The sequence below is a fragment of the Nostoc sp. UIC 10890 genome (genome assembly GCF_054786515.1).
In genome coordinates this window covers 2,780,415-2,895,757 of sequence record NZ_JBSGKF010000001.1, presented here as the reverse complement: position 1 = coordinate 2,895,757, position 115,343 = coordinate 2,780,415, and the positions used below count along the sequence as shown (strand labels likewise).

101 protein-coding genes, 1 tRNA gene and 3 pseudogenes (2 of these 105 cut by a window edge) are annotated in these 115,343 nt (G+C 42.0%); 51 read left to right on the top strand and 54 right to left on the bottom strand.

From position 1 onward, the window contains the following. The 4 genes from ACWATR_RS11525 to ACWATR_RS11510 form a co-directional block, all read left to right on the top strand. On the top strand, positions 1-1,050 hold the 3' portion of the coding sequence (locus ACWATR_RS11525; RefSeq protein WP_460332340.1) for a histidine kinase. It extends 231 nt beyond the left edge of the window; the window shows 1,050 of its 1,281 coding nt (coding positions 232-1,281); its start codon lies off the left edge, out of view; the stop codon is at positions 1,048-1,050. Positions 1,051-1,249: 199 nt separating this feature from the next. After that, positions 1,250-1,708, top strand: a complete 459-nt coding sequence (locus ACWATR_RS11520; protein WP_460332338.1) for a BON domain-containing protein — start codon at positions 1,250-1,252, stop codon at positions 1,706-1,708. A gap of 186 nt (positions 1,709-1,894) precedes the next feature. Beyond that, positions 1,895-2,329, top strand: coding sequence for a CAAD domain-containing protein (locus ACWATR_RS11515; protein ID WP_460332336.1), 435 nt, complete (start codon positions 1,895-1,897; stop codon positions 2,327-2,329). Positions 2,330-2,640: 311 nt separating this feature from the next. Continuing rightward, a complete protein-coding gene (locus ACWATR_RS11510; protein WP_460332334.1) occupies positions 2,641-3,048 on the top strand; it encodes a hypothetical protein in 408 nt (135 codons plus the stop codon). A 322-nt stretch (positions 3,049-3,370) separates the two neighbouring features. Here the strand turns inward: ACWATR_RS11510 and ACWATR_RS11505 are convergent, their stop codons facing one another. Both ACWATR_RS11505 and ACWATR_RS11500 read right to left on the bottom strand, forming a co-directional pair. Beyond that, complete coding sequence (locus tag ACWATR_RS11505; RefSeq protein WP_460332332.1) at positions 3,371-4,921, bottom strand: metallophosphoesterase family protein; 1,551 nt, start codon at positions 4,919-4,921, stop codon at positions 3,371-3,373. A gap of 141 nt (positions 4,922-5,062) precedes the next feature. Then, positions 5,063-6,034 carry a YegS/Rv2252/BmrU family lipid kinase gene (locus ACWATR_RS11500; protein WP_460332330.1) on the bottom strand — a complete coding sequence of 324 codons (972 nt, stop codon included), beginning with the start codon at positions 6,032-6,034 and terminating at the stop codon, positions 5,063-5,065. Positions 6,035-6,558: 524 nt separating this feature from the next. Between ACWATR_RS11500 and ACWATR_RS11495 the strand changes: the two genes are divergently transcribed. Continuing rightward, on the top strand, positions 6,559-7,305 hold the full coding sequence (locus tag ACWATR_RS11495; RefSeq protein ID WP_460332328.1) for a sterol desaturase family protein: 747 nt from the start codon (positions 6,559-6,561) through the stop codon (positions 7,303-7,305). 37 nt (positions 7,306-7,342) lie between these two features. Here the strand turns inward: ACWATR_RS11495 and crtR are convergent, their stop codons facing one another. Next, entirely contained in the window at positions 7,343-8,404 is a 1,062-nt protein-coding gene (crtR, locus tag ACWATR_RS11490) for a beta-carotene hydroxylase (RefSeq protein WP_460332326.1), read from the bottom strand. Between the two features lie 756 nt (positions 8,405-9,160). On the opposite strand from crtR, the gene ACWATR_RS11485 reads away from it, so the two are divergent. After that, positions 9,161-9,583, top strand: coding sequence for a lysozyme inhibitor LprI family protein (locus ACWATR_RS11485; protein ID WP_460332324.1), 423 nt, complete (start codon positions 9,161-9,163; stop codon positions 9,581-9,583). Between the two features lie 10 nt (positions 9,584-9,593). Here ACWATR_RS11485 and ACWATR_RS11480 read toward each other — a convergent pair whose 3' ends face one another. Further along, a complete protein-coding gene (locus ACWATR_RS11480; RefSeq protein ID WP_460332322.1) occupies positions 9,594-10,271 on the bottom strand; it encodes a response regulator transcription factor in 678 nt (225 codons plus the stop codon). Positions 10,272-11,027: 756 nt separating this feature from the next. Then, positions 11,028-11,594: a Uma2 family endonuclease gene (locus ACWATR_RS11475; RefSeq protein WP_460332320.1), complete on the bottom strand. Its 567-nt coding sequence runs from the start codon at positions 11,592-11,594 to the stop codon at positions 11,028-11,030. 112 nt (positions 11,595-11,706) lie between these two features. Between ACWATR_RS11475 and ACWATR_RS11470 the strand changes: the two genes are divergently transcribed. From ACWATR_RS11470 to glgA, 3 genes are all read left to right on the top strand, one after another. Next, the gene (locus ACWATR_RS11470) at positions 11,707-14,349 is read left to right on the top strand and encodes a PAS domain S-box protein (RefSeq protein WP_460332318.1); all 2,643 of its coding nucleotides are present in this window, start codon (positions 11,707-11,709) and stop codon (positions 14,347-14,349) included. 272 nt (positions 14,350-14,621) lie between these two features. Then, the gene (gene hemC / locus ACWATR_RS11465) at positions 14,622-15,593 is read left to right on the top strand and encodes a hydroxymethylbilane synthase (RefSeq protein WP_460332316.1); all 972 of its coding nucleotides are present in this window, start codon (positions 14,622-14,624) and stop codon (positions 15,591-15,593) included. Between the two features lie 126 nt (positions 15,594-15,719). After that, positions 15,720-17,168 (top strand): glycogen synthase GlgA, encoded by a 1,449-nt coding sequence (glgA, locus tag ACWATR_RS11460; protein ID WP_460332314.1) that lies wholly within the window; start codon positions 15,720-15,722, stop codon positions 17,166-17,168. 332 nt (positions 17,169-17,500) lie between these two features. Here glgA and ACWATR_RS11455 read toward each other — a convergent pair whose 3' ends face one another. The 3 genes from ACWATR_RS11455 to ACWATR_RS11445 form a co-directional block, all read right to left on the bottom strand. Beyond that, positions 17,501-18,769, bottom strand: a complete 1,269-nt coding sequence (locus ACWATR_RS11455; protein ID WP_460332312.1) for a HEAT repeat domain-containing protein — start codon at positions 18,767-18,769, stop codon at positions 17,501-17,503. 175 nt (positions 18,770-18,944) lie between these two features. After that, positions 18,945-19,319, bottom strand: a complete 375-nt coding sequence (locus tag ACWATR_RS11450) for a hypothetical protein (RefSeq protein WP_460332310.1) — start codon at positions 19,317-19,319, stop codon at positions 18,945-18,947. An 8-nt stretch (positions 19,320-19,327) separates the two neighbouring features. Continuing rightward, a complete protein-coding gene (locus tag ACWATR_RS11445; RefSeq protein ID WP_460332308.1) occupies positions 19,328-19,822 on the bottom strand; it encodes a hypothetical protein in 495 nt (164 codons plus the stop codon). A 160-nt stretch (positions 19,823-19,982) separates the two neighbouring features. Here ACWATR_RS11445 and ACWATR_RS11440 point away from each other — a divergent pair, with 160 nt between their 5' ends. The 5 genes and pseudogenes from ACWATR_RS11440 to ACWATR_RS11420 all read left to right on the top strand — a co-directional run bounded on the left by ACWATR_RS11440 (position 19,983) and on the right by ACWATR_RS11420 (position 23,247). Next, positions 19,983-20,783 (top strand): DUF1838 family protein, encoded by an 801-nt coding sequence (locus tag ACWATR_RS11440; RefSeq protein ID WP_460332306.1) that lies wholly within the window; start codon positions 19,983-19,985, stop codon positions 20,781-20,783. A gap of 722 nt (positions 20,784-21,505) precedes the next feature. Next, positions 21,506-21,745: a hypothetical protein gene (locus ACWATR_RS11435; protein WP_460332304.1), complete on the top strand. Its 240-nt coding sequence runs from the start codon at positions 21,506-21,508 to the stop codon at positions 21,743-21,745. Between the two features lie 32 nt (positions 21,746-21,777). After that, positions 21,778-22,686, top strand: coding sequence for a HEAT repeat domain-containing protein (locus ACWATR_RS11430; RefSeq protein ID WP_460332302.1), 909 nt, complete (start codon positions 21,778-21,780; stop codon positions 22,684-22,686). 44 nt (positions 22,687-22,730) lie between these two features. After that, positions 22,731-22,829 (top strand): annotated as a pseudogene (locus ACWATR_RS11425) (type II toxin-antitoxin system HigB family toxin); the annotation flags it as partial. A gap of 19 nt (positions 22,830-22,848) precedes the next feature. Continuing rightward, a complete protein-coding gene (locus ACWATR_RS11420) occupies positions 22,849-23,247 on the top strand; it encodes a helix-turn-helix domain-containing protein (RefSeq protein ID WP_069074018.1) in 399 nt (132 codons plus the stop codon). Positions 23,248-23,301: 54 nt separating this feature from the next. Here ACWATR_RS11420 and ACWATR_RS11415 read toward each other — a convergent pair whose 3' ends face one another. The 4 genes from ACWATR_RS11415 to ACWATR_RS11400 all read right to left on the bottom strand — a co-directional run bounded on the left by ACWATR_RS11415 (position 23,302) and on the right by ACWATR_RS11400 (position 25,767). Further along, positions 23,302-23,907, bottom strand: coding sequence for a HEAT repeat domain-containing protein (locus tag ACWATR_RS11415; protein WP_460332300.1), 606 nt, complete (start codon positions 23,905-23,907; stop codon positions 23,302-23,304). A 195-nt stretch (positions 23,908-24,102) separates the two neighbouring features. Then, positions 24,103-24,597, bottom strand: a complete 495-nt coding sequence (locus ACWATR_RS11410) for a bleomycin hydrolase (RefSeq protein WP_460332298.1) — start codon at positions 24,595-24,597, stop codon at positions 24,103-24,105. 85 nt (positions 24,598-24,682) lie between these two features. Next, positions 24,683-25,240 (bottom strand): globin family protein, encoded by a 558-nt coding sequence (locus ACWATR_RS11405; protein WP_181931967.1) that lies wholly within the window; start codon positions 25,238-25,240, stop codon positions 24,683-24,685. Positions 25,241-25,596: 356 nt separating this feature from the next. Continuing rightward, positions 25,597-25,767 carry an NblA/ycf18 family protein gene (locus ACWATR_RS11400; RefSeq protein ID WP_238846266.1) on the bottom strand — a complete coding sequence of 57 codons (171 nt, stop codon included), beginning with the start codon at positions 25,765-25,767 and terminating at the stop codon, positions 25,597-25,599. Between the two features lie 315 nt (positions 25,768-26,082). Here ACWATR_RS11400 and ACWATR_RS11395 point away from each other — a divergent pair, with 315 nt between their 5' ends. The 3 genes from ACWATR_RS11395 to ACWATR_RS11385 all read left to right on the top strand — a co-directional run bounded on the left by ACWATR_RS11395 (position 26,083) and on the right by ACWATR_RS11385 (position 28,414). Further along, the gene (locus ACWATR_RS11395; protein ID WP_069074026.1) at positions 26,083-26,700 is read left to right on the top strand and encodes a phycobiliprotein lyase; all 618 of its coding nucleotides are present in this window, start codon (positions 26,083-26,085) and stop codon (positions 26,698-26,700) included. Further along, positions 26,697-27,242 carry a hypothetical protein gene (locus ACWATR_RS11390; RefSeq protein ID WP_435019271.1) on the top strand — a complete coding sequence of 182 codons (546 nt, stop codon included), beginning with the start codon at positions 26,697-26,699 and terminating at the stop codon, positions 27,240-27,242. The genes ACWATR_RS11395 and ACWATR_RS11390 overlap by 4 nt, the downstream gene beginning before the upstream one ends. Positions 27,243-27,646: 404 nt before the next feature. Beyond that, positions 27,647-28,414, top strand: a complete 768-nt coding sequence (locus ACWATR_RS11385) for a phycobilisome rod-core linker polypeptide (RefSeq protein WP_460332295.1) — start codon at positions 27,647-27,649, stop codon at positions 28,412-28,414. A 234-nt stretch (positions 28,415-28,648) separates the two neighbouring features. Here the strand turns inward: ACWATR_RS11385 and ACWATR_RS11380 are convergent, their stop codons facing one another. From ACWATR_RS11380 to ACWATR_RS11350, 7 genes and pseudogenes are all read right to left on the bottom strand, one after another. Further along, positions 28,649-29,566, bottom strand: coding sequence for an RluA family pseudouridine synthase (locus ACWATR_RS11380; RefSeq protein ID WP_460340362.1), 918 nt, complete (start codon positions 29,564-29,566; stop codon positions 28,649-28,651). A 274-nt stretch (positions 29,567-29,840) separates the two neighbouring features. Next, positions 29,841-30,476: a Uma2 family endonuclease gene (locus ACWATR_RS11375; protein ID WP_460332293.1), complete on the bottom strand. Its 636-nt coding sequence runs from the start codon at positions 30,474-30,476 to the stop codon at positions 29,841-29,843. Positions 30,477-30,505: 29 nt separating this feature from the next. Further along, the gene (locus ACWATR_RS11370) at positions 30,506-30,655 is read right to left on the bottom strand and encodes a hypothetical protein (RefSeq protein ID WP_460332291.1); all 150 of its coding nucleotides are present in this window, start codon (positions 30,653-30,655) and stop codon (positions 30,506-30,508) included. Beyond that, complete coding sequence (locus ACWATR_RS11365; protein ID WP_460340359.1) at positions 30,652-31,005, bottom strand: DUF952 domain-containing protein; 354 nt, start codon at positions 31,003-31,005, stop codon at positions 30,652-30,654. The genes ACWATR_RS11370 and ACWATR_RS11365 overlap by 4 nt, the downstream gene beginning before the upstream one ends. 123 nt (positions 31,006-31,128) lie before the next feature. After that, positions 31,129-31,695 (bottom strand): annotated as a pseudogene (locus tag ACWATR_RS11360) (HAD family hydrolase); the annotation flags it as partial. A 90-nt stretch (positions 31,696-31,785) separates the two neighbouring features. Then, a complete protein-coding gene (locus ACWATR_RS11355) occupies positions 31,786-32,169 on the bottom strand; it encodes a KGK domain-containing protein (protein WP_460332289.1) in 384 nt (127 codons plus the stop codon). 224 nt (positions 32,170-32,393) lie between these two features. Next, a complete protein-coding gene (locus tag ACWATR_RS11350) occupies positions 32,394-33,908 on the bottom strand; it encodes a thioredoxin-like domain-containing protein (RefSeq protein ID WP_460332287.1) in 1,515 nt (504 codons plus the stop codon). Between the two features lie 94 nt (positions 33,909-34,002). Between ACWATR_RS11350 and glsA the strand changes: the two genes are divergently transcribed. Then, entirely contained in the window at positions 34,003-34,917 is a 915-nt protein-coding gene (gene glsA, locus ACWATR_RS11345) for a glutaminase A (RefSeq protein WP_460340356.1), read from the top strand. Here glsA and ACWATR_RS11340 read toward each other — a convergent pair. After that, positions 34,894-36,579, bottom strand: a complete 1,686-nt coding sequence (locus ACWATR_RS11340; RefSeq protein ID WP_460340353.1) for a hypothetical protein — start codon at positions 36,577-36,579, stop codon at positions 34,894-34,896. The two genes, glsA and ACWATR_RS11340, sit on opposite strands and share 24 nt — an antisense overlap. A gap of 539 nt (positions 36,580-37,118) precedes the next feature. On the opposite strand from ACWATR_RS11340, the gene psaA reads away from it, so the two are divergent. The 4 genes from psaA to ACWATR_RS11320 all read left to right on the top strand — a co-directional run bounded on the left by psaA (position 37,119) and on the right by ACWATR_RS11320 (position 43,560). Beyond that, a complete protein-coding gene (psaA, locus tag ACWATR_RS11335; protein WP_069070058.1) occupies positions 37,119-39,377 on the top strand; it encodes a photosystem I core protein PsaA in 2,259 nt (752 codons plus the stop codon). Positions 39,378-39,518: 141 nt separating this feature from the next. Beyond that, positions 39,519-41,744 carry a photosystem I core protein PsaB gene (gene psaB, locus ACWATR_RS11330; RefSeq protein WP_069070059.1) on the top strand — a complete coding sequence of 742 codons (2,226 nt, stop codon included), beginning with the start codon at positions 39,519-39,521 and terminating at the stop codon, positions 41,742-41,744. A 238-nt stretch (positions 41,745-41,982) separates the two neighbouring features. Continuing rightward, positions 41,983-42,423 carry a cyanase gene (gene cynS, locus ACWATR_RS11325; protein WP_460332284.1) on the top strand — a complete coding sequence of 147 codons (441 nt, stop codon included), beginning with the start codon at positions 41,983-41,985 and terminating at the stop codon, positions 42,421-42,423. A 231-nt stretch (positions 42,424-42,654) separates the two neighbouring features. Continuing rightward, positions 42,655-43,560, top strand: coding sequence for a DNA-methyltransferase (locus ACWATR_RS11320; RefSeq protein WP_460332282.1), 906 nt, complete (start codon positions 42,655-42,657; stop codon positions 43,558-43,560). Between the two features lie 73 nt (positions 43,561-43,633). Here the strand turns inward: ACWATR_RS11320 and ACWATR_RS11315 are convergent, their stop codons facing one another. Together ACWATR_RS11315 and ACWATR_RS11310 are read right to left on the bottom strand one after the other, a co-directional pair. After that, the gene (locus ACWATR_RS11315; RefSeq protein WP_073640193.1) at positions 43,634-43,828 is read right to left on the bottom strand and encodes a hypothetical protein; all 195 of its coding nucleotides are present in this window, start codon (positions 43,826-43,828) and stop codon (positions 43,634-43,636) included. A 330-nt stretch (positions 43,829-44,158) separates the two neighbouring features. Further along, positions 44,159-44,371 carry a helix-turn-helix domain-containing protein gene (locus tag ACWATR_RS11310; protein ID WP_460340350.1) on the bottom strand — a complete coding sequence of 71 codons (213 nt, stop codon included), beginning with the start codon at positions 44,369-44,371 and terminating at the stop codon, positions 44,159-44,161. A gap of 558 nt (positions 44,372-44,929) precedes the next feature. Here ACWATR_RS11310 and ACWATR_RS11305 point away from each other — a divergent pair. Both ACWATR_RS11305 and ACWATR_RS11300 read left to right on the top strand, forming a co-directional pair. Beyond that, a complete protein-coding gene (locus tag ACWATR_RS11305) occupies positions 44,930-45,982 on the top strand; it encodes an SGNH/GDSL hydrolase family protein (RefSeq protein WP_460332280.1) in 1,053 nt (350 codons plus the stop codon). A 70-nt stretch (positions 45,983-46,052) separates the two neighbouring features. Further along, positions 46,053-46,409, top strand: a complete 357-nt coding sequence (locus ACWATR_RS11300; protein WP_460340347.1) for a DUF4864 domain-containing protein — start codon at positions 46,053-46,055, stop codon at positions 46,407-46,409. Between the two features lie 10 nt (positions 46,410-46,419). Here the strand turns inward: ACWATR_RS11300 and larE are convergent, their stop codons facing one another. Both larE and hrmK read right to left on the bottom strand, forming a co-directional pair. Further along, on the bottom strand, positions 46,420-47,247 hold the full coding sequence (larE, locus tag ACWATR_RS11295) for an ATP-dependent sacrificial sulfur transferase LarE (protein ID WP_460340344.1): 828 nt from the start codon (positions 47,245-47,247) through the stop codon (positions 46,420-46,422). Positions 47,248-47,370: 123 nt separating this feature from the next. Beyond that, entirely contained in the window at positions 47,371-49,209 is a 1,839-nt protein-coding gene (hrmK, locus tag ACWATR_RS11290; protein ID WP_460332278.1) for a hybrid histidine kinase/response regulator HrmK, read from the bottom strand. Positions 49,210-49,415: 206 nt separating this feature from the next. Between hrmK and ACWATR_RS11285 the strand changes: the two genes are divergently transcribed. Further along, positions 49,416-50,282 carry a branched-chain amino acid ABC transporter permease gene (locus tag ACWATR_RS11285; RefSeq protein ID WP_069070067.1) on the top strand — a complete coding sequence of 289 codons (867 nt, stop codon included), beginning with the start codon at positions 49,416-49,418 and terminating at the stop codon, positions 50,280-50,282. Positions 50,283-50,303: 21 nt separating this feature from the next. On the opposite strand, the gene psaX is transcribed toward ACWATR_RS11285, so the two are convergent. From psaX to lipA, 3 genes are read right to left on the bottom strand one after another with little or no spacing between them, the layout of a single operon-like run. Then, on the bottom strand, positions 50,304-50,444 hold the full coding sequence (gene psaX, locus ACWATR_RS11280) for a photosystem I protein PsaX (RefSeq protein WP_069070068.1): 141 nt from the start codon (positions 50,442-50,444) through the stop codon (positions 50,304-50,306). A gap of 28 nt (positions 50,445-50,472) precedes the next feature. After that, positions 50,473-50,643 carry a hypothetical protein gene (locus ACWATR_RS11275; protein ID WP_460332275.1) on the bottom strand — a complete coding sequence of 57 codons (171 nt, stop codon included), beginning with the start codon at positions 50,641-50,643 and terminating at the stop codon, positions 50,473-50,475. After that, positions 50,615-51,529 carry a lipoyl synthase gene (gene lipA, locus ACWATR_RS11270; RefSeq protein WP_460340341.1) on the bottom strand — a complete coding sequence of 305 codons (915 nt, stop codon included), beginning with the start codon at positions 51,527-51,529 and terminating at the stop codon, positions 50,615-50,617. The genes ACWATR_RS11275 and lipA overlap by 29 nt, the downstream gene beginning before the upstream one ends. 236 nt (positions 51,530-51,765) lie before the next feature. Between lipA and ACWATR_RS11265 the strand changes: the two genes are divergently transcribed. Further along, the gene (locus ACWATR_RS11265) at positions 51,766-52,437 is read left to right on the top strand and encodes a response regulator (protein ID WP_460332273.1); all 672 of its coding nucleotides are present in this window, start codon (positions 51,766-51,768) and stop codon (positions 52,435-52,437) included. Between the two features lie 636 nt (positions 52,438-53,073). Continuing rightward, positions 53,074-58,752 (top strand): trifunctional serine/threonine-protein kinase/ATP-binding protein/sensor histidine kinase, encoded by a 5,679-nt coding sequence (locus ACWATR_RS11260; protein ID WP_460332271.1) that lies wholly within the window; start codon positions 53,074-53,076, stop codon positions 58,750-58,752. Between the two features lie 250 nt (positions 58,753-59,002). Here ACWATR_RS11260 and ACWATR_RS11255 read toward each other — a convergent pair whose 3' ends face one another. Then, the gene (locus ACWATR_RS11255) at positions 59,003-60,415 is read right to left on the bottom strand and encodes a cytochrome P450 (protein ID WP_460332269.1); all 1,413 of its coding nucleotides are present in this window, start codon (positions 60,413-60,415) and stop codon (positions 59,003-59,005) included. A 148-nt stretch (positions 60,416-60,563) separates the two neighbouring features. Beyond that, positions 60,564-61,529, bottom strand: a complete 966-nt coding sequence (locus ACWATR_RS11250) for a terpene synthase family protein (protein ID WP_460332267.1) — start codon at positions 61,527-61,529, stop codon at positions 60,564-60,566. A 675-nt stretch (positions 61,530-62,204) separates the two neighbouring features. On the opposite strand from ACWATR_RS11250, the gene ACWATR_RS11245 reads away from it, so the two are divergent. The 3 genes from ACWATR_RS11245 to ACWATR_RS11235 all read left to right on the top strand — a co-directional run bounded on the left by ACWATR_RS11245 (position 62,205) and on the right by ACWATR_RS11235 (position 65,737). Then, positions 62,205-63,527 carry a sensor histidine kinase gene (locus ACWATR_RS11245; RefSeq protein ID WP_460332265.1) on the top strand — a complete coding sequence of 441 codons (1,323 nt, stop codon included), beginning with the start codon at positions 62,205-62,207 and terminating at the stop codon, positions 63,525-63,527. 192 nt (positions 63,528-63,719) lie between these two features. After that, the gene (locus ACWATR_RS11240) at positions 63,720-64,262 is read left to right on the top strand and encodes a methanogen output domain 1-containing protein (RefSeq protein WP_181931947.1); all 543 of its coding nucleotides are present in this window, start codon (positions 63,720-63,722) and stop codon (positions 64,260-64,262) included. Positions 64,263-64,345: 83 nt separating this feature from the next. After that, positions 64,346-65,737: a PAS domain-containing sensor histidine kinase gene (locus tag ACWATR_RS11235; protein WP_460332263.1), complete on the top strand. Its 1,392-nt coding sequence runs from the start codon at positions 64,346-64,348 to the stop codon at positions 65,735-65,737. 86 nt (positions 65,738-65,823) lie between these two features. On the opposite strand, the gene ACWATR_RS11230 is transcribed toward ACWATR_RS11235, so the two are convergent. After that, positions 65,824-67,428, bottom strand: coding sequence for an NAD(P)H-quinone oxidoreductase subunit N (locus tag ACWATR_RS11230; protein WP_460332261.1), 1,605 nt, complete (start codon positions 67,426-67,428; stop codon positions 65,824-65,826). A 3-nt stretch (positions 67,429-67,431) separates the two neighbouring features. Between ACWATR_RS11230 and ACWATR_RS11225 the strand changes: the two genes are divergently transcribed. Then, positions 67,432-67,656: a hypothetical protein gene (locus ACWATR_RS11225; protein WP_460332259.1), complete on the top strand. Its 225-nt coding sequence runs from the start codon at positions 67,432-67,434 to the stop codon at positions 67,654-67,656. Positions 67,657-67,757: 101 nt separating this feature from the next. Here the strand turns inward: ACWATR_RS11225 and ACWATR_RS11220 are convergent, their stop codons facing one another. From ACWATR_RS11220 to ACWATR_RS11210, 3 genes are all read right to left on the bottom strand, one after another. Then, positions 67,758-68,030 (bottom strand): hypothetical protein, encoded by a 273-nt coding sequence (locus ACWATR_RS11220; RefSeq protein WP_460332257.1) that lies wholly within the window; start codon positions 68,028-68,030, stop codon positions 67,758-67,760. A gap of 230 nt (positions 68,031-68,260) precedes the next feature. After that, a complete protein-coding gene (locus tag ACWATR_RS11215; protein ID WP_460332255.1) occupies positions 68,261-69,322 on the bottom strand; it encodes a WD40 repeat domain-containing protein in 1,062 nt (353 codons plus the stop codon). Between the two features lie 87 nt (positions 69,323-69,409). After that, positions 69,410-70,381, bottom strand: coding sequence for a CobW family GTP-binding protein (locus tag ACWATR_RS11210; RefSeq protein ID WP_460332253.1), 972 nt, complete (start codon positions 70,379-70,381; stop codon positions 69,410-69,412). A gap of 297 nt (positions 70,382-70,678) precedes the next feature. Between ACWATR_RS11210 and ACWATR_RS11205 the strand changes: the two genes are divergently transcribed. Then, a complete protein-coding gene (locus ACWATR_RS11205) occupies positions 70,679-71,623 on the top strand; it encodes an all3515 family Zur-repressed PEP-CTERM protein (protein ID WP_460332251.1) in 945 nt (314 codons plus the stop codon). A 61-nt stretch (positions 71,624-71,684) separates the two neighbouring features. On the opposite strand, the gene ACWATR_RS11200 is transcribed toward ACWATR_RS11205, so the two are convergent. From ACWATR_RS11200 to prfC, 5 genes are all read right to left on the bottom strand, one after another. Further along, a complete protein-coding gene (locus tag ACWATR_RS11200) occupies positions 71,685-72,590 on the bottom strand; it encodes an alpha/beta fold hydrolase (protein WP_460332249.1) in 906 nt (301 codons plus the stop codon). A gap of 94 nt (positions 72,591-72,684) precedes the next feature. Beyond that, positions 72,685-73,125, bottom strand: coding sequence for a SufE family protein (locus ACWATR_RS11195; protein ID WP_460332247.1), 441 nt, complete (start codon positions 73,123-73,125; stop codon positions 72,685-72,687). 496 nt (positions 73,126-73,621) lie between these two features. Beyond that, positions 73,622-74,131, bottom strand: a complete 510-nt coding sequence (locus tag ACWATR_RS11190; protein ID WP_435019214.1) for an RNA recognition motif domain-containing protein — start codon at positions 74,129-74,131, stop codon at positions 73,622-73,624. Between the two features lie 678 nt (positions 74,132-74,809). Next, complete coding sequence (locus ACWATR_RS11185) at positions 74,810-77,080, bottom strand: M48 family metalloprotease (protein ID WP_460332245.1); 2,271 nt, start codon at positions 77,078-77,080, stop codon at positions 74,810-74,812. A gap of 205 nt (positions 77,081-77,285) precedes the next feature. Continuing rightward, positions 77,286-78,914, bottom strand: coding sequence for a peptide chain release factor 3 (gene prfC, locus ACWATR_RS11180; protein ID WP_460332243.1), 1,629 nt, complete (start codon positions 78,912-78,914; stop codon positions 77,286-77,288). Between the two features lie 122 nt (positions 78,915-79,036). Between prfC and ACWATR_RS11175 the strand changes: the two genes are divergently transcribed. The 8 genes and pseudogenes from ACWATR_RS11175 to ACWATR_RS11140 all read left to right on the top strand — a co-directional run bounded on the left by ACWATR_RS11175 (position 79,037) and on the right by ACWATR_RS11140 (position 86,015). Continuing rightward, on the top strand, positions 79,037-79,396 hold the full coding sequence (locus tag ACWATR_RS11175) for a DUF4870 domain-containing protein (RefSeq protein ID WP_460332241.1): 360 nt from the start codon (positions 79,037-79,039) through the stop codon (positions 79,394-79,396). Between the two features lie 377 nt (positions 79,397-79,773). Continuing rightward, positions 79,774-80,754 (top strand): porphobilinogen synthase, encoded by a 981-nt coding sequence (hemB, locus tag ACWATR_RS11170; protein WP_179074055.1) that lies wholly within the window; start codon positions 79,774-79,776, stop codon positions 80,752-80,754. Positions 80,755-80,883: 129 nt separating this feature from the next. Next, positions 80,884-81,117, top strand: a pseudogene (locus tag ACWATR_RS11165) (VapC toxin family PIN domain ribonuclease); the annotation flags it as partial. A gap of 365 nt (positions 81,118-81,482) precedes the next feature. Beyond that, a complete protein-coding gene (locus ACWATR_RS11160) occupies positions 81,483-82,466 on the top strand; it encodes an alpha-ketoacid dehydrogenase subunit beta (RefSeq protein WP_069070088.1) in 984 nt (327 codons plus the stop codon). A 124-nt stretch (positions 82,467-82,590) separates the two neighbouring features. Then, positions 82,591-84,000, top strand: coding sequence for a protein translocase subunit SecD (gene secD, locus ACWATR_RS11155; protein ID WP_460332238.1), 1,410 nt, complete (start codon positions 82,591-82,593; stop codon positions 83,998-84,000). Then, positions 84,000-84,986 (top strand): protein translocase subunit SecF, encoded by a 987-nt coding sequence (gene secF, locus ACWATR_RS11150; RefSeq protein WP_460332236.1) that lies wholly within the window; start codon positions 84,000-84,002, stop codon positions 84,984-84,986. The genes secD and secF overlap by 1 nt, the downstream gene beginning before the upstream one ends. A gap of 66 nt (positions 84,987-85,052) precedes the next feature. Further along, the gene (locus ACWATR_RS11145) at positions 85,053-85,424 is read left to right on the top strand and encodes a hypothetical protein (RefSeq protein WP_460332234.1); all 372 of its coding nucleotides are present in this window, start codon (positions 85,053-85,055) and stop codon (positions 85,422-85,424) included. Between the two features lie 96 nt (positions 85,425-85,520). Next, positions 85,521-86,015, top strand: coding sequence for a GNAT family N-acetyltransferase (locus ACWATR_RS11140; RefSeq protein WP_460332232.1), 495 nt, complete (start codon positions 85,521-85,523; stop codon positions 86,013-86,015). Here ACWATR_RS11140 and ACWATR_RS11135 read toward each other — a convergent pair. The 6 genes from ACWATR_RS11135 to ACWATR_RS11110 all read right to left on the bottom strand — a co-directional run bounded on the left by ACWATR_RS11135 (position 85,978) and on the right by ACWATR_RS11110 (position 90,934). After that, entirely contained in the window at positions 85,978-86,898 is a 921-nt protein-coding gene (locus ACWATR_RS11135; RefSeq protein ID WP_460332230.1) for a sensor histidine kinase, read from the bottom strand. The genes ACWATR_RS11140 and ACWATR_RS11135 overlap by 38 nt on opposite strands. Positions 86,899-86,996: 98 nt before the next feature. Further along, a complete protein-coding gene (locus ACWATR_RS11130; protein WP_460332228.1) occupies positions 86,997-87,605 on the bottom strand; it encodes an L-threonylcarbamoyladenylate synthase in 609 nt (202 codons plus the stop codon). A gap of 63 nt (positions 87,606-87,668) precedes the next feature. Continuing rightward, the gene (prmC, locus tag ACWATR_RS11125; protein ID WP_460332226.1) at positions 87,669-88,559 is read right to left on the bottom strand and encodes a peptide chain release factor N(5)-glutamine methyltransferase; all 891 of its coding nucleotides are present in this window, start codon (positions 88,557-88,559) and stop codon (positions 87,669-87,671) included. A 25-nt stretch (positions 88,560-88,584) separates the two neighbouring features. Beyond that, positions 88,585-89,400, bottom strand: coding sequence for a Tic22 family protein (locus ACWATR_RS11120; protein ID WP_420758686.1), 816 nt, complete (start codon positions 89,398-89,400; stop codon positions 88,585-88,587). Positions 89,401-90,015: 615 nt separating this feature from the next. Continuing rightward, positions 90,016-90,089 (bottom strand) — tRNA-Pro (locus ACWATR_RS11115). Between the two features lie 299 nt (positions 90,090-90,388). After that, positions 90,389-90,934 (bottom strand): GNAT family N-acetyltransferase, encoded by a 546-nt coding sequence (locus ACWATR_RS11110; protein WP_069070095.1) that lies wholly within the window; start codon positions 90,932-90,934, stop codon positions 90,389-90,391. A gap of 471 nt (positions 90,935-91,405) precedes the next feature. Between ACWATR_RS11110 and ACWATR_RS11105 the strand changes: the two genes are divergently transcribed. Both ACWATR_RS11105 and ACWATR_RS11100 read left to right on the top strand, forming a co-directional pair. Continuing rightward, positions 91,406-92,125 carry a hypothetical protein gene (locus tag ACWATR_RS11105; protein WP_012410214.1) on the top strand — a complete coding sequence of 240 codons (720 nt, stop codon included), beginning with the start codon at positions 91,406-91,408 and terminating at the stop codon, positions 92,123-92,125. 166 nt (positions 92,126-92,291) lie between these two features. Further along, positions 92,292-93,209, top strand: coding sequence for an alpha/beta fold hydrolase (locus ACWATR_RS11100; protein ID WP_460332224.1), 918 nt, complete (start codon positions 92,292-92,294; stop codon positions 93,207-93,209). A gap of 158 nt (positions 93,210-93,367) precedes the next feature. Here the strand turns inward: ACWATR_RS11100 and tsaD are convergent, their stop codons facing one another. After that, entirely contained in the window at positions 93,368-94,417 is a 1,050-nt protein-coding gene (tsaD, locus tag ACWATR_RS11095; protein WP_460332222.1) for a tRNA (adenosine(37)-N6)-threonylcarbamoyltransferase complex transferase subunit TsaD, read from the bottom strand. A 268-nt stretch (positions 94,418-94,685) separates the two neighbouring features. Between tsaD and ACWATR_RS11090 the strand changes: the two genes are divergently transcribed. From ACWATR_RS11090 to ACWATR_RS11080, 3 genes are all read left to right on the top strand, one after another. Then, positions 94,686-95,180, top strand: coding sequence for a Photosystem I reaction center subunit III (locus ACWATR_RS11090; protein ID WP_181931928.1), 495 nt, complete (start codon positions 94,686-94,688; stop codon positions 95,178-95,180). Between the two features lie 39 nt (positions 95,181-95,219). Next, positions 95,220-95,369 carry a photosystem I reaction center subunit IX gene (psaJ, locus tag ACWATR_RS11085; protein WP_179067568.1) on the top strand — a complete coding sequence of 50 codons (150 nt, stop codon included), beginning with the start codon at positions 95,220-95,222 and terminating at the stop codon, positions 95,367-95,369. A gap of 274 nt (positions 95,370-95,643) precedes the next feature. Continuing rightward, positions 95,644-96,165, top strand: coding sequence for a photosystem I reaction center protein subunit XI (locus tag ACWATR_RS11080; protein WP_181931927.1), 522 nt, complete (start codon positions 95,644-95,646; stop codon positions 96,163-96,165). Between the two features lie 66 nt (positions 96,166-96,231). On the opposite strand, the gene gmk is transcribed toward ACWATR_RS11080, so the two are convergent. Both gmk and remA read right to left on the bottom strand, forming a co-directional pair. Beyond that, positions 96,232-96,828 carry a guanylate kinase gene (gmk, locus tag ACWATR_RS11075; RefSeq protein WP_460340339.1) on the bottom strand — a complete coding sequence of 199 codons (597 nt, stop codon included), beginning with the start codon at positions 96,826-96,828 and terminating at the stop codon, positions 96,232-96,234. A gap of 297 nt (positions 96,829-97,125) precedes the next feature. Continuing rightward, a complete protein-coding gene (remA, locus tag ACWATR_RS11070; RefSeq protein ID WP_041233849.1) occupies positions 97,126-97,392 on the bottom strand; it encodes an extracellular matrix/biofilm regulator RemA in 267 nt (88 codons plus the stop codon). Positions 97,393-97,645: 253 nt separating this feature from the next. Between remA and ACWATR_RS11065 the strand changes: the two genes are divergently transcribed. Further along, positions 97,646-97,867, top strand: a complete 222-nt coding sequence (locus ACWATR_RS11065) for a hypothetical protein (RefSeq protein ID WP_460332219.1) — start codon at positions 97,646-97,648, stop codon at positions 97,865-97,867. Positions 97,868-98,131: 264 nt separating this feature from the next. Here the strand turns inward: ACWATR_RS11065 and ACWATR_RS11060 are convergent, their stop codons facing one another. Genes ACWATR_RS11060 through tyrS form a run of 3 tightly spaced genes read right to left on the bottom strand, consistent with a single transcriptional unit; the run spans position 98,132 to position 100,772 of the window. Continuing rightward, positions 98,132-98,833 (bottom strand): hypothetical protein, encoded by a 702-nt coding sequence (locus ACWATR_RS11060; protein WP_460332217.1) that lies wholly within the window; start codon positions 98,831-98,833, stop codon positions 98,132-98,134. Further along, positions 98,830-99,561, bottom strand: a complete 732-nt coding sequence (gene pyrF / locus ACWATR_RS11055; RefSeq protein WP_460332215.1) for an orotidine-5'-phosphate decarboxylase — start codon at positions 99,559-99,561, stop codon at positions 98,830-98,832. The genes ACWATR_RS11060 and pyrF overlap by 4 nt, the downstream gene beginning before the upstream one ends. A 20-nt stretch (positions 99,562-99,581) precedes the next feature. Then, positions 99,582-100,772: a tyrosine--tRNA ligase gene (gene tyrS, locus ACWATR_RS11050; RefSeq protein WP_460340336.1), complete on the bottom strand. Its 1,191-nt coding sequence runs from the start codon at positions 100,770-100,772 to the stop codon at positions 99,582-99,584. Between the two features lie 173 nt (positions 100,773-100,945). Here tyrS and ACWATR_RS11045 point away from each other — a divergent pair, with 173 nt between their 5' ends. Continuing rightward, positions 100,946-102,871, top strand: coding sequence for a transglycosylase domain-containing protein (locus tag ACWATR_RS11045; protein ID WP_460332213.1), 1,926 nt, complete (start codon positions 100,946-100,948; stop codon positions 102,869-102,871). Between the two features lie 91 nt (positions 102,872-102,962). Here the strand turns inward: ACWATR_RS11045 and ACWATR_RS11040 are convergent, their stop codons facing one another. Next, positions 102,963-103,286: a DUF1825 family protein gene (locus tag ACWATR_RS11040; RefSeq protein WP_012410226.1), complete on the bottom strand. Its 324-nt coding sequence runs from the start codon at positions 103,284-103,286 to the stop codon at positions 102,963-102,965. Positions 103,287-103,412: 126 nt separating this feature from the next. Further along, the gene (locus tag ACWATR_RS11035) at positions 103,413-104,342 is read right to left on the bottom strand and encodes a J domain-containing protein (RefSeq protein ID WP_460332210.1); all 930 of its coding nucleotides are present in this window, start codon (positions 104,340-104,342) and stop codon (positions 103,413-103,415) included. 175 nt (positions 104,343-104,517) lie between these two features. Between ACWATR_RS11035 and ACWATR_RS11030 the strand changes: the two genes are divergently transcribed. Both ACWATR_RS11030 and ACWATR_RS11025 read left to right on the top strand, forming a co-directional pair. Beyond that, entirely contained in the window at positions 104,518-104,892 is a 375-nt protein-coding gene (locus tag ACWATR_RS11030) for an NINE protein (RefSeq protein ID WP_460332208.1), read from the top strand. Positions 104,893-104,906: 14 nt separating this feature from the next. Further along, positions 104,907-105,440 (top strand): helix-hairpin-helix domain-containing protein, encoded by a 534-nt coding sequence (locus ACWATR_RS11025; RefSeq protein WP_460332206.1) that lies wholly within the window; start codon positions 104,907-104,909, stop codon positions 105,438-105,440. An 85-nt stretch (positions 105,441-105,525) separates the two neighbouring features. Here ACWATR_RS11025 and lepB read toward each other — a convergent pair whose 3' ends face one another. Beyond that, positions 105,526-106,098, bottom strand: coding sequence for a signal peptidase I (gene lepB, locus ACWATR_RS11020; protein WP_420758697.1), 573 nt, complete (start codon positions 106,096-106,098; stop codon positions 105,526-105,528). Positions 106,099-107,907: 1,809 nt separating this feature from the next. Between lepB and ACWATR_RS11015 the strand changes: the two genes are divergently transcribed. Then, on the top strand, positions 107,908-108,819 hold the full coding sequence (locus ACWATR_RS11015; protein WP_460332204.1) for a polysaccharide deacetylase family protein: 912 nt from the start codon (positions 107,908-107,910) through the stop codon (positions 108,817-108,819). Positions 108,820-108,968: 149 nt separating this feature from the next. Here the strand turns inward: ACWATR_RS11015 and gltB are convergent, their stop codons facing one another. Then, on the bottom strand, positions 108,969-113,654 hold the full coding sequence (gene gltB, locus ACWATR_RS11010) for a glutamate synthase large subunit (protein ID WP_460332202.1): 4,686 nt from the start codon (positions 113,652-113,654) through the stop codon (positions 108,969-108,971). 790 nt (positions 113,655-114,444) lie between these two features. Here gltB and ACWATR_RS11005 point away from each other — a divergent pair. Continuing rightward, on the top strand, positions 114,445-115,343 hold the start of the coding sequence (locus ACWATR_RS11005) for a phosphodiester glycosidase family protein (protein ID WP_460332200.1). Its footprint extends 1,138 nt past the window's final position; the window shows 899 of its 2,037 coding nt (coding positions 1-899); its start codon is at positions 114,445-114,447; its stop codon lies off the right edge, out of view.

The window sequence follows — 115,343 nt, the reverse complement described above, 5'->3', positions numbered from 1 at the left end:
TTAACTGGTTTATTAGTTGGTCTTGGCACTTTGGCAATTCCAGGAATTGGGCCAATTATGCTGGCTGGGGCCGCAGCAACTACTCTAGCTACAACTCTCGCGGGCGCAGGTATTGGCGCAGTAGCCGGTAGTTTGCTTGGTGCATTAATTGGTTTAGGAATTCCTGAAGAACGAGCCAGAGTTTACGACGAACGTGTAAGACGAGGACATTATTTAGTTATCCTTGATGGCACAGATGCAGAAATTCTCAGAGCAGAAGCAATTTTACATCAGCGGGGTGTAGAAGAATTTGGCATTTACGACCACCCAGATGCTAAAAATGCCACCACTGGTTATGTTGCTCCAACACCTGTTGCAGCTCATAGTGGTGTTACCAGACGTGCAATTGGAGTCTTTTCTCATCGGCGAGATGCAGAAGTAGCACTTACAGAATTGCGAGATGCGGGTTTTCCCTTAAATAAAGTTTCCATCATTGCCAAAGATACAAACGGTCATGGGATCGCTGGCGTAGATGTAGACAGAAACGTTAGTACAGGTAATAAAGCAGACGAAGGCGCAAAAGCTGGAGCAGCTACAGGCGGTGTTGTCGGTGGCTTGACTGGCTTATTAGTTGGTCTTGGAACTTTAGCAATTCCTGGAGTTGGGCCTGTGATTGCAGGTGGCGCAGTAGCAACAGCTTTGGCCACAACATTGGCTGGTGGTGCTATTGGTGCAGCCGCAGGAAGTATTGTTGGCGCACTGGTTGGCTTGGGAATTCCTGAAGACAAGGCGCGAATATATAATGAACGCTTCCAAAAAGGTGACTACCTGCTAATTATCGATGGTACGGAAGCTGAAATTCACCAAGCCGAAGCTATTCTCAAACGTCGAGGTATTGAAGAATTTGCTATCTATGATGCCACTGAAATTAGTGAACATCGCCCAGGTTTCGAGCGAGTAACCCATAACGAAACACCAGTTATTGATCCCATTCGCCCCAATTACTCAACAGAGCCTCATAGAAACGATCCTACCGTAGTTATTGTTGACCGTCGTGATGAAGTACTCTAACTCAAGGTAGGTGTAACTCACACTAATTCCACAAAATTATCGGAGCAAGAAGTTGAATAAGAATGGAAAAAACAAAAATTACAATGCTTTTTCGTTCTAGATTCTAAATTCTTTTTGATAAAGACCTTGCTCCTTACTAAAAAACTTGCTCCTCACTTGTGCCGTAAATATCAATCAATTCTGAGCCAAAATTAAACATATGCAAAAGCTAACTCCTTTCCTAATTAGTAGTCTTTTAGTTTTTGGTGTTGCTGCTTGTCAAGATTCTGCCAAAACAACTGTAACCGCACCAGCCCCAGACGAAGCCGCACAAGCTCCAACAGCAGCAACAACACAAGCTGCTAAAGAAGACGCACAAAGTGAACTTCGCAGAAGACAACTTGATGCTGATATTCGTGCCCGCGAACAGCGCAATAATGTCACTGGCGGAGATACAGACAGAGCCACAGCCGATCTAGCTAGTCAAGTTCGCTCCAAATTGGAGGCTAATATACCTGGTGGTCAACTAACAGTTAATGCAGTACAAGATGGGACTGTAACTGTAGCTGGAACTGTGAATAATCAAGAGCAATTGGCTAAAATCGAGCCTTTATCTAAGGAAATTAAAGGCGTCAAAAATGTAGTTGTTAAAGCAGTTGTTGCTCCGCCAAAAAGCTAAAGCACCTAACAATAAATCCCAGTGAGTAAGTAGGCAAAAATAAATTTAGATGCTCTTACTCAGTCTTGGTGGTCAGTTATACTTATTACTGACCACTAAGAATTGACAACTGACGACCTTAATAATTATATTTATTGATGATCAGTTAAGTTATACAAAGTTTTGTAGTTACCAAAAATAAAAACTATGGAAACCGAACAGCAGCAACGTGAATCCATCAATGCTTCCTTTTCACAAGGTACGTTAGCACTTGAAGGTGCTGATACTGCAAACTTGCCAAAGTTACCACCAGCAACTGAACCAGAATCCCAATGGCAGCAAATTAGCAGACAAATTACTCAATTTTTGGAGCAACTACCCGAATACTTAAGTATCTTTTTTCAAAACTACAAACAGCCTCTAATAACTGTTGCTTTAATTTTAGCGGCGATTGTTACAGCTAAGGTAGTACTAGCAGTACTAGATGCAATCAATGATATTCCCCTACTATCACCGCTTTTTGAGTTAGTTGGAATTGGTTATGCCAGTTGGTTTATTTTCCGTTATCTCCTAAAGTCTTCAACTCGCCAAGAATTAGGCAATGAAATTCAACTACTGAAAAACCAATTTGTGGGCGAGTAAATTTGAAAATGCGTGGTGTCGAGAACCCCGACTTCTCAAAGAAGTCGGGGTTCTAATTTTTCACGAATGATTTAGGATTGCTATAGTGCTGATTAGCGTTAATTTAGTCAGAATATTTATTCTACTCAAATTGCCTAAATGACAAATATCGAGATGGACTTAAGATTAGTCCTGTAGATACATCCGAAGATGGAGAAAATCTATATATTTTTGAACTTAAATCACTTCTAAAGATAGTAGTTTGGAGATGAGAAACAGCCTAATCTAGTTTTTGAAGTTATTTAATAGATTCTTTAACGAGGACATAAATTATGGCTAATGAAGCAGTTAAGAAAGGTACAGATTCATCTGATCGAGCAGAAGTCGATACTTATGATCGCGGCATTATCCCAGCAGAAACAGCTGCTCGTATGGAAAGAGAGGGAGGTAAGTACAAAACACTCCCCACAGAAGAAGGCGAAGCAGATGCAGCTACCGACGATCAAACTGATCCAGACAGTATACGCACCACTGACGGCTATACCGTAGATAAAGAAGGTTTGTTGAACAACTATGCAGTTGAACCGGAAATGTACTACGAAGAACCGGGTGATGCACGCAAACAAGCAGCAGCAGATACGGCAGAACGTGTTGAAGAACTCGGAGAAATTAATCAGGACGAAGAAGGCAAGTTAACAGAAAAAGGTGACAGCCGCGGTAGAGGCCCAGGAATCATTTAATTAACAACTATACTTTTGCTGGGTGCAATTACACGTAAGAAGGCTAAATAAGTGGCAATACTGATCAGTTAAGAATATTCGTAGATTGGGTTGAGGCAATGCGTTACCCAACAAACCCTGCAAAATATTGGGTTACCCTGCGGGAATCCCCTTCTCTTCTCTTTCAGAGACGCTAACGCGAATGAGAGGCTTTGCCAAGGGGTCTATGTTCCTCAAACCAACCTACACATTTTTATTTTTTTGGCTTAACCGAGCAGTATTGAAATAGGTGATTTGTAGAGACGCAATAATTGCGTCTTTATTTATATGGGCGGGTAGATTATTAAATAATTAACGGCTCAAGTTCACGATTATGCCATTGCCGCTGATACCATTCGGCAATTAAGGGACGGACAATAAACTTAGGCTGTCCATCGCCTTTAACGTCAATACGTAAACCTGAATAAGGTCGTCGCTTCTGAGAACCTTGACCGTTGCGACCAATGAAGAGATGCGATCGCGCCATTAATCTATTGTCCTCTATCAAATCTGCTCCCTCAATCCGCTGGCGTCGCAAACTAAACCCACTCCCACCACAAACAATCCAGTGGATATGAGAATCAGCGTGTCCTGTATCCATTGTCTCCAGATGTTCTAAGCAGTGCGCGTGACCGTTTAATACCAAATCGACTAAAGGACGCCCCTGAGTTAGAGAACCGATTTCTTTAGCTACCGCATCCAACACGCCACGCAAGCGATCGCGAATAATCAGAGTTTGTGCTTGTTGCCACTTCGTCGCCTCAGTTACATAAGGTGGATGATGGAAATAAATCACCCTTCCCCGAACATCAGTATTATTCCAAGATTCAATTAATCTTTGCTTGAGCCACTCCAATTGTTCAGTATCAGTCAGCGTTATTTTATTAGTGGCTAGTTGCTTATCGATATCAACAATAATTTCTTCAATTTGTGACAATTTGGCGTGGAAGTCGTCTAATTGATCGGCTTCGCTGGGGTTTTCTGGTCGAAGCTTGCCTGAGATTTCAACTATTTGCAGCTTTTCTTGCTCAAAATCTTCACGGCGTTTTTCTAAGAGTTTGCGATTGGCGTCACCTTCTTTGGTTTTAGGCAGCGGTGGTGGATCGTTAAAGGTATTAGAATCCAAGGCAAAGAAATCAATACCGCCATAGCGAAAAGTGTAGTAACGATTGGGAAGACGGGTAAATTGTCCTGGTTGATATGAAAGACAACGACCTGTATCTGTCTTGGCTGTGTAGTACTGATCTAAATGATCATTTAACTCTCCCGGAAGCTGAAATACCTTCAGATAGTCTAGAAATGCCCGTGCATAGGCCTCACCGCTTCCTGAGCCATGTAAGCCTACATCTAGGTCTAAGCGCGATCGCAATAGACGACGAAGGGGTAATGTTGTTAAGGACGCCAAGCTTAATAGAATCGGCAAGTTATAGTAATCGTGATTTCCCAGTACAGGTAAAATGGGCAGCTTAAAAACCATCTGGTCATAAGCAACCCGTTTGGGATGCTCTCCGCCCAAGATAAACTCTCGGTAGGGTTGGATGAAGTTCTGCTGGTAGTATTCACTCGACCCCACTAAATAGATCACATCTCCCATGTGCAGCATAAAGCGGGATTCGTTGTGATGAGGCAGCATGAGTTCAGCTACCTGTCGCTGGGGATTGTGTCCCCGGTGTTTACCCGAACCACTATCACCTACAACTAAAAATGAGAATTCAGGATTGTCTGTTTGACCATCATCCAACACTAGCCGAGTTTGGTCGATGTTCCGTTCCACAATCAACGGATCTTGCCACCGTACTCGCTGATTCATTTTGCGAATTTTTTTAGCGATCGCTGGATCAGATACAAGTTTCAATACAAACTACTCCTGAATTTTAATTGAAGGGGAGCAGAGGAGTAGAGGAGCAGGGAGCAGGGAGCAGGGAGTAAGGGAGAAGAGTTTTCCCCTCTGCCCCCCGCACCCCGCCCCTCTGCCTCTTTCCAATTCCCCATGCCCTCACTCCTCTACTGTGTCTTTCATCTCAATAGTCAGATTAGGGAGTCCCTCTAGTTTTTCCGTAGGCTCAACTTCTTCTACTAATGGCACAAAAATTCGCAAGCCTGCCGGGACACACTTAATTTCTACTGGTGTAGTGCCTACGATTTCACCATCTAGAACAACCTTTTGTGGTGGCTCAGTCGTAATTTTAAACTGTTTAGCTCGCAGGAAACCAATATCATTCCGTTCTGTAGCGTTACCTGTAGAAGCCGTTTGGAATAGATGAAATGTCGCCGCGATCGCTCCTGCTTTGTTAGCTGGGGCAACAATTGTTAAATCTAGTAACCCATCATCATAAATTAGACCTGCTGGGCCTTGAGCCAAAACTGAAGTGGGAGGCGCGGCATTTGCTACTGTTACTGCACAAGCACTAGTTTTAATGATCCTATCTTCAGTTTCAATTTCTACATCAAAGTTATGTAAGTTTCTTAATTGTTGGATTCCTGCCAAGACGTAGGCCATCATCCCAAAGCGATTTTTGGCGTCTCGGTCTGCCAATTCTACAGTTTCAGCTTCAAAGCCAATACCTGCTAAGAGTACCATTGGCTGATCGTTGCAATAAGCTACGTCTACAAGGCGGGTTCCTCCTTCCACAATTGTTTTACAGGCATCTGCGATCGTGTCAGGAATTCCTAAAGCTGTGGCAAAAGCGTTGGCTGTGCCTCTGGAAATGATTCCAAATGGGATGTCGGTACCAACTACGGCCGCTGCTGCTGCTGAGAGAGTACCATCTCCCCCCGAAGCAATGATTGCATCTACCCCTCGTTCTACCGCTGCATAGGCTAGTTGGTCAGCGTCGATTTCTTCAGTTGTGAGATAAATATCTAGGTCAATATCTGGCTCTAATATTGACCGAATTTCTGCTAGTTCTATATCTGGGTCGCCCTGACCCGCAACAGGATTGAAAATGAGACAGGCGGAACGATTCATAAGAGATAATAATTAAGCTTGGATAACTAATGAAGATACCAAATTATTCTTAGCATTCCTGTAAATTTTCACCTTCCGTTTTGGGACTGAGTTTTCTAGATATAGCAATCCGATAGCGAAGCGGTAGCGAGTCTTGTCTACGACACGCTACGCGAACGAGCGTCTTTGATTTCTGAATCACTCGTAGAGGTAAGGGACTGGGGACTGGGGACTGGGAAGAAGGAATAAAGGTGTACTGAGTTTTGTTCAAAAATCAAATATGAGTCCTATATATTGAGTAAGTTCAGGGTAATGTGCGATCGCACCCTACTTATTAGATATTGCTACAGACTTCTCTCGGTGTCTTTGTGTCAGTCTTAATTATCTGAACTACTTAATGTTGTAAAATAAGCAGTGGATTTTGTCGATTAACAAATTAAATTGTAATTTGGCTGTAAATTGGCCATTTTTGGTAATTGAAGACCAAAATAATTGGACATAATCAGCATTTTCATTTCACCAATTAATATTATGGATGGGTCTAATTGACGAACCACTCTTTTTGGTATTATTTCTTTTCCCTGTTTGGTATCACTCTTGCCCGATACTTTCTCATAGCTGGGGGAGCATACTTGCTCTTTTATTTAGTTTTGGGAAAGTCCCTCGCCAACAAGAGTTTGCGTTTAAAACCGTTGATGAGTGGTTCTGTTAAAAAGGATATTGAATTATCGGTACTATCCGCAGTAGTTTTTGCTATTTGTGGAGCGTTTATCATCTCAGAGTATAGTTTGGGAGCAACGCTGTTATACACTGACATACACAAGTACGGACTATGGTATTTAATAGTTAGCTTTATTGCAGTGCTAGTTCTTCAAGATACTTACTTTTATTTTATCCACCGGATATTTCACCAGCCTTTGATTTATAAGTGGATGCATTATGGGCACCACCGTTCAGGAGAGCCAACGCCCTGGAGTTCTTCAGCATTCGACTTGCCAGAAGCGATCGTCCAAGGACTTTTCTTTGTAGGTGTAAGCTTTATAGTTCCGCTGCATTTTATCACTTTAGTTGCCGCACTTGTGACTATGACAGTATGGGCAGTACTTACCCATCTCGGATTTGAGGTATTTCCCTCCTCATCTAAGAACAACTGGATTGGAAGGTGGCTTATCGGCTCTACGCATCATTCTATACATCATCGCAAATACAAAGTACACTACGGTTTGTATTTTACCTTCTGGGACAAACTGCTTGGTACTGAAGACCCTAATTATGAAAACGATAGTCATTAGTCATTTACAAAGGACAAATGAAAAATGACAAATAACATTATTTATGACTTTGTGATTCGTCTTGATTTTTAGTTTTCTGATGATTAAACCGAATTCCTACAAAGACATCGTAAATAAACTCCAAAAAGTCTTTCTTTTGTAGTAATCCTGAACTTTGATAACAGCCTTTTTCATCTAATAAAGGCTTCATCAGATAATATGTAGATTGATACTTATACCAGGGAATACTAGTCCATAAATGATGAATTAAATGGTAGTTTTGCCCTAAAATCAGGATATTAAGAATTGGGCTTGGGTATACGCGAGCATTTTTCCAGCGATTGCGTTCAACAAAGGGACGATGGGGCAAATAATCAAAAAACAAACCCAGTATTAATCCCACAATACCAGAAGGTACAACCCAAAAATTGAGAACGTACATTAAAAAATGATATTGAATTGAGATATAAACAATTGCAATAACGATTGAGCGACTAATGAACCATTCCAATAGCTCATATTTGCGCCACAGTCGCCGTCTAAAGAAAAACACCTCGTGGGACAAGAATCGAAATGCAATCAGCCACAGTGGGCCACCTGTAGAAACAAAATGATCTGGGTCATTTTTGGGATCATTGACATGAGCATGATGCTGCAAATGTACTCGCGTAAACACTGGGAAAACAAACCCTAGCATCAGGGCGCTACCATGCCCTAGCATGGAATTAATTACTCGATTGCGGTGGGCAGATTGGTGACAAGCATCATGAATTACTGTGCCAGCACAATGCAAGGCAATAGTGTTAAAGCTAAAGCACAGCCAGTCTGGCCATTGCCAAAGCCAGTAACCACAGTTAGATAACACTAGCACCGTCACCGATGCACAAAACAGTAGTAGCGTTGGATTGAAATCACCAGGAGGCGCTAACAATTCTTTAGGTGGAATTTTCAGCAGCTTATGTGCTTCTGAAGTTACCGTTTTTACTTCTGTATTTACTACGTCTTTAAAGATGACTTCCAAGTTGTTGCCATTTAGTTTTTTATAGTCATCAACGGCTGGGTCGATGATGATTAGGCTTTTGTCAGGGATGTCAAAAAAATTAGGATCTAAAGAGGTCATAATTTTCCTGGTCGTGATTCGTTGATAAAATGGGCTTGAAATCCCAAACTCAGCCAGCACAGAATAAGTTTCTTGCCTCGATTAGTAGAGATGAAAGCCTGAGAATTTAGTCGATACTGTTCTGTATTCAAATTAGGTATGGACTGTAGGAGATCAGGGATAGGGAAAATTTTTAATTTTTTGCTAGACTACACACATAAACAATATATTTGATTTTTCATTTTTGTAGTTAGTCCTGTTACTCATGATGCCAGCGACAAGGGCATATATATTTATTTTGGTTTTATATCGACTATTTATCGATTCGCCAAGACAATACTTTTCCTATGTACTGAAATTATGTGTTGTTATTGCTTTTGTGAAAAACAATTTTCAACAATATAAAGAATACAATTATTTGAATAATAAACGCAAGAGTTTTGTCGTAATTTGACGTATAATAAAAATATTTTATACACAGATATCATACTTCTAACAAAAATGTACGCTTTATTTGCTTAAATAAAAATTTCATTCCTTTTCTTGGCTGATGCAATAAGTATATATACTAGCGATCGCTTTCCCTCCTTTCGATTCCGTGTGGCTACTGTCTTCTTCTTGTAACCAAAACTCCATCGAGGGAGTCTCCTGGTAGGCAGAATATAAAAAATTTCTAATGAACTTTACTATGTACGTAGCAGTGAGTTAGGCTAAATCAATAACACACCCTACTTAAGATTTACTTTGTAAATCAACTCTAACAATAAATATTTTCCTATGCGTCAGTTATTACTAGGTTTGGCGAGTATGCTAACTCTCAGCAGTTTAGATACTCTCAATATGACATTAGCAGGCACAACGCCTGATTTACCTGAGATCCTCTTAGTTCAAAAGCTCAACTGCAATAATCCTCAAACTCAAATAGCAATTAATGAATGTACGAAGTTGTCTTATCAGAATTCAGATAAAAGACTGAATCAAGCTTATCAAAAATTGCTATCTAGATTAGAAAAGCCTAGAAAACAGAAATTAATTGCTGCACAGTTAGCGTGGATAAAGTTTCGAGATACCAATTGTGAGTTTGAGAGAAGCAGATATGAGGGCGGAAGTATTGCCCCTACTATTTATTTTGGTTGTCTAGAAAAGACTACAAAACTGCGTACTCAAGAATTACAAGAATATCTAAAGCCTGACCCTTAAGTGTGAGTAATTAATCGAGTTGTTTAAGACGGTAGCCTACACCGTGAACTGTTTCAATAAAATCTTCAAAAGCTCCGGCGGCTTTAAGCTTTTGACGCAGGCTTCTAAGATGAACTTTCACAGCATGTTCTTCTGGAGGAGACTCTAGCGACCAAATATGTTCGATAATCACGCTGCGACTAAGGACACGACGACCATTTCGCAGTAATAGCTCTAATATTCCGTACTCTTTCGGAGTCAAATGTAGCATACTTTTACCGTAGCTCACTTCATAAGTACTGGGGTTGAGATGCAGATTGCCCCATTCCAAAATCGGCGGTGATGAAACATTACCCCGACGAAGCAAGGCGCGAATTCGTGCAAATAGTTCTTGCAAATCCACCGGTTTAAGGACATAATCATCTGCACCTGCATCGAGTCCGGTGATTTTATCGCTAACGGTGTCACGTGCAGTAAGCATAAGAACTGGCATAGTGTAGCTGTGCGATCGCAACCGATGACATAAACTAATTCCATCGAGTTCTGGCAACATCACATCCAGCAACAGCAAATCATAATCCAGCATTTTGGCTTGATTCCATCCCGCCTCACCATCTGTAACCACATCAACCACATAACGCTGGTCTGTAAGGGCTTCTGCTAAAGTTTCGGCAAGGCGTACATCATCCTCAACTAAGAGAATTCGCATAATTTTTTTTAACCATACTAGTTATCTTTAAAACAATCTACGAACTCTGCTTGAAGAAATATTGCGAAAAGTAACAATTTTTCGATTTCGTTGCTTCTTTCCGATTTCTTTACCATTTCCTGAGCTATTTCCTTACTTTTGATATGTAACTTTCTATTCTATGTAGGTTTTTAATAACTTCCTGTAGATGTTCTAAAAGAACTCTATCTTTAACCAGGAGATTTTCAAAAAATGCCTTTTAGTGCATAAGTCCCATAAACCCCAATCCGCTCCGGTAAGGATTTTGACCTCAGAATTAGGTTTGAGGAAAAGGTTAGTGGGTTTGGGTTAAAGGTTTTTCCTTCCCTTTTCACCGAACCGTACTGCCATACACCCTGCATTCATATCAAATTATTTGAAGCAAAAGTAATGTTGCCGCCACAAGCGCATAAAAAGCTCCAATGTTGGATAAGAAGCCGTCATTTAATCTGTTCGGGTCACTTTTTTCTATTTGAAACTATAGACTATTCTTGCGTTGAGAGATTTACCGATTGTATAGATGCCCTAGGAGGAACATTAATTTCTGTTGAGCCGGTTGACAAAATTTGGATGGGTGATCATCGACAGGTTTTTCTTTATCGTGTCAAAGCCAGTTTGTTTACGCCTTGTCATCAGTTAAGGCAATACTGGTTTAAGTATGGTGGTTTATACACTAGATTTGATAAAAATTGTTAATTTTTTTATATTATGGACTTCGATAATTTTAGTATGGGTTTTTTACTCTAATTTCATTTTTAACCAACCAAATAACTGTTCTACTGTCAACTCTAAATCAATACCATCTAGAACAGTCAAGCTATCTTCTCTATGATAAAATTCTGGTTGTTGATGTGGTTTAAATACAAGAACTGAGCGATCATCAGGATCAATCAACCATCCTAGCTGACAACCATATTTTAAGCAGTGCAAAATATTGTTGGTCACTCGATTGGAACTCTGATCTGGAGAAAGAATTTCAATTGTCCAGTCCGGAGCAATTAACACATCATCTACAGGTTCTCCGTTATCGTCAAACTCAATTTGTTGCCAACGAATAACCGCCACATCTGGAACAATTGAACGACCACCAAAAGTACAACGCAACTCTGGAAAAGCATAAGCGATTTGCTTTTTCTCTGCAACTTCATTAATTCCATTAATCAACTTACCCTGAAGTCGGGAGTGACGGGTTTTCGGCATTGGTTTCTGGATAATCTCACCATCAATATAAATACTGGCAGGCTTTGTTTCTGGCAACTTGAGAAATTCTTCTAGGGTTAGGGATGCAGATTTTGCAACACTCATAACTTTTGCCACTCCGAAAGTCGTACATCCAGTTTATCAACATCCGGAACTAAATAGATGAGTGAAAACAGTACACTAAACCAAATGCTTCTAATCTCTGTTCTCTACGCTCATGCCCGATTTTAGCATTATGAATCTTGCCCCCATCGGTGTTGGCTTTAGCATTATTGCATTGGCGGTAATTTACTATTTTCTCAATCTAGAAGTCACTAAACGGCAACGGGCAGAAGTGATACTGCGGCAACAAACTGAGCGGGAACGCCTGGTAAACCAGATTGCTCATCATATTCGTGAATCTTTGGAGTTGGAGGAGGTTCTTACTACTACTGTTGCAGATGTGCGCGAGTTTCTCCAAGCAGATAGGGTGCTAATTTATCGCCTCTGGGAAGATGGCACAGGCAGCGCCATGACTGAAACAGTTTTACCTAAATATATAAAAATTTTAGGAGAAACTTTTCCACAAGAAGTGTTTCCTAGAGAGTATCATCAAGCTTATTCATTAGGAAAAACCCGCGCGATCGCAAACGTTGAACAAGCAGATGTCGAACCATGTTTAGCAGACTTCGTGAAACAGTTCGGTGTTAAAGCCAAGTTGGTAGTGCCAATTTTACAAGAAAATCGGGAAGCGGATAAACAACGAGATAGCAAGACACCTGCTTCTACCCCTTATCTTTGGGGCTTATTGATTGCCCATCAGTGCGATCGCACCCGCATCTGGGAATCTTGGGAAGTTGAGTTAATGAAGCAACTTGCAACCCAAGTGGCGATCGCTATCCAACAGTCAGAACTTTACAAACAGCTACAAACACTCAACGCTGAATTAGAACACCGTGTTGAACAGCGGACTCAAGAATTAGCTAAAGCCAATGTCTCTCTCCGAGCGGAAATTGCCGAACGTCAGCGCACCCAAGCCGCGCTGCAAGCTCTAATTACTGCCTCTCCTCGCGCCATCTTCACACTTGATTTAGAGGGGAATGTGAAAATCTGGAATCCTGCTGCTGAACGGATGTTTGGCTGGACGGAGGCAGAGGTAATCGACCGTCCTAACCCAATTTTTTTAGACGATCAATTAGAGGAATATAACACTCTCCAACAAAGTATCTTACAAGGAACAACCTATACCAGAGTTGAATTGCGCCGTTTTAAAAAAGATGGCACTGCGATCGATATAATTTTTTCCGCTGCTCCATTGCATGATCGCGACGATAGTATCAACGGCATGGTAGCCGTGATTGCTGATATCACACACCAAAAGAAGCAGGAAGAACAGGTAAGATTACTGCAATCTGTAGTTGTAAATACTAATGATGCTGTAGTTATCACTGAAGCGCAACCCATTGGCGAACCTGGGCCGCAGATTATTTATGTTAACGAAGCATTCACCCGAATCACAGGTTACAGGCTGAGAGAAGTTTTAGGTAAAACGCCCCGTATTCTTCAAGGAGCGAAAACAAGTCAAACTGAAATGGATAAAGTCTGGACTGCGCTTTCTCGTTGGGAATCAGTCACCGTTCAGGTAATTAACTACCGCAAAGATGGCTCTGAATTCTGGAATGAATTTAGCATTTTCCCCGTAGCCGATGAAACTGGCTGGTATACCCACTGGATATCAGTACAACGTGACATTACCGAGCGCAAACAAGCTGAACAGGCATTACGCCAGAGCGAAGAACGCTTCCGCTCATTGATTGAAAATGCTTTAGATATTGTCAAAATTCTCGATGTAGATGGTTCTATTCGTTACGAAAGCCCCTCAGTCGAAAAGGTTTTGGGTTATCCAGCCGCAGAACTAATTGGCAAAAACTTATTAGATTACATTCACCAGGATGATTTTGCTAACACTCACCATAGCTTTACTCATGCTATTCAAAGTTCAGAAGTTACTACCCCAATCGAGTTTCGTTGTCGGCACAAAGATGGCTCGTGGCGGATGCTAGAAGCTATTAGCCAGAAATTTCTAGATAATACAGCAGACACTAGAATTATAGTTAACTGTCGCGACATCACAGAACGCAAGCGGTTAGATGAAATTCGCATGGCATTAGAGCGAGAGAGAGAACTTAGCGCCCTGAAAACACGTTTTTTCTCAATGGCATCTCACGAATTTCGCACTCCTCTGAGTACTGCCTTAGCAGCGGCCCAATTGCTAGAAAACTGTCAGGATGAATGGGATAACTCTTCTAAACGATTGAGGAACTTGCAGCGGATTCAACTCTCTGTCAAAAATATGGTTCAGATATTAGATGATATTTTGACCATCAATCGAGCCGAAACCGGAAAACTAGAATTTAATCCCAAACTCCTAGATTTAGAAGGATTTTGCAGTTATTTTGTGGAAGAAATGCGCCTAAGTACAGACGAAAGGCATACACTTAGTTTTGTTTGCCAAGGAAAAACTGTTCCGGCTTGGGTGGATGAAAGGTTGTTGCGTTCTATTCTGTCTAATTTGCTGCTGAATGCGATTAAATATTCTCCTCATGGAGGGAATGTGCATCTTAGTCTGGAGTTTAAATCAGATACGGTGATTCTCCAAGTTCAAGATCAGGGTATTGGAATTCCGCTAGCAGATCAACAGCAGTTGTTTGAGCCGTTTCATCGTGGCAAGAATGTCAGAAGCATTCCTGGTACAGGATTAGGATTGGTAGTGGTGAAAAAGTGTGTAGATTTACACCAAGGTCAGATTAACATCACCACTCAAGTAGGAATTGGTACAACTTGTGCAGTCACTCTCCCATTAGAAGGTAAGTCGAATTAGTTGGGGATTGGGGATTGGGGATTGGGGATTGGGCATTAGGGATTGGGCATTAGGGATTGGGCATTGGGGATTGAAAATAGACAGGGAAGACAAGGAAGAGATTTATTCAATCATTCCCCCTTTCCCTAGTCCCCAGTTCTCAGTCCCCACTCCCTTTTTAGTAAAGAATTGTAATCCAAAATCCAAAATCCAAACTCCAAAATTAGTATGAGTCCCTGACTACGGTAGTCTAGATGAGAGTGAATTTATCGCCTAGTTTGATATATTGTTTTATGACTTCAGTTGTTTCTAGTCCCCCACGCACTATTCGGATTGGTTCACGCAAAAGCCAACTTGCTCTGGTTCAGACCTATTGGGTACAAGAGCAACTCCAGAAAAGCTTTCCTGATATCACTTTTGAAGTCCACACAATGTCTACCCAAGGCGATAAAATCTTGGATGTAGCATTAGCTAAGATTGGCGATAAAGGACTTTTTACTAAAGAACTTGAACTCGGAATGCTCAATCAGGAGATTGACTTTGCAGTTCATTCTCTCAAGGATCTGCCGACTAACTTACCAGAAGGGTTAATGCTGGCAGCAATTACTGAACGGGAAAATCCAGCAGATGCATTAGTGGTGCATGAAAAGCACAAAGATAAACAAATTGATACATTGCCAGAAGGTGCGGTAATTGGTACATCTTCTCTGAGGCGGTTAGCACAGTTACGCCACCACTTCCCCCACTTTACCTTTAAGGATGTGCGGGGAAACTTAATTACACGGTTGGCAAAACTGGATGCAGGTGAGTACGATGCCCTAATTTTGGCAGCAGCAGGGTTAGAAAGGTTGGGAATGAGCGATCGCGTTCATCAAGTGCTACCCAAAGAAATCTCACTCCACGCCGTTGGACAAGGTGCTTTAGGGATAGAATGCCGTGCTGATGATAGTGAATTGCTATCTCTACTCAAAGCCATCGAACATCCCGAAACACGCGATCGCTGTCTCGCTGAACGATCTTTTTTACGTTCATTAGAGGGCGGCTGTCAAGTACCTATCGGTGTAAATACAGAAATATCTGGTGATAACTTGACCTTAACGGGCATAGTCGCCAGCGTAGATGGTCAAAAGCTGGTAAAAGATACCGTCACAGGCAAGGCCAACAATGCCGAAGCACTAGGCACAGAACTAGCAGAAGTGTTGCGGCAACAGGGAGCGCAAGAAATTTTAGAAGAAATTTTTGCGGTGATTCAGCGCGGTTCCTAAGCAATTGGGCAAGCCGATGTGATTAGATAAGAATTGATCGCCGTTACACAAAAGACGCGAAAAATCGCGTTGGTCGGGATCAGCAAGTTAATTTGACAATATAGACTCAGGGAAGCAAAAATTACCATGCGGATTCTATTTGTTGCAGCAGAGGCAGCACCCATTGCGAAAGTAGGAGGAATGGGTGATGTTGTTGGGGCATTACCCAAATTTCTGAGAGAAATGGGGCATGATGTGCGGATATTCTTGCCTTACTATGGCTTCCTGCCAGACAAAATGGAAATTCCCAAAGAACCCATCTGGCGGGGATCTGCCATGTTCCAGGAATTTGCTGTTTATGAAAGCGTTCTGCCTGGTACTGATGTTCCCTTGTACTTATTTGGACATCCCGTATTCCTACCCCGCCGGATTTATTCTGGAGATGATGAAGACTGGCGGTTCACCTTTTTTTCCAATGGTGCAGCCGAATTTGCCTGGAATTACTGGAAACCAGAAATTATCCACTGTCATGATTGGCATACGGGGATGATTCCCGTGTGGATGCACCAAGATCCTGATATCACCACAGTCTTTACCATTCATAACCTGGCTTATCAAGGGCCGTGGCGTTGGTATTTAGAGAAAATTACTTGGTGTCCGTGGTATATGCAAGGACACAACGTCATGGCAGCGGCGGTGCAATTTGCCAATAAGGTAAATACAGTTTCGCCCACTTATGCCGAGCAAATCAAGACAGCGACTTACGGTGAAACATTAGAAGGTTTGTTGTCCTTTATTAGCGGTAAATTATCTGGAATTATCAACGGTATTGATACCGAGGTTTATAATCCAGAAAATGACAAATACATTGCTCAAACCTTTACTGCTGATACTTTAGATAAGCGCAAAGCCAACAAAATTGCTTTGCAAGAAGAAGTAGGATTAGAAGTCAACTCCAAAGCCTTTTTAATTGGGATTGTGACCCGATTAGTAGAACAAAAAGGCATTGATTTGATATTGCAAATCCTCGATCGCTTTCTATCTTATACAGATGCCCAGTTTGTACTGTTGGGGACAGGCGATCGCTACTATGAAACTCAGATGTGGCAATTAGCATCCCGTTTTCCCGGACGCATGGCAACTTACTTACTATATAACGATGCCCTGTCTCGCCGGATCTATGCTGGGACTGATGCCTTCTTAATGCCTAGTCGTTTTGAACCTTGTGGCATTAGCCAAATGATGTCCTTGCGCTACGGTTCTGTGCCCATTGTCCGCCGCACAGGTGGATTGGTTGACACCGTAAGCCATCATGACCCCGAAAATGCCGCAGGTACGGGTTATTGCTTTGACCGCTATGAACCCCTAGACCTGTTCACCTGTATGATCCGGGCTTGGGAAGGCTTCCGTTTTAAACCGCAATGGCAAGAACTACAACAACGTGGCATGGCTCAAGATTTTAGTTGGTATCAATCTGCCAAAGAATACGTGAAGTTGTACAGATCAATTTACGGTTTGCCAGAAGAAGAGGAGACTCCAGAACCAAAGTTAGTGTTAAACGAAGCAGTCACCACTAGCAAGCAAAAGGGCGGTTAGAAACTGCGTCTACACAAACAAAACCCACATCCGTGGGTTTCAAACCTCAATTTTTCCTTAGTCCGCGGAGGCGGACTTTGTTTGTGTAGCCGCGACTTCCAGTCGCCAGGGCTATTAATTAGGGTCTGCTGAATAATGATAAAACGTTGATTTCTCAATGCTTTGGGGCTATTTTTGTAGAAACAGGTGCAAGTAAATTGGGGTATCAGGCTGAAAAATCTTGCATTTCTCATGGATTAGGTCACAAAAAAACACCAAAAATCAGGATGAAACTATTGCCTGTTGCCTATTCCCTATTGCCTACCCCAGCCATCAGACTTTTTCAGCAAGCCCTAATTACTCGTCGCTTTCGCCCTAATTAACCAATCACGATCGCGATCGCAAATTTCCCGACCAGATGAGTCTCCTAAGCGGTCTAGCGCTAATAAACAAGCGTATTTCAAATCCCAAATCGGCGTATTTAGGCAAATTTTGAGTTCAGGAATTGCTCGTGAATCACCCAATTCACCAAGAGCGATCGCACACGCTGCACGAGATTTCTGGAACTGGGGTTCGCGGTTGTGCAGGTTTTCTACTAGCAAATCGAAGGCGGGAGCATATTTTAGCCAGCCGAAAAGTTTCATCACATGATAATGAGCGCCATAGTCGTTATATGCCTTATCCCCATAAGTAACTAAAAGTGCTTGGGGTGCTTCTTGTGAATATATATCCAGTAAGGTTTTTGTGGCTAAATAACAGCGTCCAAAATCGGTTTCGTAGAGTTCGTTAATCACAAAATCTAGCACAGGGGTAGCATCGTACTCGTGTACTAAATCAAGGTCGTTGGGATGGTCGTAGAGTACTTGCTCTAAGTAAGGTTGAATTTCTGTAAAAGTAATTTCACCACTGGGAACGCCTGCATCCAAAAGCATCCGCAATCCTCGCAACCGGAACACCAGAGATACAGGACAACGGGCAATTTCTGGGATGGCTTTGTAATAGCGTGAATCAATCAGGTCTTGAATACAACCGCGTCGTGCATTGACGCTGGAACTTTGCAGCAGCGTCATCACCTCAGTAATTTGGGAGTAGTCACCCGTGAAACGACAAACTGTAGCGATCGCTGCACTACGGGTAGGTTCATCCTCAACTTGAGTAAATTTACGTACACGTTCAAGTGACGGCTGATAGTCGGCGTTAGCTAGAGTATGAATAATCACTCGATAGATTTGGCCGGGTTTATCCAGTAGTTGTGCCACCTCTTCGAGGATTTCTGGCTCTTTAGTGCCGATTTCCCCGATCGCCCACACAGTATTTTCAACAGTATAAATATCATCATCTTTAAGGCACTGCCGAATTACAGGTAAAGCTGATTCAGCCTGCAATCGCCCCAGACTTTCTACAGCCTTGCGTCGAACAATCCGGTGGTCTAACTCATCAGGGTTACTGGTTTCAATCGCCCGTACCAAAGCCGCAATCGATTGCTCAGTGGGGAAGTTAATTAAATGGGAAACAGCTATATATTTATCAGAAGCGTCTTCGAGTTGTTCTAATGGTGTATCGATAATTGCGATCGCTTGTTCTTCTGTTAACCCAAACATTTTAAAAAAACGTTTATCCATTGGTCTATAAATGGCTCTTGGATAATTGCTCAGAGGTCACGTTTATTATCGTACTGGGGATTGGGGACTGGAAAATAGCGGTCGGTAAATTATGTTTGAGGATTGAAGTAAATCATACTTGCAGATATCAAGAGGTCACGTATATCTGTTAGCAACTCTTAACTCTTGACACGAATCACGGTGTGGGTGCAGGATTCGGATGTTTTCCTGCGTAGTAGACAACGACTTTAAGCTGTTCTTGATCAGGAACATAAAATACTCTGTCCCCTTTTGTTACCTCGTATTCCCATACTCCCTTGTAAGATTTGCCCTTCAAAGGGAAAACACGGCGAGGTTGTCTGGTTGTTGGTACAGTACATAAATCCTCGTAACAACGATGAGTGTTTTCTGGATGCCGTTGCATTAAAGCCTCCCAATCCCGATTCACTCGACGATTTTTGGCTACCACTAACCAAGTACTTTCTGTATCAGATAATGCAGGAGCCGTCAGTTTAACTTCTGGCGGCTCCACATTCTCTACTATTGGATCTTCAGAAGGGTTTTCTGACATACTCTCATTTACACAGCACTCTGAGCAGGTGGCGACTTTAATGGCACTTCATCAGTTTCGGCATTAAAAGCATCTGCCAGTTCAGGACTAGCGATCGCTATGGCGCTCTCGTGCCATTCATGGATGAGAGCGTCAATCATCTCCCATGCTATAGGAGAAGAATCTATCAATCGAAAAGCCTCACTTAGTTCTTTGATAAAGTCTTGCAGATCATCTTTTTCAAAGACACTCAGCCATCCATAAGGATGTTCAAAGCCAATTTCTTTTCCAAGTAGCAAAGAGAAGGCGACGGTTAATGCCTCAAAAACAGCTTTACTCTGTGTTGCTGCCTTTACAAGAAAAGTCATTTCCTCCCGGCGTAACAAAGCAAAAGACTGATCATTGCGAGTAATTGTCACTGGACGTTCTAAAGCTTTGTCCAGAACTCGCCCAGGCTGACGATTCAACTCAGTGGCTGTAATTAACTCATCTGAGTAGATATTGCCGAAAGTCGTGATAGACATAGGTTATGCGTTTTTAGTCAACGCCGATTTCATGAAATCAATGATTGTATACGTATAATTGTAGGTACTATTCATCAGGGGTCAATAGGGATAAAAGCTCTGAGCGCTGGAACTATTTCCAGAAAGGCATTTTAGATTTTCAGACTAGAGAAAATGCGGTATGAGTGATTATTTAGATGACTACGAATTTAACAACCTCGATTTTTACAGAAAAAATCATGGTTTACAGCTTTATTACAACTGGTCTGGGGAAATTTGGTGGCAAGAAACACCAGATAAATCAAAGGAAAAATTATTCTCTATTATTGGAATGAATGCTACCAAAGTATTTCTCAAGCCCGATCCTGAGTATGGCGAAGTCGGGTATCGCATCAATAGAGAGTTGGGTTTATTTTGTGACCCAGATACGCAAGAAATTCTGCACTTTTGGAAGTCACCAACAGCAAGTCAAGCAGTACCAGTAGTACACATTGCTAACCGGATTGTCCAAGGCTCAGTTAAACCAAAGAAATTTGTCATACCCAAAGGCAGGGGATATATTACCTCTGTCATGGAAATTCCTTTAGAATACCCGCATCCCTTAGCAGGAGATAGCAAATATTCAGACTATTGCCCTGGTGAAAAGTTTAAGGGAGTTGAGTACTTTATCTCAAATACTTGCCGACCCGATGCAACTGATGTCCCTCCTGCTCAGTGGGCGAGGGACTGTCCTTGGTTGCCGTGGATGAAGCTAGGATATGCTCATCCAGCTAAATTAAGATTTGAAACCACAATCTTTAGAGTAGATTCTTTTGAACAGCTTCATCCTAGCTTGGTCAAGTTGGTGAGGGAAAAAGTCCCAATTTATGAATTCACGCCAACAGAAAGTGATGAACCGAATGTGACGAGCATTCAATATTTTAAGAAAAACTTTGAGTCCTATTTACGAGGAGATATTTTTCCACTTGAGGAAACCTCTTAAAATAAATTGAATTCTTAGTGCGAATTAGGAATTAGTTATACCGTTTCTTTGTGAAGCTGCATATAATTCCCCTCGGCTATCGCTGTCCCCCTTTGCCAAGTCTACCGTGTATACACAAGTCCTAAAAACCTAGCTTGATAAGACTTTCCTCGTTCCCAGTCTCCGACTGGGAATGCATTCATTGAGTCTCTGACTCAATGCCAGATTGGAGGCAGAGCCTCAACGAGGAGCGTTCCCAGTCGGAGACTGGGAACAAGATAACGAGATAAACGATAGAACAATAAAAAATCAAACTTTTTTTGACTTGTATATACACGGTAGCTTGCCAAGTAGGGTGTGTTGTCGCAGAGTGAAACGCACCGTCAACAATCTCAGGTGCGTTAGCCTACGGCATCAACACATCCTACAGCTAATTTATATTTCTTCATATACATTGAATTTTTATCACCGACTTACTTAAAATACTTATCAGAACTTGGAGCAACAGCTGTAGTTGGGTTCAACTTTTGAAGAATTCCGTAAAAAAGCTTTACCAGTGGTAACTCGATCTGAGAAGATCGGAATATATGCATTTGTCAGCTATTAGTTAGTTGCCTCTTGCCAATTGTTCAGTTTTATGTAACAGCTAATTACTGGTCTTTAGCGAATAAGCAAATACAAACATTTTTTGGAACACTGACTACGCATCATTCATATAAACACGCATTTAGGAAACAAAACTTATGGATGAAACCTCAGAATTCACAACAACCAATAACGTAACCGCCCAAGATGTAGCAGAAGTTATTGCAGAACTTGAGCAATATCGGGAACGTCTAATCCAAGAAACTACGGAAACAGCAAAACGGGCTAAATTAATGAGAGTAAACGTCATGGCAAAACTAGAGCCTGAGCTTACCAAGATTGATTCTGCTCTCCAGGAACTCCGTAATCAACAAGCTGCCCTGAGTGCCAGCAATTAGTAATTTATTTTAATAATTTAGCTATAAGTTATATGCTCAACTCCGAAACTCAATCCGGGGCTGATTCGTTAAATCTGTCCCATGCAGAAACGGATGCTTTATTTGCAGCGGTGAGTGAGCAATTAAGCTTAAACACCTTCAACCCCGATGACCAAGAGCTAATACAGCAGATGGTTGAGAGTATGGGGGACTCACGGGGTATGGTTAGGTTGAGTTTCGCAGAGGCATTGGGTAAAATCGGTAAACCAGCGACCCCTTTATTGATGGAAGCTGTGGCAAATCATCCAAACCCAGTTGTGCGGAGAGCCAGTGCTAAAACCCTGACACTCATCGCTGACCCGATCGCAGTTCCCACTTTGGTCAATGCCCTCTTAAATGATGAAGATACCGTGGTCAAAACCTCGGCGGTGGGGGGGCTTGCCAAAATAGGGGAGGCTGCTGTACCAGCATTGCTAAAAATCTTAGCGTCAACCGAGTATCCAGAAAGTGCCAAAGGACATGCGGTATGGGCGTTGGGATTTATTGGGGCAGAAGCGAAGGAGCATTTATATCGGGAAATTAACTCAGACTCGGCTGAAGTTCGGGCTGCGGTGGTAGGTGCGATCGCTAAAATTGCTCAAGAAGGCACTGAAGAAGGAGCATTTCACATTCTGGTGAATGCTCTCACTGATTCATCCTTAATCGTGCGGTGTGAAGCTGCATCTGCTTTAGGCAGCCTAGCCTATCAACCAGCAATTCCTAATCTGGTCGAGTTACTGCATCATACCGATTGGGAAACTCGAAAAGCTGCGGCTTTAGCATTAATGAAAATTGGCGATCGCACTGCTTTAGAACCACTGCAAGCTGCATTAACTGAGGAAAAAGAAGCGGGGGTTCAGGCGGTGATCAAGTTGGCGATTTCTCAAATTCAGAGACAGTTAGAGGAGGATGCTTGGGAATAAATCGATGCACATTTACAACTTGACATCTTCCTCTCATTTTGAGAGTCTTTAATATCAAAGGTAATGACTATCGCCTGATTGTGGGTATTGACTACGAAAACCAAACGGTTTATTACAAATACTTTCTAACTCACGCTGAATAGGACAAAGGTAAATGGAAAAATGACCCTTACTTTTGACCAAGCTGCTTATAGTAGTCTGCTAGCTGAAGTTGCTCCTAAGGTAATTGAAACGGAAGAGGAGTATGATCGCGCTTTAGCTGTGGCAGAGCGCCTAACGTTTTGCAAGAACCGGACTCCAGAAGAACAAGCTCTGCATAAGCTGATAGTAACGCTGATTGAAGCGTATGAGGTACAGAACTATCCAATGGATGAATCTGCACCGCATGAAATTCTCCAGCACATTATGGAAGCCAGTGATACTTGTCAAGCTGACTTGGTGGGCATCATCGGATCGAGCGGCGTGGTATCTGAAGTTGTGAACGGTAAGCGGTCGATTAGTAAGGCACAAGCTAAGGCACTCGGAGATTACTTCAAGGTGACACCTAGTCTGTTCATCTAATGTATCCGCTCTATTAGGATTGACAAAGGTAGTTATATTTAAGAGCGATCGCTACTATCTTTTATACTTAATCACCTGATCTAATCGGGGCAAAGCACTGACTGCGGACTCTCTAACATACGGTTCAATAGATTCATCATTTGTCAATGCTGTCAACACTTCCACTGCTCGGATATCACCCATCGAACCGAGTGCATTGACGATCGCTACAGCCAGCGCAACATTATCTATTGTTTTTAGAGCTTCAGTCAAAATCTCAAAGGCAGGAGAACCTATTTCACCCAGCGCCATCACTGATGCAATATAAACAACGGGATTTTGGTCATTGAGCGCTGTTTTCAATCCCTGTAAGCCCTCAGCCGGGAAAGGAACATCGGGATGGTTAGCAGCAACCTGTGCCAGCGCCTTAGCACAGCTACCGCGAATGGTGGCATTATCGCTATTTACTAATGACTCTACCAGTAGCGGTACAGCGTCCGTACCAATAGCACCCAATGCCTTTACCGCCGCTCGACGGTAAGTCACATCTTCCTCATCCAAAATGCCCATCAGCCGAGGAATGGTATTTTCATCACGGACATCAGCTAGTTCCCACATAGCCCGTTCCCGCAGATTGGGGTTGGGGTGTTTTAACTGTTCAAATAGAGAATCTATTGTCATAAAATCAAATTTTCCTGTCTAAATCCCCCAAATTCAATCATGAATTACGAATTACGAATTACGAATTACGAATTACGAATTAGTAACAACTGAGGGACTCTTGGTCAGTCACTCAACCAGATACAGGCAAAGCAACAGACTGAGAGTCCCTAAGTTTTAGAGTATGACTATCGCTCGTCTAGTCAATCCGTGTCACTATGACAGGGAGTTGATTACATAGTCGAGGAGAGCGCGGAACTCAACCAATGCTTGAGGAGACATGTCGCGAGGAGAGCAAGCGCGATCGCGAGTATAAGTCATCGCGGTAACGTAAGGAGCTGTGGGCAGACCCAAAGAGCGATATACTTCACGAGCGCCTGCAATACCCCATTCGTCTAGAGGGCCAGTACCGCCCACAACTAAGCTGTAGTTGATCAAGCGTAGGTAATGCTTGATGTCGCGGAGGCACTTGTCTTTCTTAACTTGAGTGTCGCCAGCTTCACCTTCTTGGCTCAGGTAAGGATATTTCTTAAAGGCAGCATCATAAGCTTCCTTAGCTACGTTATCGATACCAGCAGCTAGCTTTTCAGCAGCTTCTAGACGAGCGCTAGCACGTTGAATGCTACCTTGAACTGATTCTAGATCAGAGGAGGTTGGGAAACGACCTGCTGCATCAGCAGCTCCAATAACCGTAGTGATAACTGATTTCATTGCTTTTTATACTCCAGATTAGATTTGATCGAGTTTTTATTTCAGTTGGCTTGACTAATAGGCTTTAGGCGTTAGCGATTAGCAATTAGCTCAGAGCAGAAATAACGCGATCGAAGTAGCTAGCAGCTTCAGCAGCTAGAGCAGAGCAGTCGCCTTGAGGAGTGTCCAGTTTGCGGAACTTTTTGCCAGCGTTAGCTTCAGTGTTGGTGTTGGTGATGTGAGCGACGCTAATAGCCTTCAGGATTTGGAAAGCGCGTACAGAAGATCCGGTAGGTACGCCCAAAGCTGTGTAGGTTTCTTTCAGACCGTTCAAAGCACGATCATCCAATACGGAAGAATCGCCAGCCAATAGTGCATAAGTTACGTAGCGCAGAACGATTTCAGCATCACGTAGGCAAGCAGCCATGCGACGGGTGGGGTACAAGTTACCACCAGATTGAATCAAACCTGTGTTTTCACAAGCAATCCCTGCAATGGCATCAGAAACCGCACAGCTAGCGTTGCTGGCGATCGCATTCACTGCATCAAGGCGCTTGTTGCCTTCAGCGATGAAAGACTTAAGGGCTGCCAAGTCAGCACCACCGATAGGAGCGGTTTTGGCGTCAGCCGCAATTACAGCTCTGGAAAAAGCATCAAGAACCATGAGTTCTCCTTAATATTCACAAATGGCGGATATTATTTCTGGCGTGTTCTCGATCAGATTAACTGTGAGTAGCCAAACAAAAACATAGGGGATCAATAGTACCCTAGTCTTTACTATGAGAGACAAAGTAATAATCTGTAATATTTAATTTGGGATTGGGGACTGGGGATTGGGGATTGGGGACTGGGGACTGGGGAAAAGGTTAAAGGGAAAAGGGAGAAACAGACCGTCAACAAGGAGCAAGATTTTTCTCACCCAGTCCAATTCCCAATGCCCAAAAAATTAAGACTTACGCGTTTCAATGGAACTCTGCCACTGCGTAAGTCTTAAGGAAAAAATCTTATTTTTTTACTTGATTAAGCTTGTTTGAGCAGATGTTTGACCAAATTATCTTTTACCATCATCTGCCGTAAGACTTCTAACAAAAAATCCTGAGCTTCTTCTTGACTCAAATTTTTTACCTGGTCTTTCAAATTTTGTAAACGAAACTGTTGCTCTAAAGTTAGTTCGATTGGAAAGTCCATCATTCACTCCTCGGATTGACTGGATCGAAGGGTATTTGTTGTTACCGCTAGTGTGAAGGCGCAAGCTGTCATCGACATTGCTTGCTAATAGTCTAGCACTGAGATATTAAAACGTCTACATTGTCAAGCTATAAGAAATAGACCTCATAAAAGTTTACAATTACACAACGACACGTCTGCCTCTCCCTTTGTAGGGAGTTTATTGAAGCTGACCGCGAATGGCTGTAATGTTTAGAATGTTTATATACCAACAACTGTAAAAAGAAAGAACAAGGAAAACATCATCCGCAGGAGTAATAAGTAGGAGTCAGAAGATTGATAGACGCAATGGAATTTTTTCAGCTAAGTGCTGGTAAGTGGCGATCGCAACGTGCAACTCATCATCTGGCCTTCAAGCGCTCAGAGACAGGAGAATCAGATATACAGGTAGAAACTCTAGATGCCGATCATCCAGAAATCATTGAACTGTGCCAGTATCATGAGATTGACCCCAGCCTTTCAATAGGTGGGTCACGTGTGCGTTGGCTAGGCACTATGGCATGGGATAGAGAGGGTGAGGAAAATCATCAGGGGAAAACCATATTTGCGATCGTGCCTGATGGTGATAACCCAAGGCAAGGCAAATTACTCCGTGAAAGAGGTTACGCCGAAATAGTGCCTGTAGTCGGACTTTTTCACATGGATGATGAAGATGGACTGGTGCTAACAACCGAATACGAAACAATGAGTTCCATTGAGCGATTCTGGTTTGCCAGCCCAAATATGCGACTGCGAACCAGTACAGTCAAACGATTTGGCGGCTTCAGTACAGCATCGTTTTGTTCTGAAACCCGCATTGATAATTCTGTTGAGGTTTCCAGCACAGCAGAAGTAACAGAAAAACAAGGGCCGGATGTTCTGGAAAAAAGACAGTTTTATTCAGTTTTGGGCTGGTGAATTATCTCAAGCAGAGTGATGCTTTTACTCGTGGGCAAGATTACCTGCGTCTGGTACAGGGACTTGCCCTAGAACCGGGTATGGTGGATGTGTTTGATAACCTGCGCGATCGCATTCCCATTTGCACTTGGATCGGTGAAAATATTAACACCGTAAACGCTCAGATAAATGCCTATCTAGAAGTTTGTCATGAGTGCTTTCATCCCCAAGAGCGTCGCCACATCCAAATTTTTGCAGTACCCATAGCTCAATCCTTCGGTATAGATGGGCTGTGCAACATTCTCACAAACCCAACCACCATTTTGGTAGATGTCGGTCGAGTTGAACCTAAAGACTGGTTTGGTGTAGTCGTCCATGAATACGCCCATGCCCATCTAGGAGACTTTGGTCACAACGAGCAGTTTGCTAGTATCCTATCTCATCTATGTTTAGGACTGGGATTGGAACCACCCTACTGGGAGGTAGGGATGGAAGCAACTTTGCGTAGCTGGCCTTACTGTAAGTCAACCATAGACCCCCTGAAATTTTGGATAGGTCATTGAAGGAAGGAGGGGAGGCAGGGGAGCAGGGGAGGCAGAGGAGCAGAGGAGCAGAGGTGAATAACCAATTTCCAGTCCCCAGTCCCCAATTAGCCATTAATTTCTTTTGCTAAATGTTAAAAATTATTGCCTTAGTTCAAAAAGGTGAAACGGAATCTTCTAATCTAAAATATGTGAACAAAGCTTTTTGAGTCATTTACGTAGCCATTAAGCTGGAAGCCCTGCTCCCTTTATTAATTAGCTATGGGTTAAATCCAGCAGGCTAATCATTTTCTTCTACGAATACTGAAATCACCCTTAGTTAAGTTTCGTGAAATTTTATCAGAATCTGAGGTTCTGATCCAACTACTCCCTTAATATGTGATTTAAAGTTGTTAACTTTAATTAAGAAACATGGAGGCTTTAGAGTGTCAATTCCTCTGTTAACGTATGATCCTTCAAGTCAAAATCAGCGTGTAGCTGGATATGAAGTACCAGGTGATGAACAGCCTAGGATTTTTACTACAGACAATATACTTTCTCCGTCAGATTTAGGTGATCTGATTGAAGCAGCATATCGTCAAATTTTCTTTTATGCCTTTGCTGCCGATCGCGAAACATATTTAGAGTCTCAACTCCGTAATGGACAAATTACAGTGCGGGACTTTATTCGTGGGTTGCTGCTTTCTAATACCTTTAAGAAAAGCTTCTACGACCTCAACAATAATTATCGCTTTGTTGAGCAAGTAATCCAGCGGGTTTTGGGACGCGACCCATACAACGAGCGCGAAAAAATTGCTTGGTCAATTGTAGTTGCTACCAAGGGTATTGTAGGCTTGGTTGATGAAGTACTCAACACCGAAGAGTACCTGAGCAATTTTGGATACTCCACAGTGCCTTATCAGCGCCGTCGGATACTGCCATCTCAATCTCAGGGTGAATTGCCATTCAACATCAAATCACCACGATACGAAGATTACCACCGTACCAAACTGGGTTTCCCCCAAATCATTTGGCAGGTCGAAGTACGCAGATTCCTTCCACAAGAGCAAAAGCCCAAAGCTGGCGATCCAGCTCTATTCCTGTCTATGGCACAAAGTGTCAATGCAACTGGCAATGCGCCACAAAGGATCTCGTCATTCAATATCGATATCGAAAAGTCTGTACCTTATCGGCAACTGGCAGGAATTAAATAACGATTTTTGAACGGTGGCTGGCTAGTACATCCATTTGATAATTTATAGCGTGCATAAGTCTTGGGTTATGTAGGAGTTTTATTTAGGTATAACTAAGTGAAACAGACTCTATCCCATGTCTAATGCACGCTAGTTGTTAATGGGAATTGGGAATTGGGCATTGGGAAATTGGATATGGTTTTTTATCAATGCTTGAGTCTTTAAAATGAGGCTAGTTTCAGGTGTGGGATGAGCTTAAAGTACAGTTCGTCTTTTTAACATCTCCAAAAGTTTTGTAAAGTGGGCGGGAGGAGTCGCTGTCACCTCAATCAACTCCCCAGACAGAGGATGCTGCAATTTTAGTCGCCAAGCGTGGAGTGCTTGACCGGGCAAATTTACTCCCACTGAATGACCAGAACTATAAACTCGATCGCCGACAATTGGATGACCCATTTTGCTGCTGTGGACACGAATTTGATGGGTACGTCCAGTTTCTAATTGAAAGTGAATCAAGGTGAAGTTACCAAGGCGTTCTAGTATTTGCCAATGAGTGACGGCAGATCGTCCGCCTTGTTCAACAGGTATAATTGCCATTTTCTTGCGGTCTTGGGGATGGCGACCAATGGGCAAATCTATAGTGCCACTTTCAGTTTTTGGCGCACCGTAAACTACGCCCAAGTATTCTCGCCGTGCAGTTTTAGCTTTGAGTTGTGCTTGTAGGTGATGATGGGCAATATCTGTTTTAGCGATCGCGATCGCTCCCGTTGTATCCTTATCCAATCGATGGACGATTCCCGGACGTTGGACTCCGCCAATTCCTGGTAAATTGGGACAGTGAGCCAACAGCGCATTTACCAAAGTGCCATCTGGATGACCGGGTGCTGGATGGACAACTAAACCTGCGGGTTTGTTGAGAATAAGTAACTGGTCGTCTTCGTAGAGGATATCTAATGGAATATCTTCTGCTAGTAGTTCCAGGGGTTGCGCTTCTGGTATTTCGAGAGTGATGCGATCGCCTAGCTTGACATTGATCTTCTTAGAGGTGCAAACTTTGTCGTTAAGTTGGACGTTACCCTGTTCGATTAACTGTTGGATGCGAGAACGGGATAAATCTGGTAATTCTTGGGAAAGGAAACGGTCAAGGCGATCGCCTTTGGTATTGATGCAGTGTATCGTACTCTGAAGGGGAAGCAAGCTAGGTAAAGCATCCTCCAGTGGAGTTGATAAGCGTTCGCCCTTGGCGTTGGCAAAGCGATCGCTATTTTCTTGGATTTGTAAATTAAATTCGGTCACAATTACTCTATATTAATTCCCCTTCTTTAAGTAAAGCGCGGAATGCCTTTAATTAGGCGGTTAGAAATCGCGTCTACTCAAGAAAACCTTGATTTGACTTTAGCGAACGAGAGTTCGTGTACCCGCGAATGCTATTGCCTTAGCTGCCTTGTATTTATTCTCTTACCGATTGTCGAAATGCTCTAAGTGCTGAACTCATTCCTGTAGTTCGCGCCATTTCCACAAACCGGGGAATGAGTTCCATGATAGAAAAAGTAGGAAATGTGGGGCTGATGAGAGACTTCACATATTGTTCACCTTGCAGCAAGCTAATTTCTAGGTTTTTGTTTTCATATCGCCAAATTTCAGGTACTCTTAACGCTTCGTAGGCACTAATTTGGGTTTTAGAGGTGACATCAATTTCAATCGCCAAATCAGGAGGAGGATCAACAGTTAGGTCGATCCTGTCTTTCCCAATCATTAGCTTATAGTTTTGAATATAAAAACAATCATCAGGTTCAATACCTGCACTTATATCTTTTCGCTTAAAGGTAGTTGAACCTAAAGACTCCCAATTGAGATCGAGTTCATCTAGCAAAGCTTTCACCAAGTCTCCGATGATTACCTTAGATCGCTCATGTTCTGGTAATGGAGCCATAATTTCTAACGTTCCTTGGCTGTATGCTATTCGACTCCCGCGATGTTCCCCTAACTCATTGAGAATTGCTTCAAATACTTGCCAACTCACATCTTCCAGTATTATTCTTTGCCCTGGTGGAACTCGAATTTGGCTGAGTTGAAGAGTAACCATAGGATGTTAGTTGTTAAATAATTTCATTTTTACTCAAATTCGAGATGAGCGAAAAGGGAATTTTCCCAAATTGGATGTAGCAACCGCCCCAAAAGCGATGGCTTCGCCAACGCCAAAGGCGAACGCTTAAATTCTTTCCATCTCTTCTCCTCTGTGTCCTCCGCGCTTCTGCGGTTCATAATTCTAAATTTATAACTTCTTGCGGCAACTCAAATAAACCATCTTCCCCAGCTTCAAAATCAATCACCTGATAGACAGCATCGATATTTAATTCACCATAAATATGAGGAAATAATTCACCTATTTCAGCAGGTTCATAGCGAATTTCGGCTTGTACTTTTTCCGAATCAATAAAAAGTAGTACTAATTCTTTTTGATTATCAAAAAATCTCTTGGCAACCTTGAGTATTTGCGTTGATTTTGAACAATGTATAAAACTTTCACTTTCTAACGAATCAGCGCGATATGTACCGAGATTTTTTGCTTGTTCCCATTGTTGGCGTTTGGTAATATGGAGAATGGTATTCATAGAAAATCTAGAAATTTCTGCATTTTGTAAGATTGTCATGAAGTCATCTAAATTTGTAAAGTCTTGAATAACTTTTTTAGCGCCTATATTTATTAATTTGTTATTACCTATTCCAATAAAAGCAATACTCAACTTACAGGCTGCTTTTACATCCCAAACACCATCACCGACAAAAACAACTTTCTGAAATTTTTCAATTTGATAAACATTTTGTGCTTTGATAATAGCTGTCTTAATAATATCTTCTCGCGAAAGTGCATCATTAGCTGAAGCCAACGGAATGCCTTCTATTTCTAAGTTGGCTTTTTGAAGTTTTAGTTTAGCAGACTCACGCCAACCACCAGTTGCGATCGCAACACACCAATCAGGGTATAACTGTAATTTAGCTAATACATTTGCAGAACCAGGTATTTCGCTGAATAAATCTTGGTTATTAATATACGCTTCCTGGAGTAGACTAACATAACGCGCTTTGATTCTGACTAACTCTTCATCTGAAGGAAGACGTTTTAATTTTTCTTTGAAAATTTCTTGGGTAATTCCCGAATCTGTGGTGTATGAGTATTCAGACCAATTTGTATGTACACCAAAAATTCCAAATTCTAATGCAAAAGCACGTTTAAAACAATCTTCATCAACTTTGTAGGTGTTTGTCAGTGTACCATCAATATCAAAAATCACTAATTGCATACAAGCGATCGCTCTACAAAATTCTTCTTTAAAATCTTACGCCCAGAGTCCCTAGATACAAAGCTTTTTATAGTTTTCATGTTACTTGTCTCAAGGTGATTTTATCTCAATAGGTTCATCTGGATAAAATTCAATACATACATTATTGGGTTTATGGCTATTAGGATATATAGATATCCTTATTTCTAATTTACCTTTCTGCAATTTGTTTCCACTTTGAAGAACCTGACAATCTTTAACAGCATTTAATCTAAACTCACTGACTGGAATTGACTCATCGCGAGCAGGCATATTGCTAAATAAAGTACCAATTGAGATATCAAAGTTTTGAGCTTTATCATTGCAAATTTTCTGACGCCATTTATTTACAACATCTCGTATAATTAGCTCTCTTAATTTACTTACTTTAAAAGTATCTTTTTCAAAAAAGATGACATCATCACCACACTCTAAAGGAATAATTTTAGCTTTCATGAAAATGCCTATACTGTCAACTCAGAGTCAGTAGTACTTATTTTCTAATTTACAGTAACTATGAAATTATAATGTAAAAATATTTATGTAAATATAGTGAAAACACTGAATAATAAGTTATTAACAATATCAAGTAATTGCTCTAAAAGATTATTATTTCAAATCTCATACCCAGACACCCAAATACAAAGTTTTTCTTTACGCTTTTGGGTAAGATGATAATTTTATAAATTCGGCGGAATACAAATATCCGGCGCACATAAACCACTAAATTGCAGCGTTATCACCTCAAAATTATCTAAATCTACGCGGCGGATAGTATGATTATTGGTATCAGCAATATATAGATATGAATCTATAACACTCAATCCTGAAGGTTCAAAAAAGCGGCTATTTTTACCTTGACCATCTTGTAAACCCGCAGAACCATCTCCCAAAACTGTTTGACAATTTCCACTAGGACTAACTAATTTAATTTTATGGTTATAAGTATCTGCCACCCACAGAAAATTCTGGGCATATTCTACTCCTAAACAGTGTTGTAAACGGACATCTTCACCTTGTCCATCTACATCGCCAAAGTCAAATAAACCCCCACTACCGCAAACAGTTCGCACTTGATACGGTTCGACAATTCCAACACCACGAATTGAACTAACTTCACTGTCAGCTATATATAATTCTTGCCCATTATTAGTAATACCACTAGGTTGAGCAAAAGCAGATTCGGTAAGTGAACCATCAATACACGCTTCTGCACCAATACCAGCATAAGTTTTGATAATGCCAGTTTCTAAATTCATTTCCCAGATTTGATGCGGCCCAGCCATTGCAATAAATAAGGTATTTCCCACTTTCACTAAATCCCAAGGGGAATTCAGCGCGGTTTCTAAACCAGCACCGCCATGAGGATGAATATTGCGGCTTTGTTCACCAATTCCTGCAATAGTTTCAACTACTTGGCGCTTTAAATCAACTCGCCGCAGAACATGATTTTCTGTATCAGCAACATAAAGAATCTCATTTTCGTTATCATAAGCCATTCCTTGCGGTGCAAAAAATTGCGCTTCGTTAAAAGCACCATCGGTTAAACCTGATTTTCCAGTACCAATTAAGTGCAAGATTTCTCCATCAAAGCTACTCACAACCAGGCGGTGATGTCCAGAGTCAGCGATGAATAAACCCATTGGAGTAGCTAGAACTTTACCAGGGAAAGCTAGGGATGTGATTAATGGTTGGCGCTGTTTTTCTAAAGTCAAGCTGATTTCTTGGAAATTAATTGTGCCTTTGTCTTGATGTTGCTGAATTAACTTTTGAATCAACTCGTCTAAAGTATCACGGTTTCCTTCACCAGAAATCTGGCCAATCACGTAACCTTCTGGATCAATAATTATTAATGTAGGCCATGCACGCACGGCATACTCTTGCCAAATCCGAAAATCTCTGTCAACTACAACTGGATGTTCAATGTCGTAGCGCAGAATAGCTTGGCGGATATTTTCTGTTTCTTTTTCATTTTCAAATTTGGCGGAGTGAACGCCGATAATGGTAAGGCTATCTTTATATTTTTGTTCTAAATATTTCAGGTTTGGCAGAATATGTAGACAATTAATGCAGCAGTATGTCCAAAAATCTAAAATTACGACTCTACCTTTGAATTGTTTAAGAGACAAGGGTTTATCGGTATTTAGCCAAGAGTAATTTTGTGGGAATTCTGGCGCTCTAACACGGGGAATCATAGGTAATTTGTAATTCGTAATTCGTAATTCGTAATTAATAAATGCAAGCTTTATGCTTATTGACTATATGTAATTTAAGGTGGCTGTATCTGTTGTGAAAGGATTGGAAAAATTAACTAGTACGGAGTTATCAGTTTGGGTGGAACAAGCGAAAGTCCAGGCTAAACGGGGACGAGTTATCGATCGCATTCCGCAATTAGCTAAAGCTGATCCTGGTTGGTTTGCAGCCCATATCTGCTGTGAATCGGGGAAAAGTCTTAGTTTTGGGGATATAGCTTGTATTTTCCCGCTAATGAGCGTGATTAAGACATTTTCTCTCCTTTATCTGCTGGAACATTTTGGAGCAGAAACGGTTTTTAAGTGGGTTGGGGTGGAACCATCGGATGCACCCTTCAATTCTTTAGAACAATTAGTTAGCGATCGCGGCCACCCTCGCAACCCTATGATTAATAGTGGGGCAATCACTCTCGCTGATAAGTTACCAGGAAAGGATGCAAATCAACACACTCTTTTATTTTGTCAATGGCTCAACCAATTAGCAGGTTGCCAATTAAGTTTAGATGAGCAAATGCTGGCTTCAGTGCGATTAACCCGCTCAACAGCTAATGAAGCGATCGCAAACTATCTCGCCGAAGCTGGACATCTAGAAAATGTTGAAATAGCACTTGACACGTACGAGCAAATATGCTGTTTTTCTGGGCGAGTTGAAGATTTAGCCCTGTTAGGAAAACTGTTAGCTTTTGACAATGGCTGTATATCACCACAAAACCGCCGAATTGTCAACGCTGTAATGTCAACTTGTGGACTATACGAAGCTTCTGCCAAGTTTGCAGTCAGAATTGGTCTACCGATGAAATCAGGTATTGGTGGTGGACTTGTAGCAATAGTACCAGGTGAGGGAGCGATCGCTTGCTACAGTCCTGGTTTGGATAATATCGGAAATCCTGTAGGTGCGATCGCATTTGTTGAGGCTTTAGCGCAAGAGTTACAGTTGAGTATTTTTGGTTAACTCTGGTTTTTCTGCTTCGGGAGCGCTTATTTTAGGTAACGGCGTTGATTCAGGAGTTGGCGTTACCTCCGGTTGTGGTTCTGGTGCTGGAGACTCGATAATCTCTGGCAGCGTTGGTGGCAAACTAGGAGATGGCGCCACTGTTACTTGTGGAGTTGGTGTCTTGCCCGTTTGACGGTTAAAAAATCCACCAAATCTAGATTTTTTTGTCTGAGGGACAACTTTTTCGGGTAACGGCGTTGATTCAGGAGTTGGTGTTACCTCTGGCTGTGGTTCTGGTGTTGGCGTAATTATTTCTGGTACAGGAGACTCGATAATCTCTGGCAGCGTGGGTGGCAAACTAGGAGATGGTGCAACTGTTGTTTGTGGTGTGGGAACTTTACCAGCCCCACGGTTAAAAAATCCGCCAAATCTAGGTTTTGTTGGTTGAGGGATAACTTTTTCGGGTAACGGCGTTGATTCAGGAGTCGGCGTTACCTCTGGCTGTGGTTCTGGTATCGGAGACTCAATTATTTCTGATGGTGTCGGGGATAAGGTGGGAGATGGTACAGCCGTTGGAACTTCCAATTCTGGTTGTTCTGGCTGTGTTTTAGATTCTTTGGGAACTTCAGTTTCAGGAATGGGCTGTTTTTCTAGCTTCGGTTGTATTTGGGGTGTTTTTTCAACAGAAGGGGTAGGTGTGGGTTTAGGTACAAGTTTATAATTCGGATCTACAATGCCCCGAACCTCATCTGCTGTGAGTTCTCCTCTCACGATTTTTGATAAAGTGTCTTTACCCTTTGGCTGGTAGTCAATCAACCGGACTGTGGTATTAAAGGCATTTTTGAGAGGATTTCCCTGATTATCGAGAAATTCCAGCTTTATCCAGTTTTTACCAGTTTGGAAACCTTTAAGATAAACAGCTTGCCAGCGATCGAAAATAAAGCTTTCACTATTAATTGTGACGCGGATGCGCCAATCACTAAATCCGTCGTTAGCGTTTTCCTTCTCAATCAGATGTAGGGGAGCGTTAGTTAGATAAAAGTCCAGTAATATTGGCTCTGCCCCATAGCTGCTTTGAGGACGGCTATAAGTTAGCAGAGGTAACTTGGGATCTGGGTTGTTGTCGTCGGTTTTGGTAAAGACGTGAAATGTTGTCTGGGCATAAGCGCCTTCATTCTTAAAGCTTTCATGCCAAGGACGAGAAGCAAAGACGCGCAGGGTATGAGTACCTGGAGACAAGTCTGGCAAAACTAAGGGCTGATTGAGGTCGTAAACAGGTATATAAGGTTGATTATCCAAAATTACATGGAGATGTGGCCCCAATTGCAATTGTTGGTCTTTAAATATTGGTAGATCCTTTACCTGAAAACTGGCTGTGATTTTGTTATCTTGGAAAACTTCATCAGATTTTGGAGTAACAATTGTCACTTGTGGCTGATAAACTTCCAAAATTGTCCGCAGTTCTTGAATAACAGATGGTGGGGAAACTTCCGAAAATTGCTTTGAAATTTGAGAAATCTGTGGAGAGTTTTCTCTATAGCTATTAGATACTTCCTGGCTAGCGACTTTCTCGCCACAACTGGTCAAGCTTAACACCAGCACCAATGTCATTATCCACCTAAGAATCGGGAACCTCTCAGGGAGGAGCTTCTCTAACACCCTTTTCTGCCACGAGTTCATGCGTTGCACCCAGTGATAGTCTTCGACAATTGACAGATTATTTTCGCTCAAACTGTCCATCTGGAACTATAGCCCAAAAGGTGAAATCTACCTCACATCGCCTAAGTTTTCCTGTGTCTATTTCAGTAGATTTTAAAATAAGTCATACTTTTTACAGCTTTTTACTTACAACAATGGAAAGATGACACAAATGTTCATGAGTAATAGTAGTAAAAGCTGGAACGCCCGATACATACAGCAAAACCATAAAACTTACCAATTGTTATTCTTTGTAAATTAAAATGGTTAATCTATTGACTTTTAGACAAATAGTTTGACGTTAAAAGGCAGATAAGACGGTAATTTCAGCAATATTCCACCAAGTTTGAATTATTGTTAAAATATCTCCAACAAAGTGCAGGTGAAGACTCTATAATTCAACGAGAAACAACTCTCCACATAGGGTCTTCATCGCGGCTTCAGTAAAATTCTGAGTATCCGGTAATGGTTCACTTTGTGGTATTCATGATTCCTCATTCCTTATCAAGAGAGGAGGTCAAATGACAATAAGTCCTCCGGAGCGAGAGGAAAAAAAGGCAAGAGTAATCGTCGATAATGACCCAGTTCCAACCTCATTTGAGGCATGGGCAAAACCTGGACATTTTGACAGATCCTTAGCCAGAGGTCCCAAAACCACCACATGGATTTGGAACCTGCACGCACTCGCCCATGATTTTGATACACATACAAGCGATTTAGAAGACATATCCCGCAAGATATTCTCAGCCCACTTCGGCCACTTAGCCGTAGTGATGGTTTGGTTGAGCGGGATGATTTTCCACGGCGCGAAGTTTTCTAACTACGAAGCTTGGTTAAGCGACCCATTGAACGTTAAACCAAGTGCCCAAGTTGTTTGGCCCATTGTCGGGCAAGACATTTTAAACGGTGATGTTGGCGGTGGTTTCCACGGTATTCAAATCACCTCCGGTTTGTTCCAAGTATGGCGTGGCTGGGGGATTACAAACTCCTTCCAGCTTTACTGCACAGCGATCGGTGGATTGGTATTAGCAGGCTTGTTCCTATTTGCCGGCTGGTTCCACTACCACAAACGCGCTCCCAAACTGGAATGGTTCCAGAATGTGGAGTCGATGCTGAATCACCACTTGCAAGTACTGCTAGGTTGTGGTTCCTTGGGATGGGCAGGTCACTTAATCCACGTGTCCAATCCGACCAACAAGCTTTTGGATGCAGGTGTTGCTCTCAAAGACATCCCCTTGCCCCACGAGTTCATCTTGAACAAAGACTTGTTGACCGAGTTGTATCCCAGCTTTGCTGCTGGTTTAGCACCTTTCTTCACCTTGAATTGGGGTCAGTATGCTGACATCCTGACCTTCAAGGGCGGTCTGAACCCAGTAACAGGTGGCTTGTGGATGACTGACATTGCTCATCACCATTTAGCGATCGCAGTTCTCTTTATTGTTGCTGGTCATCAATACCGTACCAACTGGGGTATTGGTCACAGCATTAAAGAGATCCTAGAAAACCACAAAGGTCCTTTCACTGGTGAAGGTCACAAAGGTCTCTACGAAAACCTGACCACATCTTGGCACGCTCAGTTGGCTACTAACCTAGCCTTCTTGGGTTCGCTGACCATCATCATCGCGCATCACATGTACGCGATGCCCCCCTATCCATATTTGGCAACTGATTACGCTACACAGTTGTGCATATTCACTCACCATATTTGGATTGGTGGCTTCTTGATTGTTGGTGGAGCGGCTCACGCTGCGATCTTCATGGTGCGGGATTACGATCCAGTTGTGAATCAAAACAACTTGCTGGATCGGGTGATTCGTCACCGTGACGCGATTATTTCTCACCTGAACTGGGTGTGTATTTTCCTTGGCTTCCATAGCTTTGGACTTTACATCCACAACGACACAATGCGTGCATTGGGTCGTCCTCAAGACTTGTTCTCTGATACAGGGATTCAATTGCAGCCAGTATTTGCCCAGTGGATACAAGGTATCCACGCCTTGGCTCCTGGTACAACTGCACCTAATGCCCTAGAACCAGTTAGCTATGTCTTTGGCGGCGGTGTTTTAGCTGTTGGCGGTAAAGTGGCAGCTGCACCCATTGTTTTGGGCACAGCGGACTTCCTAATTCACCACATTCACGCTTTCACCATTCACGTCACCGTTCTAATTCTGCTCAAAGGTGTGCTGTACGCCCGTAGCTCTCGTCTGATTCCAGACAAAGCAAACTTGGGCTTCCGCTTCCCCTGCGACGGCCCCGGTCGTGGCGGTACCTGTCAAGTCTCTGGTTGGGATCACGTATTCCTCGGACTTTTCTGGATGTACAACTCCCTGTCTATTGTAATTTTCCACTTCAGTTGGAAGATGCAATCAGATGTCTGGGGAACCGTAGATGCAGATGGTACTGTGACTCACATCACTGGTGGTAACTTTGCCCAAAGTGCTATTACCATCAACGGTTGGTTGCGGGACTTCTTGTGGGCGCAAGCTACACAAGTCATCAATTCCTATGGCAGTGCGCTGTCTGCCTATGGTCTACTCTTCTTAGGCGCTCACTTTGTCTGGGCATTCAGCTTGATGTTCCTGTTCAGTGGTCGCGGCTACTGGCAAGAACTGATTGAGTCCATTGTTTGGGCGCATAACAAACTGAAGGTAGCACCAGCAATTCAGCCTCGCGCTCTGAGCATTATTCAGGGTCGGGCTGTAGGGGTAGCTCACTACCTCTTGGGAGGAATTGCCACAACTTGGGCATTCTTCCATGCACACATCCTTTCAGTAGGGTAGCAATCAGTTATTGAGTGCTGAGTGCTGAGTACTGAGTGCTGAGTGTTGAAAAAATACTCAAAACTCAGAACTCAGGACTCAAAACTCAGGACTCTAGACGCTGATATTTGATGGCTAAAGGTCAGAGGATTTATTAAACCTATGGCGACAAAATTTCCGAAATTTAGCCAGGATCTCGCACAGGACCCGACGACTCGTCGGATATGGTATGCGATCGCTACAGGCAACGATTTTGAAACCCATGATGGCATGACGGAAGAAAATCTTTACCAAAAGATTTTCGCAACTCACTTCGGTCACTTGGCAATCATCTTCCTGTGGGCATCCAGCCTCCTGTTCCACGTAGCCTGGCAAGGTAACTTTGAACAGTGGATTAAAGATCCCCTTCACATCCGTCCCATCGCCCATGCGATTTGGGACCCCCACTTTGGTAAACCAGCGATCGAAGCTTTTACCCAAGCGGGCGCTAGCAATCCGGTAAACATTACCTACTCTGGTCTTTACCATTGGTGGTATACCATCGGTATGCGGAATAACGGCGAACTGTACAACGGTTCAGTGTTCTTGCTATTATTCGCTGCTGTATTACTGTTTGCTGGTTGGCTGCACTTGCAACCCAAGTACCGTCCTAGCTTGGCATGGTTTAAGAGCGCGGAACACCGCCTAAACCACCACTTAGCAGGTTTGTTTGGTGTTAGTTCATTGGCATGGGCTGGTCACTTAATTCACGTTGCTGTCCCCGAAGCTCGCGGTCAGCACGTAGGTTGGGATAACTTCCTAAATACCCCACCCCATCCAGCCGGTTTGACACCATTCTTTACAGGCAACTGGGGTGTTTACTCTCAAAACCCTGACACTCCTGGACATATCTTCGGGACATCGCAAGGTGCAGGAACTGCAATTCTGAGTTTCTTGGGTGGTTTCCATCCCCAGACAGAAGCTTTGTGGTTGACTGACATAGCTCACCACCACCTAGCGATCGCAGTTTTATTCATCGTTGCTGGTCACATGTACCGGACAAACTTTGGGATTGGTCACAGTCTCAAAGAAGCATTAAACGCCAAGAGTTTCTTCGGCATTCCTGTTGAAGGCCCGTTCAACCTACCTCACCAAGGTATCTACGACACCTACAACAACTCCTTGCACTTCCAATTGGGTTGGCACTTAGCAGCGCTAGGTGTTGTTACTTCCCTGGTAGCGCAGCACATGTACTCCATGCCTTCCTACGCATTTATTGCGAAGGACTACACAACTCAGGCAGCGTTGTACACGCATCACCAGTATATTGCTGGATTCCTGATGCTTGGTGCTTTTGCTCACGGAGCAATCTTCTGGGTACGTGACTACGACCCAGAGCAAAATAAAGGCAACGTACTTGACCGCGTATTGAAGCACAAAGAAGCGATTATTTCCCACCTCAGCTGGGTATCCCTTTTCTTGGGCTTCCACACCCTTGGTTTGTACGTACACAACGACGTAGTAGTTGCTTTCGGTACTCCTGAAAAGCAAATCTTGATTGAGCCAGTATTTGCTCAATTCGTCCAAGCTGCTAACGGTAAAGTACTGTACGGTTTAGATGCTTTGCTATCTAACCCCGATAGTATTGCTTACACAGCATGGCCTAACTACGCTAACGTTTGGCTTCCAGGTTGGTTAGATGCCATCAATGCTGGTACTAACTCCCTGTTCTTGACAATTGGCCCTGGCGACTTCTTGGTTCACCATGCAATCGCTTTAGGTCTGCACACCACCACCTTGATCTTGGTCAAAGGTGCTTTGGATGCCCGTGGTTCTAAGCTGATGCCCGATAAAAAGGACTTCGGCTATGCCTTCCCTTGCGACGGCCCCGGTCGTGGCGGTACTTGCGACATCTCAGCATGGGATTCCTTCTACCTCGCTACATTCTGGATGCTCAACACCATTGGTTGGTTGACCTTCTACTGGCATTGGAAACATCTAGGTATTTGGCAAGGCAACGTAGCTCAGTTCAATGAGAACTCTACATATCTCATGGGCTGGTTCCGCGATTACCTCTGGGCTAACTCTGCTCAGTTGATTAACGGTTACAACCCCTACGGCGTGAATAACCTGTCTGTCTGGGCTTGGATGTTCTTGTTTGGACACCTAGTTTGGGCTACTGGCTTCATGTTCTTAATCTCCTGGAGAGGTTACTGGCAAGAGTTGATTGAAACCCTTGTTTGGGCACACGAACGCACTCCTCTAGCTAACCTAGTTCGCTGGAAAGACAAGCCCGTGGCTCTGTCCATTGTTCAAGCTCGTGTAGTTGGTCTAGCTCACTTCACTGTTGGCTACGTCGTAACTTACGCAGCATTCTTGATTGCTTCTACTGCTGGTAAGTTCGGTTAATTCGGCTGCTAGTTTTGTAGATAAGTAATAAAAATCCCCTGCCGCAAGGTGGGGGATTTTTTTATTTAGCGGGCAAGATGCCCAGTTTATGAGATAGAACTCATAAAAGATTGTCGGGTGCTGGCGTTCGCAATGATAGCTTTTATAGGAAACTAAAAATACAGCTAGCTTTTGAATAAACTTGTTGTAAAAAAACCATATCATTTACCCTAGGAGTTATTACCCTAGGAGTTATCAAATGTCCCTTCCCGAAATTACTCAAAAGCTATTAGCCGCGAAACAAGAAAAAAAACTAAGCTTTGCCGATTTGGAAAAAGTTATCGGACGTGATGAAGTATGGATTGCTGCTTTATTCTATCGGCAAGCTAGTGCTTCCGAGGAAGAAGCTAAGTTACTAGTTGAAGCATTGGGGTTAGATGGTAGTTATATTAAAGAATTGACTGAATATCCTATAAAAGGATTAGGCCCAGTTGTACCAACTGACCCATTGATTTATCGTTTCTACGAGATTATGCAAGTTTATGGTTTCCCCATTAAGGAAGTAATTCAAGAAAAGTTTGGTGACGGGATTATGAGTGCCATTGACTTTACCTTAGATATAGAAAAAGAAGAAGACCCCAAAGGCGATCGCGTTAAAATCATTATGTCTGGTAAATTTTTACCATACAAAAAGTGGTAGTGTTTCAGTCTTACTTATTTCAGGAGTATATTCTCATCCACAGGGATACAAAGTTAATATACTCCGCTGCGTTAATTTGCACTTTCTTCTGTGTCCCTATCCTACGGGAAGGCGTTCGCGTAGCTTCTCGTAGAGAAGCGCCTATGCGTTAAAAAATAACTGTTAAAATTAAATCTTGGAACAATACCAAAACAAGTTATAACTAGAAAAAATGAGATGATTTTATAAATCTTGCAAGAAGAACCAATAACGCCACCAAAAGAAATAATTTTTAATCCCTATTATACCCAGCAGAACGGAGCAGCATATTTAGGTGATAGCCTTAAACTTATTAAATTCATTGATGATAATAGTATTAATTTAATTATCACATCACCTCCGTTCGCACTCACCCGCAAAAAAGAATACGGTAACGAAACCGCTGAAAAATATATTGAGTGGTTCCTACCTTTCGCATCTGAATTTAAAAGAGTACTCACAGAGAATGGCTCATTCGTACTAGATTTAGGCGGCGCTTACCTACCTGGTAATCCCGTGCGGAGTATCTACCAATATGAACTTTTAGTGAGGTTATGCAAAGAAGTAGGTTTCTTTCTCGCTCAAGAATTTTACCACTATAATCCGGCTCGACTGCCAACCCCTGCTGAGTGGGTGACAATCAGGCGAATTCGCGTCAAAGATTCAGTCAATACAGTTTGGTGGTTGTCTAAAACACCGCATCCTAAAGCAGATAACAGAAAAGTTTTAAAGCCCTATAGCCAAAGTATGAAACAATTACTCAAAAATGGTTATAAAGCAAAAATACGTCCTAGTGGACATGATATTTCTGATAAATTCCAAAAGGATAACCAGGGTGCAATTCCCCCGAATTTGCTAGAAATTGCGAATACTGAATCTAATAGTGCTTATTTACGACGCTGCAAAACAGCAGAAATTAGACCCCATCCAGCACGTTTTCCTCAAGGGTTCGCCGAGTTCTTCATCAAATTCTTAACTGATGAAGGTGATATGGTATTAGATCCATTTGCAGGTTCTAATACAACCGGCTTTGTTGCTGAAACTCTGCAACGCCGATGGATTTCTTTTGAAATTAATGAGAATTATGTAATGGGAAGTCATTATCGATTTGGCGAATAACCAAATTAAGTGAAGAGTCAGGAGCAAGAAGTTAAAATTTATAACTCATAACTCATAACTCATAATTACTCACTTAAATTTCTCCATTTACCTGCATTTGATGAACTTGATCCGCTAGCTCTTGACGACCTTGATCATCTAGTTTGTCAATAGCTAACATTCCCATGAGAATAACTTCTTTTAGGGTCAAACGTGTCGAATGTGCCTGTTTTTGCACAATCTCTTTAATAATGGGACTGACACCAATCGCTGTACTAGCTCTAGCCACGTAATAAAAGGAAAACACTAATGATTCAGCCTAAATCTTAGCACTTTCAATGAGGTTATTCTCTAGAGGTAAAACTTAATTTAAATGTGTTTCAACTCATACTTCAATGAGTAAACATAAATTTTAAAATTACGTATATAGGACTAGTATTTTATTCTTGAAATACACGTAGAGTATGTATTGCCAAGAGTACGTCACTACAAGCTTGGAATGGTGCGTTACTCTCTGCTAACACACCCGTGTATCTTAGAAGAAGTGGTAGACTTGATGCTTGCTCACTCAGGACACATCATCGTATGATATCAATATTCTAAACAGTCAAACTTTTGCCTATTCCTCTAGAATTTCCACTAAGTCTTCAATTGTCACATCAAAGGTGCGAGCTAATTTGTGGATAGCAGTAAAGTCAACTGTCATCATTCCAGGACGACGCGCATAACTTCTAACTGTGCTGTAAATTACCCCAGAACGGTCAGAAACTTCTTTTAGTGTCCATCCTTTCTCTTTTGCTAGTTCTCGAATCTTTAATCTGACTAATCCCATATTTGATAACTGATGCATTTGCACCGCTTAATTTAATATGAGAAATTAAAAAGGGTAGACGTGTGCTTCTGCAAAAAAGCAAGCTACATGGAGCGTATCGTAGAGAAACCGCTTGTGGTCAGACATCGCCTCTCCGTCTAGCAAACTCTCATGCGATCGCTACAATTTACTGAAATCTAGAAACATGAAATCAAATGGTTATTTCCTATATTACCAATATCAAAAGCAAAAGCCTCTGTCCTGAGATACTCAAAAATTACTCACTAATCACCAAGTTTGCAAACACTTACAATATTTGTGACAACTGAGTTGTGGAAAGTGGTCGGTTGATGACAACAATGCTTTCAGTAGAAAGATTCTCACAAAAGAGACTTCTATACCACCGAGAAAACCGTACTTTAAAGAGATCGTAAATTGTCAAATATAATCTCGTGAACACGCTTTACAGAACTATACAGTGTAAATAAGAATAATAACTTAACCGAAGTAAAATTTTCCTGAATACAGGCAACTAATGCTGTCATAGGGAAAAGCAGTGAGTAGAGGAGAGAGAAAACGATGAGGGACCCTTATCTGTTGGCAGCAGGCTTGTTAACAGGATTAGCAATACCAGCATCGGCTCTTCCACATTTGTCAATTGTCCTGCCCGAAAGTTCTAAATTCCTGTGGGATTTAAAACAGGGTTCGCAGGCAATAGTCAGTACAAAAATTATCCCCAACGTTGATCTCTCCTTACCAGAACTCAGCGGTCAAGCGTTCCAACCCCTAAAAAGTTCGCAGCCAACAGTAGGTGAGAAAAACGTCCCTAGCGTACCAGAATTCAGCAGTCAGGGATTACCAGCCGCAACAGAGTCACTAATCAACCCTAGCGCCCAAGCAACTAGCCTCTTATTGACATCTGGCAATCAGCTTTACTACCAAAGATTGGCGGCTCTGAAAACAGGTCAGATTTATACACGCGTAAATAGTGATAATTTGCAATCATTGTGGGAGTCGATCAAGAAACGTCAACTAACTTATGACGACTGGAAAAGTTTATTAGCTTTAGAAGCGAGAGCGATCGCTCAAGGTCAAGGTGCCAATCATCTAAGTATCTTAGTTGGTGATTCTTTAAGCATGTGGTTTCCTAAAGAAAAACTACCTGCTGGTAAATTGTGGCTAAATCAAGGCATATCTGGAGATACTTCCAGTGGTGTTTTAAAAAGATTAGGAGCATTTTCGGCAACACGGCCAAATGTAATTTACATTATGGCTGGGATTAACGACTTACGAAAAGGTGATAGCGATCAAGCAATTTTGCGTAATTATCGCCGGATTGTCCGTCGTTTAAGGCAGACTCATCCCCAAACTCAAATCATTGTCCAATCAATTTTGCCGACTCGCCTACCAAAACTTTCCAATAGCCGCATTCGTAACATCAACACACAACTAACCCTGATTGCCAAACAAGAAGGCGCTAATTATCTAAATATTTATAGCTGGTTTACGGATATGGAAGGTAATTTGCGCCCAGAGTTGACTACAGATGGATTGCACCTGTCTCAAGAAGGATATGATGTGTGGCGAACAGCACTACAGCAGATAGAATACAAGCTCACTCAGCGTGAGTAATTGAGCGATCGCTTGGCCGACATTTGGAGCGATGTCTACGACGGGCTGCGCCTACGCAATTTTTACATTTATGGAAGTTACTGACAGCGATACCATCAACATCCGTTCTGTAATTGAACACCAATTGGCAGCCTTTAAAAAGGATGATGCCCAAGGTGCTTTTGCCTTCGCTAGTCCAGCAATTCAGGCGCAATTCGGAAACCCAGAAAATTTTATGCAGATGGTAAAGACAAGCTACCCGGCAGTATACCGTCCTCGTTCTGTTTTTTTTGAAAAGGTAACAACCATCCAGGGAAACATAACTCAACCAGTGCTGCTACTTTCTCCTGATGGAGTTCCCTTGAGGGCTTTATATTTTATGGAAAAACAGCCCGATAATATCTGGAGGATTAACGGTTGCTTTCTAGTTTCTCTAGAAGGTAAATAAATTAAAAATATTATGCTTTAACGCCCAAAGCTTCCCGATTCAAAACCTGATTCAACTTACCGCTACGATAACCTTCCAAATCTAAGGTTACATAGATAAATCCAAAATCTTGGAATGCAGAAACTAATGTTTGTAAATCATTAGTCAACACAAACTCTTTAATTTGTTCTGGTGGTAATTCAATGCGTGCTGTATCCCCTTCCGATCGCACACGCAAATTCTGCCAACCTAGCTTTCGCAGATAAATTTCTCCTCTACCAACTCGTTGCAACTTAGTGACAGTAATCTCTTCACCGTAAGGAAACCGAGAACTGAGGCAAGGTTGAGCAGGTTTATCCCACCAAGGTAAACCAAGTTGTTGTGAAAGTTGGCGAACTTCAACTTTGCTTACACCCACTTCTGCTAAAGGCGATCGCGCCCCTCTTTCCTTAGCCGCCTGAATTCCTGGGCGATAATCATGCAAATCATCAGCATTTACCCCATCCACTACATAGGGATAACCCAACTCTAAAGCTAAAGGTTTGAGAGTGTCGTGCAACTCACTTTTGCAAAAATAACAGCGATTAACCGGGTTAGAGGTGTAATTGGGATTTTCCATCTCGTGAGTATGGACGATTTTATGAGGAATCCCAATAGTTGCAGCTTGAATTTTGGCGTCTTCCAACTCTTCTGGCAACAGCGAAGGAGAAACAGCAGTTACAGCCAAAGCGCGATCGCCCAAGACATCATAAGCAATTTTGGCAACCAAAGTGCTATCAACGCCCCCAGAGTAGGCAATCAACGCCTGCTCCATTTCTTGAAATAAAGCTCTTAATTGCTCAAATTTTTCTGTCAGCATCATTTCCCAATCCTGCCAAAACCCTATAGCACCCAATAAACACTATTGTAGTCATTAGTTATTGGGCATTGGGCATTGGGCATTGGGCATTGGGAATGGGTTATTTATTCTCCCTCTGCCTCTCTATATTGGCGGTTTGCTGTACTTAGCCACCAGACTGGCTAAAAGTGGTAAATCAATTGGTTTAGAAATATAGTCATTTACACCAGCGGCTAGACAAGTTTCGCGATCGCCTTTCATTGCCATTGCTGTTTGAACAATTACCGGAATCGTCCGATATTGTGGATGTTCTCGCAGTTGTTGCACCAAGTTAAGACCATTTCCATCTGCTAGATAAACATCCATTAAAATCACCACAGGCTCTAACTCAGTTAGAGTTTCCCACATCTCGGCAGCATTCTTAACCCAAGTCACTTGATATCCCAATTTACGTAGATAAATTTGCATCAAATCAGCGTTGGGTAAGTCATTTTCTACCAGCAAAATTTCTACAGAAGAACTAGGGGTGAAAGGCAGAGGAAATGAGGAAAATTTTGCTTCCCTTGCTCCCTCATCTTCCCCTACTTCCTCATCTCCTCCCACTCCCACCTCTTGCTTAAGGGGAAGTACGAGGGTAAAACGGGAGCCGCAATCTACTTCAGATTCAACTTTCACCGAACCACCATGAATTTGGGCAAGTTTCTGAGTAACTGCTAAACCCAAACCAGTACCTTCAACACCATCAGCTACGGCCTTGGCAATTTGGAAATAGGGTTGAAACAGTTGAATTTGGTCTTCTTGGGAAATGCCACTGCCAGTATCCCAAACTGTAAAATGCACAGATACACCTTTGGAAACAACCTGTAAACCAACACTTCCTTTACTAGTAAACTTTAGGGCGTTGAAGAGTAAATTCAACAGCATTTGCTTGAGTCGTAAGGGGTCAGCTACTAGGGTTGTGATATCAGGTTCAAGTTCTAAGCACAGTTTCAAACCCTTATTAGCGGCTTTCTCTTTCACCAGTGCCAAAACGTTGCTACACAGCACTGGCACATCTACTTTTTCCCACTGCACTTCCAGCTGATTTGCTTCAATTTTAGAGAGATCCAAAATATCATTAATCAGAGCTAGCAGGTGCTTGCCGCTAGACTGAATGATATTTAAATACTCTTGCTGGCGTTCTCTAGTTGGTTCGTACCCTGGAGCTAAAAGCAGGTGGGTAAAACCAATAATGGAACTAAGTGGTGTGCGAATTTCGTGACTGGTATTTGCCAAAAACTGATTTTTGAGTTGATTGGTGCGCTCCAATTCTTGATTAGAATTACTTAACTGTTGATACCGTTGCTCCCAAGATAGGATGTGTCTAAGTTGTACCAAAGCTGTAGTACAGTACTTGGCAGACCTTGCCATCAATTGTGATCTGAGTTGAGCTTGTGATTTTATGAACGACTCACGATCAGAGCTTAGGGGCGTTGCGGCGATAATTAGCCAACCCATGACGCTGCCAGAATCATCAGCCAACCGCCAAGCGCTGGGTGGTTGTTGATTCTCAAGCTGTTGCAAATCTTCGAGTTTTATGGCCTCTTGCAATCTCAACAGCAGCTTTTTTTCTGCTGTCAGCACTTCTAGAAATAAAGGTTGTGAGTTTGGGGATGGAGAACGAGAAATATAGCAAACTGTGGCAACAGTTTCTTGTGGTTGAAACAGAGCGATGCCTACGGCACAATCTGCAAGCACCAAATTACTACTGTTAACAGCACTGTTAATTTCGTTAACCACAGTTTGGAGAATTTCCGCTTGTGCGGCTCCTGCCTGTGGGACAGTGTTACAAGCAGAAAGCAGGCAATCATTAAGGCGACTTTGCAACTTGTTCAAGCTGCTCTCCAGCCACAGCTGTGCGCGAAGTTGCTCAATTGTTCTCAAAAGTTTTGGCGTTACATCTATCTGTGAGTTCTGGTCTGATAAGCTTGAATACTGCTGCATGGTCAACTAGACCGCTGAACAAGTTTAGCTTTGCATAAAAATCCGAATAGGATTCTATGTATATTAGCCGACAATTCTTTTTTATTTATAAACCATAACTTATGTTGTTATAAACCATAGCTTATGATGTCGAGTTTAGCAGCTAGACCAAAAAAAATATTTTATGAGCCACTGACCTAAAATTTTTTAAAAGTAACTTAAGACTCATGGATACACAATTCGCCCAACTAATCGTTAATGGGATTGCGGTGGGGAGCATTATTGCTCTAGCCGCAGTTGGACTGACTCTTACATACGGAATTTTACGGCTATCTAACTTTGCTCATGGTGACTTTCTCACTTTAGGAGCCTATCTGACTTGGCTGATAAACACTATTGGAGTTAATATTTGGCTGTCAATGATTTTGGCAGCGGCGGGAACAGTAGCAGCAATGCTGTTATCGGAAAAGTTGTTGTGGTCAAAGATGCGCTCTATTCGTGCTACTTCCACTACGCTGATTATTATTTCTATTGGACTTGCCTTATTTCTTCGCAATGGGATTATTTTTATCTGGGGTGGCAAGAACCAAAATTATAATTTACCTGTTACTCCGGCTTTAGATATTTTGGGTTTAAAAGTGCCGCAAAATCAATTATTGGTATTGGGGTTAGCGGTGCTAGCAATTTTGGCGTTGCATTACCTGCTGCAAAATACCAAAATTGGCAAGGCAATGCGAGCAGTTGCCGACGATCTGGACTTAGCTAGGGTTTCAGGTATCAATGTTGACCGAGTAATTTTCTGGACTTGGCTAATTGCGGGCACTCTTACGTCATTAGGCGGCAGTATGTATGGGTTAATTACAGCCGTGCGCCCGAACATGGGATGGTTTCTAATTTTACCATTATTTGCCTCAGTAATACTTGGTGGCATTGGCAATCCCTACGGTGCGATCGCAGCAGCTTTTATCATTGGCATTGTCCAGGAAATTAGCACTCCTTGGCTGGGTTCACAGTACAAACAAGGTGTAGCACTGTTGATCATGATTTTGGTGCTGCTCATTCGTCCCAAAGGTTTATTCAAAGGGACGATTTGAGCAGCACCATTCCACTTCTAATTATTCAATAATGTGGAAATACCAGGCTGCTACCAGGAAATTGATAGCCAACAAGAACAATGCCCAGCCTGTGCGATAAGCGTAGGGAGGTTTAGCTCCACTGTCGGCAACTGCGGAATTCTTCGTTGTTTTAGCAGTCATAATGTGATTCTCCTAATGTCAGGACTTTTTAAGAAATACCAAACTGGCGTACCAAATACCCAAATTCTTTAAGAATATTTGTGTGAAGTTGGGGATTGGGGATTGGGGATTGGGGATTGGGTATTGGGTATGGAGCATTGGTTATTTCTTCCCCTGCTCCCCCTGCTTCCTCATCCCCCCGCTCCCTCTTCTCCAGCATGATAGGAACTGCGAACCAGAGGCCCGGAACGAACATGATTGAATCCCATTTCCCATGCTAATATGCCAAGTTGCTCGAATTCCTCTGGAGTCCAATATTTTTGGACTGGCAAATGTTCAAGAGTTGGACGCATATACTGCCCGATAGTCAAGCGATCGCACTCTACAGCCCTTAAATCGGCCATTGCTTCAACGACTTCATCAAGTGTTTCCCCGTGTCCCAGCATCAAACCTGATTTGGTGGGAATTGTTGAATCTATTTCTTTGACCATAGCCAGGACTAAAAGCGAGCGATCGTACTTGGCTCCCCGACGCACTGGCCCAGTTAAGCGTCTTACTGTCTCAATATTGTGATTGAAACAAGCTGGTTTGGCTTTCACAATCATCGCTATCCGCTGGCGTTGACCTGATTCCCCAACACCAGCGCCACCCCAAAAATCTGGGGTCAGCACTTCAATTTGAGTCTCTGGGTTCAATTGGCGGATAGTCGCGATCGTCTCTACAAAATGCCCTGCACCCTGATCGGGCAAGTCATCACGGGCTACAGAAGTCAGCACCACATAACGCAATCCTAAAAGCTGCACCGCCTGTGCTACCTTTTGGGGTTCCTCTAAATCAAGAGGCATTGGTGCATGACCTTTATCTACTTGACAGAAAGCACAAGAACGTGTACAGGTAGGCCCCATTAGTAAGAAAGTTGCAGTTTTTTGGGCATAGCACTCTCCCCGATTGGGACAGCGCCCTTCTTCGCAAATCGTGTGAATCTGGCGCTGCTTAATAATGCGTTGTACGGTAGAGATTTCACTGGCTTTGGCAATAGGGCGACGTAACCAGCTAGGCATTGCCGTAATTTCAGACTTGAGTTCGGCTTGTTGTGACGAAATCATAGACATTCAAGCAAGATCCAAAGGAACTGTGGGGCAAGTTTAAGCTTTAAATATCACGATGACATAAATTACCCATAACAAAAATAGAAGTTTTGCAAAACACCTCTAGCAATGTCATTTATACCGAAATATACTATCCCCCAATTGCTAGAAATTTTGTATATAGTGGGAGGATTCTCAAGGACAATCGGCAAGGCCGCTATTTACACTTATAGTTTCTGTTAGAGCAAACAGTCGTGGCAAGCAACAAGATTTTAGTTATCGATGACACTACAGTTGTCAGGGTAAAAGTACGAGAAATGTTGCCTCCGGGCAATTTTGAGGTACTGGAAGCAAAAGATGGTTTGGAAGGACTGAATTTTATCCTTCAGGAAAAACTCAGCCTGATTATGCTGGATTTCCTGTTGCCTAAAATGAGTGGCTGGGAGGTTTTCCAGAAAGTTCAAGCCGATCCGGAGTTAAGGAAAATTCCTTTAGTGATCATGTCTGGTCGCAAGGAAGAGGTGACTGAGAAAATTACCGAACCCTTTGAATATTTTGAATTTCTAGGCAAGCCTTTTGATCAGAAGCAACTAATTAGCGCAATTAAGTTAGCTATGACCAAGGCGAAACAGCCACGCCCAGAACTCGTCGCAGTCGGAGCAGGAGTTGCTGTTAAAAGTAGCACCGCTACAGCCTCTAGTGTTGCAACTGCTACGATGTCTACGGTGGCAAGCAACGCAGCCTCCAGTATTGCAACTGTTGCGATGCCTACGGCGGCAAGCAATGCAGATCCTAGTACAGGAGGAGTCTCCAACGCAGAAATTAATGCGTTGAACGAGAAAATTGTCAAAATGCAAGCAGAAATTGATGGTTTGAAGAAACAGCTAACTCAGGTTGTGACTTTTATTAAACAAAAAATCAAGTAGCATTTGTACTCGTTATTATCGCAGCCAAAAATACACCGTCTCTAATAACGGGTGTCCGGTTAAAAGTGGGTAAAAATAATTAGTTCAAAAACACTTATGTTGACAAATCATCTTTGACAACAAAATTCAAAAACAGGAAAAAATAACTAGCGATTATCTGCACCTCTATAAATTTCTGAATTTTGAATTTTAAATTATCCATACTCCTATGGTGAAGTCAGCTACACATAGCGTCTTTACATAAGAAGGAGTTGAACTCAGTTGTTAGTCTAGTAAAGCAGCCCAATACTCATGAAACCTGCCACAGTTTCCTCTTAAGCTAAGGAGAACGGCAGGCTTTTTTGTTATTTAGTCTGCTCATCCAAAATCTACATCAAAATTTGAAAGCTAGTCCACAGATCAAAAGTAGTAATAGCAAATATTTATCAGATACATTTGGTAGCAATATCCTTATAAACCTTCTAGCTTTTAGCCTTTCCATAATTACATAGTTCAAGATTCAGATATTCATGAAAACTATATTATAAATTATATTTTTTAAGACAAATTAAACAAAAAAAGCCTATTTAATGATACGGACAGTCTTAGCACGGGAATAATAAGCCATAGAAACAAGAATTATGAGCATAGTTTGCAATGTTAGTAGTATTAGATACTTTATATGCATTTCCTGGTTATCGCATTACCGAGGATATCTACTCAGGTAGTAAAACCCTGGTTTATCGGGCCATTAGAGAAAAAGACAAAAAACCAGTCGTTCTCAAATTGATGCGGAACGAATATCCGACGTTTGCGGAAATCGCTCAGTTCCGAAATCAATATATCATCACCAAAAACCTTGAGCTTCCTGGCATAGTCAAAACTTATAGCTTAGAAAGCTACCGTAACAGCTACGTCTTAGTAATGGAAGATTTTGGCGGCATTTCCCTCCAAGACTGGCGACTGGGGGACAAGGGGAAAAAGGAAAACTGGCTTTCCCTCAATGAGTTTTTCCATATTGCTATTAAAATTGCTTCTACCCTTGAAAGACTGCATCGCGATCGCATCATTCACAAAGACATCAAGCCTGCCAATATCCTAATAAACCCTACCACAGATGAAATAAAACTCATCGACTTTAGTATTGCCACCCTCCTACCAAGAGAAATTCAATTTCTCACCAATCCCAACATCTTAGAAGGCACTCTAGCTTACATTTCTCCAGAACAAACCGGAAGGATGAACCGAGGTATCGACTACCGCACTGATTTTTATTCTCTCGGCGTCACCTTCTTTCAACTCCTCACCGGACAGTTACCCTTCACCGCTAAAGATCCGATGGAGTTAGTTTACTCTCACATTGCCAAACAACCACTAAGAGCAAGCCGAATTAACTCTGATATTCCGCTAATTTTGTCTGACATTATCAGCAAGTTGATGGCAAAAAATGCTGAAGACCGTTATCAGAGTTCTTTGGGATTAAAGTATGACTTGGAGGTGTGCCAAAGCCAGTGGCAAGAAACAGGAAATATTGCCCTCTTTGAACTAGGGGTGAAAGACATCTCAGACCGTTTCGTAATCCCCGAAAAACTCTATGGTCGTCAGAGTGAAGTTGAAACCCTACTCGCCGCCTTTGGGCGCGTGGCAGACGGGGCAACAGAAATGATATTAGTTGCAGGTTTCTCTGGCATTGGCAAAACTGCTGTAGTCAACGAAGTCCACAAACCCATTGTACGGCAGCGTAGTTACTTCATCAAAGGAAAATTTGACCAGTTTCAACGTGACATTCCCTTATCAGGATTGGTGCAAGCTTTTCGAGACTTAATCGGGCAACTCCTCTCGGAAACTGATGCCCAAATTCAACAATGGAAAGTCAAAATACTGCGAGAGTTAGGTACACAAACTCAGGTAATTATTGATGTCATTCCTGAACTCGAACAGATTATTGGCAAGCAACCTCCGGTTACAGAGATATCTGGTAGTGCTGCCCAAAATCGGTTCAATTTATTGTTTCAAAAATTCATCCAAATCTTTACTACAAAAGCACATCCCCTGGTCATATTTATCGATGACTTGCAATGGGCAGATACGGCTTCTTTGAAATTAATTCAGCTATTAATGTGTGAGAGTAGCTTCTCTTCACTTTCAGAAGAGACAGAACAAATACATGAAAATCAGGGTGGTTTATTGTTAATTGGTTCTTATCGAGATAATGAAGTTTCAAAGGTGCATCCGCTTTATTTAACACTACAGGAGATTGAACAAGCAGGAGCAACTATTAATACAATCGTCCTAGCACCGTTAAATCAGGGTGATTTAAATCATCTCATTACAGATACTCTTCATTGCTCTGAAGCAGTTGGTGTTCCTCTCACCCAGATGGTATTTGCCAAAACTAAAGGCAACCCCTTCTTTTCCGTTGAATTTCTCAAATCTTTACACGATGATGGGCTAATTGTATTAAATTTTGATACTGGTTATTGGCAGTATGATATTTCAAAAATTAAAGAATTAGCTCTTACAGATGATGTCGTAGAATTTATCGGACTGCAAATAGAAAAATTGCCAATATATACCCAAAAAGTTCTCAAACTGGCTGCTTGTATTGGGAATCAATTTGACCTAAAAACTCTAGCGATCGTCAATGAAAAATCTATAGTAGATACAGCATCAGACTTATGGCAAGCATTACTTGATGGGCTAGTTTTACCACAGACTGAAAACTACAATATCTTTTCAAAAGAGAATAATAATCAAGAATCTATTGTTCACGGGATAGAATCTACACAACTTTCACATTCTAATTCACAGCTACCTAAATATAAATTCGTCCATGACCGAGTACAGCAAGCTGCTTATTCTTTGATTCCCGAAGAACAAAAAAAGCCAATTCACTTAAAAATTGGACTACTGTTGTTGAACAATATTCCAGTTGTAGAACAGGAAGAAAGGATTTTTGAGCTTGTCAATCAGTTTAATATCGCAGTGGAATTCATCTCTCCTCAAGCTAAACGAGATGAACTAGCCCAGATGAATCTAATTGCTGGACGTAAAGCTTTAGCATCAACAGCTTATCCCATTGCTGTGAAGTATTTAACTACCGGCATCCAACTGCTGTCAGATGATAGTTGGGAAACTCAATATAAGCTAATCCTAGCTTTGTATGAGACAGCAGCAGAGGCAGCGTATTTAGCTGGCGACTTTAGGCAAACCGAGCAATTAGCAGAGATAGTATTGGTACAAGGGAAAACTCTTATAGATAAAGTTAAAGCTTACGAGGTAAAAATTAAAGCATCTGGGGCACAGAACCAAGCACTCAAAGGAATTAATACTGCACTAGCCTTTTTGAAGCTTTTAGAAGTAGAGTTTCCTGAACATCCAAGCCAATCTGATGTTCAGCTAGTAATGGGAGAAATAGCCTCAAATCTGGCTGGTAGGGATATTGAAGATTTAATTAACCTGCCAAAAATGACAGAAGCTAAAATGCTAGCAGTAATGAGTATTTTATCGAATATTCATGCTTTAACCTATCAAGCTATTCCTGAACTATTACCACTGATTATTGTTAAACAGATAAATTTATCCCTACAATATGGCAATGCACCATCGTCTGCCTTTGCCTATGTTAATTATGGAGTAATCCTATGTGCGCTAGTGGGAGATATTGAGTCCGGGTATCAATTTGGTAAACTAGCTACAAATCTTTTGTCTAAGTTAAAAATCAAAGAAATTAGTGCGAAGATAATTGGATCTTTTCATCCACTTGTTAGACCTTGGAAGGAACACGCAAAAGAAATATTAAAACCTTTGTTGGAAGCTTATTTTATTGCCACGGAAACAGGAGATTTAGAGTTTGCAGCTTATTCTCTACATGCTTCTTCTTACTGTTCATATTTTATCGGTAGAGAACTATCAGGGCTAGAACAAGAAATAGCAAATTACAATAATGCCATCAGACAAATCAAGCAAGAAACAGTATTACAATGGGGTACTATTTACCGGCAAAGTGTATTGAACTTGCTAGGGCGTGCAGATAAATCTTCTTGTTTAATTGGTGAAATTTATAACGAAGAGAAAATGCTGCCGATTCACTTGGAAACTAAAGATGGACTCGGACTTCTATATCTCTATGTCAGCAAACTTCATCTCTGTTATCTATTTCAAGAATTTCATCAGGCAGTTGAAAATGCCACACTGGCGAAAAAATATTTAGATGCAGCAACAGGACATCTAGTTATTCCAGTTTTCCATTTTTATGATTCTCTGGCAGGTCTAGCTGTGTATTTTGACGTATCTAAATCTGAGCAAAAATGCATTCTCGATCGGGTTCAAGCCAATCAAGAAAAAATGGAGCATTGGGCACATCATGCTCCAATGAATTATTTGCACAAATATTATCTTGTAGAGGCTGAACGCTATCGGATTGGAAGTCAATATCTCGAAGCAATGGAATTATACGATCGCGCTATCTTCCTTGCCAAAAAACATGAGTATATTAATGAAGAAGCCCTCGCTCAAGAACTTACCGCCAAATTCTATTTAGAATGGGGTAAACATAAGATTGCCCAAACCTACCTAACAGATGCTTACTATAGCTATGTTCGCTGGGGAGCGTTAGCCAAAGTTGAGGATTTGACAAAACGTTATCCCCAATTACTGGCTCCTATATTTCAGCAAGAAAAACTGAGTATCTATTCCAGTGAGGAAAGCACTTCTTTACATAACACATCTATATCATCTTTATCTACCCTGAGTAATCAACAAACTGTTATTGGCTCGAAGACAAGTATTTCTGATTCTCTGGATTTAGCCGCATTTATTAAAGCATCTCAAGCACTCTCTGGCGAAATCGAGCTTGAGCGACTACTTTCTACTTTGATGGAAGTTGTGATGGAGAATGCAGGAGCTTCTAAATGCGCTTTAATTTTGAGCGAAGGTGATAACTTAGCATTAACTGTTACAGCGGTTTGCTCAAGTTCAAATTTTGACCATATATACACAGAGTTTCCATCAATTTCTTTGGAGTCAAGCTACGATGTTCCTATTACTTTGATTAACTACGTTAAGCGCTCCAAAGAAATTTTGGTTATTGATGATGCAATGACTGTTTCCTTTTTAGCCTGTGATAGCTACATTCTGAGTGAAGAACCTAAGAGTTTGTTGTCTATACCTCTTCTAAATCAAGGTAAATTGATTGGAATTATCTACCTAGAAAATCATCTGACGACAGGAGCATTTACACGCGATCGCGTAGAAGTCCTCAAACTACTTACTACTCAAGCAGCAATATCCCTAGAGAATGCTATCCTCTACAAAAATTTGGCACAAGCTAAAGAAACCTTGGAGGAATACAACCATACCCTAGAGGAAAAAGTCCAGGAAAGAACGCAGGAACTCAACGACAAAAATCACTGTTTACAACAAACTCTACAAGAATTGCAACGTACCCAAATCCAATTGATTCAAAATGAAAAAATGTCTTCTTTAGGACAAATGGTGGCAGGAATTGCCCATGAAATCAATAACCCTATTAACTTTATTAATGGCAATATTACTCATGCTAGTGAGTATGTCCAAGATTTGCTGGATTTGGTAGTTGTTTATCAGCAGGAATATCCCCGTCCTTCGCCTTTAATTGAGGAAAAAGCTGAGGAGATTGACATAGATTTTCTATCAGAAGACTTGCCAAAGATTCTAGATTCAATGAAAGTGGGGAGTTCGCGTATCCGGAATATTGTTTTAGGTTTACGCAACTTTTCTCGCCTAGATGAATCTGAGATGAAGCCTGTGGATGTTCATGAGGGAATAGAAAACAGCTTAATGATTTTGCAACACCGATTTAAAGAACAGAGCAATTTTGCTGAAATTGAAGTAATCAAAGAATACGGAAAATTACCGGAAGTTATTTGTTACCCTGGTCAACTCAATCAGGTGTTTATGAATGTCTTGAGTAATGCGATTGATGCTTTACAAGATGCATTTTTAATTGATCATCCATCATTGGTAAATGACAAAGAACAAACAACAAAAGATATAGATGCTTTAGCGACTTCTCATAGAGTAGGACAAATTCACATCTTTACTGAACTAACAGATTATAATACAGCAATAATTAAAATTGCCGATAACGGTTCTGGTATGACAAAAGCAGTACAGCAGAAAATATTTGACCCATTTTTTACCACCAAGTCGGTAGGAAGTGGCACGGGGTTGGGGTTGTCGATTAGCTATCAGATTATTGTGGACAAACACAAGGGTACTTTAACCTGTGATTCCACATTAGGAAAGGGGACTGAGTTTACTATTGAGATACCGATGCAACAACCAGATATCTAGACTATGGCAATCCTATCTGATTTGCTCTCCATCGATATGCTCAACTCCCCGACTTCTTGAAGAAGTCGGGGATCTTTTTATTCGTAACTCTTGCACGGATTGCTATAGTAACACTTCTTTTAAAATACAAAGTTGGGTTAAGTAAAATGAAACTGAACATTTGTAAGTTTTTCGAGTTTTGCTTTACTCGACCCACTCTAAAATCCTAAAAACCCAGTTTTGTGACAAACTGGGTGATTTCTAAGACTCATCAAAACAACTCTAACAAGCTACTAGATACGGATGTAGTTGTCATCTTTACTAAAGACTCTAAAGGCGCACGTCGTCCTGTAACTACCATCTTGATTCCACTAGCAGGTGCTAGGGTAAAACCTCGGCGCTGAAGTCGCTCAGGTTGCTGATTAACTAGTGCGAACTGATAACGTGACAGGATGGTGGCTAATACTAGTTTCATTTGAAATAAGGCTAAAGCCTCACCCATACAACGACGGACACCACCACCAAAAGGCAGAAATTCATAGGGAGAAAATTGGCGTTCTATAAAGCGCTCTGGTCGAAACTCCTTAGGTTGAGGATATAAATCTTCGCGTTGATGAGTAAGATAAACACTGGGAAGCAATACTGTTCCAGGCTCTAAAGGATGTCCCAAAAGTTCAACTGATTCTCGTACCACTCTAGGGAATAAAATCATCAAAACAGGATGAATTCGCAAAGTTTCATTACAGATAGCAGTGAGATATGACAGTCGATAAATGCTCATAGGATCTGGGAAATCACCAAGGGTATCCAGTTCCTTGAAAAGTTTTTCACGGACTAGCGGCTTATGGTAAATCCAATAGAATCCCCAAGCTATTGCTGTTGCAGTAGTTTCATATCCTGCAATTATTAGGCTCATCAACTGATCGCGCAATTGATGATCTGTCATTAATTGACCAGTTTCATCTTGAGCTGACATCAGTAATGAGAGGATATCGACGCGTTCTGAATTAGGTTTTTGTCGGCGTTCGGCAATTTCGGCATAGAGCAATTGATAGATTGTCTCCCGATCGCGCAGAAATTTTCCCCAAGGACTCCAAGCTCCTAAATCCTGTTGCAAGAATCGGAAAAAGAAAAAACTGGAAGTGAGGGGTGAGCGAAACAAATCTAACATCAATGGCAGTAGATGCTTAAGTTTCTCAAATCTTTCTCCTTCATACAAGCCTAATACAATCTGTAATATGAGTTCCAAGGATATGTTCTGTGCGACATTACGAGCCAAAAAGGGCTGATCAAGTGGTAACTGACTAAATACTCTATCGCTCAGATTACAGATTAGTTGGCCGTAGACTTGCATTCGCTGTCCATGAAAACAAGGCGTCATCAATTGTCGTAGCCATTTGTGAGGGCTGCCATCAAGCATGAGAATTGAATTTTCTCCCACAAAGGCTTCAGTAATTCTGTTGAGTTCACCGGCGGCTACAAATTTTTTTCTATCATTCGTTAAAATTTCTTGGATTGCCTGAGGATGATTCACAAATACTATAGTGTCCCCAAAGCCAATTGTCCTACCAGTAAAAATGTCCGGATATTGTTGAGCAGCATTTTCCATGTAGCCCACAGGGTCGGCAACCCAATGAAGCTTTTGTAGTAAAGAAGGAGTTTTGAGAGGATTAGGTAGTTGCATGTTAATTTTAAGTCCAAATTAAAATCTAAAATTGTATTAGCAGGGATAAACCTTTAACAGAATAAGATGGGGTTCATCTGTGATTAACTTTCAAGGCACTAGTGTACCTCTTAGGTATCTTTATTCCTTCTCAAAATAGAGTTAAATTTTATTGAGTTAACTCCAATCTTTCTATAGTTTGGTAGCGACCAGAGTGATAATACCAAGTCAGATTAGCAGATATCCAGCTATGTATTCCCGATATATAATTGGCAAGTTCAGTATCTAATTCTTCTCCAAAAGATGGAATAGATAATTCAAAATCTTTTAATTGATATACTTCTTGATCGTGTATTTTGCTAGCCGCAATAATTGATGTTTCTAAAGAAAGCTTTTGTTGATAATGAATTAGTAATACTAAATTATGAACATCGCCACTTGACATTTCTCTATGTACAGAGAAAATATCATTACACCAGGCAAGAATATTAATTGTCATTACTTTTAACTCTTTCATCACCTCATGATTTCGGAGAAAATCAGGAATTGTTAAATGATTACAAAATTCCATCAATGCAAGGCAAAGATATCCCCCTAAACTTAACCTACGTATAAGCATATAACTCTCAATATCAGGTGTAATTTCTTGTGCTCGGTTAATTGCTTCTTGGACACATCCATCGAAGTAGCCTTCATAGCGATCAACAAAGTAATGAAACCACTCTTGACTGCCTCTTTGAAGTATCCGTTTTCGTAAATCACTTAAGGCATAAGCAAGTGGTATATCCTTACTACTAAGTTCTGCACCATTCAATATTTCCAAAAATCTTTTATGAAAATTTTTGAGAACATTAGGTTCTCTTCCTAAATTTGATAAATCACATTGGTCATCCCAAATAAACACCCAGCTTAACCAATCATTTGCAATTTTCAATTCTTCAAGCTGGCAGTTAGGATAAGCACTTGCTGCTAGGAAGAAAAACTTTGATTTGCAAAAACGCCTATAAGATGATTCATTAGCCAAGAGGTTAAAGCGAGTTACCCATTCAAGAGCATACTCTTCTAGAACATCAACATGCTTATTAATTTGGGATGGAAATGGACAGTATAGACCAGGGTAAAGTAATTGGTTCATAAAAAGTGTATTAGTTTTAAGTACTGAGAAAAAATGAATCGCATTAGAAGCAAGATAATAGCTCAATAAATTTATTAAGAGTCTTTGAAAAAGCTTTTTGAAAAATTCACAGCAATACGGCTTTTATAAAATTTGTAAATCATACTTACGCCACTATGAGTAACGTGTAAATCTATATGAATATTTCAAAAGTTATTTAGCTATTGTTCAATGTTTTTTATTAAAAAATAACCGTAATTATCTGGAATTGTATTTTTTAATAAAAATAGCTATCTTTGTGTCTATTCATGTCGTGTCTATTCATGAGAAATGCTGTTGACGAAATGAAAAAGTTAACTTAAGCCATCAACAATATTTTCTGATACAGTTCTACTCGTTCTACTCTTATAAAAAGACAAGGGTAATAATCACTAATTTCAGACCGATCACCTTCATGAAAGAGGATCTTCAGCTTCGGTGAAAATGAAGATTCATGGTTGATGTCCATGCTGTAGCGATCGCCTTCGTAGTTGTATAAGGCAATTTGGTGTAAGAATGTTGCTGTTATCAGACTTTTTGGGAACTATAGGATTGTCAGACGAGAAAATTGTCAGTCAGTCTGTGAAAAAAAATGGAGGTGACTTAGCTGCGATCGCAGGGCAATAGTGAATAAATAACTTAAATTAATTTAAATACATGAATTACGAGCAAGATATAAAAATGCTTTATGCCCCAGAAGATAGTTTAATTCTAGTGGTAGATGATACTACTACCAATTTAGAAATTGTCTTTGATATATTAACGAATGTAGGATTTAAAGTTATTACAGAAAATGATGGGAAAAGAGCAATTGAACAGGTTGAGTATAGACTACCTGACTTGATTTTATTAGATGTAATGATGCCAGGAATAGATGGCTTTGAAACCTGTAAAATTCTAAAAGAAAGTTCAGCTACTTGTGATATTCCTATAATTTTCATGACAGCTAATTCTGATACTGATAGTAAGGTTAAAGGTCTAAGTATTGGAGCAGTTGATTACATCACAAAACCTTTTCATGAAGAAGAATTATTAGCTAGAATTAAAACCCATCTTCAATTAAGAAATCTCACAAAAACTTTAGAAAAGCGAGTTGCAGAAAGAACAGCAGCGTTATCTAAGGCATTAAAAGACCTACAAGAATCTCAACTTCAGCTTGTACAGACAGAAAAAATGTCTGCTCTTGGTCAATTAGTAGCAGGAGTTGCTCATGAAATTAATAATCCAGTTGGTTTTATTCATGGAAATCTCGGACACGCTTCAGTATATTTCCAAGACATGATTAATATTATTGACCTCTATCAGCAGCATTATCCTAATCCGGTTCCAGAAATTAAAGAGGAAATTGCAGCTATAGATTTGAAGTATATGCTTGCCGATCTACCTAATTTAATTTCTTCAATGAAAGAGGGAGTTCAGCGCATTCGCAACATTAGTAACAGTTTGAGAACTTTTTCTCGAGCAGATAGCGATCGCAAAGTTTATTGCAATATTCATGATGGCATCGACAGTACCATCATGATTCTCAAACACCGCTTAAAAGCATCTGAGGATCGTCCTGATATTCAAGTAATTAAAGATTACGATAATTTGCCAGCATTAGAATGCTTTATCGGACAACTAAATCAGGTATTTATGAACTTGCTGGCTAATGCTATTGATGCTTTAGAGGAGTCTAATGTCGGACGCACCTATATTGACATTGAAGCAAATCCCAATAAAGTTTTGATTCAGACTACTCTTACTGAAGATAAAAATCATATCTTGATTCGGATTAAAGATAATGGCATGGGAATGTCAACTGATGTCCAGCAAAAAATCTTTGACTATTTATTCACCACCAAGCCTGTGGGTCAAGGCACAGGATTAGGATTATCAATTGCCCGTCAAATTGTTGTCGAAAAACATGGAGGAACTCTAGAGGTAAATTCAGTACTAGGAGAAGGTTCAGAGTTTATAATTAAGCTTCCCATTCAATAATCATAGTAAGTTACGTTCATAAACATAAACTGTCAGAACCACAAAATTCAGAATTTGTGATGAGCTTACATAAATATTGATTAGAAACAAAAGTAAGCATTAAATTCTCTGAGGAGAGAGATTAAGGAGTTACTTTCGATATATTTTGGGGAACCCTAAAAATGTAGTTCCCAGATTGTGTCCTGAAAATTTATGAACAATGCACTTAATCACTCAATAGCTACGCTTAATCTCTCTTTAGAACGCGATATATTTTTACGTACATTAATTAGAGAATTATCTGGCACTTTACAGGATGTAGTTGGCTTAGAAGAAGCTTCTGGATTTATTAGCGTAGTTGGTGAAAGGATGGGAAGGCAGATTAACCAAGATTACAAATCTGCCTTGGAAGTCTCCAACCTTTCTCGGAAACAGGTAGCTGATGTCTTGATTGATTTAAAAAAACGCATCCAGGGCGATTTTTATGTGATTGAGCAGGATGATGAAAAAATTGTCTTTGGCAACCGCGTCTGCCCATTTGGTGAAAAAGTACTTAATCGTCCTGCCATGTGCATGATGACTTCAAACGTCTTTGGAACGATCGCAGCTAATAATCTAGGATATGCGAAAGTAGAATTGCAGGAAACCATAGCACAGGGTGATCCTGGATGTAGAGTTATTGTTTACTTAAAACTTACAGAAGAAGCAGAAGATGCAGAAGGTCGAGAATACTTCAGAGGACTAGAATCTGTGTAAACCCTTCAGCATCAAAATAATTCCAGGATATAAGCTTAGTGCAGATATGTAAAGTAGAATCGAACCCTGAGATTGGAAGCACCATGACTCCTGAACAATTTCTTGAATTTGCCAGAGTTTTACCAGAACCTTTACTTCTGGTGAGTGGAGAGGGTCAGTTGTTAGCTACCAATCAACCAGTGGCAGATATGTTGGGGTTACGCCGTCAAGAATTGCAAGGAAGAATGCTTTTTGAAATTGTAATTGAGCCTGCCAACGATATTGTCAGGTATCTGCAAGCTTGTTCAAGTAGTAGGGCAATGGTTATTGGCTCCTTGACTTTACGAAAGAATGATGGAAAAACGTTAATATGTCGTAGCCAAGGAGCCGTTATTCAACCTTGGTCTCCTGAATCTTCAGCTTTAATTCTCTTACGCTTAGAAAATAGAACTCTGACCAGCAGTAATTTCGTTCTCCTGAATGAAAAAATCGATGAATTAGCAAAAGAAGTTCAGAGACGAAAACAGGCAGAGGAAGCACTCTGGGAAGCGAATCAAGAGCTAGAAATTCGGGTTGAAGAACGTACAACTGCTTTACAAGAAACACTAAATGAACTACAACTTACCCAAACTCAGCTTATCCAAGCTGAGAAAATGTCTAGTTTAGGTCAGATGGTCGCTGGTATTGCTCATGAAATTAATAACCCAGTGAGTTTTATTTATGGGAACCTTCACCACGCCCATAAATACACTCAGGATTTACTGGAATTGGTGCAAATTTATCAACAAATTTGTCCAAATACTCCTCCAGAAATCCAAGAGCAAATAGAAGAAATAGACTTAGATTTTCTGGTTCAAGACATAACTAAACTCTTCCAGTCCATGAAAGTGGGAGCAGAACGCATTCAGGAAATTGTTAAATCACTGCGTAACTTTTCCAGACTTGATGAAGCAGAACTTAAGCAAGTCAATATCCATGAAGGAATTGATAGTACTTTAATGATTTTGGAACATCGCTTGCAAGCTAGGCATGAGTACCCAGAAATCAAAGTCATCAAAAAATATAGTCAACTGCCAAATATAACTTGCTATCCTGGTCAACTTAATCAAGTGTTTATGAATATTCTTGCTAATGCAATTGATGCACTGGAGGCGTCAGCGAATAATGGTCGATGCTCTGAAGTAAATCCACAAACAACTGACAATCAAAAACTAATAAATAATAATCCCCAAATTCAAATTAAAACTGAGTTAGTCGATGAAAAATGGATAGTGGTTAGTATTGCTGATAATGGTTTGGGGATAAATGAACAAGTTCACTCAAAGCTATTTGACCCGTTTTTTACCACTAAATCTGTGGGCAAAGGTACTGGACTAGGACTATATATAAGCTATCAGATTATAGTTGAAAAACATAACGGGCAACTTAACTGTTTTTCTGTTCCAGGAAAAGGTGCAGAATTTGTAATTAAGATACCTATTAACTCAGTATCATAAAATTTAACTTAAAAGATATGACAAAGCCTGTCTGCTAATTAGCAAACAGGCTTTGTATTTGAGGACAAAGTTTGGTTGAAACTCGGTTAAATCTTAGTAGTAGAATCAACTGATGGTTGAGACTGACTAACCGAATCTAACTTTGGCAAAAGCAGTACATTTTGTGCTTTTACATTACTGTTGATTGTTGCTTGCAAAAATGGGGTATTGGAGATAGAATTGTTAGCCAATGTAAACAGTGGATTTGACAAAATCCCTGCTACGGTAGTGGCAATTAATGTTACTACCAACCCGACTTGCAAAGGTCTTAGTCCAGGCAAATCCCAACGCACTTGTGGATAATTCTTCACTGCGTCGGACATTTCATGGGGTTCTTTGACTACCATCATCTTAACTACGCGAATGTAGTAGTAGATGGAGACGACGCTGGTAACTAAGCCCAGCAAAACTAACCAATAAAGTCCTGCTTGCCAACCAGCCCAAAATAAGTAAATCTTGCCGAAAAACCCTGCCAATGGTGGAATACCACCCAAGGAAAGCAGGGAAATACTCAACGCCAGTGTTAGGAGTGGGTCTTTTTGATATAAACCAGAGTATTCGGCAATCTGGTCGGTTCCCGTTCGTAGTGAGAACAGGATGATGCAGGTAAAGCCGCACAGGTTCATGAACAGGTAAACCAGTAGGTAAAATATCATACTGGCATACCCTGCCTGTGTGCCAGCAATCAAGCCAATCATCACAAACCCAGCTTGGGCAATGGATGAATAAGCTAGCATCCGTTTCATGCTGGTTTGAGCTAGGGCGACTACGTTACCCAAAATCATACTGAGAACGGCTAGAGCTGTGAAGACAAACCTCCACTCGTCAGCAACAAGAGGGAAGGCTGTGAGCAGCAAGCGGATGGCTAGGGCAAACCCAGCTGCTTTGGAACCGACAGATAAAAAGGCGATGACTGGGGTGGGAGCGCCTTCATAAACGTCTGGTGTCCACTGGTGGAAGGGTGCAGCGGAGATTTTGAAGCCAATACCTGCGATCGCAAAAACTAGGGCAATCACTAACCCTAATGATTGTCCCACTTTCGCTGTGGCAATACCATTTGCGATCGCACTTAGTTCGGTTTGTCCTCCCGATAGTCCATACAGCAGTGATACACCGTACAAAAATATTGCCGTGCTGGAAGCTCCAATTAACAAGTATTTCAGCGCCGCTTCGTTGGAGCGAGGGTCACGCTTGGTATAACCTGTCAACAAGTAAGAGGAGATACTCAGGGTTTCTAGGGAGATGAAAATCATCACCAACTCACTAGCCCCGGATAAAAACATCCCTCCTAAAGTAGCACTCAGCAAAATAGCGATGAATTCTGCTAAAGCGGTGCCACTCTGCTCAACGTAGCGAATTGACATCAGTATAGTGGCGATCGCAGACAAGGCAATAATACCGCGAAAGACAATACTTAGGTCATCACTGTTAAAGCTACCGGTAAAACCGATGGGATTAGGAGAGTCCCATTGAAAATAGAGGGCGACAATCGAAGCAAATAAACCTGCGATCGCTAGATATCCAATCCAGCGTGCGGATGTACGCCCCAAAATCAAATCAACTATCAAAACCCCCAAGAGGGTGAGAATAACAATCCCCTCTGGTAAAATCGTTCCAGCGTTTAGCTGGGATGCAATATTAGCAAAATCCATGAGATGTATAGGTTTTGGCGATTAGACATTAAGGCTAACTCTGTTCACTCTAGCAAGTTTTCTAATCCCCGGACTAGCTCTTTTAACAAGAGCTTAACAGGTTGGATGCAGATGGCAATTGCACCAACCTTACTACTTTACCAGCAGCTTTCTCAGTATCCAGGGATTCACTTAACAACTTTCCTACTTCGTTTTTCAGGCATGACTTTTAGCGAATATCATCAATAATTATGCTGCAACGAGTGCAATAGTTACGTACAAAAAGCTTATACAATTAATAAGGGCACAGCAATGCTGTGCCCCGATAATATTTATAACTCCTAAGTTTATTAAAAACCGACTGATGGCAGCTTGCCTTGTAGTGACTGAAATTTAGACTGAACACAGTTGGCACAATTGCAACCAACTCGATCAATTCTCGGATGAGATGTTTGAATCAAATGTGGTGTTGCCAGATCGGGAATTTGTTGTGTAGATACTACCGTAACAATTTGTCTAGAATATGCAGATTTCAGGCTGGATGCGTGTGCTGGATTGACTAGCAGCAGCATGGATACCAGAAGTGCAGGACAGGCGAGTAAAATCAGTTTGATTATGTTCATAATTTACATAAAGATACCTTTGCTGATACAGCATAGCTAATAAATTGACCAGCTTCAACTTTAATAATTCGTAATTCGTAATTCGTAGTTCGTAATTGTTGGGTTTAATTACCATTTTTCCAAACGGAGAGTCCAACGCCAACGTCTATAAGTGGCGCTTTTTTTTCGGTCTGCGTATAAATATTTTGATGTAATAGTCTTTAATTACGAATTACGAATTACGAATTATTTTAACTGCGCCCGAATCCTTGACCCCGCAAAACCTTTGACCATACAAGTAATTCGCCCTGTTCACCGCCTGCGGCCAGTAACTTGCCTTGGGGATGCCAAGCTAGGGTGGAAAATCCTGCTGAGACACCTGTGATAATTTGGGATACTTCCTTGGCTTTGTTCCACAAACACAACCAGCCATCAGCAGCAGCAGAAGCGAGAAGGAAGCTTTTCGGTGCAAAGGCGATCGCATTAATTACACCCACATGATTAGTTAAAACTCGCGCTTCCCAACCTAAAGTCTCATCCTCTAGTTTTTCCCACACCACAATACCTTCAACGCTAGAAGATGCCAGTATTGGCGCACCGACTTTGGTCATAGCTTCTGACCATGCCAATTGGCGAATTTTACCAGGGAAGCCACGCATTACCCAAGGGTCGGGGTTGTTCCATTCTAAAACGGTGACACTACGATCCATGTTGCCAGAAGCCAGGTATTTACCATCAGGCGACCAAGCCATAGCTACACTGACAGTAGTCATATCTAGGTTGTATGGTTCTTCATCCCAGTTTTGACTGTGCCAAATTTTGACTCCCTTATAACCACTAATGGCTAAGTATTGTCCATCAATACGCCAATCTATACCCAGTACTGAAGAGTTGTCGAAATTCAGCGTCACGATAATTTCACGAGTATCTGCATCCCAGACTTGGACGTAACGCCCCAAACTAAAAGCCAGTTGGTTACTGGTGTAATTCCAAGCTAGTTTGTCAACCCATGCGGGGGCATTTTCCAAGGTGGCGATTAATTCAGTGTCGCGCCAAATTTTCACCTGTCCATCTTGTCCACCAACGGCTAAAAATTTGCCATCTGGTGAAAAAGCTAGACAGTCTACAGATTTACCGTTACCAGTTTGTAAGCTTGTTAGTTCGCCATTATTCCACAGAACAACTTCCCCGGCGGCAGAAGTTGCTGCTAAAGTTTTACCTTGTGGCGACCAAGCGATCGCAGTTACATAATCTGAAAGTGTCCCCGAATAGTGTTGTTCAAATTCCTTTGATTTGCTGGTTGTGGTGTTCATAATTTGTAAAGGGGAGTGGGGAATGGGGAATGGGGAATGGGGAATGGGGAATGGTAAATTCCCTACTCCCTACTCCCCACTCTCTATTTAAGCTAGACAAGCGAGAAAATCTTGCTTGAGTTGGGTTGCATTAAGGTTGCGCCCGATGAATACTAGTTCGTTTTTGGGGGTTTCGCTTGGTTTCCAGGGGCGATCGGGTTTGCCATCGAATATCATGTGTACTCCTTGGAATACAAATCGATTATCTTCTCCAGCAATATTTAAAATGCCTTTCATCCGAAAAATATCGGGGCCTTGGATACGAAGTAACTCAGAAAGCCAAGTGTTTAATTTTTCTCCATCGACTGCACCCGCTTCTACTAAAGCCACCGAAAAGACGCTTTCATCGTGTACGTGGGCATCTTCGCCTAAGAAATCTGGATCAATTTCTAATGCACGATCTAAATCAAAGGCTTTTACACCTAATAAAGCATCCATTCCGAGTTCAGAATTTTGGGTACGGTAGATTTTTGCGATCGCATTCATCGCCCGAATCCGTTTTTCTAATTCATCCAACTCTTCTGGCGCTACCAAATCTGTTTTATTAAGTAAAATTACATCGGCAAAAGCAATCTGTTCTTGTGCTTCGTCCGCATCCCAGTGCTGCCAAATATGCTTGGCATCTACGACTGTCACCACCGCATCTAGAGACAGTTGGCTTTGCAAATCTTCATCAACAAAAAATGTCTGAATCACTGGTGCAGGATCGGCTAATCCAGTTGTTTCAATTACTAAATGGTCAAATTTATCGCGCCGCTTCATCAAATTGCCAATGATGCGAATTAAATCGCCGCGCACTGTACAACAGATACAGCCATTATTCATTTCAAAAATTTCTTCATCTGCATCGATAATCAATTGATTATCAATACCCACTTCCCCAAATTCATTGACAATCACAGCAACTTTTTTGCCGTGTTCGTAGGTGAGGATGTGATTGAGTAGAGTCGTTTTACCTGCTCCCAAATAGCCAGTCAGAACAGTAACGGGAACTGAATTGTTGATTACGTCAGCCACCATACTCTAAATTCCTCTTGTCTCACCTTATGGATAATCATTATCGCCTATGATAAATCTTTTTATATTTTTGTGCGAACTTGCTGTTATTTCGGGTTTCAGCAAAATAATCACATAATTTAATCACAAAACATTTTATTTTTATGCATCTGCAATAAGTAATAGATATTCAAAATTTGGCTGGCAATATTGCATACAAGCCGACGCCGTGCGGTAAGTCGCAGGTTAGTACCTTGACAATCTTACCATTAAAATGATAATCATTATCTCAGAAAGATTATATTTTGATGGAGTAGCGTGGTGGTTTCAAAAAACACTACCTGCTTGAGAAAGCAATTAACTCAAGCAGGGCAAGCATCTGCGTCTATTGCAGCCAGCTTTTTGGTCGTTGCGCCGTTGGTTTTATCTACCGCTTTAGTGCCAGCACAAGCAGATGATACTCATAATCATTCAGAAGAAACCGGCTTTTACATAGGGTTAGATGGTTTGGAGGCTCTGTCTACAGGGACATACGCAGGATTGGAGAATCCCAACTACAATCGTTTGACCCTTCTGTTTGCACACAGGAATGAAGACACGCCGGAATCAAGCCATTTCCACGGGATTGGTACTTATAGCTACTCAGGGTCATTAGATAACCCAACCATTAACCCAACCAATCCAAATAACCGAATTCCTGAATCTTACTCAGAACAACCGCCGCTAACATTATTACCTGGTACAGGGTTTTATACTGGTCGCTTGATTAGTACTGCAACAGATAAGGAATATAGCAATCTCACAATAGAACCTATCGCGTCTCTAAAAACTTCAAAAGAATTAGACAACCAGTATTTGTTCAATAGCTCTAGTGGCCGTTGGCAGTCATCTCTTAAAGGTGCAAATATTGGTTTACAATTAGCCTCAATTAGCAGTGGATTGAATATTGGCGATTCAGCAGGCGTTGATATTCTCAAGTCAGTCGGTGATATCTACACAATCGGCAGTGGTGATGATTTTTCGTTCACCCCTACCTTTTGGACTGATGCTGCTGCACCACTGGGAAGTTATTCTGCATCATTCAAACTCGTAGATTTAGGCAATGGCAATAACCCCATTCCCTTTAAGGAGTCTGGCACTTTCAGTTTTGATTTTGAAGTCAAGACCGTGCCTGAGTCGTCAAATGTCCTTGGTCTTGGTATAGTCGGTCTACTAGCGCTTTCTCTTTCTCGCTTGCAAAAACTTAATCGCAATAGTTTGAACTAATTTTAATTTCGCACCAAGGTGCAAAATGATCTTTGCATCTTGGTGCGAGGATTTAATTTTCTCACGAGAACAAAAAATCTTGAACTGCTTCTAAAACAACTGCTGGGTATTCTTCATGCAATCCCAGAGAACCAGGGATAACAACACTTCTCACTCCTGGTAAAGCAACCAAAGCGTTCATTTCCTCTCGTGATTTGGGAGGACTAGATTCCCCAATTACTACCATGAGCGGTACGGTTAAAGACTTTACAAGTCCCAGAAAATCAGATTGTTCGTGTACAGCATCGAGATTCCCAGTTACAAAGGCAGCAGATGCAAATCGCGCTCCTGGTTGTTGAGTCGTGTGCCACTTCTTCTCGATGAAACTGGGTGTAATTTTAGCCGCGTCAGTAAAGACATGACGGCGGTACATAAAACTTAATAAAGATGGGGCAGTATTGAGTTTGTAGAGAGCTTGACCAAGTATAGGCGATCGCACCAATTCTCTCACAATGCCAGCTATTTGCTGACTTGCCCCCATTGTCGGCAAAGGGCCACGCCAAGTAGGAGCTAATAACACAATCTTTGAGAAAGCAGCAGGTTGTTTGACAGCTAATTGTAAAACGTAACTAGCAGCATGACCAGCCGCCACCACAATAATGGGAGTAGTAAAAACAGCTTTGACAAAATCTTCCAAAAATTGCTGATATATTTCTGGTCTGTAATTCAAACTAGGGCGAGAAGATTCACCAAATCCAGGCCAGTCTAAGGCTAAAACTTGAAAATTGGGAGCTAGTAACCTGGCAAGTTCGCCGACTTCCAAACGCGTCGAAACACTGCTGAAAGATGGCAGCAGCAATAGCGGTGAACCTTTACCGAGGGTTTCATAAACAACGCGCAATTGCTGATTTTCGCAGTTCCAGAGATATTCTTGAACCACTCCACCAAAACCAGTAGCAGCAGAGGTAGATAATAAATTTGTTGACATTAGACTAAATTTTGGTAGTTGTACCTTATTTGTCAGTTGTTTTTTGTCAGTTGTCCTTTGCAAATGACCAATGACAAATGACAAATGACCAAGTTTAGTTAGGCAAATCTAACTTACATTCCAATGCTTTTTTTTGCATGGTTTTAAAAATATTGTAAAATCCATTAGCACGGGAAGGCGTCAGGCTAACATTTAAACCTGTTTCTTGAATAAAATCTGGGGTAAGTTGGACAATCTCAGTTGGCGTTAGTCCATGTAATCCTTCAACTAGCAGCCCTACTAAACCTTTGGTTAACTGGGAATCAGACTCGCCCTGAAACACAACTTTACCGTCATCCAAAGCTGCGGTGATAAAAACTTGAGACACGCAACCAGGAACTTTATTTTCGGGTAATTTATCAGCTTCTGGGAACTCATTGAGCTTCTGAGCGTACCAGATTAGCTGTTCGTAGCGTCGCTTCGGTTCGGAAGCGCGTTGAAAGCGCTGGACAATTTTAGCGAGCGCAGGTGGCAAAGAATCTAGAGTTGAGGACATAACAGAAGCTGCAAATGATCGGTCTTACCTTGAGTGTAAATTATCTTTAGAGCGATGCCTACGGTGGGCTGCGCCTACGCGCCTCTTATTCACTTGGCATTATGAAGCTTGCCATTCTGAATATAATTTATCAAATCCAGATAATCCTTGCGTAGGCGCAGCCCAACCTAGGCATCGCATTAATCTTCGGTCAAGTTTTTTGATGCGTCTAATTACAAAAACTTAATTTTTTTATAAGCAGGTTTTGACAGCAACTATATATAATTTACCGTTGTATCAGTATAGACTTATTCTTATTACGTAAGTGTGGGGATACGTGAAATTTATATGTCGTTTGATTTTACTATGCGATGCCTAAGTTTGGACTGCGCCAACGCACTTACAAAATTAGGTGCAAGTAGATTTTAACTAAGCAGCTAGGTGATAATAAACAATTAAAAATTAAAAATCAAAAAAAAATTCTGATTTTTAATTTTTAATTTCTCTCCCTCAAGGATCAATTCGTAGTTTGTGCAGCTAGCATCTGCTTCAGCTTTTCTAATTCCGAAGCCCAACGAGGATCTGGACGAATAGCGTCTGAATCTGTGGTTGTGGTGCTGGTTTCACGAGAACCACCGCCGCCACTGCCGCCACGACGAGGCTTCTTAGAGCTTTTATCACGACGGCTACCTTCTCTGTTGGGGCTAGGAGTTGGGGTACTACTAGCAGCAAGACTAACTGGTTTAGGAGCTTGCTCGTCGCCCTCTTCACCTTTTGTCCGAGGTAATGCCTTTTCTAGCTTAATGGGAGTGTCTTTGAACATCTGCCCATTATACTTTTCAATGATTTCGTCAGCTTGTTCGTCATTGTTGACGGTAAGAAAACCGAAACCACGGCATTTGCCAGTTTTGCGGTCTTTAATTAATTTAGTAGTTACAGCATCACCTTCGGCTGCAAAAACTGCTTGCAGATCTTGACGATCTATTTCATCTTTAGGCAAATTACCTATATATAGGCGAACGGACATGAACTATACCTCCAGAGTTGAATGAACATGGCAAGGCGAGAAAACAATTACTTGGCTTTGGCTTTTAAATAGATGCTATTAACCAAGGCTGCCATTAACCAATTTTTTTGCTCGAAACTGTCAACTTATACAACAATACAGTTTTTCGTCGGGATCAAGCTTGTTTAATCCAAAGGCCCACACTATGGTGAGCTAATAACACCTTAATTCTAAGAATTGTAAATTTAATAGCCTATTGCCTGCTAAAGTACACGCTTTCTTTTATGCCTTTTTCGCAGAATCAAATACCATTCCTTACATTACCACGGTATTTTCTACGTAGCTAGTTTAGCGCACACATTTCCGACGTTAGTATTACTGCATCGTAACATAAAACACATTTTTTATTCAAAGGAGCATATTTTGAAACAAAAACCAGCCGATGGCTGGTTGATTTCCTGCTGTGTTGGGAGGATAAAAAGGTATGGAGTGGGGGAAAAGCATCCGAATTCATCACTAAGCTGTAGTGCTGAGTTATGTTGGCTGCTAATGTTTGTGTAAATAAATGTAACACTTGTAAAGAAAACCTGCAACTTTTGTTTACATTCTGATTTGTTCTTTGTCCTTTGTCCTTTGTCCTTTGCTAATAACGAATGACCAATGACAAATGACCAATGACCAATAACCAATGACAAATGACTAACCAGTAAGAAAAACGTATGCGCCCCAAGCCTGTGCTGCAACTGCTAAAAAAGTAGACCAAATGGGATGAGGGCTATGAATGGTTTTACCACTTTGAGTTTCCAAGGTTTGGATATCGATCCAAGGTGTTGCTCCTCGGCGGAACCAACCTGTGACGATAATTTGCCTACCAATTAAATCCTGGTGATTGACTGACTGTCCTAGCCAAGAAATGTGATGTAATTTCACTAAACCTGCGCTGGATTGGAGAATTAAATCTTGCGCTAGGGAGTTGCTAGTGCCTTGACGACCTAATAATTTGCCCACAAGACGCACGCTGACGCTATCAATTGGTAAGGCAGAAGGGTCAGATAACAGGTTGGGTAAGTAGTCGTCAGTTTGCACAGTGTCAGGTTTGATATCGGGGAAGAAAGAATTAATCCGCATCACTGTACCGATGCTAAAGCCAATCAGAAGACAGCCTGTAATGAAAGACCAATCTTCGTAGATCCACTTTAGATTTAAAAACTTGAGTGTGAATGCTAGTTGCCAGGTTAGCCAGACTAAAGCTGCAAACAAAACCCCTAGAGGAATTCCCAACCAGGGAGCGATTTGTAATAAGAAAGACTGACGCTTCACCTTTGACGGTTCGCTAGCAAAATGTAGCTCAGTGTCTAGATGCCAGTGACGGGCTATTTGGCAGAGGCGTTCGATGCGATCGCCCATCAAAGGATGACTACTATTAATCGTAAACCATCGGCGATAGGGATTGGCAGTATCCCACTTCAAAAAGGCTTCAAAAGATAGATTGCTGGCAATAGTGCCCAAAGCGAGGCTCTGTTGGTAGCTGACTGGTGTCAAAAGATTTAAGCTTTCTAGTTGCCAACTGGTCTGTTCTTGTTTTTGGATATCAGCTGCAATGCCAATAGCAATTTTGAGTAAAGCGCGAATCAGGGCATTGGGATTGCCAGTAATTTCAGATGCAACGCGATCGCTATAATAAAGCCGCAACCGCGATAACCACAATCCAGTCCCAGTCAGCAAAGACCAAACTCCATAAATTAGACTAGCCACAATTGTCACCGGCCAGCGCCAAATTTTCGCTGATATTTTGTCTCCCCACTCCGACACTTGCTGATATAGCTGATGAATTGGTAGTGTCACCAGCAGCAACAAAGACATCACAGCAAAATCCCAGTGAGCAATATGCCCTAATTGCGTAGCGTAAATAGTGGCGATTTCATCATCTGCTAATTGCTCTAATAGCCCCTGACTCACAACAATCCTGGCATTACGTGGTAAACTGCCATAAGTCAGGATAATTGGTGCAGCCATTGGTAAGATCCGCAGTTTGGGTATGGGCCAATGTCGCTGTTGGCAACAACGTTGTAGCACCCGAACGGCTTCGCGGCTATGGGTATTTAATACATCTTTAGGAAATTCTCGCTGACCATACAATTTCGCCAGTAGTAGATCCAGCAACCAAGGTGATACTCCGATTAAAATCACCAATACTATTAGCAACAATCTAGTAGGATCGCGGTATAAAAGTTGCAGCGGCTCCAGATAAGGTAGTTTGACTAAAGTCTGGTTGATTAATCCTAATGCTAACTTGAGGATTTCTCGCATAACCCAAAATAGGGCGATGAATGTCCCTGCTGACAGTAGCCGCAAAGGTATTAATTTCGGTTTGCGTAGGGGTTGCCATGCTCTAGCGCGTTGTGCTTGCCGCCAATAAATAACACCGAATAATTTGGCTTGGGTGCGAGTCACAGAACCCATGAAGCCATTTAGGGGTGCAGTTGTTGGTGGTGGTAGTGGTGTCGCTACTGTCGCTTTGAGTCTAGCTAGTGGCACCATCGACGGTGTGTCGTCGCTTTTGGTTTCTGTGAATTGATCTTTTGGTTTTTCCTCTAATGTAGGAGTTTCCGGGGGGGGAACTGGGGGAGAATCTGGAGTTGAATTATCAAAGGCAACAAATCCAGTTTCGACATTTTTTGATTCTTGATCGCGTTTTTTACGTTTTGTCAGGTGTTCGAGAGCGCGTGTTGCCCACTCTTGAACTTGCGGATTGTTACTCTCAATGAGATTCTGGGATATAGTGATCGCTTTGGACACTTCGCCAGTGCGAGCATAAGCCATCACTAAACCAACTTGGGCTTGTAAGCTAGCAGTACCATTGCTTTGGCTGCTAGCAATAGGTTCTAGGTGAGCGATCGCTGTTTGGTAATTTCCCTGCTTGAGGGCAACTAAACCAGCCTCCAAAGACGATTTGGCATGTGAAGGCATACAAATTCTGGCACTCCAATCTCTTCTAGGTGATCCACGTTTGTGCAAAAGCGCGAACCTCGGATGCCGTGGAACTCAACCGCGCTCAAGTTTTGCTTGTCAAGTGAACAATAAAGATTGAATAAAGGCGTCAGGAGTCAGAATTCAGTTGGGACTTCTGGTAGGATTAATTCTGAATTCTGGATTCTGAATTCTGGATTCTTCTTCAGTCTTCCACTGGTTTTTGACTAGAAAATACTGGAGCGATCGCGCTTAATTTTAACTCTGGATGGTCGCCCAATAATTGTTGACAATTCCATTCATTGCGGAATAGTAACACTGGACGTCCCATACTGTCTTTAACTGTAGTGGTGTTGAATATTCGACCCACTTTTTCTAATGCTTCCCAACCACCCTCAACCCAACGGGCGACACTGTAGGGCAATAACTCTAATATGGTTTCTACACCATATTCGTTTTGTAAGCGAAACTGCACCACCTCGAATTGCAACTGACCCACCGCCGCCAAAATTGGATCGCGCTTGGCTTCATCAGTTGAATACATAATTTGTACAGCACCTTCTTCTCGCAATTCCGCAACGCCTTTTTGGAATTGTTTAGATTTTGAGGGGTTGGGATTCCTCATAGACGCAAACAGTTCCGGCGAGAAATACGGAATCCCCTCATATTCGAGCTTTTGTCCCGTGTAAATTGTATCCCCGATCGCAAAAACACCGGGATTGTTCAAACCGATCACATCGCCAGGATAAGCCACATCAATCGATTCCCGCTCTTGAGCAAAGAGTTTTTGCGGGCGAGACAGACGGATGAGTTTACCAATGCGGGCGTGATTCACCATCATATCTTTTTCAAACTTACCAGTGCAGACCCGGATAAATGCGACGCGATCGCGATGCTTCGGGTCCATATTCGCTTGCAGTTTAAAGACAAACCCCGAAAATTCCGGGTATGTAGGAGGAACTTCGCCAACACTGCTGACATGAGAACCGGGTTTGAGGGCATAGTCGAGGAAATACTTGAGGAATAACTCTACCCCGAAGTTAGTCATGGCGCTACCAAAGAACACAGGCGTCATTTTGCCTTCGTGTATCAACTGTAAATCTAGCTCTGGCCCAACTCCTTCTAACAGTTCTAGATCGTTTTTCAGTTGGTGGTAGAGGTCTTGTTCTAGCTGTTCTTCTATTCTCGGATCACCTAACTCCACTATCGTATCACGGGCTTCGCGGCTACCGTGGAAACTGCGCTCAAAGAGGTGTATTTGTTGCTTGTGTCGGTCAAAAACACCTTTAAAGCGATCGCCCATCCCAATCGGCCAGTTCACCGCATAGGTTTGTAATCCCAATTCTTGCTCAATTTCATCCAACAGTTCCAGAGGTTCCCTACCTGGGCGATCGAGCTTGTTGACAAATGTAAAAATCGGGATACCCCGCAACTTACATACTTCAAACAATTTGCGGGTTTGAGGTTCCAAACCTTTTGCCGCATCAATCAGCATCACGGCATTATCGGCCGCGGCGAGGGTGCGATAAGTATCTTCACTGAAATCTTGGTGTCCCGGCGTATCTAATAAATTTATTTGACAGTTCCGGTATTCAAATTGCAACACTGTGGAGGTGATGGAAATACCCCGTTGTTGCTCCATCGCCATCCAGTCAGAGGTAGCCTTTCGCTGCGCCCGTCGCGCCTTCACCGCCCCAGCTTCGTGAATTGCACCTCCGTACAGAAGTAGCTTTTCTGTTAGTGTAGTTTTACCCGCATCAGGGTGAGATATAATCGCAAAATTGCGGCGAAGTTCAACCGCTTGAATAAGTTCAGACTGAAGTTCAGTAGACATAAGTGTATTTGTTTGTTAGCTAACTTAATTTTTTGACTCTTGTAAGTCTTTTAATCTTAAGACAACGATGCTCGTGATAGGGTCGTAATATAACCAACAATCTGACTAAATAGGAGAAAAGAATGTACGACACAGACAAGCGAAAGCTTCTATCTGCCTTGTCGCATGGAGCCATTTTTTTCAGTACGGCTTTTGTTTCTGTAGGTATACCTATCGCCATACTGCTCGTATCTGATGATCCTGTTGTTAAAGAAAACGCCAAAGAATCCATCAATTTCCACTTTAATGTCTGGCTTTATGGAGGGATTCTAGGAGCACTGTTTTTTCTATTTGGTTGGTTAGTGTTACCTCTATTATTGTTGGGGCCACTAGCAGGTATTGGGTATCTATTACACTGGGGATTAACAATTTGGGCGCTCATCGGAGTTTTCAGCAATCCTGATATACCCTTCCGTTATCCCTATATTTTCCGAGTTTTTTAACACAAATTTATGGTATTGGGCATGGGGCATTGGTAATTGTCAGTCCATTAAATTAGTAGCAAATTCTTTGCGTGCCTCTGCGTTTACCTCTGCGCCACTTTGCGTTTAAATTTCAACCCTCAATTCGCCAAAATTTTGCCAATAGACAGTCTTCTCATTCTGAATTTTGAATTGCTTACTATGTTGTTTTTTTTCCAGTCCGTCGGATAGATGCAACCAAGCTGTAAAATACAAAATTGCCCTACAACTTAATTAAGAGTAGGGCAAAAAGACAGTTAAGCACTGTTTGTAGTCTGTCTGACGGCAGGAAAATTTTAGCCTGCTTTTGTGACGCTTTGTTTTGTGTCCAATTGCGTTGTTTTTCTTCATAAAATTTTATGTTTCCTACACATCGTCCCCGTCGTCTGCGTACTCATCCCCAACTGCGTCGGATGGTTCGTGAAACTGTTTTAACAACAAGCGATTTAATCTACCCATTATTTGCCGTACCAGGTGAGGGAATCGCTAACGAGGTGAAATCCATGCCCGGAGTCTACCAACTTTCGGTAGATAAAATTGTTGAAGAAGCAAAAGAAGTTTACGACTTAGGAATTCCTTCGATTATTTTATTTGGGATTCCGGCTGATAAAGATGTGGATGCCACTGGCGCTTGGCATGATTGCGGTATCGTCCAAAAAGCAGCGACGGCGGTAAAAGCAGCAGTGCCAGATTTGATTGTAATTGCTGATACTTGTTTGTGTGAGTACACCAGCCACGGTCATTGTGGTTATTTACAAGTTGGTGATTTAACAGGACGAGTTTTAAATGACCCAACTTTGGAATTGTTGAAAAAAACAGCAGTTTCTCAAGCGAAAGCCGGTGCGGATATCATTGCGCCTTCTGGGATGATGGATGGATTTGTGCAAGCAATTCGTCAGGGTTTAGATGAAGCAGGATTTCAAGACACGCCGATTTTGTCTTATGCTGCTAAGTATGCTTCGGGTTATTATGGCCCATTTAGAGATGCAGCAGACTCGACACCACAATTTGGGGACAGAAGAACTTACCAAATGGACCCAGGTAATGCCCGCGAAGCAATTAAAGAGATTGAATTGGATATCGCTGAAGGTGCTGATATGCTCATGGTTAAGCCAGCCTTGGCATACATGGATATTATTTGGCGTGTGAAGGAAGCGAGTAACTTACCAGTTGCGGCTTACAATGTTTCTGGTGAGTATGCGATGGTGAAAGCTGCGGCTCTCAATGGTTGGATTGACGAGGAGCGCGTGGTCATGGAGACTTTAACTGGGTTTAAACGGGCTGGTGCAGACTTGATTTTGACTTATCATGCCAAAGATGCGGCGCGATGGTTAAAGTAGGACAAATGATCGAATAGTAAGAATTTGCCGACATCTTGGCTCATGAGCAAACGGAAAAGAGTGAATTGATCCAACGCTTGATTGCTGAACGCTGGCTAACCTAAGACCTCTTGCAAAAGTGCTTTTTGCAAGAGGTCTTATGAGTGTGAGCAATTATTGACGCAAGATTTTTCGCGTATTGCTGAGTTGAATACTCAGTACAGAGATTTACCAGGGGATTTTGCAGATTTATACTTGATCGTCATTTCGGAATGCTTAGATATTGGTGCGATGCCTACGGTGAGCTACGCCTACGCTACTTTGGACAGTGATGCTAATATTTATCGGCGTTATCGTAAAAAACCTTTTGAGCGGGTATTTTAGGGATGCGATTTTCAATGCGTAAGTCCTAAAACCTATAAAATCTAACTTAGGTATGTGGATTTATGAATTTGCAACTCCTAATGTAGGGTGCGTTAGTGATTTTCGTAACATAATTTTTCTCAAGTATTGATGCGTTAAGCTTGACGGAATGCAACAGCAACTATATATCTGAGAATCAGCTGTCCATTCAGCCTCTGTTACGGAGTTAAAGTTTTGCGTTTTATTTGGCTCCACGTTTTTTATATTCTTGCTCCAATGAAGAGGATCGTTTAAACAACCCAATCTCTAACTAGTGCGATCGCTCACCTTATTTGCGACAGCAGCACGATAAAATTCTAAAACCATAATCGTACTAAAAGGTCTAAATGGCAGAAACACTTTTCTTCAACGCCTTACGGGAAGCCATTGATGAAGAAATGGCGCGTGATTCCAGCGTATTTGTTCTCGGTGAAGATGTAGGACACTATGGCGGTTCCTACAAAGTTACCAAAGACCTTTACCAAAAATATGGCGAACTCCGCATTCTAGACACTCCCATTGCGGAAAATAGCTTTACTGGGATGGCTGTGGGAGCTGCAATGACTGGGTTACGTCCCATCATTGAAGGCATGAATATGGGCTTTTTATTGCTCGCCTTCAACCAAATATCCAACAACGCTGGGATGCTTCGCTATACTTCTGGCGGTAACTTTAAAATTCCAATGGTAATTCGCGGCCCTGGCGGTGTGGGACGACAGCTAGGCGCAGAACATTCCCAACGACTAGAAACTTACTTCCAAGCTGTGCCAGGGTTGAAGATTGTTGCTTGCTCTACACCAAGAAACGCTAAAGGACTACTGAAATCTGCTATCCGCGATGATAATCCAGTGTTGTTCTTTGAACACGTTTTACTTTACAACTTGAAAGAAGATTTACCAGAAGAAGAATACTTGCTACCTCTGGATAAAGCAGAAGTTGTACGTGAGGGTAAAGATGTCACAATTATTACTTATTCGCGAATGCGGCATCATGTGTTGCAAGCTGTAAAAACTCTTGAAAAACAAGGATACGATCCAGAAGTTATCGATTTAATATCCCTCAAACCATTAGATTTTGATACCATTGGTGCATCAATAAGAAAAACCCATAAAGTCATTGTTGTGGAAGAATCGATGCGAACTGCGGGTATTGGAGCAGAAGTCATCGCCTCAATAAACGATCGCTTATTCGATGAATTGGATGCGCCAGTACTACGGCTTTCTTCCCAAGATATTCCCACACCTTACAACGGTAATCTGGAACGACTAACAATCATCCAACCAGAGCAAATCGTGGAAGCTGTGGAAAAAATGGTGGCGTTGCGAGTCTAGGGACTGGGGACTGGGGACAAGGAGAATAACCAATGCCCAGTGCCCGCGATCCCCAGTCCCCAATACTTGCTCATAACTCCATAAAAGAGCGCTATTATAGCCTTTGTCAGTTGCGAGTTATGGTATGCAAAGACAGCGATCGCTATTAATTTTGATTTTAGTCCTGATAATCGCCGCTATTACGGTGATTGCCACAATTCCGATACCCCTTGGACTGGACTTGCGGGGAGGATCACAGCTCACAATTCAGGTGAAACCATCAGCGGATATTCCCCAAATCACCGAACGAGAATTGGAAGGTGTGAAGAAAGTTGTCGAAGGACGGATTAATGGTTTGGGTGTTTCTGAACCTGTGATCCAAACAGTCGGCACAGATAAAATATTGGTGCAACTACCAGGAGTTAATGATCCAGAGCAAGCTGAACGGGTGCTAGGGGGTACAGCGCAGTTAGAATTTCGTACCCAAAAGCCGAATACAGAAACCCAATTGCTTGCTTTCCAAGCATCTAGAGCCGAATTGAAAGCCAAGCAAGAAGAGTTGAGAAAGAGTACCGACAAAGCAGCAATTGTCAAGAATCAAGAAGATTTACAGAACAGTAATCAAGCGATCGCAGAATTGTTTGAAAGCACTAATCCACCCCTAATTGGCAAATACCTCAAGGATGCCTATGGCGAACCCACTCAAGGCGACAACTGGAATGTTGCCATTCGCTTCGATCAACAGGGTGGTGAACTGTTTGCCAATTTGACGAAAAATCTCGCCGGTACTGGGCGCAGCATTGGTGTTTTTCTGGACAATGAACTGATTAGCGCTCCTACTGTAGGTATAGAATTTGCCGCCACTGGTATTACTGGTGGCGCTGCGGTGATTACAGGACGGTTTACCGCACAACAAGCTAATGACTTAGGTGTACAGTTACGAGGTGGCGCATTACCCGTACCAGTGGAAATTGCCGAAATCCGCACTGTTGGGGCAACTTTAGGTAAAGACAGCATCACTAGCAGTATTTATGCTGGTATCGGTGGTCTAACTTTAGTATTAATATTTATGGTGGTGTACTATAGACTACCAGGACTGATTGCCGATGTAGCACTATTGATTTACGCGTTGCTGACCTGGGCTACCTTTGCTTTATTGGGTGTCACCCTGACCCTACCAGGAATTGCCGGTTTCATCCTCAGTATTGGGATGGCGGTGGATGCGAATGTGCTAATTTTTGAGCGGACGCGAGAAGAATTACAAGCAGGAAAATCCCTTTATCGTTCTGTGGAATCTGGTTTTTATCGCGCCTTTTCCAGTATTTTAGATGGCAACGTGACTACAGTCATTGCCTGTGCGGCACTATTCTGGCTGGGGGCTGGTTTAGTAAAAGGCTTCGCCCTAACTTTGGCTTTGGGTGTAATGGTGAGTATGTTTACGGCAGTTACCTGTAGTCGCACCTTAATGTTTTTAGCAATTACAATTCCCGCATTCAAGAAACCAGAACTTTTCTCTCCGAACCTGCCAACATCAAATAAGGCAGAGGTGGCTTAATGAAACTGAGTATTAACAAATCGCGATCGCTTTGGTGGGCTATTTCTGGTGCTGTCATTCTCGCTGGGATAATCTCAATGGTGATTTCTTGGCAAAACCCGACTATCAAAGCACCCCTACGTCCCAGTTTGGATTTTGTTGGTGGTACACGATTACAGTTTGAACGGGATTGTACCAAACCCGGTAACTGCGACCAGCCAATTGATATCAATGTTGTTCGAGAAGTAGCTAAAGAACAAGGATTGGGCGATAGCAGCATCCAAATTGTCACTGACAGAGACACAGGTGGACAAAATGGTATATCAATTCGCACAAAAAACTTGGATCGCGAACAGCGTACTAATTTACAAAATGTCTTAAGTGAAAAAGTCGGTACTTTTGACCAACAAAAAAATCAATTTGACACCGTTGGCCCTACTCTGGGAGCAGAACTGTTTAGGTCTGGGGTAATAGCTTTAATAGTTTCCTTTGCAGGCATCATAATCTACTTGAGCTTCAGGTTCCAGTTGGATTATGCAGTGTTTGCGATCGTTGCACTATTACATGATGTCTTGGTTACGGCAGGGATTTTTTCGATTTTTGGTTTAGTACTGGGTACTGAAGTAGATAGCCTGTTTATCGTTGCTCTACTGACAATTACAGGTTTCTCAGTTAACGATACGGTGGTGATTTACGATCGCATTCGGGAAACCCTGAAAATTAATCCTGATCGACCAATTGCTGACATTGTGGATGATGCTGTGAACCAAACCCTAGCAAGGTCTATCAACACGACTTTAACCACGATGCTATCTTTGTTTGCGATATTTCTGTTTGGGGGAGAAACTCTAAAAAACTTTGCCTTAGCTTTAATTATTGGCTTTACAGCCGGGGCTTATTCAAGTATTTTTATCGCCAGTACTCTTCTAACTTTGTGGCGAGAGCGCAACGGTCAAACAAGTTTGGTAGTCACTGATGAATCGATTGATACATCTGCTGGTAATTAGTCATTGAGTATTGGGCATTGGGCATTAGTCTTTAGCAAATGACAAATGACAAAGGACAAATGACAAATGACAACTGACCCATCCTTTACTCAACAAGTAGAAAGATTACATAGGTTGACAATATATGGTAGATGGCTGTTTGTAGTCTGTTTATGGCTCACTGTTGCCCCTGCTTCCTTGTGGGGTCTACGTGCAGAAATTGCTCTGTGGCAGCAATATTTTACCTGGGTGGCGGTGCGATATGGGCTTTTCTACAATCCACTGTCTACCTTTGGTTTAGCCTTTTGTATCGGGATGACCGCTGCTGTTTTAGTTTGGCAAAGTCGGAATATCTTACTCGGACTACCACAGCAAGAAAAACAACGTTTAGAAAAACAAGTTTCTCGAATACGTCAACAGGGGCCAACTCATCCTCTGTGGAAGTGGATTTGTCATTAAATCTTCAAATCGTTGCATATAGATATACGTATTCAGCAATTTCTAGCAAAATATGACTTAGAAATAGCAAATATACTGCTAAAAGTGGTGCCATACATGAACGATCATCAGATTCAATTTAGCGAACAGCTCCGCTGCGCCAAAGGCGAACGCAAGTCTGAAATTGACCTTTACCAATTGCAAGAACTGTTAAATGTTTCAGCTTTCTGGGCAAAGGGACGGAGTATTGAAGATTTAGGTATAGCTATTGCCAATAGTGAACCAGTGATTTGCGTCTGGGATAGTGAGCGACTCATTGGCTTTGCTAGAGCAACATCTGATGGCATATATCGCGCCACAATTTGGGATGTTGTGATTCATCCAGAGTATCAAAGTAGTGGGTTGGGAAGTAAGTTAGTAGAAACCGTTTTGACTCATCCCCGCATGAGGTGGGTTGAGCGCGTTTACCTGATGACTACTCACCAGCAGGGTTTCTACGAAAAGATTGGTTTTAAACCCAACACCACCACTACGATGGTGTTACACAACCTAGCTAACGCTGCTTTCGTTACTACTACAGAAGTTCAGCTTCAGGAATCACTAGGGGGATAGAAATTTGTAGTCTGGTAAGCTGCTGAGGTGCTTCCTTTGCAATGGTCAAGGGCAGAATTTCTAACTTTCCTCCCATAACTTCCACCAGAGTTTGATTGATTAATAGCCTCATTCCTGGGGAAAGAGCAGCGTTTGCTTGGTTAACCTGACTCAGATGATCTTCAGATTTGAGTAAATCAATCGGCTCGCTCCAGGCTATGGCATGGGTTGGTACATCCAGCCAAATGTTTACAACATTATTTGTAGTTAAGGTGCTACTGGAAATACAGATGCTGCCTTCCTCCATCTGAGTAATGGCAGTGTCTATTAAACTGATCAATATTTGGCGGAGCCAGAGGTTATCTGCCAAAACATAAATTTCTGGGTCGGCGGGTAACAATTGCAAGGGAAAATTGCGATTTGCCGCCAGCATATAGGTTAATTTATGAACCTCCTCCAAAATTTGGGCTAAAGGTCTAGGCTGAATATCTAATTTATTGGTACCATGTTCGGTTCTCGCAACGTTGAGAATTTCATCCATCAGCTTCAGCAGTTTCAGCGTTCGCTCGTGAGCTTGGGCAATAAATTCTCGTTCCTCAGCTGGATCTTCACACAAATCGGACAAAATTAACTGTTGCAAGCCAATCAGACCATTGAGGGGCGATCGCAATTCATGAGTAGTCCGTGCTAAAAAACCAGCTTTAAACTGGCTCATTTCCCTTGCCATCAGGTATGCCAGCTGCGTTTGCTGTAGCTGTTGCGATATTGGTGGCATATCCTGTTGAGCTAATGGCGCTACTGGGGATGAGCTAGATGAAACATTAGACGAACGCACAAATAACTGACGGAAAACCATACCTAGTGCAATTCCTGCTCCTAGATATATCCAGTTGCTCCAATTCATAATCTGGCAATTATTAACTTGTTCATTGACCACAACAGCGCAAACGAAAGTTCCAGATTTATCTGTTGTGCAAATCAGGAAAACAACATTATAGCTACCTATATCTGGTTATCACTCGAAATATCTAAGTTGATTGCACCTTGCCGCAAAATCTGCCAATTTATCCCTGTCCATTTAGCAACGGTGGAAGGTACACCCATTCCCGACATTTCACCCTCATATTCTGTTGTTGCTAGAGTCCGAACTGTAGGAAACTGATTCTCAATTTCTGCCATCGTTTGCAAAGGCGGTTGACCAGAAAAATTAGCGCTAGTGGTGGCAAGAGGGCCAGTTTGCGCCAAAATAGTTTGAGCGATCGCACTGTTTGGGACTCGAATCCCAATTGTTGTCGGGTCAATGGGATTCATAACTTTGGGTAGACGTTCACTCGCTGGTAAAACTAATGTCAGCCCTCCCGGCCAATATTTATCTACTAATTCTTGCCAAATTTTATATTCGTCTTCACTACCTTTGACATACGGCCACAAATCTTCAGCACTAGCCGCCATCAAAATCAAAGGTTTATCTTGACTGCGTTGCTTCGCCGCAAAAATTAATCCTGCTTTTTCTGGTACGGTTGCAAGTGCCGGAACAGTATCGGTAGGAAAGCTCACCAAAAAACCAGCACGTGCGCCAGCTATTAAATTTGTTAGAGAAACTTGTGTCATGTTTACAAAGTTAAAAGTTAGAAGTAAGGAATTTCATAACTCATCACTCCTAACTCATAACTCCTAACTTTTATAAGCAAGGGCAAAGCGTTCAATTCCAGCTAAATCAGCATGAATTTGAATCTTACAATAGCTACCTTGATTTTGCAAAAGTTCTCGTACTGCATCCGCCTGTCCTGCCATCATCTCAATCAACCACACGCCACCCGGTTGCAAATAACTAGGGGAGACTTCTATCAAATGGCGAATGCAATCTAAGCCATCACCGCCACCATCCAAAGCTAGATGTGGTTCATGGTTAACTACTTCTGGTTGCAAACTAGGTAAGGTGCTGGTGGGTATGTAAGGGGGATTCGACACCATACCACTGAACTGACCTTTTAAGAATGCCAGTGGCTCCCACCAGGAACCTTGATAAAATTTAATCCGGTCAGCAAAACCCAAATTATCGGCGTTGGTTCGTGCGATCGCCAGAGCTTCTAAACTGTAATCAACTGCATGAATTGTGGCTTTTGGCAAGACATCTGCTAATCCCAGTGCGATCGCTCCACTCCCAGTACCCAAATCTGCCCAGTGTCCTGAAGCACTGCTAGCAGATGCTGCCGCTAAATCAATTAAGCACTCTGTCTCTGGTCGGGGAATCAAAACTGCACTTGACACCATGATTTCAAAGTTACGCCAAGGTGTAACTCCCGCAATATACTGCACTGGCAAGCGGTCATTTAATCGCCTTTGCCACAACTGGTCTAACTCTTCTAAAGGCAATTGCAGCTGAACTTGCGGCCAGTTTTTAAAAGACTCCAAACGCAGTGCCAAGCGGTCTAAGCCAGCAATTTCTAAGAGCAGCCAATCTACCTCTCCTGGTGGAACATCAGTGGCGATCGCTGCTTCAAGAGCTGCATTTCGCCACTGCCAAAGTTGTAAACCAGAAACTATCAGATGTTTCTCCCCCATACCTCAACCTTGGAACGCATATCCGTTATTTTTTCGGAGCGGGCGCAGCAGGCTTGGCAGCTGGTGATTGATTCGGCGAAAGGGAGCGAATAAAATTGATCGACTCCCGTGATGGATAGAGAACAATTTTATTGATGCTAGGATCGCTGCTGCTATTGAGAGCCTCCATAACACCGTACAAATCCACTACCTGAATTTCAGTGTTTTCTGCTTCCTTTGGCACGGCTTTCTTGAATTCGTCTAACAAAGCCACTGCTTGCTCTTTCTCAAAAAAGAAGGGGATGTACCGCTCGTTACCTTTGGCAACGGGAATGGTCAGATAGCTATTATCTTTCTTAAATTTGGGTACAAATAAGGGAATACCATTAAATTGCTCCCCTTTTTTACCATTTTGATTGAGCATACTTGTCGCCGAGGCTACTTGTTGTTGCGTCGGGACTAAAGTATAAATTACTGAGTCTGGTTTCTTTTTGCTTTCTTGGACTATTTTATAGTAGTCTGCCAGAGACAAAGGTCTAACCTGTAGGGTGCTTGCCAACTGGGGATTTTCTTTTTTGAGCCGATTGTCAAGGAATTTTTGAGCATCTTGCTTGCTAATAAAAAATCCTACCTGTGAAACCGGCTTGGATGCGTTGTTTCTGGAAAGAACTACGAATTCGCCTTTCGGATTGGTAAGCGTGAATACAGGTACTTCTTGGAGCTTTTTAACTACTTGATCTTGTGGCAACGCGATCGCCTCTAGATTGCCTATTCCTGGTAGATTGCCGATTCCTGAAAGCCCAGTTAAAAATACACTGCCAGCTATACCCAATGTTGCGCCCAAGCGAATAAATGATTTCATGACTGCTCCTCGCATCAATAGTCCAATTAAATTAAACAAATGGTTGGATTTCCACAGCACCAACTAGCTTTAGTTATATAGCAATCTATTTCAGTTGTGAAAAATTCATTGTGCGCGTTGAGGTTGAGTGTTAAACGTCAACGGTCAAAATCCAATGTTCCCCAACTGTTCCCCAACTATTTAGGGTTGCTATAGTATCGTTTTCAGAAATTGGCTGTGTTAACGTTGTGTTTTTCTCGGTTTAGCTCCGCTATTCACCGCGAAACGCCGTAGATGCCTATTATATGTCTTCTCAAACAGTGAAAAGTCTCTCCATCTCTCCGACCTTGGAGATGATAAATGCCATTCTATCGGCTTTTTCTAATATCGGGTGACGCTATTACTTAATCAATCGTTCCATCATAAGATTGGTTTAATATCTTCTCAAATATATACAAAGTTCAGTGTCAGAAATAACTTACTGCTTAAAAACTAAATTTGCCTGTTAGGCTTTAACAACTAACGCAACAGCAGAACAGCCTAATTGATATCCTCGGTAAAAACACGCAATTAAACTACATGTATAAACAAAAAAAACCAGTTAATCTGCTTTAACTCTTAACTATACTAATTAAATCGGGATGACAGGATTTGAACCTGCGGCATCCTGCTCCCAAAGCAGGCGCGCTACCAAGCTGCGCTACATCCCGGTTAGACTTGTCCACTTTTTTGGTTTGCTTTCAACTCCCCATCAAAGCGATCGCACTTTTTACAAGGCATTAATTTAATTATATCAGATAAAACGGCTTATGCATAATATCTTTTATCTTCTGCAAAGACGAGCTAGATCACATCCTTACACTGATAAAGGTTTTTTTGCCGACTTAGTTTTACAAGAGATATACTTGTTTGTTCGTCGGCTAAACCTTGTCAAACCAAATTAAAGTAATAGATTTGTACTAATATACCTGATTTTCTTGTGCGAATCGGGTTTTATTTGGATTGAGCGCTAGTGAGGATACCAGAACATGCCTTTGATGCCTTCTGGATCAGCCATAAACCCCATAGTTCGGTAGAAATCTACAACATGTGGGTCAGCAAAGAGAGTGACATTACTAATTTCTTCACTCCTAAGTTTTTTGAGAACGTATTTCATCAGCGCCTTACCCAGTCCTTGACTTTGAAAGTCTGGGTGAACCACCACATCCCAAATTGTGGCATTAAACGCGTGATCTGAGGTAGCACGTGCAAAACCAATGAGCCGCTTTTGGTTTCCTCTCACCTGCCACATTGAGGCGACGAGAAAACTATGCTCAATAGCTTTTTTCACTTTTCTTAGAGGACGACGCGACCAACCAACTGCATCACAGAGTTCTTCTAGCTCATATAGGTCAATGTCTCGTTCCGTGCTAAAGACGATCCGAGCCTCTTTTGAAGAAGCTTCGCTAATGCTACTGGAGTTGCCCGCAGCTGCCGCTGTATGCTCTTCAAAGGGGTTTGTCCTAGTTGTCGCTATAGATTCAGGAGTACTAAACCAAGTTTTCCAAAAACCCATGCCAACGTGGTTCGGGTAGTATAACTGAATTGGTTTCCACTCTCAGGAGTGTTGATTCATGTTTAACATAGCTACCCCCATTTACTACCCTTTACACTCAAAGTTTTTCGGTTGTTTTCGGGATTTGTAATGGTAACAGCCAGTTAAAGCGTGTTTCACACCAATCATTTTCAACTTTAGCATTTTGTTGTAGAGGCTAGGAGAAATTCATCAAAAGGGAAGGATAATAAGTAATTCAAAATTCAAAATTCAAAATGGAAAAACCTAATCCTGGGAATTACTCGTATAGAGCTTAAATGCACGTTAGCTTAGGAGTGAATTGTATACAAGGGATTGGGCATTAGGCATTGGGTATTAAGAACACTCTATTTCTTGTCCTCCCAGTCCCCAATTCCCAGTCCCCCATCCCAGCCCTCAATCCCCAACACCCAGTCCCCAGGTGACGAAAGCAAGCGAGTCTTACCCTTAACAATGGCTTCTGGTTTAAAATCTTCGACACTGGAACTCCTAAAGCGCTTTAACCGAGCGTTTCCCCAGTTTTATGAGCAATTCGTCAGCAGTGAAATTCAACTGCAAAATTTGCGGCTAGCCTACCGTCTCTATAAAACTAGACGCGCTGTGATTGAACTGAAACCGGAAGGTAGCAAAAGTGCCCTGCATTTTGCTTACCGCAACCAGTCTTTTCTCCTCAGCGATATTTTTGGTGTACTAGCAGCTTATGGGTTGACTATCCACGGTTTGAGTCTATACGGTCAGATCCGTCCGCCAATGTTAGTTTTTATCAAACTTTTGGTGTCTCGTGGTAGTAAAGCCTTGACCGAGAAAACCGCAGAAAATGTCTGTCGCGCCATTCGCGAGGCTTTGGGAGGTCGGTTTGAGGTAGAAGAGATGCTGGCAGTAGAATTCAATCTTGACACTGGCTTAGAACAGGTACAAACTGAGTTTTATGTCGATCCGGTCTTTCATCTCCCCGCACTAGTGATTGAAGCCGATAATCAACCAGGATTATTCTACAAAGTGATGTACGCTATCTGGCAGGAAGACCTTTTGGTAGTCAATGCCAATTTACTAGTTTGGCGCGGACGTACACGGCTAATTCTCTACTTGTTGGGGCCAAATGAAAGCCTCATTCCTGAATATCTGGGTCACAAAATTGCTGAAGGAGTGCGACAGAGGTTGCTAGGTAAATGAAAAAAGTGAGGAGTTATGAGTTAAATAATTCGTAATGACGCTCCTGCGTCGCTAACGCTGCGCTAACGTAATTCGTAATTAAAAATTAATAATTCCTCACTCCTAATTTTTAACTCTTCGCACTCCGTATTTAGTCGCACCCGCCCTTAAGGGTACGATATTAAGTATGGCAACTATCGAAATCTTGGGCGTTCCACACGCATACGAGCTAACGGCTCCCACTTCCTGCCCCCATGCTTTAGTATTTATCCACGGTTGGCTTAATAGCCGTGGATATTGGCAACCTGTGATTTCCCGCCTATCAGATGATTTGCAGTGCCTTTCCTATGATTTGCGGGGTTTTGGTGAATCGCAATCCCAGGTAAAAACTGATTTTAGTCGAGCACAAACGTCTCTGAGCCTGACGCCCATCTCCAGTAGTGCGGTTGGCTCACCTTTCGATTCTATTTACACTCCTGCTGCCTATGCTCAGGATTTAGCAGTTCTTCTGAAACAGCTGAATATTAAGAGTGCTTGGCTAATTGGTCACTCGTTGGGTGGGACGATCGCTCTTTGGGGAGCAGACCAAATACCTGAGTGTGTTAAGGGAGTTATCTGTATCAACGCTGGCGGTGGTATCTACCTCAAAGAAGCCTTTGAGCAGTTTCGCTCGGCGGGTCAGAAATTTTTGCAAATCCGCCCGCGCTGGTTGTCCCAAGTGCCTTTGATTGATTTGCTGTTTACTAGAGCGAGTGTGGCTCGTCCTTTAGACCGCTATTGGGCACGTCAGCGGGTAATTGATTTCGTCGTGGCTGACCCAGAAGCGGCTCTGGGAACTCTGTTAGACTCCACAACCGAAGAAGAAATCAATCGTTTACCGGAGCTAGTATCCCAACTGAAGCAGCCAGTTTATTTTTTGGCTGGCGCAGAAGACAAAGTTATGGAACCCAAGTATGTGCGCCATTTAGCTAGCTTTCACAGACTGTTCCAATATTGTGCTGACAATGTTTTGGAAATTCCTAATTGCGGACATCTGGCTATGTTGGAACAGCCGGATGCTGTAGCTGATCACATCCGGTCAATAGTCAATGGCAAAAGTCATTAGTTATTGGGGATTGGAGATTGGGGATTGGGGATTGGGGATTGGGGATTGGGCTAAACGCCCCGCTATCTATGTACAGTAATCATTAGTCAATACTCTTGAGGGTCATTGTTCATTGGTGGTTACACAATGACAAATGACAAATGACAAATGACAAATAACTACTCAATAGTTTGATACAACTTCATCACCTGAGTGAGCGCTAACCTAGACTCAACCCCTAGTGTGAGGGGCGATGTATGACCACGGGATAGATGGTCAGCGGCGGCACAGCCAATCATGGCGGCGTTATCGGTACAGAATTTTAGAGGTGGGAATAGGACGCGTAGGTTATGTTCAACGGCGGCGGCTTGGAGATTTTTTCTCAACCCGCTATTAGCTGCTACACCGCCACCAATGGCAATTGTGTCTAGACCATAGTCTAGGGCACAGGCGATCGCTCTTTTGGTCAGCGATCGCGCTACGGTATCCTGAAAGCTAGCTGCTACATCTGCTACTGGCACTTGTCCACCATCTTTCTCTAACTGCTGCACTAAACGCAAGACAGCTGTTTTTAACCCACTAAAACTCGCATCATAACGATGAACCCCCCCACCAGGTAGAGAAACTTTTCCTTCCGGTAGGGTAAAAGCTTGAGAATTTCCCTGTTGTGCTAACTTGTCAATCACTGGCCCACCGGGATAACCCAGCTTTAACAATCGCGCCACTTTATCAAAGGCTTCACCCGCTGCATCATCACGAGTTTGTCCCAATGTTTCGTAGCTACCACAATTTTTGACATAAATCAAGCTTGTATGTCCGCCTGAAACTAATAAACTAAGGAAAGGGGGATTTAAAGTTGATTCGCTTAAGTATGTTGCATAAATGTGACCTTCGAGGTGATGAACTCCCAAAAATGGCTTGTTGTGTACCATCGCTAGGGTTTTAGCAGCAGTCAACCCAACCAACAGCGCACCTACAAGTCCAGGGGCACAAGTGGCGGCAATTGCGTCAATTTTTCCCCAGTCTAGTTGGGCTTGCTCTAAGGCTTGAGCGATCGCTTCATTGATTGTTTCCAAGTGCTGGCGAGACGCTACTTCTGGCACTACCCCACCATACTGCTGATGGACTGGAATTTGCGAGGCTACGATACTGCTACAAACTTTACGATTGTTAACAATTGCGACGGCTGTTTCATCACAACTGGTTTCTATTGCTAAAACGGTTGTCATTTCTTGAGTGCTGAGTGCTGAGTCCTAAATAGTGGAGAGAAAATCTTGCTTCTTTACTACCCTACAACAACAATTCTTCTACTCAGCACTCGGAACTCAGCACTCGGCACTAATTTTGGTTGAGAAGCTTTAACTTTTATTTACTTAAACTTTACTCGGTTCCCACCCAAGAGTATGATGACTTCCTAGTTATGCAAATAAACAACTGTACAAGCCGCTTCGTTTTGTACAAAGAACTTCTTGTTTTGTAATAAAAGGAAACAACTCTATGCGACGATTGTTTGCTTTGATGTTAGCGATTAGTCTTTGGTTCAATTTTGCTCCCCCAGCACAAGCTTTAGGGGCTAATTTGACACCGTGTAAAGACAATCCCGCTTTCCAAGAGCTAGCAGCTAATGCCCGTAATACCACCGCTGATCCCCAATCAGGGAAAAAGCGGTTTGAGCGTTATTCTCAGGCGCTGTGCGGTCCTGAGGGCTACCCCCACTTGATTGTTGATGGTCGTCTAGATCGGGCTGGTGACTTTTTGATCCCTAGCATTCTGTTTCTATATATTGCTGGTTGGATTGGTTGGGTAGGTCGTGCCTATCTGCAAGCAATCAAAAAGGAATCTGACACTGAACTCAAAGAAATCCAAATCGATCTTGGTTTGGCACTACCCATAATCCTCTCAGGTTTTGCTTGGCCAGCAGCAGCAGTCCAAGAACTTCTCTCTGGAAAGTTAGCAGCCAAGGATTCAGAAATCCCCGTTTCTCCACGCTAAATCAGCTTAACTAATTCATTCGTTTTGGAGACTAAATTCATGGCAGACAAAGGCGATCAATCATCTTATTTGATTAAATTCATTTCCACAGCACCTGTGGCAGCTACTATCTGGCTGACAATCACAGCAGGTATCTTGATTGAATTCAACCGCTTTTTCCCCGACCTCCTTTTCCACCCACTGTCATAAGTGTCAAATGGGATTTAGGACAGTTGAATGTCTTGTGTTTTGCCTAGTATTGTATAGTTGATGTATTCAGCTTAATTAGGCAGAATTATCACCAAAATATGCAGCAAAAATAGTTTTTTGAAACTCGTGATTCTGTTTACAGATCGCGAGTTTCACAGTTTTAAAACTAGCTAAATTAATTTTTCTAAACTTCCTAGCAAAAAGACATCTTTAGCCACAATTATTATTAATATAAAAATGCCACCATTTTAATTTAGAGGCTAGAACATAAAATATGGCACAAGCAGTAGATGCATCAAAGAATCTTCCCAGCGATCCAAGAAATCGGGAAGTTGTTTTTCCCGCATTCGGCGATCCTCAACTAGGTAACCTAGAAACCCCGGTTAATTCTTCTCCCTTGATCAAGGGATTCATTAATAATTTACCTGCCTATCGGGCAGGTTTGACTCCTTCCAGACGGGGTTTAGAAGTTGGCATGGCTCATGGTTACTTACTATTTGGCCCCTTTGCCAAATTGGGTCCACTGCGAGACACAGGTAATGCTAACTTAGCTGGATTATTGGGAGCTATAGGCTTGGTTGTTGTACTTACAGCTTGTCTATCTCTGTATTCCAATAGCAATCCTCCCAAAGCACTTCCTAGCGTTACCGTACCCAACCCTCCAGCAGATGCTTTTAACTCTAAAGAAAGCTGGAATAACTTCGCCAGTTCTTTCTTGATTGGTGGTATTGGTGGTGCAGTAGTTGCTTACTTTTTGACTAGTAATTTGGCACTAATTCAAGGTTTATTTGGTTAATTACTAGCAGTTAGGAGTTAGGAGTTAGGAGTTTAAATTTATAACTTCTAACTCCTAACTCCTAACTTATTTAAACAAAACCATTTCAATGTCATTTAAAGCAGTTTCAAAATCGTCATTAACGATTTGAATATCAAATTCATCTGCGGCTTGAATTTCTTCTTGGGCGCGGAGTAGACGACAGGCGATCGCTTCTTCGGAGTCTTGGGCACGAAAACGGATTCGTTTCTCTAATTCATCAAAGGAAGGCGGTAAAATAAAAATGCTGAGGGCGCTGGGGAAGGAAGCACGAATTTGTCTTGCCCCTTCTAGTTCAATTTCCAACACCACCAACTTACCGGAATGAATTTGGTTAAGTACAGCTTCACGGGGTGTGCCGTAATAGTTACCAGCAAACTCTGCCCATTCTAAAAATTCACCTTCAGCAACTAATTGTTCAAACTTGCTGCGGCTAATGAAGTAATAATTCTTACCATCAATTTCCCCTGGACGGGGAGAACGTGTCGTCACGGATACGGAATAATAGAGTTCTGGATGACGCTCTAGGAGCGATCGCATTAAAGTACCCTTACCGACCCCACTGGGGCCAGTTAAAACAATTAACCTGCCTAAATGTAAGCATTCTTCGGTAGTAGCACTACTCTGGATGGGTAAAACTGGCATCATCCCTTCAACCTGTGAATCAATCAATAGATATTATTCATTAGTGTTGTGTTCTTGGTCTAGTCCACTAGTGACTAAAGAATTTGTAGCAAGAGTGACAGAAAGCTTGTCTAATTCACATGTTACTGCCGATACGGTGCAAATAAAAATGGGATTTGGGATTGTTAGTTTACTGTTAGTAGTCCACCAAAGCAACTTTGCTAGGCAGCCAAAAATTTGACAAAACAAAAGAAAACACTTGTCTCTACTCCCTACTCCCCACCCTCACCCAGCAAATTTGGGTTGTTTGAGTACTAGTCAATTATCTACAGTTTGATGTTCACGGGAAATCACAAAGCGATTTGCTACCGTTTCCGGCTGAATCGCTGAGAGAATTACGTGGCTGGAATCGGTGATAATTACAGCCCTAGTCCGACGACCGTAAGTTGCATCAATCAGTTGGCCTCTGTCCCGTGCATCGGTAATAATCCGCTTAATCGGGGCAGACTCTGGACTGACAATGGCAACTACTCGGTTGGCAGACACAATGTTACCAAAGCCGATGTTGATTAACTGAATGTCCATAAAAAAACTGTCGCTAAACGCGGTTTGAGAAGCTTGAAATAAACTTATCCTCATGTTATCGCCAAAAAACAGGAGTTACAACGCTTAAATTCAAGCCAGTCTGAGATTTTAAATAATGTCTGCTTTTTTTAGCTGTTTATCAGCTATTTTTCCTCAAAATCTTCCCAAAGACATAGGCGAAATTTCACTGATTCAAGCTAGTTGGGTGATGTACATTTATTTTGTTTGAAATAAGTATCTGAATCGAAAATTGATGGAGAGCAAAATCGATTGGAAGAGTCTCGCTTCAACTACGCTGGCTCAGTACAATCTCAGTGCAGCTCAAGTAGTATTCTTGGGTCATAGCGAAAATGTGACGTTTTGCGTTGACACTCGGAATAATCAAAATTTGGCGACATCTAAAGAAAATGATGAGCAAGGGTTATTTCTTCTCCGTATCCATTATCCGATCACTAAGTTCCGCGATCGCATTTAGCAACAAAATGCCGTCATTAGACTTCTTGCAAAAGTCGGGGAAAAGGGTAAGGGGTAAAGGGTAAAGAAACTCAAAATTCTTTCCCTTTAACCTTTACCCTTTTCCCTAAGAGTGCAAAAACATATTTTTGCAAGAGGTCTATTGAGTCAGAACTCATGTGGCTGACTGCGTTGCATAGAGATACGGATTTGGTCGTCCCATACCCCGTGTAGAACCTCAGTTGCAGTTTTATTACCTCTGCTGCAAGGGTTCAATTTTTTCTCCTCAATTTACAGCACGCAACCGTCGTACACTTCCAGCTTGACAATCGCGCAACCAAGCTTTAACTCCTTGGGCAACAGTACCCTTACTACTATCGCGTGGTGGGGATAGTGGCTGCTGTGCTGAATAGGAACCAGTTTGAGAAAACATCATTACTAGTTGCCAACCACTTTTAGTTTTAGTCAACAACAGCCAGTGAAATTGCTGCAATTCTACAAGTTTCTTTCCTATGTACTGCCGTTCTAAGGTAGTAAAGAAAACTTGCTCAATTCCTGATGCAGAGCTTTTAGGTGCGTCTGCACTATATTCTTCAAGGTTAAGAGGCAGAGGAGTAAACTCAGGTCTTCCTGCCACTAGCATATAACTATAAACATCACTGCTTCTACTGAGGCGGCGGGCGCGTTGACTAGCGCGATTTGTATAACTAGGCAAATCTTGCAGTAGTTGTGTAGTTAATGTTTCTAAATTTTGCTCAGAACACAAAGACTTCACGCCAGTATTAACATTTTCCCTTTGTGCTAGCACCAAAGGTTTAGAGGAGAGGTTTGTCGATAACGCTGGGTAAGTAAGGCTATGTGATACTAAAACCCAGAAGCCACAAACTAAAAGCCAACTATAATTTTTCTTCCTGAGCGAAGGCGCAAGATTATTCTCCCCTACACCCTGCACTCTATCCCCCAGTTTCTCACTGACTCTTAGCTTCATGCCACCGTGGTTAACTCCTCAGAAATCCTTTTCCAGGCTAACTCAGGCTCAGTAGCAGTAGTGATGGGACGCCCAATTACTAGGTAATCTGCGCCAGCTTTAATGGCTTGCGCTGGGGTGAGCGATCGCTTTTGATCTGCATTATCTGCCCAAGTTGGTCGTACTCCCGGACAAACTAGCAAAAAGTCATTTCCACAAGTTTGTCGCAACTGCGCCACCTCTTGAGGTGAACAAACTGCCCCATCCAAACCAGATTCTTGAGCCAGCAGTGCCATTTCTAGAGCATATTCTGGCAATTCCAGAGGTATTTTTAAATCAAATGCCAACTGCCTAGCAGAAATACTTGTTAGCAAAGTAATAGCAATTAACTTTGGTGGTTCTACACCTGCTTTTACAGCCCCTTCCTGTGCCGCCTCAGTTGCGGCTTTTAGGGCATCTCTACCAGCAGTAGCATGAATTGTCAGTAAATCCACTCCGTATCTAGCTGCACTCCGGCAAGCACCAGCAACGGTATTGGGGATATCATCAAACTTTAAATCCAAGAAAATGTGCTTTTGCCGGGACTTTAGTTCTTCTAGGATTTTTGGGCCAGTGCTGGTAAATAACTCTAAACCGACTTTCCACCAAACCACTTGAGGTAGCTGATCTATAAGAGCGATCGCACTTTGCTCATCCGGCACATCCAAAGCCACAATAACTCGTTGTTCTGCCTGTTCACCATTCCCCATTCCCTACTCCCCATTCCCATTTAAGGTACTAAGCGCACAAACTTATTTTTTCCAACTTGTAAAACTTTACCTTGTAATTCATTAGGAGAATCGAAAGTGGTATCAGCATCAGTAATGCGATCGCCATCTAAGCGCACTCCACCCTCTTGAATTTTCCGCTTTCCTTCACCTGTACTTTTGCACAAGCCACTGACATTGAGAATATACGCTAACTTAGTAGGAAATTGCTGTACGCCAGCTAGCGAAAATTCTGGAACTGCGCCTTCCTTACCGCCGCTTTGGGCTGCTTCTTTGGCCTCTTGGGCTGCGGTTTCGCCGTGATACTGTTTCACAACTTCCCATGCTAGAAGTGTTTGGCGATCGCGGGGATTTTCTGGCAGTTGATCCAAAGGTAAATCCGTCAACAGTTCAAAATACTGCTCCAGCAGATGATCGGGAACTCCTTGCAACTTTTGATACTTTTGCCCTGGGTGTTCTGACAATCCGATATAATTACCTAAAGACTTAGACATTTTTTGCACCCCATCCGTGCCAATCAAAATTGGCAACAGCATCCCAAATTGGGGCTTTTGACCAAAATGGCGCTGCAAATCTCTGCCTACAGCAATGTTAAATTTCTGATCAGTCCCACCTAATTCCACATCTGCCTCAACTGCAACCGAATCAAAACCTTGCATTAACGGGTACAGGAACTCATGGATGAAAATCGGATTCTCTTTTTTATAGCGATCGGCAAATCCTTCCTTCGCCAACATCTGTCCCACTGTCATCGTGGAGAGCAACTCTAAAATTTTCTCTAAGTTTAGTCCAGAGAGCCATTCGGAGTTATAACGCACCTCTAACCTTCCTGGTGTGTCAAAATCCAAGATAGGACGTACTTGATCAAGATAAGTCTGAGCATTTTGCGCCACGTCTTCTTCTGTAAGCTGACGACGCACTTCAGACTTACCAGTAGGATCGCCAATCCGCGCTGTAAAATCTCCAATAATTAAAACTGCTGTATGACCTGCATCTTGAAAACCTCGCAGTTTTCGTACTGGTATGCTATGACCTAGATGAATATCAGTACCCGTTGGGTCAATCCCCAATTTGACCCTCAAAGGTTGGTTTGTAGTTAGTAAGAGCCTTTCTAAACTTTCGCTGTTAACATCAGCTGATTGTGGGAAAACTTCTACTACACCACGACGCAGCCAAGCAAAATCTGGTGTCATACTAAGAGACTCATTATTAGCTACGTTTTGCACACTAGAAGTTAAGTTGGTTATAAACACTTGCAATTTATCCACTTTCTCATCTGCCAAACTACTATAATTGCAAAAAATTAACCGCCTTGCTTCACCCAATCAATTACAGTTAAATTTACAAGTGAGGAAGTGAAATAGCCGTGTCGTCGTCTAGGACTTTTGAAGATAAACAGCCACAGCGTCGGGCTTCATCAGGTTTTGAGTTTTTGAAAGGAGTTGGTCAGGTAACTGGCGGTACTCTCCTCTCAATCACCATGCTGGCAAGTTCCATTGTAGCCGGAGGACTGGTTGGTTTAGCCATCAGTTTCCGTAATTTGCCAGATGTGAGACAGCTACGTAACTTCTTTCCCTCAGAAACTACTTACATCTATGACGTTAAGGGTAAACTTTTAACGAGTATTCACGGGGAAGCTAACCGAGAAGTCGTACCCCTAGATAGAATTTCCCCGAATCTCAAACGGGCGGTGTTGGCAAGTGAAGATAGCCACTTCTACGATCACCACGGTATCAACCCCACTGGTGTTGGACGTGCCGTAGTCGTTAACGCTGTAGCAGGTGGAGTCAAAGAGGGTGGCTCTACCGTTACTATGCAATTGGTAAAAAACCTATTTTTGTCTCGCAAGCGTGCCTTTACCCGGAAGTTAGCGGAGGGGGTGCTAGCAATTCGGTTAGAGCAAATTCTCACTAAAGATCAAATTTTAGAAATGTACCTCAATCAAGTTTATTGGGGTCATAACAATTATGGTGTACAAACAGCGGCCCGCAGTTACTTTAATAAATCAGCAGAATATTTAAGTTTGGGTGAGTCAGCGATGATGGCGGGTTTAATCCAAGCACCAGAAGAATTCAGCCCGTTTGCGAGTATGAAACTGGCAAAACAAAAGCAAAAAGAAGTGCTGGGACGGATGCTGGAATTAAGCTGGATCAACCAGTCAGAGTACGACAGTGCCCTCAAGCAAGAAATCAAACTTGGTAGAATCAAATCTTTTCAAGGTAGTGCCCTACCCTATGTAACTAATACTGTGGCGCAGGAGTTGGCTAAGAAATTTGGGCGTGAGACACTACTCAAAGGCGGGATGCGGGTACAAACTACAGTTGACGCCAACTTCCAAATGATGGCAGAGGAAACTGTCGGTAAGTGGCATAAATCGCTGCTTGGGCAGGGATTATCTAAGAATCAAATCGCCTTGGTGGCAATTGATCCGCGCACGCATTTTATTAAAGCACTAGTGGGCGGTGTAGATCCTAAGACCAGTGAATTCAATCGTGCAACTCAATCTCAACGGCAGCCTGGATCTTCTTTTAAACCCTTTGTCTATTATGCTGCTTTCGCTACTGGTAAATATGGGCCGGATTCAACGGTGGTAGACTCTCCAGTTAGCTATCAAGATGGTAGTGGTCGCTACTCTCCCAGAAATTATGATGGGGGTTTTAGCGGGCCTATGCCAATCCGCACAGCTTTAGCCCAGTCGCGCAACATTCCCGTGATCAAGATTGGTAAGGCTGTTGGCATGAATAGAGTGATCGAAATTTGCCGTACCTTGGGAATCATGAGTCCAATGGAACCTGTTACCTCCCTACCTCTGGGTGCAATTGGTGTCACTCCCCTAGAAATGGCTAGTGCTTATGCTACCTTTGCTAATTATGGTTGGCAATCTCCACCAACTGTAATTGCTCGTGTCACCGATAGTAGTGGTAACGTCTTACTAGATAACACCCCTAAACCCCAGCTAGTTCTAGACCCTTGGGCATCAGCAGCAATCATCGATGTGATGCGAACGGTAGTTACTAATGGTACTGGTAAAGGTGCTGCGATCGCTCGTCCAAGTGCTGGGAAGACGGGTACAACTTCCTCAGAAAAGGATATTTGGTATGTTGGCACTGTGCCACAACTAACAACTGCTGTCTGGGTGGGGAGGGACGACAACAGACAATTAGCTAGTCGTGCGACGGGTGGCGGTATGGTTGCTCCCATCTGGAAAGATTTTATGGAGAAAGCACTTAAGAACGTACCAGTAGAAAACTTTAAGTCACCTTCCCAGTTTTCTCGGCCCAAGTCACAATAATTTTGGCTTTTGGGTTGCACCTTTTGTGCGCTTTCACCACAATTTGGATTTTGGATTGACAATTAATCCAAAATCTAAAATCTAAAATTGACTAAGCCTGTTTCTCTAACTCGGCTTTCATCCTTTCTAAAGTGAGGTGCATTTGGTCAAACATTTGTTGCGGAGTAACACCGAACTGACCTAATTGTGTTTTCAGTTGTTCTACTGTCATTTGTGCCATAAAGTCTTCCGATAGCTCGAAGCGCTTCATAAAGATGCGATATCGATCCATCATGGCTTCCATTTGCTCAATAAACAGCTTTTTGCCATCGCGGTCAAACTTGCCGTAGTTGTTACCAAGCTTGATTAGCGCTTGATAATCCTCAAACAGCTGCTTTGCTTCTTGCTGAACTATCTCAGAATCGAAGAATCCCATATTGCTTATATTAAACTGAGTGTCCAGACTCAGTAGCTTAATAGTTTTACTTCTATTTATTATTTTAGTCTAGGGGAGTAATCTAGTGACAAAGCTTCGGTTTTAGTACGGTTTGTTACCGAAATTTCAACACTTGACTTGAGAACCTTTCTTTTGTGTAAACCGACTTAATAAAGCCGCAATACTTATAGCTTTAGCCATTGATTTAGGATTGGTGTTTTCACTCGGTTGAATTTTCAGTTCGGGAGCGTATTTCAAGGCTAGTGAATTTTGCGGGTTCAGTTTTAATGCTTGATAGATGTAAACCCTAGCCATCCCTATAAATTTCTGTTTGAGATGTACCATACCTAATAAAGCATAATAGTCGCTGTTATTTGGCTCTAACTTGATGGCATCACGCAGTTCTTGCACAGCTAGGGGCCATTTGGCTAGCCTGACGTATTCAATAGCTCGCTGGTAGTGGCGTTGAGCGTAGTTTGTCAAAACTGGTTTGCCATCAGTTTCAGATAATGTCAATTCAACTGGCTTGACTTTTATCTCAGAGATGATGGGAGCAGCTTTTTGCGGTAGGAATAGGTCTGGTTTGTGCAACCGTAAGTATACCAAATTCAGTATAGTAATTTGTTGCGTCACCTGATAAAACTGATCTAGTGATTTATATTGAGCTTCTGCATAACAGGCGATCGCTTCTTCGTAAAATAATTCTGCTTGGGGTGTGGACATTTCCACCATTTCTTGAGCTATGGCACTTTGAGAAGACAAAGGCTTCTGCTCTGAAACTCTTGCGTCTGATCGCAGCATTGCGATCGCAATCAAGCGCTTCTGTCGATGTTTCAGCTGTTCATAAGCTGGATTGATTAAATGGCTAAATATTGCCGTAGCTAATTCTTGGTCTGGATTACAGTTTTTGGCATTGCGATCGGGATGTAGCAGCTTGGCTAAACTGTGATAGCGTTTAAAAATCTGGCGATCGTTAGCAATCACAGAAATTCCTAGCACAGCGTAAGGATCACAAAGCTGTTCAAGCCATTTTGGCGGTAGGAAGGTCTGTGACATAGTAGTAATAAAGCTGTTAAAAACTTAAAATTAGCATCAAAGCTCAATGCACAGTCATGTGAAACTTACTCAAATTTCTTCAAGAACTAAATTAATTCTAAAAGTCTGAAGGGGAAGGCAGGGTCGTTGACTGTCTGATTGTCGGAACTGTGGTATTGGTAGATTTATTATAAATATGTTGACTAAGCGCAAAAGTCGAAGTGTTGCCGCTGTTTTAGCTTTTTCTGGAACACTAACAATTTCCGGATTACATAAATTCTATTTGGGACAGCCGTTGTGGGGTATTTTGTATGTGCTGCTTTCCTGGACACCGATCCCCAAGGTAGCTAGTGCCATTGAGGGAGTTTGGTATTTAGCCCAAGATGAAGAAGCTTTTGATCGTAATTTTAATCTAGGTAAGTCAGCAACAAGAAACTCACAAAAGGTGAGTAATCAGGTAGGAGCGATCGCTGATGCAATGCGGGAATTAGATGCTCTGCGCCAGGATGGACTGATTTCAGAGTATGAGTTTGAGCAAAAGCGCCGCCAATTGCTAGACCAGATTTCTTGAGGCGAGCGACAATCATGAATAACTGGCTACCTTTGAACCCCAGACTGCAAAAACTCCGCGCCAAGCTCCTCAACGATCCCTATTATCGCCTGCAATCTGGGGAAGAAATTCAGATAGCGGCAAAATTAGGTATTCGCATTGATGTTAATCAAGCCACTGTAGATGATTGGTTACGCCTACCAGGTTTGTCGATTCACCAAGCGCGATCGCTTGTAGAACTTTCGCGTTCGGGTGTGAAATTTTACTGTATTGAAGATATCGCTGCGGCTTTGGCTATACCAGCGCCGCGCCTGGAACCATTAAAGCCTCTGCTGAATTTTGTTTACTATGACCACGAATCTTTAGAAAATCCAACCCATTTAGTCAACCCGAATACAGCAACAGTTGAAAAATTAGCACAAATTCCATTTATAGATTTGTCTCTGGCGGAAGCAGTGGTGCAAAACCGACAATCAGCCGGGCCTTACCGTAACCTGGCTGATTTCCAGCGACGGCTGGAGTTAACTGGTGATGCGATCGCTCAGATAATGTATTATTTGAGGTTTTAAGTTAAAAGTTAAAAGTTAGAAGTTTTAAATAACTCCTAACTCTGACAATTTTGGATTGAAGGAAAAATCCAAAATCTAAAATTGATTAAATGAACCCAATGCGATCGATAGGCCAAAAGCGAAACGTTGCCCGACCAATGACATTTTTTCTGGGTAAAAAGCCCCAATAGCGAGAGTCATTACTATCGTTGCGGTTATCTCCCATCACAAAAAATTCGTCTTCTGGAACTTTCACTGGTTGATATGGCTGATTTGGGGGTTCCGCGATGTAGTCTTCTGCCAAGGGTTGACCATTGAGGTAGACTTTGCCAGAAGCAACACTAATTACCTCACCAGGCTGGCCAATAACCCGCTTGATGAAGGCTTGGTCTTTGGGATATCCTCGACGTTGTAGTTCTGCGGGTGGCTGAAAAACAATAATATCCCCAGTTATGGGAGGGTGAAAATGGTAGGAGATTTTTTCTACCACCAAGCGATCGCCTGTATGTAAGGTTGGCAACATCGAATCAGAAGGTATATAACGGGGTTCAGCGATAAAAGTCCTGATTAGGAATGCCAAACACAATGCGATCGCAATTAAAATCAGATTTTCTTGCCAACTACGCCATAATTTTAACGACGCACGCTCTTTTTCTGCATCACTTTCGTGAGGAATCATAAAAGTTTCTAGCCAGTTTAAGAAGTAAGACAAATACTTTGATTATTTTGACTCAAAAGGTATATTAATAGGAAAGCTGGGTTTAAAGTCAACCCATACAGATATTAAATAATACACTTATTGGATCTAGCTAAGATAAGCAAAAGTACTGTAAATAAACTATGACCTGTCTAAGGCAATATAAGCTAATAATTAGGATTTATAAATAAATAATTAAAAATCTTAATTCTAATTAGTGTAATTATAAGGCAAGTTATGAGGCAGTTTTCAGCTTTGCTTCCTGCTGCTAAAAAAGTTAGTGAGCCACTGGTAGAGTGATACAGTCAATGATTTTTTTATTGGAGCAGAAAATTGTTTGTTGAATGGCGAAACAATTTACCGAATGTCTGACAATATCTGCTTCACTTTGCTGAAAAAAGGCAGAGTGCAGTCTTCTTAGAGTCTGAGTTGTAAAAAAAATATATTTTGATATGTATAATAATCCGATTTTCTAAACTTATTTGCGTAGGGAGGGCATAGGAAAGAAGTGAATAGATATGTACTGAGTTTTATCAAAAATCAAATATAGGAATCCGCTTTGATTTCTGAACGAATTTGTGTAGACAGGCAATAGGCAATAGGAAAGAAGGCTTCTTAGTTGTACTGAGTTTTTTCAGAAATCAAATATGAGTCCTATATGAGTCCTGTCTCCTTAAGTGATACTACGGTAGACAAATCACTATTCTAATGTAATCTCAAATACATATTTTTAGGCAAATAAAGTGTATTTAGTAAAAAATCTTACATTTCAATCTAGAATTTAATGGTTCAATAAATAGACACCATACTATTGCAATGCAATTATGATAACTTGCTCAGATGTATGTGATTAACTTCCGTAATTACACGGTGACGGTAAATATTAAATTGTACTATTAATTGAGATATAAATTTCCTTAGTTATCGAGAAAAACATTAACAGGTAGAAAGCTACTAGTAATTTCGGCTAAAGTATCAGCATCCAAAAGAGAACTAAACAGGCGATAGAATTGTTTTTGCTGAATGAGTCAAAAGTATCTACATTAACGAATAAGTGCCCCCTGGCAATGAGAAACTATATTGAATCAATTTTCGTCTGATCTATTTCCTAGAAGGTACAAGATAACATTCTGTCACTAGAAAACTTAACTTTTTCTTAAAAAGGAAGTAATAGCAGCAGGCAGTAAAATATATCTTATCAAGAATAGAACTAATAGTTTACTAGACTCTTTTTTGAAAGATACCCCGCCTCTCTTAAGTAGTTTTGTATGTTGATAGAATAATTTACTAAGTTGTAAATTATACAGTCTTACTGTCAGAATGCCTGACTATAAAAACTTCAGTCCGCAAAAAGTGCAAATTGTAGGCTCGACAGTTTAGCTAATCTTATTTGCAAAACTATAAAACTTGAAAAGATAATGCTGCCTTAGCGGTGAATTGAAAAACAGCAACTAATTCAGAACTCCTATTAAGAGGATTTTGGGGTGTGGTTAATTATCTGATTGTGCTCCTTCTTAGAGCTAGCGGTAATAACGTGCAAGTGCAGACTTTGCCTTTTATAAGTGGATTGACGTTCAATATTACCAAGTATCGTATATTCAACGCTCGTCCAAATCTAGAGCATCTAGATTTCAGTTAAAGCAGTATAGTCTGTCTTCTCGATTCTGAATTTCCGTTATTCTCAATTTCAATTTTCATGATTACCAGAAAACAACTGGTATCTAAATAAAATGTGCTATAACGTACCGTCATAACCGTGGTTGATGGTTCGATATTTGAAGGAGCTATGAGGTGGAAAACAATAAGTCGTTTCTGTGGCCAGAAGGAATATTAATTGCACTGCTTGCATTAGGTGGTGTTTTTAGCCTTGCTTTCATGATGCTTTTAAGACCAAATGTTTCAGAAGCTCAAAGTAGACAAAGTATAAATGTAAAGCGTGTAGCTGCAAACGTAGGAACTCAGCAGCGAATTGAGAAATTAAAGGCGTCGATGCTTACAAGTTGGCAGCAAGAAGCACAAACAAAAGGATTATCATATGCTTTACCATCACGTTTTCAAGGGGCAATAGTTAAAGCAGCAAAACTCATTCAGAGTGAGAAAGTGATTGCTCTCACCTTTGATGATGGCCCTTGGCCTGAAACCACAGGGCAAGTGCTAGATATTCTGAAATCAAATAATATCAAAGGGACGTTTTTTGTTGTCGGTCAGAACCTAAAAAATTATCCAGAATTAGGAAAGCAGATTGTCGCTCAAGGTCACGTCATTGGCAATCATACTTGGCATCACTGGTATCACTTCTTTAATCAACAAGCTGCTGCTTTTGAAATTGATCGTACAACAGAGCTAATTTATCAAATTACAGGTGCTAAAACAAATCTGTTCCGACCGCCTGGTGGCAACCTGCACAATGGATTAGTTACTTATGCTAAAGGTCAAAAATATAGTGTGGTGATGTGGTCAGCTGACTCCATAGACTACAAGTTGCCATCTGTACCAACGTTGATTGATAACGTAATTAAAGATTCAAAACCTGGTGGTATTGTGCTAATGCATGATGGTGGTGGTAACCGTTCCAGAACTGTGCAAGCTTTACCAGAAATTATTAGCAACTTTAGAAAGCAAGGCTATCGCTTTGTAACTATTCCAGAACTTTTAGAAATGGAAGATACTGAGCAAAAATTGCTTGCTAACAAAAAGCAATAATTATTAATTATGGGTAGTTAGTCAATAGTAATTGGCTAAAAACTAAAATTATATTTTTTAGTTAAAAATACGTTATTTCTGAATCAGTAGGCTCGTAGTAAGTGGCTTTAGCCCTTACTACGAGTCTTTAATTATTCACGCCCACTTACTTAATGACTAGTCACTAAAGTGAACTCAGTTGTTTTTTCAGGATTAGCTTCTGGACTATCAGCTTCAGAAGGTGGAACCAACTGCCAGAATTTCGGCAAAAATTCTTGCCATTTTTGCAGAATTTTCTTTGCCTTGGGTGAACCAGTACGTTCTGCATGAGTTTGAATTAACTCTTGCAGTTGCTTTGCACCCACTTCTGTAATCACTCGCTGGATTTTGACAATTTCCGGGTTGACTAACTCACGAAATGAGTCGTCTTCATCCAGGAAGTATGCCAGTCCACCAGTCATTCCAGCGGCTACGTTACGTCCGACTTTACCGAGGACGACAATCACACCACCTGTCATGTATTCACAGCAATGATCCCCAGCGCCTTCAATCACTGCTATGCCTTTGGAGTTTCTCACAGCAAAGCGCTCTCCTGCTAGACCGTTGGCAAATAACATCCCACCAGTAGCACCATAGAGGCATGTATTGCCAACTATCACATTTTGTGATGCGTTATAGGTAGCATCTGTTGGGGGTTTGATGATGATCTCACCACCATGCATCCCTTTACCTACGTAGTCGTTTGCCTCTCCTTCGAGGGTCAAAATTAAGCCAGGGAGGTTGAAAGCACCAAAGCTTTGCCCAACACTACCTGTAAAGTTGAGATTAATTTGTCCTTCAAAGTCATTGTCACCGTATTGGGAAGCGATCGCTCCGGCTAATCTTGTGCCTACTGTTCTGTCAGTATTGACAATAGGGTAAGTCTTGGTAACGGTAGACTGATTCCTAATGGCAGCTAGAATGTCGGGATCGGCAAGGAAATTGTCATCCAAAACCACACCGTTGCTGTGAACTTCTTCATGCACCAACCAGCTACGATTGTCTCTGCTATTTGGTAGCTGAAGTAAACAGTCGAGATTCAGCGATCGCGTTTTGGTGAGTTTTGCTTCTTGGCGTAGTTTCAACAAATCTGCACGTCCAATGATTTCTGATAAAGAACGGTAGCCAAGTCGGGCTAACAAACTCCGCACTTCTTCGGCAATGAAGTAGAAGAAGTTGACAACTTGTTCGGGTATTCCCGTAAACCGCTTACGGAGTTCTTCTTTCTGAGTAGCAACACCCTTCGGGCAGGTATTCAGGTGGCAAACTCGCGCCATGATACAGCCTTCAGCAATCATAGCGATGGAGCCGAAACCAAATTCTTCACCGCCCATCAATGCACCTATTACCACATCCCAGCCACTCTTAAATCCGCCATCAACGCGTAAGATGGCGCGATCGCGCAAGCCATTTTCCATCAAAACCCGATGCACTTCACTTAAACCGAGTTCCCACGGCGAACCAGCGTGTTTAATAGAACTCAGTGGTGATGCACCTGTACCACCATCATGACCGGAAATCTGAATGATATCAGCGTTGGCCTTAGCTACACCAGCTGCGATCGTGCCAATACCAACTTCTGATACTAGCTTCACTGACACCTTTGCTTTGGGATTAATTTGGTGCAGATCAAAAATCAGTTGCGCTAGGTCTTCAATTGAATAGATATCATGGTGCGGTGGTGGCGAAATCAGTGTCACGCCTGGCTTAGAGCGCCTTAACATCGCAATGTATTGGCTCACCTTGGGCCCTGGTAGCTGTCCACCTTCCCCAGGCTTGGCACCTTGGGCAATTTTGATTTCAATTTGTTTGGCGTTGACTAGATATGCTGGCGTGACACCAAAGCGTCCCGATGCCACTTGCTTAATAGCGCTATAAGCTCGATCGCCATTCCGCAATCCTTTTAAATGAGGTAGGGTTGGGGAGTGACCAGACTCGTCTACATCATCTAAAACTGTGTAGCGTACTGGATCTTCGCCGCCTTCTCCAGAATTGGATTTACCGCCGATGCGGTTCATGGCGATCGCTAAAGTTTCATGAGCTTCTCTTGACAAAGCACCTAAAGACATGCCGCCGGTGCAGAAGCGTTTGACTATTTCATATACCGATTCCACTTCTTCTAGAGGAACTGAAGGGCGATCGCCTTCGAAGTCTAGCAAATCCCGCAAGGCTGTTACTGGTCTACCTTGGAGGTGCTTTTTGTAAACTTCGTAGTGGTCGTAGCCGTTGCCATCTAGAGCTTTATGCAGCGCCTTCACCATTTCTGGGCTATTGCTATGGTATTCGCCACCAGGACGGTATTGCACAAAGCCCAGGTTTTCTAACTTCGTGGTTGTCAGTTCGGGGAAAGCTTTGCTATGGAAGGAAAGCACTTCATCAGCGAGTTCACTCACACTCAAACCACCGATGCGGGAAGTCGTACCACGGAATCCCAATTGGATTAAATCTCCACCGATGCCAATAGCTTCAAAGATTTGGGCTGCTTGATAGCTGGAGAGTAGAGAAATTCCCATTTTAGAGAGAATTTTTAGCAAACCCGACTCTACTGATTTGCGATAGTTTCCTAAAGCTTGTTCTAGGGTGAGGGTGGGAATTTTTTGTACACCCATTAACTTTTGAGTTTTGGGATCAGACCACCAATCACGCACCGTATCTAAAGCCATATACGGGCAAACTGCACCAGCACCATAGCCAATCAGACAAGCAAAGTGATGGGTACTCCAGCATTGAGCAGTATTGACAATCAGGGATGTTTTCATTCGCAGCCCTTCCCGAATCAGGTGGTGATGCACCGCACCTACTGCTAATAAGGGAGGAATGTAGGTATATTCTGTGTTGATACTGTCATTGACGCCATCGCTTAATATTAAAATCTTTGCACCTGCCCGGACTGACTCAGCTGCTTGTGCTTGTAAAGACTCCACAGCGGCTTTCAATCCTTCTGGGCCATTGGCGATCGCAAATAGGGTTGATAACTCAGCCGTGGCAAATCCTGACAGCTTAATTGCCTCTAATTCAGCATCCGTTAACACTGGGGACTCAAGTTTTAATCTCCTGGCATATTCTGCCTTGGGTTCTAATAAGTTACCCCGTTCCCCCAGTTCGACTTTCAAAGACATCACTAGCTTTTCCCGTAGCGGATCGATCGCTGGGTTAGTCACCTGAGCAAAGCGCTGTTTGAAATAGTCATAAAGCAGGTGTGGTTTTGTTGACAGCACCGCTAAAGGAATATCATCACCCATGCAGAAAGTCGGTTCTGAACCTGCGATCGCCATTGGATGAATCACCATTTCTACATCTTCTGTGGTGTAGCCAAAGGCAGTTTGACGCTGAAGTAAGGTTTGCTTGTCAGTAGTCAATTGTCCTGAGTCATTTGTCATTTGTCCTTTGCCATTGCCATTTGCTAATGACGGATGATCAATGACTAATGACTTTAATTCTTGACGGTGCTGTTGCAGCCATTCTCCATAAGGGTGCTGCTTGGCAATGCGCCCCTTTATATCCCAATTCTTCAGGACTTCATGATTTTCTAAATCCACAGCAATCATTTGCCCTGGGCCGAGTCTACCTTTCTCGACAATATCGGCTTCTGGAAAGTCCACTACACCAGCTTCGGAAGCTACAACAATGTAGTCATCTTTGGTAATCATGTAGCGAGCTGGTCTTAAACCATTACGATCTAGTGTTGCACCAACTTTTTTGCCATCGCTGAATACTAAAAGTGCTGGGCCGTCCCACGCTTCTTGCAGACCACTGTAATATTCGTAGAAATCAACAATTTCTGGAGATTCACGTAAAGAAGGCTGATTTTGGTAAGCTTCTGGAACCATAATCATTAAAGCTTCCAGGGGGCTGCGTCCAGAGCAAACCAGCAATTCCACTACGTTGTCTAGAGTAGCTGAGTCGCTGTTATCAATATGAACTAATGGCTTGAGTTCCTTGATGCGATCGCCCCATACAGGATGATTCAGGCTAGCTTCTCGTGCCATCATCCAGTTGATGTTGCCCAACAAAGTATTGATTTCGCCATTGTGACCCAAAAGCCGCATTGGTTGCGCTAGAGGCCACTTGGGCATCGTGTTCGTACTAAAGCGGCGATGATAAACAGCAAAGGCACTTTTGTAAGCTGGATTTTTTAAATCGTCATAAAAGTTGCCCAAGACAGCGGAACGCACCATGCCTTTGTAGACAATTGTGCGACTTGACAACGAGCAGATATAAAATTCTTCTGAGATATTGGTTGCAACTTTACTAATTCGGCGGCGGGTAATGTACAACTGCCGTTCCAATTCATCGCCACTTTTGTCAACAGAAGCTAATAAAACTTGTTCAATCTGGGGTTGATTTTCTCTTGCTTGTACCCCAAGTAAATCAGGTTGTACTGGCACTACTCGCCAACCCAGTACAATCAATTTTTCTTCAGCAGCTACTTGCTCAACAGTCGCCCTCGTTTTTTGTGCTGCTTCTTCGTCTTGTGGTAGAAATATCATCCCCACAGCTATATTATTGGTGGATGTAAATTCCTTCCCCCTTTGGGCAAAGTCTTGTTGGAACAACTCCCAAGGGATAGCTGTCAATACTCCAGCACCATCACCAGAGTCTTGATCAGCGCTACAACCTCCCCGGTGTTCTAAGCAAGTTAAAGCAGCTAAGGCTTTTTCAACAATTTCGTGGCTGGTATGATTTTGGCGATGAGCAATAAAACCTACACCACAGGCATCTCGTTCCTCTACTAACCACTTTTGCCCCTGATAGGTATCTCGTGAGTTTATGTCCGCTGTGATTTTCTGGTCTTGATTCATCGGTTTATTATTCATACCCTGTTCCTGAAGTATTGAGTTACCAATTTTGCCACTACATTGTGGGAAAAAATTTCTAAATTCAGCGATGGAGAAATATGTAAGCACCTAAATTTAGGGAAAAAAAATTTTAACTTCGGTTTTACTTTACTAGTTCACCCGTGTTAAAATAGTTGCGTTTCTTTTATGTGTTTATGCGGTGATAGACAAGTTACCTCCGCCAAGACATTATTTTTGCCCTGACAGTTTCTTTTTTATATTTTGAAGTTAAGTATTTTCTCAATCCCTTTTTTCCAGATGCACGCTAGCTACTCATGGAGCCTATTTTTTGGCTCACCTGAAACAAAACTAAAACTAAGCGCTGTACTATGTTCTAAAGCCCAAGTTATCCTGATCCAGCAATAAAATCAGCGTATTACAATATATACCCATTTGACAATTCCCAAATATTTTTGTTGTCTAGAATTTTGCCGCTTACGAGTTGCCGCATGTATTACTATTAACTAGACATTACTGAAGTAACAACAACAGTAGCAACATTCAGCAAGGATTAAATATCTTAATCCAGTTTTGATAACCAAAACTACCGTATATGGTGTGGTTAGAAGTAGTGGGAGTTAAAACACTTGATTGCAGTGGCTTTAGCGTCTAAATAAATTGGTAAATGTCTAAAAGAGATAACTAGCCAATATATAGATTATCATATTTATTCAAAAATAAAGTCACGTTTTTTTTATACTTCCAAATAATTAGTTAGTTTATACCTTGGGTGATAGTTTTCAAAAGTACTTAGTAAATTATGGTAAAAATGCCGAATTGTTGCCAATCAGTGATTAGCGATGGCTCCGCCAACACCAAGGACGAACGCAGATTTTTCCGGGCTACTGTGTCACCAATACTTTTGACAGCATTGTGCTTAATTACTACCTATCCTATCAATGCCCAAGAGTCACCGAAAAATGCCAAACCAATACCCAGGTTAATATCACAGTCAACTGTACCTCCTTTGACAGGTGCAGTATCCTCTGGTAATCAAATTTCCCTCAATGGGCGTACTTTAGCAGGAACTTGGTTGCAGCGACCTGGAAAGGCTGGTCAGGTGACAACTCATCTCAGTGACGGGGCATTCAGGCAATTAATTGGAGTAAATTTCTTAAACAGTAGTAATTCAACGAAGCAACCAATACAGTGGTTTTCGTCGGTGACAAAGCCACTGGTTTTAACCACCAGGCTAGTAGGAGCATATCGCTATCTGGATATTACTAATTTTGCTCAAACATCTGGATGGCAAATTCAAGCTAATGGCAACACCTTGGTGATTGCTACCCCGAAAGCACAAATCACAAATATTGTTCAGAGCCAGGAACCTCCAGAGGCGAGTACCCCTTTGCAACAGGCTCGGATTCTTATCGATTTAGATCGTCCAACCCCCTGGCAAGTTGTACAAGGGTTAGCGATCGCCAAACCCCAAACTCCATCCTCTGATCCAGATACGCCAACCCCAAAATCCACCACACCACCAAATCGACAGTGGACAGTTACCCTGGATGGAATAGCCGCCCCTGTTTTGATAGAACGCTATACCCCCCAGCCACCAGCAGCACCACCAACATTGCTGCCAAACCTGCTTAAACAATTATCACCAGTTACACCAACACTAGATCCTGAATCACTGATTCAAAAAGTGGAGGTGCTGAAAAACCAAAC

Excerpts from the sequence above, each read along its gene's own strand:
- ACWATR_RS11260 (WP_460332271.1), top strand. The coding sequence starts at position 53,074 with ATGTTAGTAGTATTAGATACTTTATATGCATTTCCTGGTTATCGCATT.
- ACWATR_RS11375 (WP_460332293.1), bottom strand. The coding sequence starts at position 30,476 with ATGGTTACTCTTCAACTCAGCCAAATTCGAGTTCCACCAGGGCAAAGA.
- larE (WP_460340344.1), bottom strand. The coding sequence starts at position 47,247 with ATGCTGACAGAAAAATTTGAGCAATTAAGAGCTTTATTTCAAGAAATG.
- ACWATR_RS11500 (WP_460332330.1), bottom strand. The coding sequence starts at position 6,034 with ATGAATCGTTCCGCCTGTCTCATTTTCAATCCTGTTGCGGGTCAGGGC.
- ACWATR_RS11430 (WP_460332302.1), top strand. The coding sequence starts at position 21,778 with ATGCTCAACTCCGAAACTCAATCCGGGGCTGATTCGTTAAATCTGTCC.
- ACWATR_RS11365 (WP_460340359.1), bottom strand. The coding sequence starts at position 31,005 with ATGAATACCATTCTCCATATTACCAAACGCCAACAATGGGAACAAGCA.
- ACWATR_RS11035 (WP_460332210.1), bottom strand. The coding sequence starts at position 104,342 with ATGTCACAGACCTTCCTACCGCCAAAATGGCTTGAACAGCTTTGTGAT.
- remA (WP_041233849.1), bottom strand. The coding sequence starts at position 97,392 with ATGGACATTCAGTTAATCAACATCGGCTTTGGTAACATTGTGTCTGCC.
- prmC (WP_460332226.1), bottom strand. The coding sequence starts at position 88,559 with ATGGGGGAGAAACATCTGATAGTTTCTGGTTTACAACTTTGGCAGTGG.
- ACWATR_RS11400 (WP_238846266.1), bottom strand. The coding sequence starts at position 25,767 with ATGATGGACTTTCCAATCGAACTAACTTTAGAGCAACAGTTTCGTTTA.
- ACWATR_RS11480 (WP_460332322.1), bottom strand. The coding sequence starts at position 10,271 with ATGCGAATTCTCTTAGTTGAGGATGATGTACGCCTTGCCGAAACTTTA.
- secF (WP_460332236.1), top strand. The coding sequence starts at position 84,000 with ATGAAACTGAGTATTAACAAATCGCGATCGCTTTGGTGGGCTATTTCT.
- ACWATR_RS11340 (WP_460340353.1), bottom strand. The coding sequence starts at position 36,579 with ATGAACTCGTGGCAGAAAAGGGTGTTAGAGAAGCTCCTCCCTGAGAGG.
- ACWATR_RS11080 (WP_181931927.1), top strand. The coding sequence starts at position 95,644 with ATGGCACAAGCAGTAGATGCATCAAAGAATCTTCCCAGCGATCCAAGA.
- pyrF (WP_460332215.1), bottom strand. The coding sequence starts at position 99,561 with ATGGGGAATGGTGAACAGGCAGAACAACGAGTTATTGTGGCTTTGGAT.
- ACWATR_RS11485 (WP_460332324.1), top strand. The coding sequence starts at position 9,161 with ATGCGTCAGTTATTACTAGGTTTGGCGAGTATGCTAACTCTCAGCAGT.
- psaB (WP_069070059.1), top strand. The coding sequence starts at position 39,519 with ATGGCGACAAAATTTCCGAAATTTAGCCAGGATCTCGCACAGGACCCG.
- ACWATR_RS11350 (WP_460332287.1), bottom strand. The coding sequence starts at position 33,908 with ATGATTCCCCGTGTTAGAGCGCCAGAATTCCCACAAAATTACTCTTGG.
- ACWATR_RS11235 (WP_460332263.1), top strand. The coding sequence starts at position 64,346 with ATGACTCCTGAACAATTTCTTGAATTTGCCAGAGTTTTACCAGAACCT.
- lepB (WP_420758697.1), bottom strand. The coding sequence starts at position 106,098 with ATGATTCCTCACGAAAGTGATGCAGAAAAAGAGCGTGCGTCGTTAAAA.
- ACWATR_RS11515 (WP_460332336.1), top strand. The coding sequence starts at position 1,895 with ATGGAAACCGAACAGCAGCAACGTGAATCCATCAATGCTTCCTTTTCA.
- ACWATR_RS11230 (WP_460332261.1), bottom strand. The coding sequence starts at position 67,428 with ATGGATTTTGCTAATATTGCATCCCAGCTAAACGCTGGAACGATTTTA.
- ACWATR_RS11440 (WP_460332306.1), top strand. The coding sequence starts at position 19,983 with ATGAGTGATTATTTAGATGACTACGAATTTAACAACCTCGATTTTTAC.
- ACWATR_RS11410 (WP_460332298.1), bottom strand. The coding sequence starts at position 24,597 with ATGAAATCAGTTATCACTACGGTTATTGGAGCTGCTGATGCAGCAGGT.
- ACWATR_RS11255 (WP_460332269.1), bottom strand. The coding sequence starts at position 60,415 with ATGCAACTACCTAATCCTCTCAAAACTCCTTCTTTACTACAAAAGCTT.
- secD (WP_460332238.1), top strand. The coding sequence starts at position 82,591 with ATGCAAAGACAGCGATCGCTATTAATTTTGATTTTAGTCCTGATAATC.
- ACWATR_RS11455 (WP_460332312.1), bottom strand. The coding sequence starts at position 18,769 with ATGGATAAACGTTTTTTTAAAATGTTTGGGTTAACAGAAGAACAAGCG.
- ACWATR_RS11105 (WP_012410214.1), top strand. The coding sequence starts at position 91,406 with ATGGCTTCTGGTTTAAAATCTTCGACACTGGAACTCCTAAAGCGCTTT.
- lipA (WP_460340341.1), bottom strand. The coding sequence starts at position 51,529 with ATGATTTCGTCACAACAAGCCGAACTCAAGTCTGAAATTACGGCAATG.
- hemB (WP_179074055.1), top strand. The coding sequence starts at position 79,774 with ATGTTTCCTACACATCGTCCCCGTCGTCTGCGTACTCATCCCCAACTG.
- ACWATR_RS11145 (WP_460332234.1), top strand. The coding sequence starts at position 85,053 with ATGACAACTGACCCATCCTTTACTCAACAAGTAGAAAGATTACATAGG.
- ACWATR_RS11275 (WP_460332275.1), bottom strand. The coding sequence starts at position 50,643 with ATGCTGGAGAAGAGGGAGCGGGGGGATGAGGAAGCAGGGGGAGCAGGG.
- prfC (WP_460332243.1), bottom strand. The coding sequence starts at position 78,914 with ATGTCTACTGAACTTCAGTCTGAACTTATTCAAGCGGTTGAACTTCGC.
- ACWATR_RS11415 (WP_460332300.1), bottom strand. The coding sequence starts at position 23,907 with ATGACAATAGATTCTCTATTTGAACAGTTAAAACACCCCAACCCCAAT.
- ACWATR_RS11475 (WP_460332320.1), bottom strand. The coding sequence starts at position 11,594 with ATGAGTGTTGCAAAATCTGCATCCCTAACCCTAGAAGAATTTCTCAAG.
- psaA (WP_069070058.1), top strand. The coding sequence starts at position 37,119 with ATGACAATAAGTCCTCCGGAGCGAGAGGAAAAAAAGGCAAGAGTAATC.
- ACWATR_RS11405 (WP_181931967.1), bottom strand. The coding sequence starts at position 25,240 with ATGGTTCTTGATGCTTTTTCCAGAGCTGTAATTGCGGCTGACGCCAAA.
- ACWATR_RS11030 (WP_460332208.1), top strand. The coding sequence starts at position 104,518 with ATGTTGACTAAGCGCAAAAGTCGAAGTGTTGCCGCTGTTTTAGCTTTT.
- cynS (WP_460332284.1), top strand. The coding sequence starts at position 41,983 with ATGTCCCTTCCCGAAATTACTCAAAAGCTATTAGCCGCGAAACAAGAA.
- ACWATR_RS11355 (WP_460332289.1), bottom strand. The coding sequence starts at position 32,169 with ATGAAAGCTAAAATTATTCCTTTAGAGTGTGGTGATGATGTCATCTTT.
- glgA (WP_460332314.1), top strand. The coding sequence starts at position 15,720 with ATGCGGATTCTATTTGTTGCAGCAGAGGCAGCACCCATTGCGAAAGTA.
- ACWATR_RS11510 (WP_460332334.1), top strand. The coding sequence starts at position 2,641 with ATGGCTAATGAAGCAGTTAAGAAAGGTACAGATTCATCTGATCGAGCA.
- ACWATR_RS11450 (WP_460332310.1), bottom strand. The coding sequence starts at position 19,319 with ATGTCAGAAAACCCTTCTGAAGATCCAATAGTAGAGAATGTGGAGCCG.
- ACWATR_RS11220 (WP_460332257.1), bottom strand. The coding sequence starts at position 68,030 with ATGAACATAATCAAACTGATTTTACTCGCCTGTCCTGCACTTCTGGTA.
- ACWATR_RS11175 (WP_460332241.1), top strand. The coding sequence starts at position 79,037 with ATGTACGACACAGACAAGCGAAAGCTTCTATCTGCCTTGTCGCATGGA.
- ACWATR_RS11025 (WP_460332206.1), top strand. The coding sequence starts at position 104,907 with ATGAATAACTGGCTACCTTTGAACCCCAGACTGCAAAAACTCCGCGCC.
- ACWATR_RS11435 (WP_460332304.1), top strand. The coding sequence starts at position 21,506 with ATGGATGAAACCTCAGAATTCACAACAACCAATAACGTAACCGCCCAA.
- ACWATR_RS11120 (WP_420758686.1), bottom strand. The coding sequence starts at position 89,400 with ATGAAATCATTTATTCGCTTGGGCGCAACATTGGGTATAGCTGGCAGT.
- ACWATR_RS11250 (WP_460332267.1), bottom strand. The coding sequence starts at position 61,529 with ATGAACCAATTACTTTACCCTGGTCTATACTGTCCATTTCCATCCCAA.
- ACWATR_RS11305 (WP_460332280.1), top strand. The coding sequence starts at position 44,930 with ATGAGGGACCCTTATCTGTTGGCAGCAGGCTTGTTAACAGGATTAGCA.
- ACWATR_RS11470 (WP_460332318.1), top strand. The coding sequence starts at position 11,707 with ATGCCCGATTTTAGCATTATGAATCTTGCCCCCATCGGTGTTGGCTTT.
- ACWATR_RS11110 (WP_069070095.1), bottom strand. The coding sequence starts at position 90,934 with ATGGGTTTTTGGAAAACTTGGTTTAGTACTCCTGAATCTATAGCGACA.
- ACWATR_RS11090 (WP_181931928.1), top strand. The coding sequence starts at position 94,686 with ATGCGACGATTGTTTGCTTTGATGTTAGCGATTAGTCTTTGGTTCAAT.
- ACWATR_RS11420 (WP_069074018.1), top strand. The coding sequence starts at position 22,849 with ATGACCCTTACTTTTGACCAAGCTGCTTATAGTAGTCTGCTAGCTGAA.
- psaJ (WP_179067568.1), top strand. The coding sequence starts at position 95,220 with ATGGCAGACAAAGGCGATCAATCATCTTATTTGATTAAATTCATTTCC.
- hemC (WP_460332316.1), top strand. The coding sequence starts at position 14,622 with ATGACTTCAGTTGTTTCTAGTCCCCCACGCACTATTCGGATTGGTTCA.
- ACWATR_RS11285 (WP_069070067.1), top strand. The coding sequence starts at position 49,416 with ATGGATACACAATTCGCCCAACTAATCGTTAATGGGATTGCGGTGGGG.
- ACWATR_RS11240 (WP_181931947.1), top strand. The coding sequence starts at position 63,720 with ATGAACAATGCACTTAATCACTCAATAGCTACGCTTAATCTCTCTTTA.
- ACWATR_RS11190 (WP_435019214.1), bottom strand. The coding sequence starts at position 74,131 with ATGTCCGTTCGCCTATATATAGGTAATTTGCCTAAAGATGAAATAGAT.
- ACWATR_RS11140 (WP_460332232.1), top strand. The coding sequence starts at position 85,521 with ATGAACGATCATCAGATTCAATTTAGCGAACAGCTCCGCTGCGCCAAA.
- ACWATR_RS11160 (WP_069070088.1), top strand. The coding sequence starts at position 81,483 with ATGGCAGAAACACTTTTCTTCAACGCCTTACGGGAAGCCATTGATGAA.
- ACWATR_RS11445 (WP_460332308.1), bottom strand. The coding sequence starts at position 19,822 with ATGTCTATCACGACTTTCGGCAATATCTACTCAGATGAGTTAATTACA.
- ACWATR_RS11370 (WP_460332291.1), bottom strand. The coding sequence starts at position 30,655 with ATGAACCGCAGAAGCGCGGAGGACACAGAGGAGAAGAGATGGAAAGAA.
- tsaD (WP_460332222.1), bottom strand. The coding sequence starts at position 94,417 with ATGACAACCGTTTTAGCAATAGAAACCAGTTGTGATGAAACAGCCGTC.
- ACWATR_RS11210 (WP_460332253.1), bottom strand. The coding sequence starts at position 70,381 with ATGGTGGCTGACGTAATCAACAATTCAGTTCCCGTTACTGTTCTGACT.
- ACWATR_RS11225 (WP_460332259.1), top strand. The coding sequence starts at position 67,432 with ATGTATAGGTTTTGGCGATTAGACATTAAGGCTAACTCTGTTCACTCT.
- psaX (WP_069070068.1), bottom strand. The coding sequence starts at position 50,444 with ATGACTGCTAAAACAACGAAGAATTCCGCAGTTGCCGACAGTGGAGCT.
- ACWATR_RS11130 (WP_460332228.1), bottom strand. The coding sequence starts at position 87,605 with ATGACACAAGTTTCTCTAACAAATTTAATAGCTGGCGCACGTGCTGGT.
- ACWATR_RS11195 (WP_460332247.1), bottom strand. The coding sequence starts at position 73,125 with ATGTCCTCAACTCTAGATTCTTTGCCACCTGCGCTCGCTAAAATTGTC.
- ACWATR_RS11310 (WP_460340350.1), bottom strand. The coding sequence starts at position 44,371 with ATGGGATTAGTCAGATTAAAGATTCGAGAACTAGCAAAAGAGAAAGGA.
- hrmK (WP_460332278.1), bottom strand. The coding sequence starts at position 49,209 with ATGCAGCAGTATTCAAGCTTATCAGACCAGAACTCACAGATAGATGTA.
- ACWATR_RS11520 (WP_460332338.1), top strand. The coding sequence starts at position 1,250 with ATGCAAAAGCTAACTCCTTTCCTAATTAGTAGTCTTTTAGTTTTTGGT.
- ACWATR_RS11065 (WP_460332219.1), top strand. The coding sequence starts at position 97,646 with ATGGAGAGCAAAATCGATTGGAAGAGTCTCGCTTCAACTACGCTGGCT.
- gltB (WP_460332202.1), bottom strand. The coding sequence starts at position 113,654 with ATGAATAATAAACCGATGAATCAAGACCAGAAAATCACAGCGGACATA.
- gmk (WP_460340339.1), bottom strand. The coding sequence starts at position 96,828 with ATGCCAGTTTTACCCATCCAGAGTAGTGCTACTACCGAAGAATGCTTA.
- ACWATR_RS11185 (WP_460332245.1), bottom strand. The coding sequence starts at position 77,080 with ATGCCTTCACATGCCAAATCGTCTTTGGAGGCTGGTTTAGTTGCCCTC.
- ACWATR_RS11215 (WP_460332255.1), bottom strand. The coding sequence starts at position 69,322 with ATGAACACCACAACCAGCAAATCAAAGGAATTTGAACAACACTATTCG.
- ACWATR_RS11245 (WP_460332265.1), top strand. The coding sequence starts at position 62,205 with ATGAATTACGAGCAAGATATAAAAATGCTTTATGCCCCAGAAGATAGT.
- ACWATR_RS11060 (WP_460332217.1), bottom strand. The coding sequence starts at position 98,833 with ATGAAGCTAAGAGTCAGTGAGAAACTGGGGGATAGAGTGCAGGGTGTA.
- crtR (WP_460332326.1), bottom strand. The coding sequence starts at position 8,404 with ATGACCTCTTTAGATCCTAATTTTTTTGACATCCCTGACAAAAGCCTA.
- tyrS (WP_460340336.1), bottom strand. The coding sequence starts at position 100,772 with ATGACACCAGATTTTGCTTGGCTGCGTCGTGGTGTAGTAGAAGTTTTC.
- ACWATR_RS11200 (WP_460332249.1), bottom strand. The coding sequence starts at position 72,590 with ATGTCAACAAATTTATTATCTACCTCTGCTGCTACTGGTTTTGGTGGA.
- ACWATR_RS11135 (WP_460332230.1), bottom strand. The coding sequence starts at position 86,898 with ATGAATTGGAGCAACTGGATATATCTAGGAGCAGGAATTGCACTAGGT.
- ACWATR_RS11040 (WP_012410226.1), bottom strand. The coding sequence starts at position 103,286 with ATGGGATTCTTCGATTCTGAGATAGTTCAGCAAGAAGCAAAGCAGCTG.
- ACWATR_RS11300 (WP_460340347.1), top strand. The coding sequence starts at position 46,053 with ATGGAAGTTACTGACAGCGATACCATCAACATCCGTTCTGTAATTGAA.
- ACWATR_RS11100 (WP_460332224.1), top strand. The coding sequence starts at position 92,292 with ATGGCAACTATCGAAATCTTGGGCGTTCCACACGCATACGAGCTAACG.